Below are 115343 nucleotides of genomic sequence, written 5' to 3'. Positions count from 1 at the left end.
CCATCACCCTGCTGGCGGGCGCGGCGACGGCTGCCTGCGGCCCCATCGCCTTCCTCGGGCTCATGGTGGCCCATGTGGCCCGGTACCTCACCGGACCCGACTACCGGTGGCTCGTCCCGTACGCCGGACTGCTCGGCGCCGTCGTGCTGCTGGTCTGCGACATCGTCGGACGGCTGGTGGTGCGCCCCGGGGAACTGGACGCGGGCGTCCTCGTCGCCCTGCTCGGCGCGCCGTTCTTCGCGGGGCTCGTGTGGCTCGGAAAGTTCAAGAACGCATGAACGGGACGGACGTGAAACCTTCGGTGGCGCCGGGCCTCAGGCTCGGCGGGGTGTCGTTCGTCTGGCGGCCCTGGCTCGTCCTGGTCACGCTGCTGCTGGCGGCGGTCACCTTCCTGGTGTTCTGCCTGTCCATCGGCGTCGGGGACTTCCCCGTCAGCCTGCCCCGGGTCGTCGCCACGATCCTCGGCCGGGGCGACCAGGTCGACGAGTTCGTCATCATGGATCTGCGGATGCCGCGCGCCCTGGCCGGGGTGGTGGTGGGGATCGCGCTCGGGGTGTCCGGGGCGATCACGCAGTCGATCGCGCGCAATCCGCTGGCAAGCCCGGACATCCTCGGGATCACCGGCGGCGCCGGGGCGACCGCGGTGTTCCTGGTGACGGTGTCGGGCGGGACCGCCGCGGCGATCGTCGACTCCGTGGGTGTGTCCGCGGCCGCGCTCGTGGGCGGCCTCGGCACCGGGCTGCTGGTGTACTTCCTGGCCTGGCGGCGCGGGATCGACGGCTTCCGGCTGATCCTCATCGGCATCTCGGTGAGCGCGGTGACGGAGGCGATCACCACCTGGCTGCTGGCCACGGCCGACATCAGGGACGTGGCCCAGTCCCAGGCCTGGCTGGTCGGCTCGCTGGACAACCGGTCCTGGAGCGAGGTCCATGTGGCGCTCTGGGGCACGCTCGCGCTCCTGGCCGTGGTGGCGTGCCTGTCGTTCCAGTTCAAGCCCCTGCACCTCGGCGACGACGTCGCGGCGGGCCTGGGCGTGCGCCATGCGGCGGTCCGGGCGGCCCTCCTGCTGTGCGCGGTCCTGCTGGCCGGCGTGGCGGTGAGCGCGGCGGGCCCGGTCCCGTTCGTCGCCCTGGTGGCCCCGCAGGCGGCGATGCGGCTGACCCGGTCCCCCACACCGCCGATGCCGGCCTCCGGTGTGGTGGGCGCCCTGCTGCTCACCGGCTCGGACCTGCTCGCGCGTACGGCCCTCCCCGTCAGTCTTCCGGTCGGTGTGGTCACCGCCGCGATCGGCGGCCCCTTCCTCGTCCATCTGCTGGTGCGGGCGAACCGCAGATAGCTGACACTACGTTAGGTAAGCCTGAACAAGGGGGCCTTGTGGTCGCTCAGTCCATCACCGGCGTCGAGACCGGGACCGGTACAGCCGATACAGCCGATACGGCCGCGAGGCTGGCGGCGCGGGGTGTCACGGTCGGGTACGGCGCCCGGACCGTGATCGAGGATCTCGACGTGGCGGTACCGCCCGGCGTGATCACCACGATCATCGGCCCCAACGGCTGCGGGAAGTCCACCCTGTTGCGGACCCTGGCGCGGCTGCTCAAACCGTCCGGCGGGACGGTCGTGCTGGACGGCGAGGACATCGCCGGGCTCAGGACGAGGGACGTGGCGAAGAAGCTCGGTCTGCTGCCGCAGGCGCCGGTCGCGCCGGAGGGGCTGACGGTGTCCGACCTGGTCGCCCGGGGCCGCCATCCGCACCAGAGCTGGCTGCGGCAGTGGTCCTCGGACGACGCCGCGGTGGTGGAGCGGGCGCTCGCCATGACCGGGGTGTCCGATCTGGCCGGCCGGGCGGTCGACACCCTGTCCGGCGGGCAGCGGCAGCGGGTCTGGATCTCGATGACCCTGGCCCAGGGCACCGACCTGCTGCTGCTCGACGAGCCGACCACCTATCTGGACCTGGCGCACGCGATCGACGTGCTCGACCTGGTCAGCGACCTCCAGGGCTCGGGCTGCACCGTGGTCATGGTGCTGCACGACCTCAATCTGGCCGCCCGCTACAGCGACCACCTCGTCGTGATGCGGTCCGGGTCGATCCTGGCGCAGGGGCACCCGCGCGACGTCATCACGGCCGAACTGCTCCACGAGGCGTTCGGGCTGCGCGCCCAGGTGATCGAGGACCCGGTGGGGGACCGGCCGCTCATCGTGCCGATCGGGCGTACGCACGTCCAACTCGGCTAGATCACAATAAAGTTGAAGAAGTTAGGCTAGGCTAACCTAACTTTCATGCGGTACGGTTTGCCTGCCCTTACCCGGGGCGTACTGGACAGCGCGAACAGCAAGGGGAATGACGGATGCTCCTCCACAGAACGACGCGCAGGACGCCGTGGCGGCGGCTCGCGGCGACCCTGTCCGCCGCGGCGCTCGGCGTCGGCCTCCTCGCGGGGTGCGGATCGGACTCGGACACGGACACGGCCGACAAGGCGGGCGACGCCACCTCGACCACCGCGGCCGGAGCCTTCCCGGTCACCGTGGAGCACGCGTTCGGCAGCACGACGGTCAAGAAGGCCCCCGAACGGGTCGTCACCGTCGGCTACACCGACGACCAGACCGTCCTGGCCTTCGGCATCAAGCCCGTCGGCATGGTCGACCAGTACCCGAACCCCACCGGCCAGAGCCCCGACATCAACACCCAGTGGCCCTGGGTCAAGGACAAGTGGGGCGACACCAAGCCCGAGGTCATCATGAAGAACGGTGACTCCGGCCCCAACTACGAGAAGATCGCCGCGCTGCGCCCGGACCTGATCATCGCGGTCTACTCCGAGGTCGACCAGGCCGCCTACGACAAGCTCTCCAAGATCGCTCCCACGGTGGGCCGTACCAAGGCCGAGAAGGAGCCGTTCAGCGCGCCCTGGCAGGACAACGCCCTCCAGATCGCCAAGGCCCTCGGCAAGGCCGACGAGGGCCAGAAGATGGTCGACGACATCCAGGCCAAGCTCGACGCGGCGAAGACGGCCCACCCCGAGTTCGCCGGCCAGAAGGCCGTGGTGCTGTCCTGGTACGAGAACTCCGTGGCGCCGTTCACCTCCACCGACGTCCGCGGACGGCTCGTGACCGGCCTCGGCTTCACCTACCAGACCGAGATCGACAAGATCGCGGACGGCAGCTTCTACACCAAGCTCTCGCCCGAGCGCGTCGACCTCGTCGACGTCGACCACATCTTCGTCATCAACGACCAGGCCGACACGGACGCGCTGAAGAAGTTCAAGCTGTTCGCCAACCTCGACGCCGTGAAGAAGGGCAACGTGTCCTACCTGCTCGACAGCGAGGGCCCGGCGGTCGGCGCGGCCATCTCCCAGGGCACCCTGCTGTCGATGCCGTACGCGATCGACGAACTCGTCAAGTCGGCGGCCGGCCAGTAGATGTCGACCGACACGCGCGCGGCCCCCGTGACCCTGCGTACCGCGTCCGGACGCGAGGCCACCCGATGGGTCACGGCGCACTGCCGCGAGGTGCCCTGGCTGACCACGGCCACCGTGCTCACCACGGTGGCCGGGGCGGCGCTCCAGGTGCTCCCCGTGCTCCTGCTCGGCCGGGTGGTCGACGGGGTCGTCGAGGGCGAGTCCCGCTCGATCCTCGTCACCGTCGGCGTACTGATCGGGGCCGCCGCGCTGCTCGGCGCGGCGGCCACCGCGGTGTCCACCTATCTGATCGGACGGCTCGGCGCGGACCTGCTCGCCCGGCTGCGGGAGGGCGCCGTCCGCGCGGTGCTCGGCATGCCGAGCGCACGTATCGAGGAGGTCGGCCGGGGAGACGTCCTCTCCCGGGTCGGCGACGACGTGGCCGTCCTCTCCAAGGGCATCCGTACGGCCGTCCCCACGGTGTTCTCGGCCGGGGTGCTGGTCACCATCGCCACGGCCGGCATGTTCGGACTGGACTGGCGGCTGGGCCTGGCCGGCGCCGCGGCCCTCCCGGCGTACGCGCTGGCCCTGCGCTGGTACCTGCCCCGCTCCGCGCCCCTCTACCGGCAGCAGCGGATGGCCCAGGCCGACCGCGCCCAGGCCCTGATCAGCGGTCTGGACGGGATCGGCACGGTGCGGGCCTACCGCCTGGAGGACGCCTTCCGCGAGAAGGTCACCGCCGAGTCCTGGCGGGTGCGCAACCTCGGCATCGACGTGTTCCGGTTCTTCGGCCGGTTCGTCGGCCGGGAGAACCGCGCCGAGTTCATCGGGCTGGTCCTGATCCTCCTGGTCGGCTACGGCCTGCTGGAGGCGGACGCCGCCACCCTCGGCGAGGTGTCCGCGGCGCCGCTGCTGTTCCACCGGCTGTTCACCCCGCTGGGCCTCATCATGTTCACCTTCGACGAGGCGCAGAAGTCGGGCGCGAGTCTGACCCGGCTGGTCGGTGTGCTCGGGGAGGCCGCCGAAGGGCGGCTCGTGGGCGACCCGGCCGTCGCGCCGGCGGATCCCGCGCCCCTGCCGGTGCGGGTGAAGGGGCTGACGTTCCGCTACCCCGGCACCGACGAGCCGGTCCTCAGGGACGTCGACCTCACGATCCCGGCCGGCGGTTCGCTCGCCCTGGTGGGCGCGACGGGCGCCGGCAAGACGACCCTGGCCGCGCTGATCGCGGGCATCGGCACCCCGACGTCCGGGTCCGTGCGCGTCGGGTCGACCGACCTCGCCGGTCTGGACGAGGCCGGGGCGCGGGCCCTGGTGAGCATCCTGACCCAGGAGACCCATGTGTTCTCCGGTCCGCTCGCCGACGATCTGCGGCTGGCCGCCCCGCAGGCCACCGACGGTGAACTGATGGGCGCGCTGCGCCGGGTCGGCGCCGGCGCGTGGGCGGAGGCGCTGCCCGACGGCCTGAACACCGCGGTCGGCGAGGGCGGCGAGCGGCTGGACGTCACCAAGGTCGCCCAACTCGCCCTGGCGCGGCTGGTGCTGGCCCGCTCACCCGTCGTCGTGCTCGACGAGTCGACCGCGGAGGCGGGCAGCGAGGGCGCCGCCGAACTGGAGCGGGCCGTCCTGGCCGCGTGCTCCGGGCGGACCACCCTGTTCGTGGCGCACCGGCTCACCCAGGCCATGGCGGCCGACCGGATCGCCGTACTGGACGCGGGACGCGTGGTCGAACAGGGCACGCACGACGAACTGGTGGCGGTGGGCGGCCGCTACGCACGACTGTGGCGTGCCTGGCGAGAAGGCAGTTGACCGGCCCCACGCCAGGCAGCCCTCCGTTATGTGAGGCAACTTTCATGCTCAGAAGGGGCGTTGAGTCGTCGATGGAATCGAGCGCTCGTCTCGTACTGCTGTCCACCGATCGCCTTTCCGACGTACGCCGGCGCATCGGCGACCACTCCGACCGGACCGTCGCCGAAGCGTGCGCCATCGGGCTGGCGTACTGGGCGACGGGCCTGAGTCCCGACGGCATCGACCTCACCCCCGGAACGCTCTTCGCCGACGTCCTCGGCTGGGTCGACAACGGCGGTGCGGCGCCCGCCGGCTGGGAGGTGGGCGCGGACGGACGCGGCATCACCGTCCCCGAGGGCGTCCACCGGGCCGACGCCCAGCTCGCCCTGGACGACCTGGCCGACTTCCCCGACCGGACCCTCGGCACGATCGGCCCGTCCAGTGTGGCGGCGCGGCTCGCCACCCTGGCCGAATGGAACGACAACCGGGCCGACCGCCTCCGCCCCACCCTCGTGGAGATGTTCCGCGAACAGGCCCGCACCCGGCCCGACGCCGTCGCCGTCGTCGACGAGCACCGCACACTGACCTACCGTCAGGTCGCCGAGCTGTCGAGCCAGTTGGCCCACCATCTGCTCGAACGCGGCCTCACCGCCGAGCAGGTCGTCGGGATCTCCCTCGGGCGCTCCGCCGACATGGTCGTCGGGCTGCTCGCCGTGCTCCAGGCGGGCGGCGCCTTCGTCCCGCTGGACCCGCAGTGGCCCGCCGCGCGCCGGGCCGTCGTCATCGAGGACGCCCGGGTCGTCCTCCAGCTGGACGCCTCGGGCGAGGCCGCCCCGGGCGAACCGGACGCCGTGGCCGTCGACCTCGGCGACTGGCGGTTCGGCGCGTACCCCACCGGCGGGACCGGCGTCACGGTGCCCGGCGACGCCCTGGCCTACGTCATCTTCACGTCCGGCTCCACCGGGCGGCCCAAGGGCGCGATGATCCGGCACGAGGCGATCAGCGAGCGTCTGCTGTGGCAGGTGCACGAGATCCTGCGCTTCGGCCACGACGACGCCTCGCTGTTCAAGGCGCCGCTGTCCTTCGACATCTCCATCAACGAGATATTCCTGCCCCTGGTGTCCGGCGGCCGGCTGATCGTGCTGCGGCCCGGCGGCGAACGCGACCCGCACCATCTGCTGGGCGTGATCGCCGAGCAGCGCGTCACCTTCACCTACCTCGTCTCGTCCATGCTGGACGTCCTGCTGGAGATCGCGGGCGAGTCGGGGCGGCTGGACAGCCTGCGGCACGTGTGGTGCGGCGGCGAGGTCCTGACCCCGGAGCTGTACGAGCGCTTCCGCACCCGGCTCGACATCCCCATGTACCACGGCTACGGCCCCGCCGAGACCACCATCGGCGTCTCGCACGTCATCTACCGGGGCGCGGCCGAGCGCCTGTCGACGTCGATCGGCAGGGCCAACCCGAACACCCAGCTCTACGTCCTGGACGACGAACTGCGCCCGGTCCCGGTGGGCGCCGGCGGCGAACTGTACGTGGGCGGCTTCCTGCTGGGGCGCGGATACGTCAACGCACCCGGTCTGACCGCCTCCCGGTTCGTCGCGAACCCCTTCGCCGCCGACGGCTCCCGGCTCTACCGGACCGGCGACCTCGCGCGCTTCAACGCCGACGGGTCGCTGGACTTCCTCGGCCGGGCCGACAACCAGATCAAGATCCGCGGCATGCGGCTGGAGATCGAGGACGTCGAGGTCGCGCTCGCGGAGCACCCCGGCGTCCGGCACACCTGTGTCGTCGCGAAGAAGAACACGGCGGGCGGCACCTACCTCGTCGGATACGTCATCCCGGCCGCCGGGAGCGAGGACCTGCGGGCGGACGACGTCACGGCCTGGGCCGCCGCGCACATGGTGGAGTACATGGTGCCCGCCCATGTCGTCGTCCTGACGGAGTTCCCGCTCACCGCCAACGGCAAGCTCGACCGGGCCGCGCTCCCCGAGCCCGTGATCGGCACGGACGGGCTCGTGCGGCCCGTCACCGAGGAGGAGCGGGCGGTCTGCGCGGCCGTCGCGGCCGTGCTGCGGCTCGACGAGGTCGGCGTCGACCAGAACTTCTTCAAGCTCGGCGGGGACAGCATCCTCGCCATCTCCCTGCTCAGCGCGCTGCGCGAGGCCGGGCTGCATGTCACGGCACGGCAGATCTTCACCCACGGCACGGTGGGCGCGCTGGCCGCGGTGGCGAGCCGTGAGGACGTCTCCGCCGTCGACCACCGCGATGTCGCCACCGGATCCGTCGTGGGATCCCCCGTCGTGCAGTGGCTCGGCGAGACCACCGACGCCGTCGACGGCTTCGTCCAGTCGGTGGTGCTGACCACCCCCGCGGACCTGACCGCGGACGCCCTCGACGCGATCCTCACCGCCGTGGTCCGCCGGCACGACATGCTGCGCGCCAGGCTGGTGCGCGGCGAGCCCTGGAGCTTCGAGATCCCCGGGCCCGACCGGGCCGTGGCGGGCTGGGAGGAGAGCGACCGGCCGCTCGACGCGTGCGTAGCCCTCGCCACCGCCGGGCTCGACCCGGCGGACGGCGCGATGCTGCGGGCCGTCTGGCGCCGCGCGGCACGCCAACTGGTCCTCGTCGCCCACCACGTGGTGATCGACGGGGTCTCCTGGCGGATCCTGATGGACGACCTGGCCACCGCCTGGCGGCAGCACACCGCGGGCTCCCCGGTCGCACTGCCCCCGGCGGGCACGTCCTTCCGGCGCTGGACCCAACTCCTCGAGCGCGCCGCGTTCGACGCCGACAGCGCGTACTACCGCCAGCCCCTGCCGGGCGAGGACCGCCCGGTGGGCCGGCGTGCCCCGTCCGCGACCGACACCGTCGCGAAGGAGCGGCTGCGGACGGTCTCGGTCGGCCCGGAGATCACGGCCGCGCTGCTCGGCGAGATCCCCGCGAAGTTCCACGCCGGCGTCAACGACGTCCTGCTGACAGGGCTCGCCGTCGCCCTAGCCCGGTGGCGCCGCGACCTCGGCCAGCGGCAGACCTTCGCGCACATCGAACTGGAGGGCCACGGCCGCGAGGCCGCGTTCGTGGCGCCCTCCGCCGGCTTCGAGCCCGAACTGTCCCGGACCGTGGGCTGGTTCACCACCCTGTTCCCCGTGACCGTCGACCCCGGGGACACCGCCGACTTCACCGCGCCCTCCTATCTGGCCGCCGCGCTCAAGGCGGTCAAGGAGGACCTCGCCCGGGTGCCGGACAACGGCGTGTCGTACGGCGCCCTGCGGTACCTGGCCCAGGCCGAGTTCGAGGCACCCGCCCCCCAGGTGCTCTTCAACTACCTAGGCCGCTTCGACGCCGGCGCCCCCGGCGACTGGCAACTCGCCCACACGACAGGCCAGTTGGGGGAGAGGCGCGACCCGGACATGCGTCTGCCGCGCCCCCTGGAGTTCAACGCCATCGCGGAACCCGCCGCGAACGGCGCGTACGAGCTGGTCACCACCGTCTCCTGGCCCGAGGGGATGTTCACCGACGACGACATCACCGCCCTCGGCGGGTACTTCCGGACGGCCCTGGCCGGACTCGCCGCGCTGGACGAAGGCGGCCACTCGCCCAGCGACTTCGACCTGGTGCGGCTCACCCAGGCCGACGTCGACGCCCTCGACGGCCCCGACCTGCTGGACGTCCTGCCGCTGACCCCGCTCCAGGAAGGCCTCTACTTCCACTCCGTCTTCGACGACGACTCGGCGGGCTCCTACGTCGAGCAGCAACTGCTCACGCTCGACGGCGAGGTGGACGCGGACCGGCTGGAGGCGGCGGCCACCCGGCTGCTCACGCTCTACCCCAACCTCGCGGCCCGCTTCACGGCCCTCGCCGACGGCCGGGTGGTCTCCGTCCTGGAGAGCGGGGCACGGGCGCCCTTCCGCACCCTGGACCGCCCCGGCATCACCGACGCCGATCTGCGCGCGTTCGCCGAACGGGACCGCCGCGCCGGGTTCGACCTCGCGACCGGCCCGCTGATGCGGTACACCCTCGTCCGCGGGGGCCCCGGCCGTGACGTCCTGGTGCAGACCGTGCACCACATCATCGCCGACGGCTGGTCGGTACCGCCGATGCTCCGCGCGCTGCTGGCCGAGTACCACGCGCCCGGGACCGGGTACCCCCTCGGCGGCTTCCCCGACTACGTGCGCCGGCTCGCCGGACACGACGAGGACGAGAGCGACCGCGTCTGGCGCGAGCAGCTCACCGACCTGCCCGGCCCCTCCCTGGTCGCCGAGGGCCACACCCCCTCCGACCGTTTCGCGGACACCGTCCTGGAGCCGGAGGACGACATCGACGCGGCCGCCCGGTCGGCCGGGGTGCCGCTCAGCGTGGCCGTGCACAGTGCCTGGGCGGTGACACTGGGCTCCGTCCTGCACGGCGGCGACGTCGTGTTCGGCTCCACCGTGTCCGGCCGCGACCTCGACCTGCCCGGCATCGAGGACATGGTCGGCCTGTTCATCAACACGATCCCCGTGCGGGCCCGTTGGGCCGCGGGCACCACCGCGCACGAGCTGCTCGCCTCGGTGCGGGAACACCAGAGCGCGGTGCTGCCGCACCAGCACGTCTCGCTGGCGAGGATCGGCCGGCTCGCCGGTGCCGGCTCCCTGTTCGACACCCTGGTGGTGTTCGACGTCGCCACCGACGTGGCGGGTCTGCGGCGGCCCGGCGACACCCTGGCCGTCACCGGCATCGTCAACGAGGGCGCCCCGCACTACCCGTTGACGCTGGTCGTCGAGCGCACCCCCGACGGCCGGGTCCGCTTCAACCTGATCCACGACGGTGAGCTGATCCGCGAGACGAGCGCCCGCTCGCTCCTGCACGCCTTCGCCCGGACCCTCACCGGCCTGCTCACCCGGCCGGACGCCCCGGTCACCGACCTCGCGCGGGAGAACGACCGGCGTCCCGCGCCCCTCACGCCCACCACGCTCGGCGGACTCCTCGACGCCGCCGCGCGCCGCGACCCGGCCGCCACCGCCGTGACCCAGTGCGCCCTCGACGGCGCCACCCGCTCCCTGACCTACGGCGAACTCGTCGCCGCGAAGGACGAGTTGGCCGCGACACTGCGCGCGGCCGGGGTCGGACCGGGCAAGCGGGTCGCCGTCGCCGTCCCCCGCTCCGTCGAGCAGGTCGTCGCCCTGGTCGCGATCGTCGCCGCGGGCGGCGCGTATGTGCCGCTGGACCTCGCGTACCCCGACGAACGGCTGGAGTACATCCTCGCGGACGCCGCTCCCCAGGTGGTCCTCGTGGACCGCGACCAGCGCGACCGTTTCACGCGGCTGCTGGTCCGGGCGGACGTCCCGGCGCGGGTGCTGGTGCAGGGCGACACACCGGAACCGGGGCAGGTCACCGCCACGCTCCCCGCCGAGGCCGGCTGGCACGATCCCGCGTACGTGATCTACACCTCCGGCTCCACCGGCCGGCCCAAGGGCGTCGTCGTCCCGCACTCCAGCGTGGTGACCCTGCTCGGCAACACCCGGCCCGCCATGGACTTCGGCCCGCGGGACGTCTGGGTCCAGTTCCACTCCTTCTCCTTCGACTTCGCGGTCTGGGAGCTGTGGGGCGCGCTGGCGCACGGCGGTGAACTGCTGGTGCCCGAGTACGGGCTGACCCGCTCCCCGGTCGACTTCCACCGGCTGGTCCGCGAGCGCGCGGTGACCGTGCTCAACCAGACGCCGTCGGCGTTCTACCAGTTCATCGAGGCCGACCGGCACGCGGACGAGCCGCTGCCCGCACTGCGCCGGATCATCTTCGGCGGCGAGGCGCTGGACCTCGGACGGCTGCGCGGCTGGGTCGAACGGCACGGCACCGCCACGCCCGAGCTGGTCAACATGTACGGCATCACCGAGACCACCGTCCATGTCACCCACCGGGTGCTGACCGACGCGGACTTCGCCGGAGACGACGAGGTCAGCCCCATCGGCGGGCCGATCCCCGGCCTGGCCGTCCATCTCCTCGACGACCGGCTCCGGCCGGTCCCACCGGGGAAGGTGGGCGCCATCTACGTGGCCGGCGACCAGGTGTCGCTCGGTTATCTGGGCCGGCCCGGGCTCACGGCGGGCCGGTTCGTGGCGAACCCGTTCACGGGCGACGGCTCCCGCATGTACCACACGGGCGACCTCGCCCGCCGTACCCTCGACGGCGAGCTCGAATTCACCGGACGCGCCGACGACCAGGTCCAACTCAAGGGATTCCGCATCGAGTTGGGCGAGGTCGAGAACGCGGTCCGCGGGCTGGACGGGGTGGTCGACGCGGCCGTCACCGTCGCGGCCGACGGCGACCACCTGGTGGCGCACGTCGTGGGCCGGGTCCCCGACGACCTCACCGCCCAGCTGTCGGCGAAATTGCCCGTGCACATGGTGCCGAGCCGGGTACTGACGCTGGACGCCCTGCCTTTGACGGTAAACGGCAAACTGGACCGCAAGACCCTGGCGGCCGGCGCGGCAGCGCCGCCGCCCAGGGGCGCGGGGAACTGCGCGACCAGCCACGGAGCACCCGCAGACGAAACGACCGCACTCCCCGCACTCATCCGCATCTTCACCGAGGTACTGCAGGACACCGACACAACCCCCGACACCGACTTCTTCCGCGCCGGAGGCGACAGCATCGTCGCCATCACCCTGATCAACCGCGCCAGGGCGCTCGGCCTGTCGATCGCACCTCGCGACGTGTTCCTGCACCGGACCCCGCGCGCGCTCGCCGCACACCTCACGGCAACGGCACCGCAGGTCACGGCGGCCCCCACACCCGACCGGCGCGAGGACGGCCCGCTGACACCGACGCCGATCATCCTGCGCCGACGCGAACTGGGCGGCTCCCTCGCCCGGTTCGCCCAGGCCCGCACCCTGGTGGCCCCCGAGGGCACCGGGTTCGCCGACGTCGAGCGCGCCGCGCGCACCGTCGTGGCCGCGCACGCGGCGCTGCGGCTCCGGCTGCGGACCGAGCACGGCGTCTGGACCCTGCGGACCGAACCCTCCGGCGGGATCACCGTCGTACGGCCGGACACGACCGACGCCACGACGGCGGCGAACGAGGCCGCCGGACGGCTCGACCCCGAGGCGGGGGAGGTCGTCGCGTTCTCGTGGCTGGAGGGGAGCCGGACCCTGGTGGTCACCGTGCACCACCTCGCCGTCGACGCGGTGTCCTGGCTGGTCCTGCTGGACGACCTGGCGACCGCCCTGCGCGCGGAGCCCCTGGCACCGCCGACCACCTCGTACGCCGAGTACGCCGAGGCGCTCGCCCTCGACTCCGCCCGGACGACCGAGGACCTCGGGCACTGGATCACCACGCTCCAGGCGCCCCCGCTGCTCCCCGCCGTCGACGGGCTCCGCGCGAGGACGGTCGTCCTCGCGCCCGACCCGACCGACCGGCTGACCCGGATCGCGCCCACCGCGCTCGGCATCGGCCTCACCGAACTGCTGTGCGGCGCGCTGCGCACCGCCCTCACCCGCGTCCAGCCCGAGCCCACGGACCTGGCGATCGAGCTGGAGCGGCACGGCCGGGTCCCGGTCCGCGAACACCACGACTACACCCGTACGGTCGGCTGGTTCACCGCGATCGCGCCCGTGCGGCTCACCGCGCACACCGATCCGGTCGCCGCGGCGCGTGAACTCGTCGCACGCCAGCCGGACGAGCGGGTGCACGCCGGCTACGGCCGGCTCCGGTACCTCGACCCGCAGACGGCCCCGCTGCTGACCGCCCGCCCGCAGGTGCTGTTCAACTACCTCGGCCGGGGCAGCGAGTCGCAGGCGGTGCACATCACCGGCGGCGACGAGGGCAGCCGGTACGCCGTCGAGGTGAACGCCTGGCTCGACGCCACCACCGGAAGCCTGCACGCGGCCTTCACGCTCGCCGAGGGCGTCCCCGACGAGATCCTCGACCACTGGCGCGGCGCGCTGGAGCACCTCGCCGACGTCTCCGCGACGGCCGAGCGCACGGCACCGGTCACCCCCCTCCAGCGGGGCCTGTACTTCCAGGCGCAGCTCGCGGGCTCGGCCGGGCACTACGTCGCGCAGAGCTGGTTCACCTTCGACCGGCGCCTGGATCCGGACGCGCTCGCCGAGGCGATGGCGTACGTGATCGCACGGCACCCGGTCGTCGGCGCCGGCTTCACCACCGACGACGACGGCAACCCGGTGCAGGTCCTCGGGGCGGGCCGCCGGGTCGGGGTCCGCACCCTCGAACTCGCCACGGACGCCGAGGTCGAGGAGCTGCGCGCCCGCGACCGCGACACGGGCTTCGACCCGGCCGAGCCGCCGCTGATCCGGCTGACCCTGGTCCGGCTGCCCGACGGCCGCGACGGCCTGCTGCTCAGCTACCACCTGCTGCTGTGGGACGGCTGGTCCCGCGAGATCGTGCTGCGCGACCTGTTCGACGCCTACGAGGCGGTCGTCGCGGGCGAGCCGCCGGTACCGGTCCCGGCCGTGCCGAGCTTCGAGGACCACGCGCGGGCGCTCGCCGCCCGGGACGCCGTCGCGGCGGAACGCTTCTGGGCGGAGCACCTGGCAGCCCTGCCCGGCCCGACCCTGCTCGCCGGACCGGCGCCGGTGTTCTCGGACGACCTGCCGCGCGCGCTGGTGCACACCCTGAGCGCCGCCCGGTCGGAGCTGCTGGCACAGGCCGCCAGGACCCACGGCGTCACCCTGAACTCGGTGCTGACCGGCGCGTTCGGTCTGATGCTGGGTGCCCGCACGGGCCGCGGTGACGCGGTGTTCGGGGTGACCGTCTCGGGCCGCGAGGGCGAGGGGCTGGAGGACGTCGTCGGCGTGCTGCTCAACACCGTGCCGATGTGGACGCGGGCCCGGCCCCACGACAGGGTCCGCGCCTATCTGTCGGCCGTGCAGGCGGCCCGGGTCGAGGCGATGGAGCACGAGCACCTGGGGCTCGGCGAGATCCAGCGGGCCGGCGGGCACGACACCCTGTTCGACAACCTGTTCGTGCTGCAGAACTTCCTGGACCTGGACGCGTTCGCCGAGATGAACGCCCGGCACGGCATCGTCTCGGTCACGGCGGACGACTCCACCCACTACCCCTTCACCTGGGTCGTCACCCCCGGCGACCGGCTCACGGTCAAGCTGGAGTACCGCGACGGCGACGCCGAGGGCGCCCGCCGGCTCCTCGACGACTATCTGCGCGTGCTGGACGACCTGGCCCGGGCGACCGGTCCGGTCGGCGCGCTGCCCGGACCGGCGCCGAGGCCCGTAGGGGAGGAGCGCACGGACATCGGCACGGACACCGTCGTCGACCGGTTCGACCGGGCCGCCGACCGCGACCCCGGGCGGGTGGCGCTGGTCGCCGACGGCGCGACCCTGACCTTCGCCGGGCTGCGAGACCGCAGCCGCGCGGTGGCCGGGGTGCTCGCGGGGCGCGGCATCGGCCCCGAGGCGACCGTGGGGCTCGCGATCCCGCGCTCCCTGGACTCCATCGTGGCCCTGTTCGCCGTCCTGCGTACGGGTGCCGCGTATGTGCCGCTGGAGCTGGACCACCCGGACGAGCGGATCGCCGCGATCGTCGCGGACGCCCGCCCGGAGGTGATCCTCACCGTGAGCCCGGTGGCGCCGCGGCTGACGGGCCTGACCGGCGAGCTGATCGAGCTGGACCGTCCGCTGCCCGCGGCCGAGCCGTATCGGACGTTCGCGCCCGGCGACCCGGACCGGCTGCGGCACCCGGCGTACACGATCTACACCTCCGGCTCGACCGGGAAGCCCAAGGGCGTGGTGACGGAGTACGCAGGTCTCACCAACATGCTGATCAACCATCAGCGCCGGATCTTCGAACCGGTGCTGGCGGACCACGGCCACCGGGTCTTCCGGATCGCGCACACCGTGTCGTTCGCCTTCGACATGTCGTGGGAGGAGCTGCTGTGGCTCGCCGACGGCCACGAGGTGCACATCTGCGACGAGGAACTGCGCCGTGACGCGCCCCGGCTGGTCGCGTACTGCCTGGAGCACGGCATCGACGTCGTCAACGTGACGCCGACCTACGCCCAGCAGCTGGTCGCCGAAGGCCTGCTCGACCACCCCGAACGGCGTCCGGCGCTGGTGCTGCTGGGCGGCGAGGCCGTCACCCCGACGCTGTGGCAGCGGCTCGCGGAGACGCCGGGGACGGTCGGCTACAACCTGTACGGACCCACCGAGTACACCATCAACACCCTCGGCGTCGGCACCTTCGAGTGCGAGGACCCGGTGGTCGGCGTGGCGATCGACAACACCGACGTGTACGTCCTCGACCCCTGGCTGCGGCCGCTGCCGGACGGGGTCCCCGGCGAGCTGTACGTGGCGGGCATCGGCATCGCGCGCGGCTATCTCGGACAGCCCGCCCAGACCGCGCACCGGTTCGTCGCCTGCCCGTTCGGCGCGCCCGGCGAGCGCATGTACCGCACCGGCGACCTGGTGATCCGCCGGCCCGACGGCAACCTCCTGTACCTGGGCCGCACCGACCAGCAGGTCAAGATCCGGGGGCACCGGGTCGAACTCGGCGAGGTCGAGGCGGTGTTCGCCGCCCACCCGGCCGTACGGTTCGTCGCCGCGGTCGCCCAGCCGGACCCGCAGGTCGACGGCTCCCACCGGCTGGCCGCCTATCTCGTGCTGGACGGCGCGGACCTGGCGTCGGTCGCGGCCGAGGTCGGCGCCGGGCTGCCGGACTTCCTGCGCCCGACGCACTACGCCCAGGTCGACGGCATCCCGCTGACCGTGAACGGGAAGGCTGACACGAAGGCACTCCCGGAGGCCAAGCCGCTGGGCGCGCTGACCACGGCGGGGGAGCGGGGCCCCGAGACCGAAACCGAGACCGTGGTGTGCGAGTTCTTCGCCGAGGCACTGGACCTGGACGACGACGAGGTGAGCGCGGTGAGCGACTTCGTGTCCCTCGGGGGGCACTCCATGCTGGCGGTACGGCTGAACGGGCTGCTCCGCCGCGAGTACGGCCCCGTCATCACGATCCGAGACCTGTTCACCCTGCGTACCCCGGAAGCGATTGCGCGCCACATCGATGACCACTCCTGACACCCAGCGGCCCCGCACGGGGCCCGACATCCTGCGCACCGCTCTGCGCCGCAACATCGGCGCCATGGCCGGGGGCACCCTCCTCATGGGCCTGTACCAGGCCGGTGAGACGGCGTTCCCGATCGCGCTCGGCCTGATCGTCGAGCACACCATGCGCCACCGCAGCCTCGGCTCGCTCGGCCTGTCCATCGCCGCGCTGGCCGTGATCATCACGACGGTGTCGCTGTCCTGGCGGTTCGGCATGCGCGTCCTGCAGAAGGCCAACACCACGGAGGCGCACCGCTGGCGGGTGCAGGTCGCGGCCTGCGGACTCCAGCCGGTGGCCCGGGACGTCGACCTCAAGTCCGGCGAGGTGCTGACCATCGCCACCGAGGACGCCGACCAGACCGCCGACATCATCGAGGTGGTGCCGCTGCTGATCAGCTCACTGGTCGCGGTGGTGGTCGCGGCGGTCGCGCTGGGCCTCGCCGACCTCCGGCTCGGTCTGCTGGTGATCGTGGGCACCGTCGCGATCATGGCGATCCTGAGCGTGCTGTCCCGGCGGATCGGCTCCAGCACCCAGGAGCAGCAGGCCCGGGTGGCGCGGGCCGGTGCGAAGGTCGCCGACCTGATCACCGGACTGCGCCCGCTGCACGGCTTCGGCGGCAATCACGCGGCGTTCCGCTCCTACCGGACGGTCAGCACCGAGGCGAAGCACCAGGCGGTCACCGTCGCCAAGGTCAACGGCGCCTACGCGGGCACCGCGCTGGCCCTCAACGCGGTCCTCGCCGGGGCGGTGACGCTGACGGCGGGCTGGCTGGCCTTCGAGGGCCGGATCAACATCGGGGAACTCGTCATGGCCGTCGGGCTGGCGCAGTTCATCATGGACCCGCTGAAGCTGTTCTCGGAGATGCCCAAGTACGTCATGATCGCCCGCGCCTCTGCCGAGCGGATGGCGCTGGTGCTGGCCGCGCCGCCGGTGACGGTCCCGGGGCCGGAGAGCCCGGCCGAGGGCGAGGGACTGGAGATCGACTGCGTACGGTACGGGTCCCTGCGCCGGCTGAAACTCCAGGTGTCCGCCGGTGAGTTCGTCGCGATCGCCGCCTACCAGCCGCGGACGGCCGCCGACCTCGCGTCGGTCCTGGCCGCCGACGTCCCGCCGGACGCGTACGAGGGCGTGGTACGGGTCGGCGGGCGCGAGCTGGCGGACCTCTCCATCGAGGCGCTCCGCGCACACCTGCTGGTGAACCCCTACGACGGGGAGATCTTCGCGGGCACCCTCCGCACCAACATCGACCCGTCGGGCACCAGCCGGCTGGTTCCGGAGGCCGTCGAGGCGTCCATGCTCACCGATGTCGTCGCCCTGCACCGCGAGGGACTGGAGTACGGCGTCCGCGACCGCGGCGCCAACCTCTCCGGCGGGCAGCGCCAACGGCTGTCGCTGGCCCGCGCGTTGGCCGCAGACACCGAGGTCCTGGTGCTGCACGACCCGACGACGGCCGTGGACGCGGTGACCGAACAGCTCATCGCGCGGGGCGTCGCGCGGCTGCGCCGGGGCCGCACCACCCTCGTGATCACCAGCAGCCCGGCCCTGCTGGACGCCGCCGACCGCGTCCTCGTCCTGGACGACGGCGTCATCACGGCCGAGGACACCCACCGCAACCTGCTGGCGACGGACGAGGAGTACTGCGCGGCAGTGGCCAGGTGAGCCGGGTGGGTCAGCCCAGGGCCCAGGCGACATCCCGGAGCAGGGCGTGGCGCCACCCCGCGCGGTCGTGGTCCGACGGTGACCGGGAGACCCGTACGGTGGCGCCGGTCTGCCGGGTCAGGGTCTCGGTCAGCTCGCAGTGGGGCAGCATCCGCCGCTCGTGCTCGCCCACGTCGAACGCGACCCGCAGGCCGGAGAGATCGGGGCGCTCGCGCAGCCGCTCGGCCAGGGCACCGCCGACCGGGCCGCCCAGCGGATCGGCCCGGTCCAGGGCGTCGGGCGTCCACCAGAACGACCCCGACTGGCAGGCGACCCGGGACACCAGCTCCGGGAACTCCAGGGCCGCGTACAGCGCGCTGAGCCCGCCGAGGCTCTGCCCGGCGACCACCAGCCGCTCCGGGTCCGCGGGGGTCCCGGACTCCGCGACCAGGGGCAGCAGTTCGTCGCGGACGGCCTCCCACAGGTCGGGCCGGCACGCGAACTCGGTCACCCGGTCCCTGGCCGGGAGGAACACGAGGGTGACGGGGGGCAGTTCACCGGCGGCGACGGCCGAGTCGAACGCGGTCATGGCCGGGTGCAGATACAGCCAGTCGTCGCCGTCGAGCAGCAGGACGACCGGTCCGCCGCCCCCCGCCGGGTGGATCCGGACGGTCCGCCGTCCGCCGAGCCGGCCGCCGGCCCAGCGGATCCGGGCGAGCGGCACCGGCAGGACGCCGTCGGCGCCGATCTCGGGCCAGTGCGGCTGGGCCGGGGCGTCCGGCGTCGCGGCGATGGACCGGTCACCGCCCGCGCCGACCGGGTTGAGGGGGTCGGCGTACGTCTCGTCCCCCGCGAGGAACTGGTAGGTGACCCGCAGCCGGGCGGGCATGCGGACCTCGGCGTACCAGCAGTCCGAGGCGCCCCAGCGGCGCAGCGGCACCGGCTGCGACCAGCTCTCGAAGCCGACGCTCGCCTCCTGCCCGCGCCACAGGAACAGGGTGCGCCAGCCGCCGTCCTCGGCGGGGACCGACGCGGGCGCTCCCGCCGCCGCCCAGAACGCGTCGGTGCCGGGTGTGCCGGACAGCCCGAACTCGGCGAAGCCGTCTGTCATTTCGGCCGGGAGGCCCCGCATGAACGTCTCCTTGTGAGGGGGAAGGGGGAGAGGTTAGGCTCATTCCAATTAGGCGAGGCTAACCTAATCTTGACCTTTCCGGGAGGCACTCAGCATGAGCACCAACCCCTTCGACGACGCCGACGGCCGTTTTCTGGTCCTGGTCAACGACGAGGGCCAGCACTCGCTCTGGCCGTCCTTCGCCGAGGTGCCCGGAGGGTGGACGGCCGTCCTCGGCGAGACCGGCCGGGAGGCGTGCCTGGAGTACATCGAGGCCAACTGGACCGATCTGCGGCCCCGTTCGCTCGCCGCGTCCGGGGATGCCTGACCGTCACCGGAGTGGATCGGACGGTTAGGTAAGGCTACCCTTATCTTCCGTGACTCCGACCACGGCTACGCCGCACCCCGTCCCGCCGTACGCGCACCCCTTGGTGGCACCGCCGGTGCGTGCCGCGCGCCGCGAGGACGCCGCCGCCCTCGCCGCTCTCTCCCTTCCGTTCGTGGAGTCGGGAGCGCTGCGGGAGCGGCCCCTCGCGCTGTACGCGGCCCACGCGGCCGACTTCACCGTCGTGGAGGCCCTCGACGGCACCCTCGAAGGGTGTCTGGGGCTGCGGGTGCACCGGCACCGCGAGCACGGCCCGGCCGGCGTCCTCTACAACTTCTGCGTGGCCCGGCACCGGCAGGGCTGCGGCACCGGGGCGCACCTGCTGGAGGCGGCCCTGACCCGGGCCCGCACCCTGTCGCTGGGCGCCCTGTTCACGGCGACGACCGGCGGGGGACACCTCTTCCTGCGCCACGGCTTCACGCCGGAGGGCCCCCGTCCGGCACCGGCGGACTGGCTGCGCTCCCTGGACCCGCGGCGCGACGCGCGGGTCCTGGGGCGGGCGTTGTAGGGGCGCGCTACCGGGTGGGCTCCCGCCGTCCGTGCGGCCGCCCACCCGGAGCGGTGCCGGGAACCACGGTCGTCCCGGACCGCTCCTCGCCCACCAGGCTCCGCAGCAGCGCGTGCGGCACCCTCCCGTCGATCACCCGGGCCCGGCGCACACCGGCCCGGACGGCCCGCAGGCAGCCCTCCATCTTCGGCAGCATCCCGGTCGCCAACTCCGGTAGCAGCAGGTCGAGTTCATCGGCCGTCAGTTGCTCGATCACCTCGGTGCCGTGCGGCCAGTCGGCGTACAGGCCCGCCACGTCCGTGAGCACCACCAGCCGGGCGGCGCCGAGCGCCACGGCCAGCGCGGACGCCGCGAGGTCCGCGTTGATGTTGTAGACCTCTCCGTCCTCGCCGCGTGCCACGGGGGAGACCACGGGGATGTGCCCCTGCTCCAGGAGGGCGCGCACCGCGCCCGGGTTCACGTCGACGATGTCGCCGACCAGGCCGATGTCCACCGGACGGCCGTCCACCCGGGCCGGCCGGCGCACGGCGGTCATCGTGTGCGCGTCCTCGCCGGTGATCCCGACGGCGAAGGGACCGTGGGCGTTGATGTGCCCGACGAGGTCCCGCTGGACGCGGCCCGTCAGCACCATGCGCACCACGTCCATGGTCTCCGGGGTGGTGACCCTCAGGCCCGCCTCGAAGCGGCTCTCCAGCCCGAGACGGTCGAGCATCGCGCTGATCTGCGGGCCCCCGCCGTGCACGACGACCGGCCGCAGACCCGCGTGCCACAGCTCCACCACATCCTGGGCGAAGGCCTCCTGGAGACTCGCGTCCACCATGGCGTTGCCGCCGTACTTGACGACGACGGTGCTGCCCCGGAGCTCCTCGGGCGGCCGGAGTCCACCGGCCGGGAACTCCCTGTGCGTGTGCTCCGCGACGGCGGTCGTCGCGTCTGCGGCCCCTGCGGTCATGCTCGCTCCCCTGTGCGGTGTCCCGGTGTGGTCACGCCTCGCGCCGTTCCCTGTGCAGCAGCAGGTCGCGCAGCAGCACGGCGGTGGTGCACACGACGCCGCTGCGTCTGACCCAGCGAAGGGCCATCGAGTGGTCCTCCGCGGAGAAGTCGGCCACCGCGTCGGCGACGATGAACGGCTGGATGTCGTTCATGAAGGCGTCCGCGGCGGTCAGCAGGACGCCGAGGTGCGCGTGCACCCCGCAGATGATCAGCTGGTCCCGGTGCTTGGCCCGAAGCAGCCTGCCGAGATGGCTGCGCAGAAAGGCGTTGTGCCGCACGTTCGCCAGCAGGTGCTCGCCGGGGCGGGGCGTGAGGGGCGCGACGATCGCGGCGGCCTCCGGCTCGTCCCCGATGCCCGGCCCCCAGATGTCGGCGACGAGCCCGCGCTGCCCCGGTGCCTGGACGGCGGGTTCCGCGCTGAAGACGACCGGCATGCCGAGGGCGTCGGCGAGTTCCCGTAACGCCACGATGTTGTCGACGAGTTCCACGACGGGGGAGCGCCCCGCGGGGAAGGCCCCGACGAAGTGGTTCTGCATGTCCTGGACGAGCAGGGCGGCGCGCGCGGGGTCGATCCGCCACGGGACCTGCGGGCCGGGGAGGGAGGAGCGGTCGGGCATCGGGTAGGAGCCGATGGTCGGCGACCCCATGGGCGCATCCCTCCCCTGACGGCGTACCGCACGGAACTGACCCCAAGATTTTGTTAGCTTAGCCTAGCCTAATCTTGGGTGGGGAGGGATGCGCAACCGCCGGGGCGGATCAGCGCTGGGTGTAGATGAACCCGACCTTGTCGACCTCGTCGCCGGACCGCCCGTGGAAGCCGGCGATCTGCCAGCCGCTGGGCGCGGTGCGGGTCACGCAGTCCGAGGTGGTGGTGCCGCCGGCCAGGGTGCGGCCGAGGTTCGTCGTGAACTTGGCGTAGAAGATCCGCGTGTGGCCGTCCTTCTCGGCCTGGCACAGGTACGCCGTCGTCACGTACTCACCGCTGCCCAGCGTCAGCGAGGAGGCGGTGCCGCCGGTCCCGCCGTGGGCGAGGGTCGTGCCGTTGGACAGCGTGACGCTCAGCTGGTCGACCCGGGAGCCCGCCCGCAGCGCGAGGGTGGAGGCGCGGGCGCCGGACGGCACGCTGTTGATGTCGTTGTAGTAGTCGCCGTGCGGGCCGCCGAACTGGTCGCTCAGCTGGAAGGCGGAGTTGCGCGACCAGCTGAAGCCGACGGTGATCGGGTCGTGGTCGGAGAGCATCAGCCCGTCGGAGGTGAGGAACTTGGCGTGCTCGTTGTTGTACGCGGTGGCGTTCAGCGAGACGAGCTTGCTGCTGCGGTAGAGGACCTTGTCGACGACCTCGCAGGTGTTGGGGACGGTCGCCCCCGACTGGTCGCAGACCAGGGCGTCACTGCCCTTGGCGGGCGCCGAGCCGCCGCGGATCAGCTGGACCCAGGCGTCGGTCAGCCCGTTGGCGGCGGCGAACTCGGCGATGGTGTCGCCGGAGCGGGTGTAGCGCGTGTTGGTGTCGCCCATCACCACGACCGCGTTCCCGGCGGAGTGGGTCGAGATGAACGTGGTGAGCTGTGCCAGGTTGTCCGCGCGCGAGGCGAGGTCCCCGGCGTTGGTCCCGGCGTTGGTGTGCACGTTGTAGAAGTCGACGTACACCCCCTCGGCGAGCCGCTCGCGCATGAAGGTGAAGCCCTTCGGGGTGAGGCAGTCACCCGAGTCCAGCTGGCAGGAGTTCCAGCCCACCCGCTCGAAGTCGTCCGCGTCGTAGGAGATCTTCGACAGCGTGTTGAGCCCGCTGCCGATCCCGGCGCCGCCGCTGGTGGGGGTGCGGTAGGCGTGCGCGGTGTCGGCCGCGTACAGGTAGGCGTGGTAGTTGAAGTCCTCCTGCACGTGCACGATGTCGTACGGCGCGATCCGCTCGCCGATGGTGGTCGTGCTGGACTGACGGGGCGTCGGCGCGCTGGAGAGGGCCTCGGGGAGTCCGGCCACGTTGTAGCTGAGGACGCTGAAGGTGCCCGAGTCGGCGGCCGCGGCGGGCGGGGCGGCCACGGCGAGCCCGCCGAGAACGGCGGCCGTGGCCGCCAGGCTGGCGAGGAGTCTGCGCATGAGGTGTGTCTCCTGGGGGGAAAGCGGTTGCGGACTTGAATATGGCGGAAGTTACCGCTGGTTACCCCATGCGTGTCCAGAGTTTGCGCGCTCTTTCGGCACAGTCGCCGCCCGTACACGGACGATTTGAGTTCCCGTCATGAAGCCGACGGCACCGCCGTGTTGCCGAGACGCGGACCGCAAGCCCGCTGCAAGCCCCCTGCAAGGAAGCTGCCGTGCGCGCCGGGAAGCTCCTCACCGAGTGCTGTAGGAAGCGATGAGCGATGGGGGATCGCGTGTCTGTCAGAACCACGAAACCGGCACTGATCGAGCAGGGGCACTGGCTGACGGTGCGGGACTGCAAGCGCGTGCTGGTGGTCGTCCACACGGTGACGTTCGCACAGCGGCTGAGGGAGGTGTTCGGTCTGCTGGAGGCCGATCTGCGGGTCCAACTGGTCTTCACGGCCGCGCCGCACGCCTTCGGCAACGGGGTCACGCAGTACCTGCACGACATGGGCATCGCACCGGTGCCCTGGGAGGAGGCACTCGGGGCGGAGTTCGACCTGGCGCTCGCCGCCGGGTCCCGTGGTGTGCATGAACTGCGGTGCCCCGTGCTCCGCGTCTCGCACGGAGCCGGGCACATCAAACCGCTCACCGATTCCACCGGGCTCGCCCCGGGAGAGGCGCGACCGCCCGGAATGCTGAGCCGTCGTCATCTGCTGCACGAGGGCCGCGTGGTGCCCGCCGCGATCGGCTACGCCCACGACCGCGACCTTGAAGCCCTGGCCCTGTCGTGTCCGGAGGCGCTGTCGGTGGCGCACGTGGTGGGTGACCCCTGCGTCGACCGGATCGCGGCGGGCAGGCCACTGCGCGCGCGGTACCGGCGTGCGCTCGGCATCCGTGCCGGGGAGCGGCTCGTCGTGGTCAGCTCCACCTGGGGACCGGCGTCCACCTTCGGGCGGCTCGAGTCCCTGCTGCCGCACCTGCTCGGACCGGTGGGCGCCGCCCACCGGGTGGCCCTGCTCGTCCATCCGAACGTCTTCGCCGGCCACGGCGCCTGGCAGGTGCACAGCTGGCTCGCCGGCTGCCGGGGGCGCGGTATCGCGATCGTGCCCCCGGAAGCGGACTGGCAGGCCCTGTTGATCGCCGCCGACTGGATCATCGGCGACCACGGCTCGCTCACCGCGTACGGCACCCTCACGGACGCCACCATCCTCCTCACGGCGGGTCCGCGCCGGGAGGTGTCGCCCTGCTCCCCGGCGGCCCTGCTGTCCGCCGTGGCCCCGGTCGTCTCTCCCGTGCACCCGCTGGCCGAGCAACTGGAGTACGCGGCCCGCACACGTCGTCCGGGCCACTACGACCAGGTGGCCGCCTCGCTGTCGTCGGTACCGGGACAGTTCCACCGGCGGATGCGTACGGTCGTGTACCGGCTGCTGGGACTGGGGGAACCGGCCCGCCCGGCCGCCGTGGCCCCGCTGCCGGCGCCCCGGCCGCTGCGGCACTGGGAGGCCACGGCCGGCCTCGGAGCGGCACGGTGAGCGAGGACGAGCGGCCGGTCCCGCTCGACGCGGCCTGGACGACGGTGTGCTTCGACGGCACGGCCGCCGCCCCTTGGGCCGGACCGCCGACCGGGCCCGGCCGCGCCACCGACCGTGTGCGCTGGCGGGCGCACTCGGCACACGGCACGCTTCTGGTGTGCCGTGAACCGCTGTCCGGCACGGCGGGCGGCCTCACGCCCCCGGGTCCGCCGCCGAGCCCGCATCCGCCGGGCCCTCTCCGGTGCGACGTGCAGTTGTGCGCGGTGGCCGGTGATCCGCGCACGGCACGTCTGGCGGAGTACGCCGACGTACTGGTGAGCCGGGTGGAGTCGCCGCCCGGAGAGGCCCGACGGCGGGTGGACGAGCTGCTCCTGCGTCATCCGGGCTGTCTCGTCGCCGGGGTACCCGAGTCCGGGACGAGATGTCTGGCAGGGGTACGGGACCGCACCGGAGGCCTGCGGTATGCGCGCCCCGAGCTGCGCGGCATACGGGTCGGGTCCGCGGTGCACCTGGTCGCCTCGGTGCTGCACGCCTGGGTCGTGGCCGGGGGAGCCCCGGAATCGCTGGACTCCCTCACCGTCCGGGACCCGCAGCAGCGCGGGCACCGTACGACCCGCTGACCCCGCGTCGCGCGGGACGCGACCGGAGGGGGCCGGCTGCCGCACCGCTCACAGGGGCCGCAGCCGGTCGTCCAGCCGCTGTGCCCCGGCGGGGTCCAGCCGCCGGAGCATGGCCCGGGCGGCCTCGTAATGGCCGGCCGCCTGGGTCGTCTCCCCCCGGCTCTCGGCGTCCTGTCCCAGCCACTCCAGGGTCCGCGCCTCCCAGTGCTCGGAGCGGCCGGGCCCGGTGCGGAACCGCTCCAGGGCTTCCCGCAGATGCCGGGTGCCGTCTTCGTGCCGCCCCCGGCTCTCGGCCTGCCCGAGCAGGGCCAGCGCCCGGGCCGCCTCGTACGACTCCTGGAGCGACTCCAACTCCGCCAGGGCAAGGCTCAGTTGGGTTGCGGCCTCGGGCAGGTCGCCGGCGGCGAGGGCGGTCTCGCCGAGGCGTCTGCGGGAGAGCGCGGCCCCCCTGCGGTACCCGATCGACTCTCTCAGCCGCAGGGCATGCCCGAAGTGATCGCGGGCCTCGTCCAGACGCCCGGTGAGGAGGCACAGGTGTCCCAGGCCGTTGACCGCCTGCGCCTGCTGCCGTACGTCCCCGTCGGCCAGGGCGAGTTCGAGGGCCTGCCGGTACCAGTGGGCCGCCTCCTCGTACCGGCCCCCGTCCCGCAGTCCGATCGCGCCGGAGGTGAGCATCCGGCCCTCCCCCGGCTGTGAACCGCTGCGGCGGGCCGCCTCGAGACCGAGCCGGTGCGCCTCGATCCACAGGTCGGAGGGGCGCAAGCGGTGGAACAGGGGCCACAGGGCGTCGGTCAGCCGCCAGCAGCTGGTGTGCCAGCCGGCCTCGGCGCAGTGCCGTACGGCGTTCATCAACCCGTCGCGGTGGGTGTCGAGCCAGGCCAGCGCCTCCTCGGGACCGTCGAGCGGGGTGGGGGACGCATGAGGTGCGGGCGGGGCATGGCCCGGCAACGGGTGGGAGGGCGTGAGGAGGGACTCCGCCACGGCGGCCGTGGCCAGACACCAGTCGACGAAGCCGCGGAGGGTCTGCTCACGCTGCGCGGGACCCTCCTGTTCCGCGCCGAGCCGACGGGCGTGCCGGCGCACGAGGTCGTGGAAGCGGTAGACACCGGGGCCGGTCTCCTCCAGGAGGTTGGCCTCCACGAGGGCGTGCAGGGCGCTGTCGACGTCCGTGACGTCGGAGGCGTCGGCGAGGGCCGTCAGCAGGGCGAGATCGTGGCGGTCGACGGGCAGCAGGCCCATCCGGCGGTAGAGCGCGGCGCTCTCCCGGGGCAGCAGTCCGTACGACAGGTCCAGTGCCGTCCGCATCACGGCCTCTCCTTCGATCTTCAGGCCGTCGAGGGCACCGTGGGTCCGGGACAGCGTCTCGGCGAGCGCGGAGACGGAACGGTGCGGGCGTACGGCGAGTTGGGCGGATGCCAGGCACACCGTCAGAGGCAGTCGGCCGCACAGCTCGACGACCCGCTGGGCGGCGGCGGGTTCACGGGCGACACGGCTCCCGCCGCCGACGGCCAGGAGCGCGACGGCCGACTCCGTCGGCAGGGCCTCCAGCCGGTGCAGGGCGGCGCCGTCGACCTGCAGACCGGTGAGGATGGTGCGGCTGGTCACCACGGTGAGCCCGGTGGACGTCCCGGGCAGCAGCGGGCGCACCTGAGCCGCCGTGAACGCGTTGTCCAGGACGACGGCCAGCCGCAGTCCCGCGGTCAGGGAGCGCCAGAGCGCGCTGCGGCCCGCGGTGTCGGCCGGAAGCACGGGTGCCCCGAGAGCGAGCAGGAAGCGCTCCAGGACCGTGGCCGGCGGGACCGGTCCGCCGTCCCCGTCGGCGCGGTGGCCGCCGAGGTCGGAGTAGAGGATGCCGTCGGGAAAACCGGCGGCGTGCTCGTGGAGCCAGTGCGCGACGAGGGTGGTCTTGCCGACTCCGGCGAGACCGCTGACGACCAGTACCTGGGGGCGATGGGCCGGATGGCCGGCGCGCAGCGCGTCCAGGGCCGCCCGGTCGCTCTCCCGGTCCACGAACCGGGCCGTGATCGGGGGCAGTTGACGGGGCACCGGGAGGCGGGCGTCCGCCGCTTCGGGCGGTCCGTGGAAGTGGAGGTCGCCGTAGAAGTCCCGCCCCTGCACGCTCGGCCCGCGGATCACGGAGTTCCCGCCGACGGTGTTGGAGGTTCCCGCGGGCGTTCCGGGGCCGTGCCGCCGCAGCCACCACATGACGGCCTGCTCGGTGCCGGCGTCGCGCGCCGCCAGCTCGTCGAGCGCCCGGGCGAGGCGTTCCAGCTGCGGACGAGGCAGGGACGTGGGCGCGTTCTCCGGGGGCCAGAGGCGGGCCACCGCCCCGTCCGTCCGGGCGGCGGTCCTCACCACCGTCGCCAGGTCCCGCCAGGCGGAGGATTCGGGCTGCGCGTGACTCGCGAAGACGGCTGATCGCAGCGACTCCAGCCTCTCCGAGCGAGGAACTCGCACGCGGGGGACTCCTTTCGGGGGCGACTCCGTACAGGCCGTTACCGGAAGTCCCTCCCCTGTTTGCGGGATCCACGAACAGAATCGTTTTTTTATCGATCGGATTTGGACTGAACTGATAGTCGTCTGGTCAGATTTAACAGGTCCATGACATTCTCGAAGGCTCAGCCACATGAAGGTCCTACCGCCGGGAGGACGCTGGTGGAATGGGAGATTCGACTTTCCGGTTCGGTCGAAGTACCGGCCGCCGGGCACCTCAGAGATCTCGGTTCCACCAAGACGCGCCTCGCCCTGGCCGCTCTGGCCTGGGATGCGGGCCGCACGGTGGGCATGGAGACGTTGATCCACCGCATTTGGGACGAGCATCCACCGGCCAAGGCGAGGGAGGCGCTCCACACGCACGCCTCGAGGATCCGCACCGCACTGCGCGTCGCCGGTGCCGAGGAGCCCACGATCGTCAGCCGTTCCCACTCGTACGAGATGCGCGTCGACCCGGCCCGCGTGGATCTGCGCCGCTACACCGACCTCGTCCAGGAGGCCCGCGCCCGGCAGGGCGAGGACGAGACCTCGGCGCTGCTCCTGCTGGACCGGGCGGACCGGCTCTGGCGCGGTGAACCGCTCGCCGGGATCTCCGGCTCCTGGGCCGAGCATCTGCGGGTCACCGTGGGTGAGACGCGACTGGCCGCCGCGCTGACCCGCGCCGACCTCCTCATCGGCAGGGGCGCCTTCGCCGACGCCGTCCCGGTGCTGCTGGCCCTGGTGGACGCCCATCCCGTGGACGAGGCGCTGGTGGAACGGCTGGCCGTCGCGCTGCACGGAAGCAGCCGTACGGCCGAGGCGACCAGGCTGCTCCAGCGCACCCGGCAGCGCGTCATCCGTGACACCGGCCTCGATGCCGGGCGCCGGCTGCACCACGTCCAGCAGGGCATTCTGTCGGGTGCGGCCGCCGCGGAGCTGCTTCACCCCACCCGCCCGCCGGTGCCGTCCGCCCAGCCCGTCGGCAAGGTCCCGGACAATCTGCCGAGGGACGTCCCGTGGGTCGGGCGGCGAGAGGAACTGCGGCGGCTCACGGCGGCCGTCGCCGAGAGCGACGGTGCCGGCGCCACCGTGGTCACCGTCGAGGCCGTCGACGGCATGGGCGGCGTGGGGAAGACCTCGCTCGCCGTCCACCTCGCCCATCGATTACGGGACCGCTTCCCGGGCGGCCGCCTCTATCTGCACCTCGGCGGCCACGCCGCCGACCGGACGGCGCTGTCCCCGGCCCGCGCCCTCACCGAACTGCTGCGCCTGATCGGCACGGACACGAAGGACCTGCCCCACGACCTCGACGAGCTGGTCGCCGTGTGGCGGGCCGCGGCACACGAGCGCCGCATGCTGGTGATCCTGGACGACGCGGCCGGTCCGGACCAGGTCCGTCCGCTGCTTCCGGGGGCCTCCCCGACCGCTGTCGTCGTCACCAGCCGCAAACGGCTGCCCGGGCTGCCGGGAGTCCGCCCGGTCTCCCTCGACGTGCTGCCGGAGGACGACGCCGTCGCCCTCTTCGAGCAGCGCCTGGGCACCCGCCCCGACACCAGGCGCACGGATGTGGTCGAGATCGTCCGTATCTGTGGCTTTCTCCCCCTGGCCATAGAGATCGCCGCCAGCCGCCTTCTCGCCCGCCCGTCGTGGACCACGTCCGATCTGCTGGGGCAGCTGACCGGCGGCGAGGGGCACCTCGAGGAGCTGCACGACGGCGAGCGGAGCGTGGCGCGTGTCTTCGCGCTGTCCTACCGGGCGCTGAATCCGGTCCAGCGGCAGGTATTCCGACGCTGCGGCCTGCACTTCGGGACGGAATTCGGTCCCCACGCGGTGGCCGCTCTCACCGGTCTCTCCGTCGGTGCGGCCGAACGGGCCATGGAGGAACTCCTGGCCCGCCACCTCGTCTCCGAACCCGCGCCGCATCGATTCACGATGCATGATCTGCTGCGCGGATATGCAAGATCACTGCTTGACGGTCCCGAACTCGGTCCCGAACTCGGTCCCGAACTCGGTCCCGAACTCGGTCCCGAACTCGGTCCCGAACTCGGTCCCGATCATGAAGCCGCCGTCGAATCCATGAACGCCGACCGAAAAGCTGTGCGAAACCTGGTGTTCCACTATCTGTCCGTGGCGGACCGGGCCGACCGGCTGGCCTATCCTTTTCGGCCGCGCCGGGAAGCGGGAACGGAGTCCGGTCCCGATGTGTCGCCGCGCCAGGAAATCGCCGACGCCCACGCCGCCGAACGCTGGCTGATCACCGAAGGCGCCAATGTCCTGGGCGCGTTGCGCTGGATCGCGGATCATGGATCGGAACGTCAACTCGCCCTTTCCGTGCATGTCCTGGCGGGCTTTCTGGACAACGAAGGGCATGTCGTCACGGCCGAACCCCTGCTGCGCAGGGCGGTGGCCCACTGGGCCGCGACGGGCGACGAGGCGTCACGGGCCCGCGCCCTACTCGATCTGTGCATGATCCACACACATGCGTCGCGATACGAGGAGGCGATTTCGGCCGCACAGGAGGCGCTGGACGCGGCTCGTCTCCTCGTGGACCCGGCGCTGGAGAGCGAGTGCATCCATCAGCTGGCCATTCCGCTGTGGCAGACGGGGCAGTACAGAACGGCTCGGACGCTTCAGAAGCGAGCCCTTGCTTTCCTTTTGCAAACAGGTAGTGAGCTCCAGATCGCACGCAGCAGGAATCTCCTGGGGATCATCCATCTCCATCTTGCGGAGCATCGGGAGGCGCTCGAATCCTTTCTCTCGGCCCTGACCGGATTCCGGGCGGTGCGGAACGACCGCGGTAAATACAGCGTGCTGAACAACTTGGCCGAACTTTATAAAAGGATCGGTGATCCGGCCGCCGCCGAGAAGGTATACAGGGAAGCGATCGGCATCGAATCCAGGACGGGAAACAAGCGTGACCGCGCCACCCTCGAAATGAATCTGGCGAGTGTGCTGGACGTCCTCGGGAGAACCGGCGAGGCTCTCTCGCTCTATGAACGGGCCCTGCCCGTCCTGCGGGCCGTGGGGGACCGGCGCGGGGAGGCCATCGCCCTCAACCGCATCGGCAGGGCCTACCGGGCCGCCGGTCGCGGCGAGCGCGCCATCGAACGTCACCTGGCCGCTCTCGCGGTCGCCCGGCGCATCCATGCCGCAGGTGAGGAGGCCGAAGTCCTCTACGACCTGGCCCAGGCGGAGCGGGACGCGGGACAGACGGCCCGGGCCGTGGCCCACTTCGAGGAGAGCCTCTCCATCAGCGAGCGCCTCGGAGCCCTGTCCGAACAGGACCGCGCCTCACGCGCGCTGGCGCAGCTGCGCGGGGCGAAGTCGCCGGGAGAATAGCACGGCCGTCAGTTCTTGACACGGGTAAATCCCTCTCGGTTCCGCCGGGAAATTGCCGGTGCGTGAGGCGTCTTGATCGCCGCTAGGATGAATCCCGGTGGAGGACGCCGGTGTTGCCGCTCTCCGTCGGCATCCCGTCGTGCCATCTTTCCCACCCGACTATCGATTCGGTCAAGGTAAGGAGCAGAAGCACGTGCGCACATATCTCGCCGTCATCTTCACCTGCATCGCATTCTTTGTGATGGCGAACCCCCCGTCGACCCTCACCAGCGGCGGCTGACGGCCCCCTGCACAGCAGTGCGCCGACAACCTCCGGCCCCGGCGACGGCCGCGGGCCGGAGGCCGGTTGGCCTCTCTCCTCCGGCTGCGGCCGCCTGAGACCATGAGGTATCGAACCGGCTACAGGGGGCGCAGTCGTGGATCCGATCTCTGCAGGGCTTCTCGTTGCGGCGGCGACCGGAGCGGGCGGTGAGGCCGGCCGGCACCTGTGGGCGACACTCGTCCAGTTGGTGCGAGGCAGGCCCGACAGCGGGGAGGCCGAGCTGATCGCGCTGGGCGAAGCCCCTCAGGACGCCCGGCGGGCCCAGGCGCTGAGCGTGGCGCTCACCCGACGCGCGGAACAGGATCCGGTGTTCCGGGCGCAGTTGACGCAGTGGCAGCAGCAGGCCGGGGAGCTGCGCACCGGTGACGGGGAGACGAGCAACTCGGTGAGCGGGGGCACGCAGGAAGGACCGGTGCTCCAGGGGCGGGACTTCTCGGGCATCACCTTCCAGGGTCCCGGGCGGAGTTGACGCCGTTGCATCACCACAGCGATGCCCCCTGGCGGGTCAGGGTGGACGACGAACGCGGGGAGCCGCGGGGCGCCGGGGTGCTGCTCGACGATCTGCATGTGCTGACCTGCGCGCATGTCGTGCGGCTCGCCGGTGCGGAGCCGCGGGGGCCCGCGGACGGGGTGCGGATCCGGAGCATGGCGTGCGGTCCGGAGTGGACGCGGACCGCGCGGGTGGTGCCGGGGACGTGGGTGTACGAGCCCGGGACCCTGCGCGGTGACGTGGCCCTGCTCGCGCTCGACGCCCCCGTCGACTGCGGGACCAGGACCGCCCTGTGGAAGGCGCCCATCTCCGGCGGCAGGGTGCGGATGTACGGCTTCCCGGTGGCCGAGCCGTACGGCATCTGGACCGAGGCGGAACTGGCGGGATCCGGCGGACGCCGGGGCGAGTGGGGGCAGTTGCGGCGGATCCGCACCGGTGACCCATGGGTCGAGCCGGGGTATTCCGGCGCGGGCGCGGTGGCGATGGACGGCGAGCACCGGGGGAGGGTCATCGGCGTCGTGGTCGCCGACCACGTCAACGGCGACTCCAGGGCGGCCTGGATCCTGCCGACCGAGACCCTCCTGACGTACCTGCCGGGCATCGCCGGGTTCACCGAAGGCCACCGCGCCGACGAACTGGGGCCCTCCGGCGCCGCGTTGCCCACGGACGTGCTCGGTGACCCGCTGCGGCTGGCCCTCACCCAGGAACTCACCCGGCTGCTCGACGGCGACTGGTGCGGCACCGTCGTCGTCGGCACGGACGCCTCGGTCGGCGCGGGCTCCTCCTGGCTGGTGCGCCTCGTCCGCACCGCCGACCCCGCGGCCCGGGCGACCGTGTCCGACGTCGAGCTGACCGGCGCACCCCGCGACACCGTGCTCGGCCTCGGCTCCATCGACGCGGCCTACGACGCCTGCGGCCGGTCCGTCGCCGAGGTCCGCGACTATCTGCTGGGCCGGTTCGGGCTCCGCGCCGACAACGACCGGGACGCGGTGCGCCGGCTCGTGCGCCGCCGCCCGCCCGCCTGTCTGGTGGTCGGCCGCGTCGACCGGGCCGAGGACCCCGACGCGCTCCTGCGGGACCTGCTCGGGCCGCTCGCCCGCCGTGCCCGCGCGCGAGGCCTGCGCCTCGTCCTCGGCTTCGAGGACCGGCCCCCCGCCCATCTCGTCCACGACGTGTCCCTCGACCCGGCGCCGATCGGCGGATCCGCCGTCCGGCGCGTCACCTCGGCGGAGGTGCAGACAGCCGTCGGGCAGCTGGCCGCCGAGGAGGACGCGGCCGCATCGCTGCGCGCCCGGTGGGGCGAGAAGTTCTTCGCCGCGCCCCGTCTGCCGCACAGCGTCGCGCCCCGGCTGCGGGTCCGGCTGGCCGTGGCCCGGACCACCGAGCCCCACCCCGAACTCGCCGCGGTCCACGACCGCGCCCTGGAGGCCCGCGCCGAGGTCGCCCGGTTCGACCGGGCCCTGCGGCACCTCGTCGAGACCCACGCGGACCTCGGCGCGGCCCTCGAACTGCACCGCGTGCGCGCCGCCCGGTTCTTCGGTGACGAGGACCGCCGGCTCGCCGAGCTGCACGCCCCCGCCGCCCGCGCGCTCCAGACCGTGCCGATCGACCTCACCGCCGCCCGCGCGCTGGTAAGGCAGTACACCGACGAGGTCGACCGCAGGATCGAAGAAGGGTGACGCCGTGCCGCTGTGCAACCGCCCCGACTGCGGCCGGGGCGAGATCGACGAGGACGGATTCTGCCCGGACTGCGACCGCCGGCCCCTCCGGCGCAGACGCCCCGTCCCCCCGGCGCCCGCGGCCGGTCCCGCGCACGGCGTCAGCGTCGGCGTGGCGCAGGTCCGCCCCGACCCCTGGTACGGCCTCGGCCTCATCGACGACGACCACGCCCCCGACCCCCCGGACGAACGGCCCGCCCCGGCGGGCCCCGTCGCCGAGGAGCACCGCTTCTGCCTCAACCCCGTGTGCGCCCGCCCCGTCGGCCGCGGCCACGCCGGCGAGCCCGGCCGGACCAGCGGATTCTGCGCCCGCTGCGGCACCCGCTTCGACTTCGCCCAGCTCCAGGGCCTCACCATCGCCGGCCGCTACGACGTCGAGCGCCTCCTCGACTCCGGGGCGTACGGGACGGCGTACCTCGTCCACGACCGCAACCTCGAGACCCGGGTGGTCCTCAAGGCTCTGCACCGCTCGGTCGCGAGGACGGCCCGGCACGAGCGGGACGTCCTGGTGGGGCTCCGGCACGACAGCATCGTCCGCATCCTCGGCTACGAACCCGAAGGCCCCCACCTCGCCCTGGAATACGTCCCCGGCGTCCCCCTCTGCGCCCGGGAGGACGACCGGCTCGAGATCCTCCTCGGGCACGGTCTGCGCATCCTCCAGGCCCTCGACTACCTGCACGCCCGGGGCCTGCTGCACTGCGACGTCAAACCGCTGAACATCATCCGGTTCAGGGAGGAGGGGTCCGCGGGCTCCGCCCGGCCCCTCGACCGGGTCCGCCTCATCGACTTCGGCGCGGTCCGCTCCCAGGAGGAGGCCGGCCCGGTGGTCGCCTACACCAAGGCGTACGCGCCCCCGGAGGGCGATCCGGAACACCTGGGGCCGACCCCCGGCTTCGACCTGTACGGACTCGGCCGGACGCTGGAGGAGGTCTGCGGCCGCTACGGGACCGAACGGGCGGCCCCCGGCGTCGACTCGCTCCTGCTGCTGATCGAACGCGCCACGGACACCGCGGTGCCCCAGCGGCGGTTCGTCTCGGCACGGCAGTTCGGCGAACAGCTCAGCGGTGTGGTCCGGCAGATCGTGGCGGCCCCGCCCACCGCGCGCCAGGTGGCCCGCCCCTCCGCGCTGTTCGGCCCGATGACCGAGCCGCTGCACGGCGGCCTCGGGGCGGCCCGGCCGCTCGGCCACTGGGTCCGGGCCGCGGCCGGCGACACCTGGCCGACCCTGCCCGCACCCTTCTCCTGCCCCGGACCGCGCGCCGTCGCCGCCGCGCTCCCCACCCCGCTCTCCGACCCGGACGACCCACGCGTCGGCGACCCGGCCGGCACCGCGCTGGCCGAGAGCCGGCTCGCCCTGCGCCGCGGCGACGAGACCCTGGCCGCCCGGGCCCTCGCCCGCTCCGGGCTGCCCGACTGGCACTGGCTGCACGCCTGGTACTCCGGTCTGCTCGCCCTGGCCCGCGCGGACGTCCCCCGGGCCGTCCGCCACTTCACCGAGGTGCGCCGGAGCCTGCCCGGCGAACTGATCCCGCAGCTCGCGCTCGGACTGTGCGCCGAGATCCTCGACGACCCCGAGGTCGCCCGCTCCCACTACGGCACGGTCTTCGACACCACCCCCGCGCTCGGCGCTGCGGGCTTCGGACTGGCCCGGGTCCACCTGCTCGCCGGACGGCGCGCGAACGCGGTCGCCACCGCCGAGCGGCTGACCCAGGAGTTCCGCTACGAACGCGAGGCGCGCGTCGCCGCCGTACGTCTGCTCATCACCGTCCCCGGCGCGCCGCCCGCCGGCCGGGCGGCCGGGGACGACCTCGCCCGGGCCCGCACGGCCCTGGACGGCCTCCACGCCGACGACGCCGTGACCACCGCGCTGAGCGCCGAGATCCAGTACGCCGCGTACCTCGGCACCCCGGACGGCACCCACGGCGACCCCCGCGACGGGCTGCCGCTGTCCGAAGCGGTCCGTGAACTCGGCGCGCACGCCTCCACCGAGCAGGAGTACACCGCCCTGGTCGACCTGGCGAACCGGCTGCGCCCGGTGCTGGAGCGCAGATGGCCGCGGCGGCGTGGCCGAACCGGTCCTTCCCGTATCGGAGCGCAGCCCGGCACGCTACGCTCCTAGTCCGCTGCACGCAGGACACACAGCGACACACGGACACGGTCGGGTGGTGCCGGTGGGGGACAGACCGCACTTAACAGGGCTCAGCTTCGAGGTCGACGTGGACGCCCCGTCCGATCTGGCCCACGACGGGACCCGCGCGGACGCCCTCGTCACCGTCAGGGCGCACCCCGCCGCCCAGCCGCCGCCCCCGACACGCGCGGCCGAGATCCTCATCATGGACAAGTCGCTGTCCATGGCGGGCCGCGGCAAGCTGGACGAGGCGAAACGCGCCATGTGCGCCGCCGTCGACACCCTGCGCGACGGAACCCTCCTCGGGATCGTCGCGGGCAACCACCGGGCCGACGTGGTCTACCCGGCCACCGGCGGGCTCGCCACCGTCGACGCGGCGGTCCGGCAGGAGGCCAAGAGCCGGATCGCCGGCCAGCTCGCCGAGGGCGGAACGGCGATCGGACACTGGCTGACCTGCGCCGACCGGCTCTTCACCGCGGTGACCGCCCCCGGCGCCGTGCGCCACGCGGTGCTCTACACCGACGGCAAGGACGAGCACGAGACACCCGAGCAGCTCGACGGCGTGCTCCGGGCGTGCACCGACCGCTTCGTGTGCGACGCGCGCGGCCTCGGCGACGACTGGAACTACGCCGAACTGCTGCGGATCACCGAGGCCCTGCACGGCAGCGCCGAGGCGGTCGTCACCGTCTCCGACCTCACCGAGGACTTCACCCGCATCATGCGCCAGGCCCAGCGCATCGTCGTGGCCCGCGTCTACCTCGTCCTGCGCCTCAACCACCGCTTCCGGCTGGGCTTCGTACGCCAGACCCGTCCCGTGGAGGCGGAACTGACGGCCCGCCCCCACCAGGACGACGGCACCCTGCACGTGCCGCTCGGCGCCTGGCCGCCGGAGACCCGCCAGTACCAGGTGTCGCTGCGCTTCGACCCCGAGACGCTGACCGTCGACGAGGACCTGCGCGCCGTCCGCCTCACGCTGTACGCCGAACAGCCCGACGGGAGCCGCGCGCCCTGCTCGGAGTCCCGGGCCGTGGTCGTACGGCGGCGCTCGACCCCCGGGTTCGGGATCCCGCCGTCGGCCGACCTCACCCGGGTCGAGAACGAGCACGAGCTGGGCATGGCGATGCGGGCGTGCGCCGACGCCCAGCAACGGGGCGACTTCGCCCGCGCGGACCGCGAGCTGCACCTCGCCCTGGGACTCGCCGAGGACCTCCGGGACACCGTGCGCACGCGGCTGCTGCGCTCGGTGGCGGTCACCGGCCCGGACGGCCGCCCGCGGGTGCGCCGCGACGCCTCGCGCGGAGAGATGCAGCGCCTCGGACTGAGATCGACCAGGACCACGGTCCCGCCGCTCGACGCCGCCGACCTCCCGCCCGCCGACGGCACGGCCCCGCGCCGCTGCCCGCGGTGCGGGGCGACGACGGCGGCCCACGGCGCCCGGTTCTGCGAGGAGTGCGGCGGCCTCTTCGACGAAGCGGAGACGGGCGGTCCGTCCGTGGACGCCCCGTGAGCGCGTCGACGGCCGTCTCCCACAGACCGCTCCGGGGGACGGCCACCCGCTGGAGCACCCGCGTCCGTGCCGTCCACCCGGTGCGCCGGCTGCGCTGGTTCCGGGCCGGCGCGCTCGCCATGGTGGCGGCCACGGCACTGACGTTCCTGCTCGTCTCGACCCGGGCCGACGGCCAGCTGGCCGCCGCGCGGCGCACCGGCGACGCGATCGCGGACATCTCCCGGGCCCGCCGGACCGCCGTCGCCGCCGACCGGGCGCTCGCGAAGGCCGCAGACACCGGCCAGGTCACCCTGATCGGCACGGGCACGGAGTTCGCCAACGACACCGCGCGGGTCAACTCCCTCGTCACCTCGGCCGCCGAGGGCAACGCGGCCGGCGCCCGGGGCCGGGCCCAGTTCCAGTTCGTCCAGGGCCAGTTGACGACCTGTGTGCAGCTCGCCAACACCGCCGTGCGCGACTACGCCCGCAGCGGCCGGGCCGGTGTGAGATCCGCCCGCCTCGCGCTCACCGCCCCCCGCGCGAAGGAGCCGGGGACCGGCGCGCCCATCCCCGGCACGGGCGGCCTCACGGCCTCGCTCAGCGACCTGGAGGAGATGCAGCGGCAGGCCCTCGACGTCCAGCGCCGGTCGTACTGGCTCGACCCCGTGCACGTCTGGTCCCTGCTCGTCGGACCGGCGGCCGTCCTGCTGCTGTGCGTCCTCGCGACCGGCCGGCTGGTCACCCGTCACTTCCGCCGCCGCGTCGGCCCGTCGCTGCTGCTCGCGCTGCCGGTCACCGCCGGGGTCGGGATCACCACGAGCCTGCTGTGCCGGTACGACGCCCAGGCGCTCGGCCGGGACCCCCTGGTCGGACACGGGGCGACGACGGCCCTCGCCCTGGCCCTGCTCACGGCCGCCGGGGTGCTCACCCACCTGGGCTACCGGCCCCGCCTCGCCGAGTACCGGTTCCCGCGGTCATGACCGCGCTGACGGCGCGGATCACCCGCTGTGTCCTCGTGCTCGGCCTGCTGCTCGCCGCGGCCGGCTGCGGCGGCGGGCCGGGGCACGGCCGGGTGACGATCATGATCCCCTGGTCCGGAGCCGAGTTCACGGCGTTCTACTCGGTCGTCGAGTCCTTCGAGCACGACACCGGCATCCAGGTGGACGTCCAGGTCACCCGGGCCCTGACCCAGCAGCTGGACGCCGCGGTGGCGGCCGGGGCACCGCCCGACCTCGCGATGCTCCCGAGCCTCGGAGCCATCTACCGCTACGCCGACGAGGAACGGGAGGAGGACCGGGAGCTGCGACCGCTCCACGTCCCCACGGGCACCTCCCTGGAGCCGTTCCGCGGGCTGGCCGAGGTGCGGGGCGGGGTCTACGCGGTCCCGGTCAAGGTGGACGTCAAGAGCCTCGTCTGGTTCGACCCGACGGTCACCGGGCGGCCGTCGGCGGCGGCGCTGCGGACGTCGGGGGCATGGTGCCTCGGGCTGGAGTCCGGCCCCACCTCCGGCTGGCCGGGCGCCGACTGGATCGCCGACCTGCTGCTCGCCCAGGGGAACGGCGACGCCTACACCCGGTGGCTCACGGGCCGTCTGCCGTGGAACTCGGCCCCGCTCAAGGAGGCCTGGACCACCTGGCGGCACCTCGTCGGGACCGGTGCCGGGGACGCCGCCGTCCGCAACTTCGCCGACGCGGCCGCCGGGATGACCGCGGAGCCCCCCACCTGCTCCCTCACCCATGGCGCGCTGTCCGCCATGGGCTTCAAGAAGGGGCAGCGCCACGACTACACGACGTACTCCCCGACCCGTCGGCTGGAGGTGTCGGCGGACTTCGTCGGCATGTTCACCGACGACAACCCGGGCGCCGAGACGTTCATCGCCTACCTCGCGGGGACGAAGGCCCAGCAGGCGTGGGTGAACCAGGGGGAGGGGGCCGCGTTCTCCGCCGACAGCCGGGTCACCTACGACGACCCCGTGCAGCGGCGGATCGCCGGGCTGCTGCGGCCCGGCTCCGGCCACACGCTGTGCTTCGGCGCCGCCGACGCGATGACCCCGGACGTGTCGGCCGCCTTCTACCGGGCCGTCCTCGACTACGCGACCGACGCGACGACGACGGATCCCACCCCTCTCCTGGACGCCCTGGACGAGGTCCAGGAGAAGCTCGGCAGTTCACCCGTCCCGTCCGGCAAACTCTGTTCCGGCGGCCGCCCGGCCTGACGCCCGGTGAAGGTCCGCGGGCTCGCGGGCTCAGACCGTCTGCGGGTGCAGCAGCCGGGCCAGCAGGTCGTCGAGCGTGACCAGACCGGTGAGCAGGCCCGTCTCGTCCCGGACCACGGCCAGCGAGGCCCGGCGGCGCCGCAGTTCCTCGATGGCGTGGCCGACCGTGTCCCGTTCGGTGAGCTCCGGCACGGGGCAGGCCAGGTCACGAGCGGTGACGTTCCTCCCCCGGGCGCGGGCGACCAGCGCGTCGCGGGCGTGGACCGAGCCGACGACCCGCTCGCCGTCCCGCACGAGGAGCCGGTTGCGGGCGTGCGCGGCGGCGATCGCCAGGACGGTGTCCACATCGGCCCCGGCCGGGACGGAGATGATCCGCTCGGCCGGGACCCGCAGGTCGCCGACCGGCGTCCGCGGCTCGGTCAGCGAATTGGTGATCAGCTCGGAGTCGTCCTTGCTGATCAGGCCGAGCCGCTCCGACTCCGCCACGAGACGGGTGAGCTGCTCCCGGTCGTGGACGGAGGCCGGCTCGCCGCGCGGGGTGACCCGGCACAGCCGTACGAGCGCGTTGCTCAGCGCGTCGAGCGCGCGGATCAGCGGGCGCACGGCCCGTACCACCGCCCGGAAGGCCGGGGAGAGCAGCATCGCCGAGCGCTCCGGGTGGGCGATCGCCCAGGACTTGGGGGCCATCTCGCCGACCACCATGTGCAGGAACACGACCACGATCATCGCCACGGCGAAGGCCACGCCGTAGCTGAGCGCGGCGGGCAGGCCCAGCCGGTGCAGCAGCGGGTCCAGCTCGTGGGAGATCGCCGGCTTGGACACCGAGCCGAGACCCAGGGTGCACACGGTGATGCCGAGCTGGGCGCCCGCCAGCATCAGTGACAGCTCCCGTATCCCGGCGAGCGCCGCGCCCGCGCCCCGCCGCCCCTCGGCGGCCGCCTTCTCCAGCCGGTGCCGCTTGGCGGCGACCAGCGCGAACTCGGCCGCGACGAAGAACCCGCTGCCGATGAGCAGCAGCACGGTGACGAACAACGCCATGGGGAAACTCACGCCTGCTCCTCCGTCACCCTGTCCTCGACCTTCGGCGGCTCGTCCGCCTGTCGCTCGATCCGCACCCGGTCGGGCACATGCCGGTCGAGGGTGCGGACGTCGATCCGTACGCGCCCGCCGCCGGGCAGCCCGACCGTGAGCCGGTCCCCGACGGCCGGGAAGCGGCCCAGCCGGTCCACGACCAGGCCGGCCACGGTGTCGTAGTCCTCCTCCTCGGGCAGGCCGATGCCGGTCGCCTCGGCGATCTCGTCCAGCCGGCGGCCGGCGTCGACCAGCCAGCCGGAGCCGTCGGCGACGGCGGCCTCGACGACGGTGTCGCTCTCGTCGGCGATGTCGCCGACCAGTTCCTCGGCGATGTCCTCGTAGGTGACGATGCCCGCCACCCCGCCGTGCTCGTCCAGGACGACCGCGAACTCGTCGTCGCGGGACCGCATCTGCTCGACCGCGTCCGGCAGCGGCAGCGTGTCCGGCAGCAGCAGGGGCGGCCGGGCCACGGCCCCGGCGGTGGTGCCGGCCAGCCGGCCGGCGGGCACCCCCAGGAGGTCCCGTACGCCGAGCACGCCCGCGACGTCGTCGGGGTGGTCGCCGAGGACGGGGTAGTGGGAGTGGCCGTGCCGGGCGATGAGGTCGACCGCGTCCGCGGCGGAGGCGTCCCTGCGCACGAACACGGCGTCCGCGCGCGGCACCATCACCTCGTCCAGGGTGCGTTCGGAGAACTCCAGGGCGTGGTCCAGCAGCGCGGCGGTGTCCTTCGGCAGCTCACCCTGCTCCCGGGACTCGCCGATCAGATGGCCCAGCTCCTCGAGGGTGGCACCGTGGTGCAGCTCCTCGACCGGTTCGATGCCGGCCCTGCGCAGCAGCCTGTTCGCCGCTCCGTCGAAGACGTGCACCAGCGGGCCGACGACCTTCAGATACGCCAGCGTCGATCCGGCGAGCGACTTCGCCAGCCGCTCCGGCACGGCGATGGCCAGATTCTTCGGCGCCAGCTCGCCCAGCACCATCTGCACGACGGTGGCGCCCACGAAGGCGAGCACCACGGAGATGCCGCCCACGGCGGCGTCCGGGAGGCCGAGGCCGGACAGCGCCGGCTCCAGCAGCGCGGACACCGACGGCTCGGCGATGAACCCGACCACCAGGCCGGTGACGGTGATGCCGAGCTGGGCGCCCGACAGCATGAACGACAGGCGCTCCAGCACCCGCAGCGCACGGGCGGCCCTGCGGTCGCCCGCCTCGGCCTCCCGGGCGAGGGCGAGCCGGTCGGCGGAGACGTAGGCGAACTCCTGGGCGACGAAATAGCCGGTGCCGGCGGTCAGGACGAGCACGGCCAGCAGGCCGAGCACGGCGCTCGTGGCACTCACGCACCACCACCTCGCCGGGTGCCGTGGGTGCCGTGGGTGTCGTGGTCGGGAAGGCCCTGGCGGGATGGCCGGGGATCGTGCCCCGGGGGGTCCGTCGGACTGGCGGACAACTCTGGTGCTCCTCTGGTGGCTGTGTGACGGAGAAACGATTCCGGCCGGGAGTGGGTTCCCGGCCTCCGCGGAACGCGGTCAGCTCGCGCCCCTCCCGTACCGCGCGATGATCCGCTCGGCGCCCCGCTCGGCCAGGGCGCGTCGCCGGCCCCAGCGCGAGCGCCGTACGGCGGTCCGTGCCCGCGGGTCGGACGGCGGGGCCGCGAGGTCGGCGAGCCGGCCGGCGGCGCGGGACAGCTCCGCCTGGAGCCGCCGGCGCCGCCCCGGGGTACCGGCCCGCAGCACGGCGGCGTAGAGCCCCTCGACCTCGGCCATCGCGGCACCCAGCCGGAGGTCGGCCGCACGCACCCGCCGCCTGTCCCCGCGCCGCATGAACGCCCTTCCGGTCCTTGAGATGTGCGCAACACTGCAAGCTTTCTACCCATCCGGGGGCCGGGCGTCCCACCGCCGCCGTCGTCTTCTACATTACTGTAGATCTCAGGTCCGGCGAGGACCCGGCCCATCGAGGGCCCGATCCATCGAGAAGGAGTACGCAGTGGGAGTGACCCTGTCCAAGGGCGGCAACGTCTCGCTCAGCAAGGAGGCGCCCGGTCTGACCGCCGTGCTGGTCGGCCTCGGCTGGGACGTCCGCACGACCACCGGCACCGACTACGACCTCGACGCCTCGGCGCTGCTGCTGGACGCCACCGGCAAGGTGCCGTCCGACCAGCACTTCGTCTTCTACAACAACCTGCGCAGCCCGGACGGTTCGGTGGAGCACACCGGCGACAACCTCACCGGCGAGGGCGAGGGCGACGACGAGTCCGTCAAGGTGGACCTCGCGGCCGTGCCGGCGGACGTGGACAAGATCGTGTTCCCGGTCTCGATCCATGACGCGGAGAACCGGGGCCAGAGCTTCGGCCAGGTGCGCAACGCGTTCATCCGGGTCGTCAACCAGGCGGGCGGCGCCGAGATAGCCCGCTACGACCTCTCCGAGGACGCCTCCACCGAGACGGCGATGGTGTTCGGCGAGCTCTACCGGCACGGCGCGGAGTGGAAGTTCCGCGCCGTCGGCCAGGGCTACGCGTCCGGTCTGGCGGGGATCGCCGCCGACTTCGGCGTCAACGTCTGATCCGGGACCGGCGCCCGCTCACCGCTGACGCAGGGTGCCGACGGCTTTGAGGACGCGGACCGCCCCGTTCTTCAGGGCGGGGTGGCCGCGGACCAGGTGATGGGCGGCGCGCAGGGGCTCGTGGCGGAGCCAGTGGAGGGCCGCGGCGGGGCCCGCCGTCCGCAGGGCTCCCTCATGGACCAGGAGATCCCCGGTCTTGAAGGAGTTCTTGTACGGGGCCTCGCCCCGGCCGAAGTCCACCAGCCGGACACCGGACTCGGCGGCGGCCTCGATCATCCGCAGATACAGGACGCGGCCCGGCGAGTACGTGGCGAGGGCCCGGTCGTACGAGGGGAACCAGCAGGACAGGACCGTGCGCGAACGCAGGCCGAAGTGGGCGGCGACGGGCCGGCCGGCCGCGTAGAGCACCGACAGCGTGCCCGAGCAGTCCGCCGCCCGGGTCGCGGCGAGGCTGTCCACCAGCCGGGCGATCCACGGCTGGGCGAACGGATCGCGCCGGCCGGTGCGGCGGTAGTGGGCGGACTTCCAGGCGACCAGGGTGCGCAGGACCGCCGGGCTCCGGTCGTCGTGCACGAAGCGGACCGGCCCGAGGTTCCGGGTCATCCGGCGTTCCTGGGCCCGCGCCGACTTCAGGAAGCCACGGGCATGGGCGCGCAGATGCCGCTCGTAGTGCGCGAACCCCTGGGTGAGGTCGACCATCGGGGACGCGAACTGGCCCGTCGCGTACGGCAGGAAGAGGTCCTGCCCGCTCTCGAGGTGGTTGAACTCCCAGGTGTTCAGGGCGCAGGCCCGCATCAGCTGGTGCGGATCCAGGCGCAGGCCGGGGTCCAGGACGGCGCCCTGGCAGTCGGAGACGCCCAGGCCGACGGCCCGGCCGCAGCCCCAACGGCCCCTCTGGTACGGGAAGTAGCCGACCGTACGGCCGTTGCGGCGCAGGACCGCCACCCGGGTGTCGTGCCGCACCCGGCCGACGGCCTGGCTGAACTGGGCACTCATGAACGGGTTGGCGGCTGGCGTGGTCGCGGCCCGCAGCTCGTTCCAGTGGTCGAGGTCTGCGGCGGTCAGATCACGGGGGTGCACGATGGAGACGCGCGGAGCGGTGATGGTCATGGCGTCTCCATCGTCGACGAGACGCGCAGGTCAGGCGCCCGGAACCGGAAAACCGGCCCATGTGAACGTACAGCCGAGGACTCACGGGGACGGGTGAACCGCCCGTTCGCGCGCCCGCCGGGAAAACATGACGGAACGTGTCAGGTATGGCGGGAAACATGGGGTTCGTCAGGACGACATCCCACGACGTGAGGAGTTCCCGTGCACGGCCGGCAGACCGTCATCCCCCTGGAGTGTGAGCACACGGTGGCCCGCGAGGACAGCGAGGAAAACGAGGAAACCGTTCCGCCGGAGCGGGCCTGGCTCGGCGTGGTGTCGGCCGAGCACGCCCGCCTCGCGAGTCGGCACGGCTGGATCCAGCTCAACCACGGCGACCGCCGCAATCTCGTCCGGCTGCGCCGGGGGGACGGATTCGTCTTCTACTCGCCCACCGAGCGCATGGGCGACCGGGCGAAGCTGCGTGCCTTCACGGCGCTCGGGACGGTCGCCGACGACGAGCCCTACCTCGCGGCCGAGACCGTGGACATGGGGGCCAGGGGGACGCTGCGGCCCTGGCGGCGGACCGTCGACTTCGCACCGGTGCGCGCCGTCGGCCTGCACACCGTCACCCACGACCTGCTGCTGACCCGGGAGCGCAGCTGGGGCCACGGACTCCGCTTCGGTCTCCTGCCGCTGGCCGGGGCGGACTTCGCGGTACTGCGCGGCGCGATGGAGCGATGAGGGGGCGGCCACGGCGCTCGGCGCGGTCGCCTACGCGGCCGCGTGTGCCAGGAGCAGCGGTTGGAAGAAGCCCGACTCCTCCGGCGTCCGCCACACGGGATCCACGAAACCCGCGCCCTCCACGAGCGCGCTCAGCCGGTCCCGGCCGAGCGCCCAGTAGGTGGCCCGGACGACCCGGACGTCCCACCGCCCGTCCGCCGGCACGAGCCGGAAGTGCTCGAGGTCGTAGTGCTCGCCGTCCTCGTGCCAGTGCCAGAGCTGGAAGGACACGGTCCGCTCCGCCCCGTCCGGTGGCCGGTGGACCTGCACGGGCGTCGCCGCGGGCCGCTCGCGCAGCAGGTCGTCGTAGGGGCGGGTGCTGAGCAGCAGCCGGCCGCCGGGGCGCAGGACACGGCGCATCTCCGTCAGCGCGGTGTGCACGTCCCGGGCCGTCACCAGGTGCGGCAGGGAGTTGTCGGCGCAGACGACGGCGTCGAAGCGGGCGTCCGCGAAGGGCAGGCGGCGCATGTCGGCGGCGGCCGTGCGCAGTGGCACCTCCCTGAGGGCGGCCTCCCGGGCGGCCCGGGCCGCCGCACGGGGGCTGAGATCCGTCCCGGTGACCTCGTGCCCGTGCAGGGCGAGGCCGACGGCCTGGGTGCCGATGCCGCAGGAGCAGTCCAGGACCTTCGCCCCGGCCCGGCCCAGCAGCGCGTCGAGGGCGCGGCCCTGCCGGCGGACGCTCGCGTCCCAGTCGGCGTAGATGAGGTGGTAGTCGTCGGCGAGTCCGTCGTAGAAGCGGCGGGTCTCCTCGGTCCCGGACATGCCCCTGAGACTACTGCGCCCGCGCGGCGCGGCTCGGTGGGGGAGGCGTGGGTGGCGGCACCCGGGGTGCGGCCCCGTTCGGGTGAGCCGGGGGTGGCGGTGGTGGCGGTGGGCGGGTCGCCGTACGCGCCCGGCTGTGGCTGCCCGGGCTCACCGGGCGGTACACGGTCTCGCTCCGCCCGGGCCGCCGCGGGACGTCCGGCCGCACCCCTGGATGCTGCCCGGGCCCCGCACGACGACCCCCGCCTCACGGCGGCGGCCGACCTCGACGGCGGCCTCGCCCACGTCCAGGAGAACGCCACCCCCGGTCACCTCTCCACCGTCGCCGCCGACGGCCTCGACCGGCCCTTCCCCCTCGTCGGCAAGGACGGCAACGGCCTCGCCACGGTGCCGTCCTGGCGAGCCCGGTGGCGGCACAGCCGCGGACCGCGCCGGGGCCTCACCCTGCGGGGCGCCGCGCATGCGACGTACACCAAGGCGGAGCCGCTCGCCCACCGGCTCCGCCTGCCGCGCGAGACCGTCAAGGAGCACATCGGCACCCTCGCCCCGCACCGGGCGACGACGGCGCGTTCGACCGCCTCGCGGCGCGCCACCCGGAGCCGCGGTCCTTCTCCTGAGCCGGGCGGCCCCGGGCGTTGTCAGTGGTCCGGAGGAAGATGCCGATCATGACGTCGACCCTGACCTCGCCGCTGACCCTGCCCGCTTCCCTGACGGCCGCCCGTCGGGTCGATCCCACCGCCGAGGGATGGGGGTTCGACACCCATCACGCGGTGGCCACGCCCGCGGGCGACACCTACGTGGTGTCCGGGGCGGGGCGCTATCGCTGGGATGCCGCGGCGGCGACGGATCCCGCCGAACACAACTTCCGCTGTCAGCTCATCACCCGCCACGGCCCCGACGGACGGCCCGTCGCCGTCGCCCTGTACGGACAGCCGCGGCCGGACGGCACGCCCTCGGCGATCGAGGAGGGCACCGAGCCGACGCTGGCGGTCCTCCCGGACGGGACCGTGGCCCTCAGCTCGAAGCCGGGCACCACCCATCTGCTCTCCGCGGACCTGAGCCGGGTCCTGGCCTCCTGGCGGATGCCCTGGGGCTGGGAGGAGGAGAAGGATCGCAACGGCGACCCCTACGCCGCGTCGATCACCGTCACGCCCTCGGGACGGCTGCTGTGCGTGACGTCCGAGTACGGGCTGAGCAATGTCGCCGGCGCCCACCCCAACATCGTCGCCCTGTCCGAGCCCGGCGAGCCGCTCACCCCGGGCTCCAGGGCCACGCTCCGGGCCCTCGCCACGCACGACGCGCGCACCGACCGCCAGACCGACGCCGACCTGTACGCCCATGTCCGCTTCGGGGGCGCGCCGGTGGGCCGCGACCACCGCCCCTCGCCCTCCCTGACCGAGATCGTGTCCCGGGACTCCCGCCGCGCCTCCGAATACCACGACTGCACGCTGGGACGCCCGGCGGCGCTGGGCGACGACCTGTTCGTCGTCCCCGTCTTCGGACGCCTCCACCGCTCCGGCAACCGGGGCCAGGTCTTCACGTTCGCGCTCCTGGACGACCGGGGAGCGGTCCGGGGCCGGCTGGAGGGGCTCCACCGGTACGACGACAGCCCGTTCACCGGCTTCTGCTTCACCGTGGTCGGCGATCCGTACCGCGCCCGCGCCTTCCACCTCAACCGCTTCGGCCTGTACGCCTGGAGCGCCGACGGCCGGCTGCGCTCGCGCATGTCCACCGAGGACAAGCCGTACAAGGCGCTCACCCACTTCACCCTCCTGGAGGCCACGCCCGCCGGTGAACTCCTCCTCGCCCACCGCAAGCAGCACCTGCTGCTGCGCGTGCCGGTCCCGGAGGACCTCGACGGTCTCGCTGCCGCGGTGGAGGCGGCCCTGAAGAGCTACGCCCGGGGGCGGACGGCGTGGAAGAAGGAGTACGCCCCGGTGAACTGGCACTGGGTCGACGGCTCCGCCCGGGTGCACCACCTGTGAACCCGGCCGGAGCCGTCCGGAGGGACCGGCCTCAGGCCGTCGGGGCGGGCAGCCACAGGTCGGGGCCGAAGACCTCGTACCGGATCCGCCGGGCCGGGACGCCGGCGTGCAGCAGAGCGCCCCGTACCTCCCGCATGAAGGGCACCGGTCCGCACAGGAACACCGTGGCGTCCGCGGGCAGTTCGATCCCGTCGAGGTCCATGAGACCGGCCCGGGAGGTGGGCTCCTCCGCTCCGGGACGCTCGTACCAGAACGTGGCACGCGCGTGCGGCAGCCGCTCCACGAGGTCGCGGGTCTCCGCGCGCAGCGCGTGCTCGGCGGGGGAGCGGTCGGCGTGCAGGACCACCACCGGGCGGGTCGAGCCGAGGCCGGCGAGGTGGGCCAGGATGCCGGTCATGGGCGTGCAGCCGATGCCCGCCGAGACCAGGACCACCGGGGTGCCGGCGTCGGCCGGCTCGTCGAGGAAGACGTCGCCGAACGGCGCGGACAGCATCAGCTCCTCCCCCGCCCGGACCTGGTCGTGCAGCAGGGTGGAGACCTCCCCGTCCGGTCCGTCCGCCGTCCCCGCGACCCGTTTCACCGTGATCCGCCGCAGCTCGCCGTCCGGCGCGCAGGACAGGCTGTACTGCCGCAGCTGCCGCACCCCGTCGGGCATCCGGACCCGCACGCTCACGTACTGGCCCGCCCGGGCGTGCGGCGCGGGCGCGCCGTCGGCGGGACGCAGCAGGAACGACACCACGTCCGCGGTCTCCTCCCGGCGCTCGACGACCGTCCAGGGCCGCCACACCTCGCCGGGCACGACCCCCGCGTCCCGGTAGAGCCGGGCCTCCCGCCCGATCAGGGCGCCCGCCATCAGCCAGTACACCTCGTCCCAGGCGGCCGCCACCTCCGGGGTGACCGCGTCGCCGAGCACCTCGGCGATCGCGCCGAACAGGTACTTGTGGACGATCGTGTACTGGTCGTCGGTGACCCCGACGGCCGCGTGCTTGTGCGCGATCCGGTCCAGGAGCATGTCGGGACGGGTGTCCGGGGCGTCGAGCAGGGCGGTCGCGAACCCGGCGATCGAGGCGGCGAGGGCCTGCCGCTGGGCGCCGCTCGCCTGGTTGCCGCGGTTGAACATCCCGTCCAGCAGCTCGGGCCGGTCGCCGAACATCGTGGCGTAGAACCGCGTGGTGATCTCGTCGAGCGCTCCGGCGACCGCGGGCAGGGTGGCACGGACCACGGCGGCGGATTCTGCGGACAGCATGGAGCCTCCCGGGCAGGGCGTGAGCAGGGGGTGGGCGCCGCATCGGATCGGGCGGCGCACCTCTGTCTAGCAGGCGAAATCCCGTATCCGGGGCCCGATCGGCCGTCCGGGGCGGAAAGGGGACCAATGGCCCCACCGGTCCGGGAACATCGGCCCGGCGGGCGGCCCGCCCACCGGGACGTACGGCGCGGCACGACCGCCCTTCGGCCCGGGGACCGGGCGCAGTAGGGCCGACCGGCCCTGGCCCTCCGGTGCCGGATGGCGCAGGATCTCCGTAAGGCCAGGACCGGCCGTCCCCGCGTACGGGGCGGGGCCGGCCCAGGCGTCCCACGGTACGAACGAGGAGCGATCCGATGGCGGACGGCGAGCGTCCCGAACCCGAGAGCCCGATCCGGGTCTTCCTGCTGGACGACCACGAGGTGGTCCGGCGCGGGGTGCGCGACCTGCTGAACGACGAGCCGGACATCACCGTGGTCGGCGAGGCGGGCACCGTGGAGCAGGCCCTCGTCCGGGTGCCCGCGCTGCGCCCGCAGGTGGCCGTGCTCGACGTACGGCTGCCGGACGGCGACGGCGTGACCGTCTGCCGCGAACTGCGGTCGAGCATGCCGGAGCTGGTCTGTCTGATGCTGACCTCGTTCGACGACGAGGAGGCCCTGCTCGACTCGATCATGGCCGGCGCCTCCGGCTATGTGCTGAAGCAGATCCAGGGCACCGACCTGGTCTCCGCGGTCCGCACGGTCGCCGCCGGGCAGTCGCTGCTCGACCCCAGCGCCACCACCCGGCTGATGGCCCGGCTGCGCCAGGGCCAGGAGCCGGAGCCCGAGCCGGACGCCCTGCCCGGCCTGACGGAGCGGGAGCGCGAGATCCTGGCCCTGATCGGCGAGGGGCTGACCAACCGGCAGATCGGACAGCGGCTCTACCTGGCCGAGAAGACGGTCAAGAACCACATCTCCCGGCTGCTCGCCAAGCTCGGTGTGGAACGGCGCATCCAGGCCGCCGTCATCGCCACCCAGGCCCAGGACCGGCTCCGGCAGAAGGGGCACTGACCCCGGCGGCGCTCCCGCGCACCCCGCCCGCCCGGTACGGCAAGGGACCCACGTCCTTTGCCGTACCGCTGTGCTCAGGCGCTGTCCCGGGCCCCGATAACCTCGCGGCCGGTGACCATGCCGGGCTCGATCCGGACGAAGACGCCGTCCCTGATCGGCATCCACGAGGTGGGACCGCTCCCGGACAGCCGGTCGTGCTCGGCCGGGTCGGTCACCACGGCCGCCTGCCCCGTGACGACGACGCTCCAGCCCGACTGGGTCGCCGCGTGCCACTCGTCCGCCTCGAAGGCGACCACGACGCCGTCGATCGCACGGACCAGGTCGGAGGCGGCCGAGGTGCGCAGCACGACGGAGGCGTCCGGGTCGAGGGTGAAGTTCACGGGGAGGACCGCGGGCAGCGCGTGTCGGGTGTACACGACCCGGCCGACCGGCACCTTCGCCAGCAGGCGCAGGCACTCCTGCCGGTCGAGCGCGCGAAAGGCATCGTTCTGAACCATCCGTCCATCGTGGGACGTGCCCCCGGGTCCCGGTAGGGCCGGACGGCCTGTTCTGGGCGGGGAACACGGGCCGCCGAACGGAGCGGGTACGGAGAAGGGGCCCTGCGGCACTCGGGTCGCGGGGCCCCTCCGGACGAGGTGGGACGAGGTGGGGCGGGGCGCGGATCAGACGGTGCTGTCGGCGCCCCACGGGGCGTACAGGTCGAGCAGCCGGGTGCGGGTGGAGCGCAGCCGGTGGGCGAGGACGTCACCGACCCACTGGCCGACGGCCCGGCCCAGCTCCGGGTCCTCCTCGCACATCATGCGGACGGCGGTGGCGTCGAACTCGTACGCCCGTACCGGCGTCGCCGCCTCCGCGCCCAGATGCCAGACGTGGGGCGTGAACAGCCAGGACCAGCCGACGAGTTCGTTGTGCCGCAGGGACTCGATGACGGCCGCGCGGCGGCCGGGCACATGCATGTCGAGGTCGACGGTGCCCGTACGGACGATCCAGAACCGGTCGGCCCGGCCGCCCTCATCGAACAGTCGCGTCCCCTGCGGGAAGGACACCTCGCGGGCGACGCGCAGGAGCCGCTCGCGGTGCTCGGCCGGGAGGGCGCGCAGCATGCTGGGCGCAGGGATGTCGATCATGGCGTGCCTCCGGGCTGGTCGACGGGATCTGCCATGTCCAGCATGGTTCCGGCGCCCACCGCCGGACCATGGGCCGTCCGGCACCCGGCCCGGGCCGGTCGGCCCGGCCCCGGGCTTGGGCAGGCCCCCGGACGGGCCTGGCCCCGGGTTTGGGCAGGCTCCGGGCGGGCCCGGGCCCCGGTTTGGGCAGGCCCCCGGACGGGCCTGGCCCCGGGTTTGGGCAGGCCCCGGACGGGCCCGGGCCCCGGAGAGGCCCGGCCCCGGTCAGGCCCGGCCCCGGTCAGGCCCGGCCCCGGTCAGGCCCGGCCCCGGTCAGGCCCGGCCCCGGTCAGGGCAGGCCCCGGATAAGCCCGGCCACCGACAGGCCCGGCCCCCGACAGGGCATCCTGGCGGCATGCGTACCGTCGGCGTGGACCTCTCCGCGCGCCCCCGTCGTACCGCCGCGTCCGTGATCGACTGGTCCGGGGAGCGGGCCGTCGTGCACGCCCCGGTCCTGCGCTGCACCGACGAACGCCTGCTGGAGCTCCTCACCGCCCTGGGCGAGGAGGACCGGGCCGGGGTGGACTGTCCGTTCGGCTGGCCCGTCGCGTTCGTCGAGGCGATGGCCGCCCACGCCGCACCGCACCCCGGCTGGCCGGGCCGGGACACCGAGGGCGACGACGATCTCCGGGCCCTGCGCTACCGGCGCACCGATCTGCTCGTCGCGCCGCACGCCCCGCGCTTCCCGCTGTCGGTCTCCTTCGACAAGCTGGGCTCCGTCGCCGCCCGCTGGGCCCGCCTCCAGGCCCGCCTCGCTCGGCTCGGCCACCCGGTGGACCGCACGGGGGCCGGCCGGGTGGCCGAGGTGTACCCGGCCGCCGCCCGCCACCGCTGGGGCCTGTCCCTCGGCACCGTCGACGAACTGACCGCCGCCGCACCCTGGCTGCACCTCTCCGGCCCCGCACGGGAGACGTACGCCACCGACCGGGACGCCTACGACGCCCTCATCGCCTCGCTGACGGCCCGCGCGATCGGCCTGGGGCGCACCGCGTGGCCCGGCGCCGAGGACGCCGGACCCGCGCGCACCGAGGGCTGGATCCACCTCCCCGAGCCGGACTCCCTCACCGGCCTCCTGCACGACTGACGGATCGTCACAGCGGTGCCTCTGTAGGGCCGTTCGGCCCCCGGTGAGGACCTCAGGCCCCTGCCGTCCCGGGGACACCGGACCGGAGACTTGCGGTGCATCCCCCAAGGAGGTCCGCACATGTCCGTCATCACCGTCGGTCTCGACGGCTCGCCCGAGAGTCTCGCCGCCGCGGACTGGGCCGCCCGCGAGGCGGCCCACCAGGAGGCGCTCCTGCGGCTCGTCCACGCGGAGGAACCGGTGGTCCCGCTGTACGCGCCGCTCGGCGGCATCTCCGCGCCCGGAGTGCTCGCCGGGCAGCGCGACTGGGCCGCGCACCTGCTCCGGGAGACGGAGTCCCGGCTCGCGCTGCGCCGCCCCGATCTGCGGATCACCGCCGAGGAGACCCGGCAGGAGCCGGTGCCCGCCCTGCTGTCCGCCGCCGCGCACGCCGACCTGCTGGTCCTGGGGTCCCGCGGCCTCGGCACGGTCACCGGGTTCCTGGTCGGCTCCGTCGCCCAGGCCGTCGTGGCCCGCTCCGAACGGCCCGTCGTCCTCGTCCGGGCCGGCGAGCGCGCCGAGGACGAGCATCTGCCGGACGCCGCCGGAGCCCCTTCGCAGACCACGCCGTACCGCGACGTCGTGCTCGGCCTGGACGTCGCGGACCCGGCGGCCGCCGTCCTGGAGTTCGCCTTCGAGGCCGCCCGCCGCCGCGCCGGCGGGCTGCGGGTCGTGCACGGCTGGAACCCGGCGGCCGTCTACGGCTACGGCGCCGTCCTGGACGCCGGTCTCGACGCCGAACTGGCCGAGGAGGCGCAGCAGCAGCTGAGCGAGGCCCTGCGGCCCTGGCGGGACAAGTTCCCCGGCGTCGAGGTCCGCGAACAGGCCGTCGTGGGCGGCGCCGGCCGTCATCTCGTGCACGCGTCCCGGGACGCCGCCCTGGTCGTCGTGGGCCGCGCGCGGCGCCGCACCCCGGTCGGCGGCCGTATCGGCCCGGTGACGCACGCCGTCCTGCAGCACGCGTCGGCACCGGTCGCCGTCGTACCGCACGACTGAGCACGACTGAGTACGACTGAGCACGACTGAGCACGAGGGAGGGCGGGACACCGCCCCGGGTCCACCGGCCGGGCCGGTCGGACCCCACCCGGGACCACCGGCCCCTGCCGTCCGGGCCCCCGGGAACCCACGCTGGAATCCGATCCCTTGCCCCAGGAGGTGGAGATCATGCTCCGCACTGTCACCGCAGGCCTCGACGGCTCGCCCGAGAGCCGGGCCGCCGCGGAGTGGGCGGCCCGCGAGTCGACCCTGCGCAGCCTGCCGCTCAAGCTCGTCCACGTCTGGGAGCCCGTGCCGGAGCCGATGGCCCAGGCCCCGCTCCTCGGCGCGGAGACCCAGCAGCACTGGACCGAGAGGATTCCCCGCGAGGCCGCCGAGGGCATGGCGCTGCGCCACCCCGGCCTCGAGGTGATCACCGAGCAGCTCTACGGCCACCCCGGCGACGTGCTCGCCGAGGCGGCGAAGGACGCCGACCTGCTGGTCCTCGGCTCGCGCGGCCTCGGCGGCCCGGTCGGCTTCATGGTCGGCTCGGTCGGCCTGTCGGTCGTCGCCCACGCCGAGCGCCCCGTGGTGCTGGTCCGGGCGCTGGAACAGGCCGCCGACGAGCACGAGCCGGACCCGGTGGGCATCCCGTCCGCCGCGACCCCCTTCCGGCCGGTGGTCCTCGGGCTGGACACCGCGCACCCGGACGAGTCGCTCCTCGCGTTCGCCTTCGACGCCGCCCTGCGCCGCGAGACCCCGCTGCGGGTCGTCCACGCCTGGAACCCGCCGCCGTACTACGCCTACGGCACCCCCGCAAACCCCGCGCTGCACGAGGCACTGGCCCTCAACGCCGCCGAGGAACTCGCCAAGGTGCTCAGCCCCTGGCGGACCAGGTTCCCGGGGGTGGAGACCGTCGAGGTCACCCGCTACGGCAGCCCCGCGGTCCATCTCGTGGACGCCTCCCACGAGGCCTCCCTGGTCGTCGTCGGCCGGCGCGCCCGCCGCAACCCGGTGGGCAGCCACATCGGCCATGTCACCCACGCCGTCCTGCACCACGCCACCGTCCCCGTCGCCGTGGTCCCCCACGACTGACGCGCCCGCACCGAGGAGAAGAGAGCCATGAAGGCAGCGGTCGTCCGAGCGTTCGGCGAGCCCCTGGTCATCGAGGAGCGCCCCGACCCCGAGCCCGGCCCCGGTCAGGTCCGGGTCCGGGTGGAGGCCTCCGGGCTGTGCCACACCGACATCCACGCGGCGCACGGCGACTGGCCCGTGAAGCCGAGCCCGCCGTTCGTGCCGGGCCACGAGGGCGTCGGCCTGGTCGAGAAGCTGGGCGAGGGCGTCACCCACCTCGCCCTAGGACAGCGGGTCGCCGTGCCCTGGCTCGGCACGGCGTGCGGGCGCTGCGAGCACTGTCTGTCGGGCTGGGAGACCCTGTGCGAGCAGCAGGTCAACACCGGCTACGGCTGCGACGGCGGGTACGCGGAGAAGATGCTCGCCCGGGCCGACTTCGCCCAGCCCGTGCCCGACGGCGTCAGCCCCTTCGACGCCGCCCCGCTGACCTGCGCGGGCGTCACGACGTACAAGGCGCTGAAGGTCGCCGACGTGCGGCCGGCGCAGCTCGTCGCGATCTCCGGCGTCGGCGGGCTCGGCCATCTCGCCGTGCAGTACGCGAAGATCGCCGGCGCCACCGTCGCCGCGATCGACGTCACCGACGAGAAGCTCGACCTGGCGGCCGACCTCGGCGCCGACATCCTGATCGACGCCCGCAAGGAGGACGTCGGCGAGGTGCTCAAGCGGTACGGCGGCGCCCACGCGGCGATCGCGCTGGCCGTGAACGAGGCCGCCTTCTCCGCCGCCTACTCCGGGCTGCGGCGCGGCGGCAAACTGGTCATGGTCGCCCTGCCCGCGCACGGCACGGTCCGGCTGCCCATCTTCGACACGGTCCTCAACGGCACCTCCGTCATCGGCTCGATCGTCGGCACCCGCCAGGACCTCGCCGAGGTGTTCCGGCTGCACGCGGCCGGCCGCACCCGGGTCATCCACGAGACCCGCCCGCTGGAGAGCGTCAACGAGTCGATCGAGGCCGTGCTGCGCGGCCAGGTCAAGGCCCGGATCGTCTTCGACCTCGGAGCGGGCCGGTGAGGACCGACGAACGGCCCGTGGTCGTCGGCGTGGACGGCTCCGGGCCGAGCCTGCACGCCGTGGACCGGGCCGCCGACGAGGCCGCGCTGCGCCGGGTGCCGCTGCGGGTGGTGTACGCCTCCCTCTGGGAGCGCTACGAGGGCACGGCGCTCGCCGGCGACCACAAGCCCGACGAGGAGGTCCGCGCCGACGACATCGTCGCGGTGGCCGCCCGCCGGGCCCGCGAACGCCGGCCGGAGCTGACGGTCTCGGCCGAGGTGGTCGCCGAGGAACCCGAGTACGTGCTGGTCCGGGAGGGACGCGACGCCTCCGCGCTGGTGCTCGGCACCCGGGGCCGCGGCAGCGTCCGCGAGATGCTCCTCGGCTCCGTCAGCCTCACCGTGGCCGCGCACGCGCACTGCCCGGTGATCGTGGTCCGCGGCGAGGGCTCCGGCGCGGGGCCGCACGGCCCGGTCGTGGTGGGCGTCGGGGAGCACGGCAAGGACGCGGCGGCGGTGCGCTTCGCCGTTGCGGAGGCCCGGCTGCGCGGGGTGCCCCTGGAGGCCGTACGGGCCTGGCGCCGCCCGGCGCGGGAGAGCGTGGACCACCCCCTGCTGACCGGAGAGCCCGCGCGCCGGCACGAGGAGCGGGCCGCCGAGGCCCTTCAGGAGGCCCTGGCGGACGTCCCGGCCGACGTCGAGCTGCGCCGCCGCACCGTCGAGGGCCCGCCCCGTGACGTCCTGCTGGACGCCTCCCGGGACGCCGGCCTGCTGGTGGTCGGCGCCCGGCGCACCCACGGGCACCGCGGCCTCCAGCTCGGCCGGGTCGCCCACGGGGTCCTGCACCGGGCGGACTGCGCGGTCGCCGTGGTGCCCGAGCCGGAGTGAGGGGCCCTCAGAGCTCCGCCGCGTGATCGGGGACGTACGTCCGCAGATCGCGCGGCGAGCGCTGGTAGCCGGTCGACGGCGGCCGCTGCGGAAGCTCCAGCACCGGCGGCGGCACCTCGCGGTACGGCACCGTCGACAGCAGATGGGCGATCATGTTCAGCCGGGCCGTGCGCTTGTCGTCGCTCTCCACGACGTACCAGGGCGCCTCGGAGATGTCGGTGTGCACCATCATCTCGTCCTTCGCCCGCGAGTACGCCTCCCAGCGGGTGATCGACTCCAGGTCCATCGGCGACAGCTTCCAGCGCCGCAGCGGGTCCTCCAGCCGGCGCCGGAACCGCTCCTGCTGCTCGGTGTCGCTCACCGAGAACCAGTACTTGCGCAGCAGGATGCCGTCCTCGATCAGCATCCGCTCGAAGATCGGGCACTGGCGCAGGAACAGCTCGTGCTCCTCCTTCGAGCAGAAACCCATCACCTGCTCGACACCGGCCCGGTTGTACCAGGACCGGTCGAACAGCACGATCTCCCCGGCGGCCGGCAGATGCTCGACGTACCGCTGGAAGTACCACTGGGTGCGCTCGCGCTCGGTCGGCTTCGGCAGCGCGGCGATCCGGGCGACCCGCGGATTGAGGTGCTCCGCCACCCGTTTGATCGTGCCGCCCTTGCCGGCCGCGTCCCGCCCCTCGAAGACCACCACCAGCCGGACGCCGTTCGCCCGCACCCACTCCTGGAGTCTCACCAACTCCGTCTGGAGACGCAGCAGTTCCTTCTCGTACACCTTGCGCGGCAGCTCCGCCGCCTTCTTGCCGGCCATGGGACGTCACGCTACCCGTCCCCGGGCCGACCGGCGGGACCATCGGCGTCGGATGGGGCCGAGCGGCCCCTGCCGGTGGCCGCCGCGGCGCGCGACGATCGAAGGGTCCCGCGGAGGGTCGTCGGACGCGGGAGCCGATCTCGGAGGAGGCGAACCGTCATGACCGACACGGTGCTGGTCACGTACGGGACGACCAACGGTTCGACGGCGGAGATCGCCGAAGCGGTGGCCGACGTACTGCGCAAGGACGGGCTGTCCGTCGAGGCGCGCCCGGCGCGCGACGTGGTGAGCGTGGCCCCGTACGACGCCGTCGTGGTCGGCGGCGGGCTGTACGCCGGACGCTGGCACAAGGACGCCCGCCGGTTCGTGCGGCGCCACCGCCGGACGCTGGCCGGACGCCCCGTCTGGCTCTTCAGCAGCGGCCCGCTGGACCCCTCGGCGTCCGAGCGGGACATCCCGCCCGTACGGGGTGTGCGGCGGGCGATGACGGCGCTGGACGCCCGGCAGCACATCACCTTCGGCGGTTGCCTCGAAGAGGGCGCCAAGGGCCGGGTGGCCGGGATGATCCTGCGCTCGGGCAAGGGCGGCGACTTCCGGGACTTCGCCGCGATCGAGACCTGGGCGGACGGGATCGCCCAGGAACTGAACCGCTCGTAGGACGTCTCCGCTTGTCCGGCAGGTGCGAAAGGACGTGACGGCCATGGCCGAACAGACACCGACACAGGAGGTCACGGAGGGGCCGCCCGCCGGCGATCTGGGCCGCCGGCTCGCCGCGCGGCGAGCCGCGCTCGGACTGTCGCTGCGGGAGACGGCCGACCGGGCCGGCATGGCCCCCAGCTATCTGGCCCATCTGGAGCGCCACCCCGGAGCCGCCCCGAACCGGGGCGCCCTGCTCAGCCTGGCGGGCGTGCTGGGGACCACGGTGTCGGCCCTCACCGGCGGCGACGCCGACCTCCCGCCCGGTGCCGGACGGGCCGGGCACACGCCCGCGTTCACCGAGCTGACCCGCACCGAGTGCGGCGATCTGCTCGCCACGCACGGCGTCGGCAGGCTGGCGGTGCCCACCGCCCAGGCGCCGGTGATCGTGCCCGTCAACTACAGCGTCGTCGACGGCATGATCGTCTTCAGGACCGCGCGGGGCGCGACCCCGTCCCTGGCGGTCGGCTGCCCCGTCGCCTTCGAGGTCGACCGCATCGACGACGTGTTCAGCGAGGGCTGGAGCGTGCTGGTGCGCGGCCACGCCCGGATGGTGACCGACCTCGGCGAGGCGCAGCGCCTCGCACGGCAGGTCCACAGCACCCCGTGGGCCGGCGGCCGGCGTGACGTCTGGGTGCGGATCCAGCCGTACGCCGTCACCGGACGCCGGATCGGCCGGCGCGCGGAGACGGAGGGGCCCGCCGGGTGAGCGGAGGCTCCCGCCGGGTGACACGGCGACGGAGCGACACCGCGGGGGATCGGTGCCGCTCCTGTTTCCCAGGGTCGTACAGAAAACTCCCGTTGCCCAGGTGCCGAACGTCCCGCTCCGGACGCCGTACGGCCCTGGAGGCCGGCCCGGGCGGACGACCGGGACCCCACCGGTTCCGCCCCGGTTCGCCGGGCACTACCGTGGCACATGATCGGACCGGTGGGTGTCCGGCATGGTCAGGGGACCTGGAGGAACGCAGGTGGGAAGCCCCGAGGAGGCCCGGATCCGGCTGCCTCAACTGAGGCTCGACGAGCTGCTGGAGGAGCTGCAGGCACGGCTGGATGCCGCCCGGGGCACCCGGGACCGGGTGCACAGCCTGCTGGAGGCGGTGCTCTCGGTCGGCCGGGAACTGGACCTGGAACAGGCGCTGCGCAGCATCGTGGAGGCGGCGGCGGTGCTGGTGGACGCCGAGTACGCGGCGCTCGGGGTGATCGGCCCGGACGGCAGGCGGCTGTCGGCGTTCCACACCGTCGGGGTCAGCGAGGAGGAGATCGCCCGCATCGGCCCGTACCCGGAGGGCCACGGCATCCTGGGGGAGCTGATCCGCAACCCCGAGCCGCTGCGGCTGGCGAAGCTCTCCGAGCACCCCTCGTCGTACGGCTTCCCGCCCCACCACCCGCCGATGAACACCTTCCTCGGCGTCCCGATCCGGGTCCGCGACCAGGTGTTCGGCAACCTCTACCTGACCGAGAAGCGGGGCGGCGGTCAGTTCGACGAGGAGGACGTCTCCGTCACCCTCACCCTGGCCGTGGCGGCCGGTGTGGCCATCGACAACGCGCGGCTGTACGCGGAGTCCCGGCTGCGGGAGCGCTGGCTGGGGGCGAACGCGGAGATCACCCACAGTCTGATGTCGGGGGCCGAGCGGGCCGAGGTGCTCGGTCTGATCGCCGGGCGGGCCCGGGAGATCACGGGGGCGGCGCTGGCGGTGGTCGCCATGCCCATGGAGGAGACGGGCTCCCTCACCGTGGAACTCGCCCTCGGCGCGGAGGCGGAGGCGCTGCGGGGCCTGGTCCTGCCGGCCGGGGGCAACCTCATCGGCGAGGCGTTCTCCACGGTGGCCGCCGTGACCAGCGCGGACGTCACCGAGGACGAGCGGATGCCGGCGGGGCCCCTGCGCCTCACCGGGCTCGGCCCGGCGGTGGCCGTGCCGGTGGGCACCGGGGACAGCGGGGCGCGCGGTGTCGTGCTGCTGGTCAGGGCGTCCGGGGACACCCCGTTCACCGAGAAGGAGACCGAGCCGCTCCAGGTGTTCGCGGGGCAGGCGGCGATCGCGATGGAGCTGGCGGAGCGCCGGCAGGACGCCGAGCGGATCGCCGTCCTCACCGACCGCGACCGCATCGCCCGCGATCTGCACGACCTGGCGATCCAGCGGCTGTTCGCCACCGGGATGACCCTCCAGAGCGCGGGCCGTTTCATCGAGCACCCCGAGGCCTCCGAGCGCGTCGCGCGGGCGGTCGACGACCTCGACGAGACCATCAAGATCATCCGGTCGACGATCTTCGGACTGCGCACCCGCGACGGGGCCGGCGGCACCGGACTGCGGGCCCGCGCGGTCCGGGTGGTCGGCGAGGCGGCCCCCGTCCTGGGCTTCGCCCCCAGCGTGCGGATGGAGGGACTCCTCGACACCGACGTCCCGAAGGAGGTCGCCGACCATGTCGTGGCCGTCCTCTCGGAGTCCCTCACCAACATCGCCCGCCACGCCCGCGCCGACCGCGCCGAGGTCGTCCTGACCACCGACGGCCGTGAGGTGCGCCTGTCGGTCACGGACAACGGAGTGGGCCTCCCGGACGGCGGCCGCCGCAGCGGGCTGCGCAACCTGGCCGAACGCGCCGAACAACTCGGCGGCACCTTCGCCCCGACCCGCCCCGCCGGCGGCGGCACGTCCCTGGTGTGGCGGGCACCGCTGAAGTCCTAGGCGGACACCTGTGGGAACGTGATGCCGCGCGGTCGCGGAGGGCGTCCATCGTCCGGAGGGCGACGACGGAGTCCGCCAGGGGCCGCAGCGGTGTCTCCCGCAGGCCGGCCTCGACGCAGCGGGCCGTCTCGGCCGCGAACTCGTGGATCGCCGCGCACGGCGCACCGGCAGCGGGGTGCCGTGACTCCCGCTGCCGATCGCCGACTTGAGGTCGGCGTAGTCGGGGTCGAAGCGGCGCATGAAGCCCGGCGAGATCAGCCCGCCGCCGGCCCGCCGCTCCTCCCGGACGACCCGGACGCACGTGACGACATGAGCGGCGCCCATGACGCGCGCGCCGGTCACCCCGATGCGCAGGTCCTCATGCCAGGTCCACCCACGTGCCCGTCGCGGCGGACCGGGTCATCGCCTCCAGCGCGGCGGCGCTGCGCACCGCGTCCGTGAGCGTCGTGCCGTACGGAGTGCCCTCGGCGATCGAGCGCAGGAAGCGGTACGCCTCCACGACCTTCAGATCGTCGTAGCCCATGCCGTTGGCGGCGCCTGGCTGGAACGCGCCGAACTCGCCCGCGCCGGGGCCCACGTACACCGTGCTCACCGGCTGGTCCTGGTACGTCGTACCGCGGCTGACGCCCAGCTCGTTCATCCGCCGGAAGTCCCAGAACACCGCGCCCTTGGTGCCGTGCACCTCGAAGCCGTAGTTGTTCTGCTCGCCGACCGAGACCCGGCAGGCCTCCAGGACGCCCCGGGCGCCGGAGGCGAAGCGCAGCAGACAGTTGACGTAGTCCTCGTTCTCCACCGGTCCCAGCTCACCGCCGGTGGCGCGGCTGTGTCCGGCCGTAGCGCCGGTCGGACGGGCCCGCTCGGGGACGAAGACCGCGGTGTCGGCGGTGAGGGAGGCGATCTCGCCGAGGAGGAAGCGGGCCAGGTCGACCCCGTGCGAGGCGAGGTCGCCCAGGACCCCGCTGCCGCCGCGCGCCCGCTCGTAGCGCCAGGTCAGGGCGCCCTCGGGATGGGCGGCGTAGTCGCTGAAGAGCCGGACGCGGACATGGGTGACCGTGCCGATCTCCCCGGAGGCGATCAGCTCGCGGGCGGCCTCCACGGCGGGCGCGTTGCGGTAGTTGAAGCCGACGGCGCCCTGCACCCCCGCCTCCGCGACCGCGTCGGCGACCGCCCCGGCGTCCTCGGCGGTCAGGCCCACCGGCTTCTCGATCCAGATGTGCTTGCCGGCCCGGGCCATCGCGACGCCGATCTCCCGGTGCAGGAAGTTCGGCGCGGTGATGCTGACGGCCTGCACGCGCGGGTCCGCGGCCACCTCGCGCCAGTCCCGGGACGTCGCGGCGAAGCCGAACTGCGCCGCGGCCTCCTCGGCCCGGCCCGGCACGTCCTCCGCGACCCGGATCAGCTCCGGGCGCAGGCCCAGCCGCGGATAGTGGTGCGCGATCCGGGTGTACGCCTGGGTGTGCACCCGTCCCATCCAGCCGAACCCCACGACGGCGACACCGAGCGTGCTTGCCATGACACCCCTTCGTTTTGGACCGTTCCACAACGCGACGTGCCTCACCCTGAGTCCCGAACCCACAGGTGTCAACCCTGCGGCCACCCTTTGACAAGCCGGTCACCCTGTGGAACGGTCCAGGCCATGAGACCTCCGACGATCCGTGACGTGGCCGAACGCGCCGGTGTGTCGAAGTCCCTGGTCTCCCTCGTTCTGCGCGGCTCCGAACAGGTCCGCCCCGAGAAGCGGCAGGCCGTGCTGACCGCCGTCGAGGAACTCGGCTACCGGCCCAACGCCGCCGCGCGCAGTCTGAGCGAGCGCCGCACCCGCTCGGTCGGCGTCCTGCTGAACGACATGCGCAACCCCTGGTTCGTGGAACTGCTGGACGGTCTGAACTCCCGCCTCCACGACAACGGGCTGCGCATGCTGCTCGCCGACGGCCACCTCAGCCGCCGCCTCGGCGAGGACCTCACCCGCACCTTCACCGAACTGCGGGTCGACGGACTCATCGCCGTCGGTACCCTGCCCCCCTCCGAGGCGCTGCGCTCCGCCGCCACCCACATCCCCACCGTGGTGGCGGGCGCCCGCGAGCCGGATCTGCCCCGCGTCGACGTCGTCGCCAACGACGACGAGCACGGCGCGCGGCTGGCCACCGAGCACCTCATCGCCCTCGGCCACCGCCGTATCGCCCACATCGCGGGACAGGGCGTCGTCGGCACCCTGCGCCGGCGCAGCTTCGAGACGGTCATGGACGAGCACGGGCTCGCCGCCGACGCGACGGTCGAGCAGGGCGACCTGACCGAGGAGGGCGGCTACCGGGCCATGGTCCGGCTGCTCAGCGCCCCCGAGCGGCCGACCGCCGTCTTCGCCTTCAACGACATCGCCTGCGTGGGCGCCCTGTCGGCGGCCGAGGAGTCGGGCCTCCAGGTTCCCCGGGACCTCTCCCTCGTCGGCTACGACAACACCTCCCTCGCCCGGCTGCGCCACCTCTGGCTCACCACGGTGGACAACGCGAGCCACGACGTCGGCCGGGTCGCCGCCCAGCACCTCCTCGACCGCATCGAGAACCCGGCCCGCCCGAAGCGGACCGTCCTGTCGCCGCCGGCCCTGGAGGTACGGGGGACGACCGCGCCCCCCGCGCAGAGCGGACAGTGACGCGCACCACACGGCCGCTCCGGGAACCCGGCCCCCGGCCGCTCCGACTACTGCATCGGTGCGGCGCGACCCGGTGACGCCGTGCGAGCCGACCTGGAGCGACGGTTGATGGACCAGTCCTGGAAGTCCCCCCTGCCCGTTGTCTGCGGCTTCGCGCTGCTGCTCGCGCTGGTGTTCACGGTGTCGTACGCCACCGGTTCCGCACTGAGGCCCGACGCGCCCGCGACGCCCGTGCCGACCGCGTCCTCGGAGACGGGAGACATGGGCAGCACGGACGGGATGGACGGCATGGAAGGGATGGAAGGGACGGACGGCATGGGCCACTGATGGTCCACAGTTCCAACTCCCCTTCCCTGCAAGGAAATTGACGCGAAGAAGTCGGGAACTCGACGGTGTCCGCGACCGACTACTGGTTCGTGACACCAGAGACAGAGACCGTCTTCGAGGCGATCCGCGCCGAGTTCGGCGCCGCATCGCTCGCGCGGGTCGAACGCATGCTGGAGCCGGGCGGCGGGAAGGACCGGCACCCGGCGCAGAAGGCGGCCAAGTGGATCCTGCCGGGACTCTCGCCCACGCCCTGGCACGACCCGTACGCCCACGCCGAACTCGCGCCGGTCGTCCACGCGTTGGAGGCGGGCCATCAGGCGATCAAGCGGGAGCTGGACGCCGCCTGGGCGGGGCACCGTGCGGCGTTCTCGGACTACGCGCACTATCTGACCCGGCAGGAGGACTGGCAGGCCCTCCACCTCTTCCGCGACGGCGCGCTCGTCGAGGAGTCCGCGGCGCTCGCCCCCACCGCCCACCGGGTGGTCAGGGAGACCGCCGTGGAGACGGAGAAGATCTGCCCGCTCCTCGAATGCCACTTCTCCACCCTGCTGCCGGGCGCGGTCATCGCCCCGCACTGCGACCTGTGGAACTTCAGCATCAACCTGCATCTCGCCGTGGACATCCCGGACGGCTGCCGCCTCACGGTGGCGGGGGAGACCCGATCCTGGGAGGAGGGGAGGTGCCTGCTCTTCGACTACTCCTTCGAGCACGAGGCACGCAACGAGGGCACCCGCCCGAGGACCTGTCTGCTCCTCGACCTCTGGCACCCCGAGACGACGGTCCCGGAGCGGCGCGCGCTGACCGCGCTGTTCACGGAGATCCGCCGTCTGCTGGGGGAGAGCTGACGGCGGGGGCGACGGACCATGGCTCTGCTCGTGCTGGCGCTGGCCCAGCTCGTCATCTCGCTCGACTACAACATCGTCTACGTGGCCCTGCCCGACATCGGCGCCGGGCTGGGGTTCGACGACCACGACCTCCAGTGGGTGGTCAGCGCCTACGTCGTGGCCGGCGGCGGCTTCCTGCTGCTGGGCGGACGGGCCGCGGACCTGCTGGGCCGCCGCCGGATGTTCGTCCTCGCGACCCTGCTCTACGCGGGCTCGTCCCTGGTCGGCGGCCTGGCCGGGACCCCCGGTGTGCTGGTCGCGGTGCGGGCGGTCCAGGGCGTCGGCGGAGCCCTGCTGTTCCCGGCGACGCTGTCCCTGATCAACACCCTGTACGAGGAGGGACCGGCCCGGAACCGGGCCCTCGCGGTGTGGGGCGCGGCCGGGGCCGGCGGGCTCTGCCTGGGGTCCCTGCTGGGCGGGGTCCTGCTGGAGGTGTCCGGCTGGCCGTCCGTGTTCTTCGTCAACGTGCCCGTGGCGGGCGCCCTCGCCGTGGCCGGCCGGTGCCTCTTCCCCGCCGACGGGCCGCGCGACCGCGCACGCCGCTTCGACCTGGCGGGCGCCCCGACCGCGACGGGCGGGGTCACCCTGCTGGTGTTCCTGCTGGTGCGGGCCCCGGCCCAGGGCTGGGGCACCCCGGCCGTCCTGACGAGCGCCGCGCTGTCCGCCGGACTGCTGGCCCTCTTCGTCGTCGTGGAGCGGCGCTCCCGCGACCCGCTCGTACCGGTGCGGCTGTTCGCCCGGCGCGGTCTGGTCGTGGCGATGGGGGTGACGGCCCTGTTCAACGCGACGTTCAGTTCGGTGCCGTACTTCCTCACGCTGTACTTCCGGACCGTCCACGGCTACAGCGCGGTCGCCACCGGCCTGGCGTTCCTCGTGCCGGCCGTGCTGGTCGCCGCCGGCACGCGGGCCGGTGAACGCGCCGTCGCCGTCGTGGGCGTGCACCGGATGCTGGTGGGCGGCCTGCTGCTGGGCGCCGCCGGAGCGGCAGCCCTGGCTCTGGCGCTCACCCCCGACGGCTCGTACGCCGGACTCCTGCCGGGGATCGTGCTGCTGAGCCTCGGGCAGGGCGCTGCCTGGACGGGGATGTGGATCACCGCGTCCGCCGGGGTGGCCCCGGGGGACCAGGGCATCGCCTCCGGCCTGGCCTCGACCACCCTTCAGGTGGGCGGCGCGGTCGGCCTCGCCGTCCTGGTCGCCCTCGCCGGGGGCGTCGGGCAGAACGCCTCCGGTCCCGCACTGCTCGACGGCATCCGTACGGCCGTCCTCGCCACGGCGGCCGGTATCGGCTGCGGCGCACTGGCGCTGCTCGCCCGCCGCGGCACCACGCGTCCGTAACCCCATCCCTCCTCACCACCTCTCACCTCCACCTGCCCTCATGTCCGGCCCGCCCGGCCGTCCTCCGTCATGCCCTGGAGCCCTCATGTTCCCCACCTCCGCCGGCCCTTCCGCGCCCGTGGCCGCCGTGCTGTGCGGGCTCGGCGGGCGGCTGCCCGCCCGTGCGGTGACCAACGCGCACCTCGCCCGGCGGCTCGACACCGACGACACCTGGATCCGCACCCGGACCGGGATCCGCCGGCGGTACGTCGTCGAGCCCGGGCAGGCGACCTCCGACCTGGCCGTCGAGGCCGGCCGCCGGGCGCTGGCCTCGGCCGGCGCGGACCGGGTCGACGCCGTGCTGGTGGCCACGACGACCCCGGACCGCCCATGCCCCGCCACCGCGCCCGCGGTCGCCGCCCGGCTCGGCCAGTCCGGAGCGGCCGCGTTCGACGTGGGCGCGGTGTGCACCGGCTTCGTCTACGGGCTCGCCTCCGCCGCCGGACTGATCGCGGCCGGGGTCGCCGAACGGGTGCTGCTCATCGGCGCGGACACCTACTCCACGATCGTGGACCCGCTGGACCGGGCCAACGCGATCATCTTCGGCGACGGCGCCGGAGCCGTCGTCCTGCGCGCGGGACGGCCCGACGAGCCCGGCGCGGTCGGCCACTTCGACCTCGGCAGCGACGGCACCCACGAGGACCTGATCACGGTCGCCGCCGGCGGCTCACGGCAGCGCTCCCGGCCCGGTGAACCCGGCCGCGAGGAGCGGCACTTCGCCATGCGGGGCCGGGAGGTCTACCGGCACGCGGTGACCCGTATGGCCGCGTCGGCGCGGGCCACGCTGTCCGGGGCCGGCTGGACGGCCGACGACGTGGACCACTTCGTACCGCACCAGGCCAATCTGCGGATCCTGCACTCGGTGGCGGACGCGCTCGCCCTGCCCCGCGAGCGGTGCGTCACGCACGTCGAGTCCGTCGGCAACACGGGCGCCGCGTCCATCCCGCTGGCCCTCGCCGACGCGGCCCGCGCCGGGACGCTCCGGCCCGGCCACCGCCTGCTGCTCACCGCCTTCGGAGGCGGCCTCACCTGGGGCTCCTGCCTCCTGACCTGGCCCGAACTCCCCCGACCGGAACGGATCACACCATGACCGACACCTATGCGCGACTCGTCGCCCTCCTCACCGCGCTGCACGACGTCGCGCCCGCCCTCGTCCGGCCCGAGGCGACGCTCGGCGAGCTGGACGTCGACTCGCTGACCACGGTCGAGATCGGCATCCGCGTCGAACGCGACCTCGGGGTGGACGTCGGCGACGACGAACTCCGGCCCGACCTCACCCTCGGCGGGCTCGCCGCCCTCGTCGACTCCCGCCGAGCCACCACCGTCTGACCCCACGGAAGGAAACCCACAGATGCAGATCAAGGACCGGCCCGGCGGCGTGATCGGCGCGACCGTCGAGGACTTCGACCACCGCACGGCCTCGGACGCCGACCTCGCCGCCCTGAAGCACACCGTCTACACGAAGAAGATCGCCGTCCTGAGGAACCAGGACCTCACCCCCCGGGATTTCCTCGCGCTCGGCCGGCGGCTGGGCCGTCCGGAGACGTACTACGAGCCGATGTACCGGCACCCGGAGGTCCCGGAGATATTCGTCTCCTCCAACGTCCCCGAGAACGGACGGCAGATCGGCGTTCCGAAGACCGGGAAATTCTGGCACGCCGACTACCAGTTCATGCCGGACCCCTTCGGTATCACCCTCATCCACCCCCAGGTCGTTCCGACGAGGAACCGCGGTACCTATTTCATCGACATGGGAAAGGCCTACCGGGAACTGCCCGACGACCTGAAGAAGGAGATCTCCGGAACGCGGTGCCGGCATTCCGTGCGCAAGTACTTCAAGATCCGGCCGCACGACGTCTACCGGCCCCTGTCCGAGATCCTCGACGAGGTCGAGCGCAAGACGCCGGCCGTCGTCCAGCCGACCGTCTTCACCCACCCCATGACCGGGGAGCCGGTCCTCTACGTCAGTGAGGGCTTCACCGTCGGCATCGAGGACGAGGACGGCGCACCGCTCGACGAGGAGCTGCTCAAGCGGCTGTTCGAGGCCACCGGCCAGCTGGACGAGACCTTCGCGCACCCCGGCATCCACCTCCAGAGCTTCGAGCAGGGTGATCTGCTGGTCTGGGACAACCGCAGTCTCGTCCACCGCGCCCGGCACACCACCACCCCCGAGCCGACCGTCTCCCACCGCGTCACCGTGCACGACGAGCGCAGGCTGCACGACGGGATGGGGGCGGCATGACCGACGAGGCCCTGCTCGCCCGGGTGCTGGCGCCCTACAAGGCCCACTGCCGCTATCTGCGGTCCGCGGACGTGACCGTGCGGGACGACGGACCGAGCGCCGTCCACGGCGATTTCGCGATATCCGAGTCCTGCTACATCGACGACACCGGCCATCTGAATTCCGTCGAGGTGAACATCTGCTACAACCAGATGATGTATTACCTCGTCGCCAGGTCCGTGCGGGACGGGCTGGTTCCGGGTTTCGCCGGCTGGACACTGGACGACTTCTTCAAGCACCAGCTGCCGGACATTCTCATCGCGCGTTTCTCGTCCGCCTTCCGGCGGCCCGTCGATCCGCGGTCCTTCTCGGGCGAGATGGAACTGCTTTCCGTCACCCGGCGCAGCCCCGGCGGCGGCCCGCCCTTCCTGCACGCCGAGACCGCCTTCCGCTACCGGGACGCCGGTGACGGCCGCTGCGACGGCGAGGCGACCCTCGCCTTCGTCAACCTCCTCTGACCGGCGAAGGGACCCTCATGCGGACACTCTCCCGGACCACCGGACGGCACGCCCGGCTCCGGCCCGCCACCCCCGCGATCCACTGCGAGGACCGCACCCTGACCTACGGACAACTGCACGAGGGGAGCAACCGCGTCGCCCAGGCGATCCGCGCCGCCGGACTCGTCCCCGGCGACCGGGTGGCCTACCTCGGCAAGGAGTCCGAGCACTACTACGAGATCCTCTTCGGCTGCGCCAAGAGCGGCACGGTCCTAGTCCCCGTCAACTGGCGGCTCACCGCACCCGAGGTGAGCCACATCCTCCAGGACTCCGGCACCCGGCTGCTGTTCCTGGAGGAGGAGTTCTCAGCCGCCGTGGAGACGGCACCCGAAACGGTCGTACTCCTGGGTGAGTTCGAGCGGTGGCGCGGGCGGCATCCCGCCGAGGAACCGGAGGACGAGGCCACCCCGGACACCCCCGTCGCCCAGCTCTACACCAGCGGCACCACCGGGCTGCCCAAGGGCGTGGTCCTCGCCCACCGCAGCTTCTTCGCGATCCGTGACGCCCTGGCGGACGCGGGCCTGGACTGGATCGACTGGCGGGACGGCGACATCGCGCTGATCGGCATCCCCGGCTTCCACATCGGCGGGCTGTGGTGGGCCACGCAGAACCTCGACGCCGGGACGACGGTCGTCGCGATGCGCGCCTTCGACGCCCGCCGGGCCGTGGACCTCATCCGCGACCTCGGCGTCACCACCGCCTGTGTGGTGCCCGCCATGCTCCGCATGATGCTCACCGAACCCGGTGTGCGCACCGCGGACTTCACCACCCTGCGCAAGACCGTCTACGGCGGCTCCCCGATCTCCGAGGCCCTGCTGGAGGAGAGCCTCGCCGTCCTGGACTGCGAGTTCGCCCAGATCTACGGCCTCACCGAGACCGGCAACACCGCCGTCTGCCTGCCCCCGGCCGCGCATGTCCCGGGCGGGCCGCTGATGCAGGCGGCGGGACGGCCGTACCCGGGCGTGCGCGTCAAGGTGATCGACGGCGAGGGACGCGAGCTCCCGCCGGGCGCGGTGGGGGAGGTCTGTCTGCACACCCCGGCCAGGATGCTCGGGTACTGGGGACTGCCGGACCGCACCGCCGAGACCCTCGTCGACGGCTGGATCCACACCGGGGACGCCGGCCACCTCGACGAGGACGGTCATGTCGTCATCCGCGACCGCATCAAGGACGCCGTCCTCGTCGCCGGGGAGAACGTCTACCCGGCCGAGATCGAGAACGCCCTGGAGGGCCATCCCGGGGTCGTCGAGGCCGTCGTCGTCGGCGCACCCGACGAGCGCTGGGGCGAGTACGTGCACGCCTTCGTCGTACCCGACCCCGAACATCCGCCCACACCAAGGGAGTTGCACACCTACCTGGTCCCGAGGCTGGCGGGCTTCAAGCTGCCCGCGCGCTACGAGTTCATCGACCGCGTACCCCGCAACCCCAGCGGGAAGATCCTGCGCCGCGCCCTGCGCGACCGCTTCTGGGACGACTCCGCCCGCAAGGTCAACTGACCGGCCCACCCGGAGAGAGAACACGGAGAGAGAACGACATGCCTGCTCCCCTCACCCTGGACGGCTTCCGCGCCGATCTCGCGGAGTACCTGTACCAGAGCCCCGACGACGTCGACCTCGACCAGAACCCCCTCGACGCCGGGCTGGACTCCCTGCGCATCACCACCCTCATGGAGCGCTGGCGCGCGACCGGCGTGGAGATCACCTTCGTCGAACTCGCCGAGCGCACCTCCTTCGCCCAGTGGTGGCAGCTGCTCACGGCACGGCGAGGGGACACCCCATGACCGTGCGCCGCCCGCTGCCGGCCGCCCAGGAGGCCGTCTGGACCGGCCAGCGGCTCGACCCCGACAGCCCCGCCTACAACACCGCCGAGTACCTCCACCTGTACGGCCCGGTGGACACCGCCGCCTTCGACGCGGCCCTGCACCACGTCGTCGCCGAGACCGAGGCCCTGAACGTCGTCTACGGCACGGACGCCCGGGGCCGCCCCTGGGAGAGCCCCGCCCCGGCCGACGGCTGGCGGCTCCACGCGGCCGACCTCACCACCGCACCCCACCCCCACGCGGCGGCCCTGGCCCGGATGCGGCAGGACCTCGCCCGCCCCGTCGACCTCGCCCGCGGCCCGCTCTTCGGCCACGCCCTGCTGCGGATCGCGCGCGAGGAGTACCTCTGGTACCACCGCGTCCACCACATCGCCCTCGACGGCTACGGCCTGTCCCTGGTCGCCCGCCGCGTCGCCGAGGTCTACACGGCCCTGGCGACGGGCGCGCCGGTGGGGGACAGCGGCTTCGGCACCCTGGCCTCGGTCCGCGAGGAGGAACGCGCCTACCGGGAGTCGGCGGCCTTCGCCCGCGACCGCGCCTACTGGACCGGCCGGTTCGCCGACCGGCCCCCCGTCGCGACCCCCGCCGGCCGTACGGCCCTGCCCGCACCCACCTTCCACCGGCGCACCGCCGACCTCGGCGCGGAGCGGACGGAGGCCCTGCGCGCGGCAGCCCGGGAACTGGAGGTCACCTGGTCCGAGATCCTGCTCGCGGTGACCGCCGCCCGGCTGCACCGCGCCACCGGCGCACCGGAGATCGTCCTCAGCCTCCCGGCGATGGGCCGCCTCGGCTCGGTCTCCCTGCGCGTCCCCTGCATGGTCCGCAACATCCTGCCCCTGCGCGTCCCCGTCATGGACCGGGACAGCCCGCGCGACCTCGCCGGCCGGATCTCCCGCGAACTCCGCGCCGCCCTGCCGCACCAGCGCTACCGCTACGAACGGCTGCGGCGCGACCTCCGGCTCGTCGGCGGACAGCGCCGGCTGTCCGGCCCCGGCGTCAACATCATGCCCTTCGCCTACGACCTGCGGTTCGCCGGGCACCGCAGCACCGTGCACAACGTGTCCGCCGGGCCCGTCGACGACCTCTCCGTCAACGTCTACGACCGGTCCGAGGGCGCGGGCCTGCGCCTCGCCGTGGACGCCCATCCCGGCCTCTACACCGAGGCCGACGTCACCGCGTTCCGCGACGGGCTGCTCGACCTGCTGGACCGGGCCGTCGCCGACCCCGACGGGGCACTCACCGACCGACCGCCCACCCCTCGTGCCGTCGCCGCGCCGGTGCCCGTCCTGGACGGCGGTCCGCTGCCCGGCCCGGCGCGCCCGGTCCTCGACCTGATCGCCGAGCGGGCCCGGCGCGAGGGCGGAGCGGTCGCCGTCGAGCACGGGGGCCGCGAGGTGACGTACGCGGAACTCCTGCGCGAGGCGGCGGACGTGGCGCGCCGGCTGGCCGATCGGGGCGTGGGCGCCGGGGACCTGGTGGCCGTCGTCCTGCCGCGTGGCATCGACGCGATCACCGCGCTCCTCGGCGTCCTGCTCTCCGGGGCCGCGTACTGCCCCCTCGACCCGACGGCACCCCCGGCCCGCCTGGCGGACCTCCTGGCGCGGGCCCGGCCCCGGCTCGTCCTGACCGACACGGGTCTCTCCCCGTCGGAGCCCGGCACCGCCGGACCCGCCGCGGACGGCCTCGCCTACGTCCTGCACACCTCGGGCTCCACCGGCCGCCCCAAGGGCGTGGAGATCGGCCACCGCGCGCTCGCCCGGTTCGTCGCCGGGGCGACACCCCGCTACGGCCTCCGGTCCGCCGACCGCGTCCTGCAGTTCGCCCCGCTGCACTTCGACACCAGCGTCGAGGAAATCTTCCTCACGCTGTGCGCGGGCGCCACCCTGGTCGTCCGCACCGACGACATGACCGACTCGGTCCCCGGCTTCCTGGCGGCCTGCGCCCGGCTGCGGATCAGCTTCCTCGACCTGCCCACGGCCTACTGGCACGAACTCGCCTACGCCGTCTCGGCCGGCGCGGCCGCGTTCCCCGCCGGGGTGCACACCGTCGTCATCGGCGGCGAGCCCGCCCTGCCCGAGCGGGTCGACCGCTGGCGCGGGACGGTCGGCACGGCGGTCCGGCTGCTCAACACCTACGGCCCGACGGAGGCCACCGTGGTCGCCACGGTCGCCGACCTCCACGACCCCGCCCTCGCCCCCGGGGACGTCCCCATCGGACGGCCGCTGCCCGGTACCCGCGCGGCGGTGGTGGACGGCGAACTCCACCTCCTCGGCGACAATTTGGCCCGCGGCTACCGCGGCGACCACCCCGACGCCTCCCGCTTCGCACCGCTCACCGCGCTCCCGGGAGCGCCGCGCGCCTACCGCACCGGCGATCTGGCCCGCGTCGGCGACGACGGGCAACTGCGTCATCTGGGCCGCACGGACACCGAGTTCAAGATCAGCGGACATCGGGTGCACCCGGCCGAGGTCGAGTCCGCCCTCCTCGCCCTCCCGGGCATCCGGGACGCGGCCGTCGTGGGACAGGTGCTCCCGGACGGCACGCGGCGACTGGCCGCCCATGTGGTCCCGGACGGACCCGCCCCGGCCCCCGCCCTGCTCAGGGAGCGCCTGCGTGCGGCGCTGCCCGCGGCGACGGTCCCCTCGGCGATCACGTTCCTGGACGCCCTGCCCAGGACGGGCACGGGGAAGACCGACCGCAGGGCACTCACCGAAACGCGCACGGAGCCCACCGAGGCGTCCGGCGCGCTTGCCGACGCGTCAGGCGCGCCCGCCCGCACGTCCGGTCGACCCGCCGATCCGTCCGCCACGCCGGCCGACCGGTCCGGCATGCTCGCCGACCCGTCCGGGACGCCGGCCGACCGGTCCGGCATGCTCGCCGACCCGTCCGGGACGCCGGCTGACCGGTCCGGCATGCTCGCCGACCCGTCCGGGACGCCGGCCGACCGGTCCGGCATGCTCGCCGACCCGTCCGGTCCGCCCGCCGACCCGTCCGGTCCGCCCGCCGACCCGTCCGGCACGCTGGCCGATCCGTCCGGTCGGCCCGCCGATTCGTCCGGGGCGTCGGCCGACTTGTTCGGCGCGCCTGCCGATCCGTCCGGCGTGCTTGCCGAGGCGTCCGGTCCGCCGGCCGATTCGTCCGGGGCGTCGGCCGACTTGTTCGGCGCGCCTGCCGATCCGTCCGGCGTGCTTGCCGAGGCGTCCGGTCTGCCCGCACGCGCGTCCGGTCCGCCCGCCGACCCGTCCGGCACGCTGGCCGATCCGTCCGGTCGGCCCGCCGATCCGTCCGGGGCGCCGGCCGACTTGTTCGGCGCGCCCGCTGCCCCCGCCCGAACGCCCGCCGAGCCCGCCCGAACGCCCGCCGAGCCCTCCCGAACGCCCGCCGACCCCTCCCGAACGCCCGCCGACCCCTCCCGCACCCCGGCCGAGGTCCTCGCCGAGGTCGTCGCAGGTGTCTGGCGTGAGGTGCTCGGCGCAGCCGCCGTCTCCCCGGCGGACGACGTGTTCGACCTGGGTGCCCAGTCGCTCCAGGCCATCCAGGCCGCCAACCGGCTCGGCGCCGCCCTGGGCCGGGAGGTCAAGGTCGGCTGGCTGTTCCAGCACCCCACCCCGGCCGCACTCGCGGACCGCCTGGAACGCCGGCCACCGCCGTCCGCGGCCGGCGCCCTCCCGGCGGCCCTGCTCGCCGACACCGTCCTCGACCCGGACATCCGCCCCGGCCTCGGCCCCCGGGCGGCCGGCGCCCCCGACCGGATCCTGCTCACCGGCGCGACCGGTTTCGTCGGCGTCCACCTGCTGGCCGAACTCGTCGCGCGCACCGACGCGGAGATCGTCTGCACCGTGCGCGCGCCGGGCCCCGCCGAAGCCGGCGCCCGTCTCGACGAGGCCCTGCGCACCCACCGCATCCGCCTCCCCGAGCGGGCCCGGGTCACCGCCCTCCCGGCCGACCTGAGCCGCCCCCGACTCGGCCTGGACGACGAGCAGTTCGCCGGACTGGCCGAGACCTGCGGCGCGGTCCTCCACTGCGCGGCGGCGGTCAGTGTCCTGCGCGAGTACACCACCCTGCGCGCCGCCAACACCGGCTCGACCAGGGAACTGCTGCGGCTGACGGCCCCCCGCTCGGTCCCCCTGCACTTCGTGTCGACCCTCTCCGTCGCACCCCCGCTCGGCCTCGCGCCCGAAGTGCCGGAGGCGTTCCTCGCGCCCCACGCGGGACTGCGCCACGGCTACCAGCAGTCCAAGTGGGCGGCGGAGCGGCTGTTGGAACAGGCGGCCGAGCGCGGGCTGCCGGTCACCGTGCACCGGCTCGGCCGGGTCGTCGGACCGCGCACCACCGGATACGTCGACGAGCGCGACTTCCTGTGGAGCGTGCTGCGCGCCGGGATCCCCGCCGGGGTCGTCCCCGACCTCTTCGAGGAGGAGACCTGGACCCCGGTCGACCAGGTCGCCAGGGCCCTCGTCCACCTCGCCCTGCGGCACCGGGGAGCGCCGGCCGTCTACCACCACACCGCGGGCGCCCCGGTACGGCTGCGCGACCTCCACGACTGGCTGGGGGAGTACGGCTACGCCCTGCGGCGGGTGTCCCTCGCCGAGTGGCGCTCCCTGCTCCCGCCCGCGTCCGGCGTCGCGGCGACCACCCTCGCCTTCTTCGACTCGCTCGACGCCTCGGGCGGCGGCACCGACCTACGGCTGGGACGGATCCGCTGCGACCACGTCGTGGCCGGGCTGCGCGACAGCGGTATCGCGTTCCCGCCCGTAGACCGCGCGCTCGTCTTCCGCTACCTGGACCGTCTCGTGACGGCCGGACTGCTCCCCGAGCCGACCGGCCGCAATCCACAACTCTCGACATTCACAAGGTAGTTGGGAACCCCCGGGAACTCATCGGCCCCGGCTTCCGACTACTGGGACAGCACCCCGGCATCCCCCCCGGAACCTCCAGCACCCCGAACCAAGGAGCATCCGCATGTCCAAGAAACGGCCGGCCGCCGTCGCCCTGGCCGCCGCCCTCTGTCTGGTCACCACGGCCTGCGCCGGCTCCTCGACCGGCCCCGGCGGCGCCTCCGGCGACGAGGCGTCCGCCGTCGCCGCCAAGTCGGGCTACCCGGTGACCCTGAAGAACTGCGGGGTGTCGGAGAAGTTCACCGAGGCCCCCGACCGGGTCGTCGTCATGAACGGCGCCTCGGTCGCCGAGGTCTCCACCCTGCTCGCCCTCGGCCTCGGGGACCGGATCGTCGCCAACCAGCAGACCTACGGCATGTCCGAGGTGGCCGGCCGCGCCGCCGCGATCAAGGCCCTGCCCACCGGTGACGTGACACTCAACGACGCCTACGACATCCCGCGCGAGGCGATGATCGGGCTGCGCCCGGACCTGGTGCTGTCCACCACGTCGTACGGCTTCGACGAGAAGAACGGGTTCGCGACCCGGGAGCAGCTCGAGCAGGTCGGCGCCCACTCCTACGTCTCCCCGCAGGGCTGCGACCAGGACACCTCGAAGATGACCATCGCCGACAGCTATCAACTGCTGCGCGACATGGGCAGGATCTTCGGCGTCGGTGAGAAGGCGGAGAAACTGATCGCCGCCTCCGAGAAGAGCATCGCGGCCGTCTCGGCCAAGATGAAGGGCGAGAAGCGGCCCGAGGTCATGGTGCTGTTCTCCAACATGGCCATGGGCGGCAACGACTTCAGCTCGGTCGTCGCCAAGGGCATCTACAACGACATCCTCGCCGAGGCCGGCGGCAGCAACGTCTTCGCCTCCGCTTCCGAGACCTCCTTCGCCGACCTGAGCAAGGAGAAGGTGGCCGCCACGGACGTCGACGCGCTCGTCGTCATCGGCTACAACGACCCCGACCCGGCGGCGTACGCCGAGAAACTGCTGAAGGAGTTCCCCCAGTGGCCGGCCGCGAAGAACAAGACGTACGTGGCGCTGTCGGACTCGATGTACCTCGGCCCGAGCAACGACCTCGCCGTGACGAAGATCGCCGAGATGCTGCACCCGGACCGGTTCTGAGCCGGCTGCGGCTGCCCGTCGCGGTGGCCGGGCTGCTGGTGGTGCTGGCCGCCGTCATGGTGGTGGCGGTGAGCATCGGCGCGGTGACCGTCCCGGTGGCCGACGTCTGGCGGATCCTGCTGCACCACGTCACCGGCCGGGGCGCCACCGGGGACCCGGCCCTGGACCAGATCGTCTGGGCCTTCCGCGCCCCCCGGGTCGCCCTCGCGGCGCTCGTCGGCGCGGGCCTCGCGGTCACCGGGGCCGTCCTGCAGACCCTTGTCTCCAACCCGCTCGCCGACCCGGTCGTGCTCGGCTTCTCCTACGGCGCCTCGCTGGGCGCCGTGCTGGTCATCACCCTCGGCGGGGCCGCCCTCGGCGGACTCGGCGTCTCGGGCGCGGCGTTCGTCGGCGCCCTCGCGGCCGGGGCGCTGGTCTTCACCCTGGGACAGCGGGCCGGGCGCCTGGCCCCGACCCGGCTGGTGCTCGCCGGGGTCGCCGTCGGATACGTCCTGCTGTCCGTGACCAGCTTCGTCCAACTCCTCGCGACCCCCACCGAGTTGCGGACGGTGATGTTCTGGATGCTGGGCAGTGTCGCGGGCGCGCAGTGGAGCCGGCTGCCCACCGTCACGGTGGTCGTCCTCACCAGCACCGTGCTGCTGACCCTGTTCGGGCGACGGCTCAACGCCCTGCTCGCCGGCGACGAGTCCGCCACCGCGCTCGGCGTGGACGTCGACCGGCTGCGCACCGCCCTGCTGGTGATCAGCGCGCTGCTCACCGGCACCGTCATCGCCGTCGCGGGCGGCATCGGGTTCGTCGGCCTGATGATCCCCCACCTGGTCCGCCTCACGACCGGCGCCGACCACCGCAGACTCCTGCCGCTCACCGCCCTCCTCGGCGCGGTCTACCTGGTGGTCGTGGACCTGCTCTCCCGCACGGTCAACCGCCCCAACGAACTGCCGCTGGGCATCCTCACCGCGCTGCTCGGCGCCCCCTTCTTCCTGTGGCTGCTGCGCCGCGACAAAGGCATGGACTCCGCATGAGACTGACGGTCGATCACCTCCGCGTCACCCTGGACGGCAAGCCGATCCTGCGCGAGGTCACCCTGGAGGCGGAGAAGGGCGACGTCGTCGGACTCGTCGGCCCCAACGGCAGCGGCAAGTCCACCCTGCTGCGCACGGTCTACCGCTCGCTGCGCCCCGGGGGCGGGGTGGTCCGGGTGGGCGGCGACGACGTGTGGGAGCTGTCCGCGCGGACCGCCGCCCGCCGTACCGCGGCCGTCCTCCAGGACGCGGGGGCCACCACGGGGCTCAGCGTCACCGAGATCGTCGCCCTCGGCCGCACCCCCCACCACGGGCTGCTGGGCCGCGACGGGGCGGAGGACCGCGAGGCGGTGGCCGACGCGGTCGCCCGCTGCGGGGTCACCCCCTTCGCCCACCGCGCCCACGCCACCCTGTCCGGGGGCGAGCGCCAGCGCGTCCTGCTGGCCCGCGCCCTCGCCCAGCGCCCCCGCCTCCTCGTCCTGGACGAACTCACCAACCACCTCGACATCCGGGCCCGCTTCGAACTGCTGGACCTCATCCGCGGCACCGGCATCACCACCCTCGCCGTCCTGCACGACCTCGACCTGGCCGCCCGCCTCTGCGACCGGCTCGTCGTGCTGCACCGGGGCGAGGTGGTGGCCGCGGGCCCCGTCCTGGAGGTCCTGACCCCGGACGTCCTCCAGGACGTCTTCGGCGTCCGCGGCACCACGGAACGGCATCCCGACGGCGTCATCCGCATCACCTACGCGGCCCAGCCGCTCGCCGGGGACGGGAGGGAGGGGCAAACGGCGACTCGCCCCGGGTTGAACAATTCAAGTAGATGTTGACTTTCGGCTCGTTCAGCCAGAGGATTCCGAGGGTGAAGCCCTCCGCCTCCCGGGCCCCCGGCCCGGCACTCCCCGCCGCCCTCGACGAGGCGGCGCACCGCTGTCTGGTCGCGGGGTTCGACGGGACGACCGGTGTTCCCGACCCGCTGAAGCGGCTGATCGACCGCGGGCTGGGGGGAGTCATCCTCTTCACGCGCAACGTCCGCGACGCCGAGCAGGTGCGCCACCTCACCGACACCCTGCGGGCGTTGCGGCCCGATCTGGTCGTCGGCATCGACAACGAGGGCGGGGGGATCGGGCACCTGATGGCGGCGGGGGCGCCCGAGGTGCCGGGATCCTGGGCGCTGGGGGTCGTCGACGACCCCGCCCTGACGGCCGCGTGCGCCGACGCGCTCGCCGGACATCTGCTCACGCTCGGCATCACCGCCTCCTACGCCCCCGTCGCCGACGTCCAGAGCCGCTCCGCGAACCCGATCGTGCGCACCCGCGCCTTCGGCGGTGACCCGGAGCTGGTCTCCCGGCAGCTGCGGGCCTGGATCGCGGCCACCGAGGCCCGTGGCGTGGCGAGCTGCGCCAAGCACTTCCCCGGGCACGGCGGCACCGTCACCGACAGCCACCACGAACTCGCCGTCGACCCGCGGCCGTACGACCGGCTCGACCTCGCCCCCTTCCGGGCCGCCGTCGACGCGGGCGTGCCCCTGCTGATGAGCGCCCACGTGGTCTTCCCCGCCCTCGACCCCGAGCGCCCCGCCACCCTCAGCCCGCGCATTCTCCGCGACCTGCTGCGCGGCGAACTCGGCTTCGAGGGCGTCCTGGTGAGCGACGCGCTGGAGATGAAGGCCATCGCCGACCGCTACGGCGAGGCGGCCGGCGCGCGTCTCGCGCTCGCCGCCGGAGCGGACCAGGTCATCGTCGCCGTACCCGACCTGGAGGTCACCCTCGCCTGCCGGGACGCCGTGCTCGACGCCCTGCGGACGGGCGAGCTGGCCGAGGGGCGGGTCACCGAGGCCGCGGAGCGGGTACGACGGCTGGCGCGGCGGTACGCAGTGCCGCCGCGGCCGGAGGCGGTGGCCGCGTGGGACGGCGGTGCAGGGCTCACCGCGGCGCGGCGGGCCGTGCGCGGGGGCGGGCCGCTGCCGGCGGCGGTGCCGGGTGCCCATGTCGTCGACCTCTTCCCGGCCCCGCACCCCGCCCTCAACTGGGGCGGCGAGGATCTGCTGACCGAGGTGCGAGCCGTCGACCCCGAGGCCACCGGGACGGTCGTCGCCGGGGAGCCGGAGGGCGCCCGGACCGTCGCGTCGGTCGTGGCGGAGGCGCTGCGCGGGGCGGACGGCCGGCCCCTGGCCGTCGCCACCTGCGACGCCGGGCTGTATCCCTGGCAGGCGCGGGTGAGGGACGCGCTGACGGCCGTACGGCCCGACGCGCTGCTCGTCTCCACCGGGTTGCCGGAGCCGGGCGGTGCGGTGTGCGCGTACGGCCGGGGGCGGGTCAATCTGCGCGCGGTCGCGGAGGTGCTGACGGGGCGGTCGGACTGACCCGCGGACGTGGTCCGGGGCCGGAGTCCCGGCCGGCCCCGGAGCGCCCGTCCCCGCTCACGTCGCGGCGATCGTCTCCGTGATCCCCCGCGCCGCCAGGTACGCCTCGTCCTCGGCCCGTTCCGCCAGGACCACCGCCGGACGCCCGCCCTCCTCGCGCCGCCGCATCCACGTCTCGAAGAAGGCCCCGCCCGGACCGGAGACCGAACGGGTGGACGCGGTGCAGTCCAGGACCAGGGCCCGGGTGCGCGGCGGGGCCGGTGCCCGGGCGGTCCGCAGCTCGGCCACCGTCGCGGCCAGCGCCTCCGCGATCGGCTTCGGGCGGCCCATCGAGTCGAACAGGCCGAGGGTGTACTCCAGTTCGGGGAAGTCGGCCAAGGCGCGGTCGACATCGTGCGAGCACCACCAGGTGACCCCCCACAGCCGCGCGCAGCCGGCCGCGTTGCGCAGGGTCGCGCGGGCGAACTCCGGGGCGTCCGCCGCCGGGACGTGGGGCTCGGGGGCGCCCGTCTCCTGGACCCAGACCGGCCGGAGCGGGTCGGTGGCGTAGGCCGCCGCGAGTTCCGTGCCGTACTCGGCGAGGTGGTGCACCTGCGGCGAGCGCGGGCCGTAGCGGCGCGCACAGTCGGCGGAGAACACCCAGGGGTGGACGGTCGTCAGATCGCCCTTGCGGGCCGAGGCCTGCGGGGTGAAGGGGTGGTCGTCGCCGTACCAGGCGGCGTCGTACGCCGAGTGCGTGACCAGCCCCCCGCCCGCGCCCAGCCCGTCCCGCGCGGCGGCCAGCAGGGTGTCCAGGTAGCGGTCCACCTCGGCCGGGGTCACCGGGTTGTGCTCGACGAGGTTGTTCAGCTCGTTGCCGAGCTGGAGCCCGATCAGCCGCGGATGGCCGGACAGGGCACGGCCCAGGGTGCGCAGCACCAGGGCCTGGGCCTCGACGGCCCCGGGGTCGGTGAACACATTGCGGTGGTGCCAGCTGCGCGTCCACTCCGGATAGAAGTCGAAGCTCGACAGATGGCCCTGGACGCCGTCCACGAGGACGTCCAGCCCGCACTCGGCCGCCAGGTCCACCAGCCGCACGAGCTGGTCCACGGCCGACGGGCGGACCAGGGTGCGGTTGGGCTGGAGGAGGGGCCACAGGTGGAACACGCGGACGTGGTCCAGGCCCAGCCCGGCGATCTGCGCCAGGTCCTCACGGGCGAGCCCGGGGTCGAAGTCGTGCCAGGCGTGGAACCAGCCCCGGCGTGGGGTGTAGTTGACCCCGAAGCGAAGCGTGGGCGTGTCGATGACGTCCTCCTCGAGAGCCGGACCAGCCGGACCAGCCGGACCTTGTCGGTGGCGAACCTTGTCAGTGGCGAATGTATCAACCACCATGGGGAGCAATGAATAGTGATTTGAACCAGGCCAAGGGTGGGCAGGCCTTCGTGGTCGGCCTCGACGCCGGCGGCACCCGGACCCGCGCCGTCCTCGCGGAGCTGGGCGACGGCCGCACCCGGGGCGAGGGCGCGTCCGGGCCCGGCAACGCGCTGACCGTGCCCGGCCCGGACCTCGCCGACCATCTCACCGAGGCCCTCGCCGGCGCGGTCCCCGAGCCCCTGCGCGGCCGGGTCGCGGCGGTCGCGGGCGGCTTCGCCGGGGCCGGCCACCAGGGCCAGGGCTCCGACGAACCCGGCCGGGTGCGGGCCCGCACGGCCCTGTCCACCGCGCTGGCCCGACTGGGCGTCACCGCCGCCACCGTCGACGTCCACAGCGACATCGAGACCACGTTCGCCGCCGCCCCCGGCCACCCCGCCGACGGTCTCGTCCTCGTCGCCGGCACCGGCGCGGTGGCAGCCCGGATCACCGCACGGGTACCGGCCGCGACCTCCGGCGGCGACGGCTGGCTCCTCGGCGACGACGGCAGCGGCTTCTGGATCGGCCGCGCCGCCGTCCGGGCCGCCCTGCGCGCGGCCGACGGCCGGGGCGCCCCCACGGCCCTGGTGCGCGCGGTCGGCCGGGAACTCGGACTGCCCCCCGGCGTCCTGCCTCCCCAGGGGTACGGCGTCACGGACACCGCCCGCTGGAGCGCCACCCTGCGCACCGCCTACCGCGCCCATCTCCTGCCCGCCCTCACGGACCGGTCGCCGGTCCGGCTGGCCGACCACGCGCCCCTCGTCGTGGCGGCGGCGGAGGAGAAGGACACCGTCGCCGCGGAGATCCTCCGGGAGGCCGCCCGACGCCTGGCGGAGACCGTGTCGGCGCTGGCGCCGCGCCCGGGCGAACCCCTGGTGGTCACCGGCGGTCTGCTCGCCCCCGACGGCCCCCTGCTCCTCCCCCTGACCGAGGGCCTGGCCCCCCTCGGCCTCACGCCCACCCCCGTGACGGACGGCTCCCCGGGCGCCGTGGCCCTCGCCCGGCTCGCGGCCCCCGCCCCCGGCCCCAGACCCTGACGCACGCCGACAAGGACGCCCCATGCCGCTCCCGCAGCCCCCGGCCACCCGGCACCGCCACCCCTACCTCGACCCGGCCGCCCCCCTGGACACCCGTGTCGCCGACCTCCTCTCCCGGATGACCCTCCGGGAGAAGACGGGCCAGCTCAACCAGCGCATGTACGGCTGGCACGCCTACCGGCGCACCCCGGGCGGGGACTTCCGGATCACCGAGGCGCTGCGGGCCGAGACCGAGCGCTTCGCGGGGCTCGGCGCCCTGTACGGGCTGATGCGCGCCGACGCCTGGTCCGGCGTCGGCCACGGGGACGGGCCCGGCGCGCAGGACAGCGCCGACCTCGCCGACCTGGTCCAGCGCCAGGTCCTGGAGTCGAGCCGGCTGGGCATCCCCGCCCTGTTCGTCGAGGAGGTGCCGCACGGTCACATGGCTCTCGACGGAACGGTCCTGCCGGTGAACCTGGCCGTCGGCGCCACCTGGGACCCCGCCCTGTACGAGCGGGCCGCCGCCCACGCCGCCGCCGAACTGCGCGCCCGGGGCGGCCATGTCGCCCTCGTCTCCGCCCTGGACATCGCCCGGGACCCCCGCTGGGGCCGCACCGAGGAGTGCTTCGGCGAGGACCCCCACCTCGCGGCCCGCCTGACGGAGGCCCTCGTGCGCGGCATGCAGGGCACGGGCATGCAGGGCACCGGCGGGCACGGCACCGGCCAGCACGGCACCGACTTCGCCGACGACAGGGCACCCGTCGTCCTCAAGCACTTCGCCGGACAGGGCGCCACGGTCGGCGGCCGCAACTCCGCCGAGTCCGAACTCGGTCCGCGCGAACTCCACGAGATCCACCTCCCGGCCGCCCGGGCCGGCGTCCGCGCCGGGGCCGCCGCCGTGATGGCCGCCTACAACGAGGTCGACGGACTGCCCTGCTCCGGCAACCGCGCCCTGCTCACCGGACTCCTGAGGGAACGCTGGGGCTTCCAGGGGCTCGTCATGGCGGACGGCCTGGCCGTGGACCGGCTCGCCCGCATCACCGGCGACAAGGTCTCCGCCGGCGCGCTCGCCCTGGACGCCGGGGTCGACCTCAGCCTCTGGGACGAGGGCTTCACCCGTCTGGAGGAGGCCGTCGAGCGGGGGCTGGTGAGCGAGGCCGCCGTGGACACCGCCGTCGCCCGCGTCCTGCGCCTGAAGTTCCGCCTCGGCCTGTTCGAGCGGCCGTACACCCGGCGCGCCCCGCTGCCCGACGGCGGACGCGCGCTGAGCACCGCGCTCGCCCGCGCCTGCGTCACCCTCCTGCACAACACCGGCGCGGTACTGCCGGTGCGCCCCGCCGTCCGCCGGATCGCGGTCCTCGGCCCGCACGCCGCCACCACCGCCCACCAGCTCGGCGACTACACCGCACCGCAGCGCCCCGGCACCGGCGTGAGCGTCCTCGACGCGCTGCGCCGCCTCGCCCCGCCCGGCACCGAGATCCGGCACGCCCGCGGCGCCGCCCTCACCGGCGACGACCGCACCGGCGTCCCCGCGGCCGTCGCCACGGCCGCCGCCTGCGACCTGGCCGTCCTGGTGCTCGGCGGGAGCAGCGCCCGTACGCCCGACACCGCGTTCGACGCCAACGGGGCCGCCCGGACCGCCGTGTCCGAGATGACCTGCGGCGAGGGCGTCGATCTCGCCGGACTGCGGCTCGGCGCGGCCCAGCACGCGCTCCTGGACGCCGTCACCGCCACCGGCACCCCCACGGCCGTCGTCCTCGTCCAGGGCCGCCCGCACGCCGTCCCGGAGGCGGCGGACCGGGCCGGCGCCCTGCTCACCGCCTGGTACCCCGGCCCCTGGGGAGGGGAGGCGATCGCCGAGGTCCTCCTCGGGCTCACCGAACCCGCCGGCCGCCTCCCCGTCTCCGTGCCCCGCTCGGCCGACCGGCTCCCCGTCCACTACAACCACAAGGACACCGAGTACGGCACCTACGCCGACGGCGACGCCGGGCCGCTCTACCCCTTCGGGCACGGGCTGTCGTACACGACCTTCCACCACGGCCCGCCCCGGCTCGCCGGGCGCACCGTCGAGGTCGACGTCACCAACACCGGCACCCGGCCCGGCCGCGCCGTGGTCCAGCTCTACGTCCGCCGGCTGCGCACCCCGGTCTGGCCGCGCTCCCTCGAACTGCGGGCCTTCGAGGCCGTCGAGCTGGCACCGGGGGAGCGCCGCACGGTCGCCCTGCGCCTCGGCGCCGACCAACTGGAGCTGGTCGGCGCCGACCTGGAGACGGTCGTACCGGAACAGGCCGTGGAGCTCCGGGTCGCCGCCTCGGCGCGCGAGGCGCTCACCGCGGTACCCCTCGTGTTCGACCCGGGCGGTCAGAGCTTGACGGCTCCGGAGGAGACACCCTTGTAGAACCACCGCTGGGTGATCACGAACAGCACCAGCACCGGGATCACGGAGATCACCGAACCGGCCATCACCACCCGCTGGTCGTAGCCGAACGAGGAGCTGGTCAGCCGGGACAGACCCAGCGTCAGCGTCATGTGGTCCTCGGAGCGCAGCACGATCAGCGGCCAGAGGAAGTCGTCCCAGGCGCTGATGAAGGTGTTCACGGTGACCACCAGGATCGCGCCCCACGCGGACGGCAGGTACAGATGACGGAAGCGCTGCCACTCGTTCGCGCCGTCGAGCATGCCCGAGTCCTCGATCTCGCGCGGCACGGCGAGGAACGCGCCGCGCATCAGCAGCACGTTGATGGCGCCGACGAACCCGGGCAGCCACACGCCCACCACGTTGTCGACCAGACCCAGGTCACGGATGCTCAGGAACAGCGACACCATGATCGACTCGAAGGGGAACATCATGGACGCCACCAGCACCACCCACACCGCCCGGCGGCCCTTCCAGCCGGGCTTGGAGAGCATGTAGCCGGCGGTCGTGGAGAACAGCAGCTGGCTGGAGATCGACAGCACGACCACGATCAGGCTGTTGCGGATGTACGTCGCGACCGGCACCTGGCCGAACACCTCGCGGTAGGCCCGCAGCGTCGGGTGGTGCGGCAGCAGTGTGGCGTCCGAGCCGAAGACGTCCTCGCCCGTGCCCTTCAGCGAGGCCAGGAACTGCCAGAGCAGCGGTCCGACGGTGAGCCCCAGCACCAGCAGGAACAGCAGATAGCGGACGACCAGCTCGCGCGGGCGGCCGTACTCCCGCCACCGCGGGAGCGCGCGGCGGGGCCTGTCGACGGCGGTCGTCATGACTCGTCCTCCTTGGTCAGCCGCTGCGCCAGCAGGGTCAGCCCCAGCGTCAGCGCGAACAGGGCGACACTGACCGCCGAGCCGTACCCGGCGTTGCCGGTGAGCGGGTCGAGGCCGACGTCCTTGATGTAGAACGGCAGGGTGCGGTCCGCGCCGCCGGGGCCGCCGGTGGAGCCGCCCAGCATGTAGATCTCCGTGAACACCCGCAGCGAGCCGATGCCGGTGAGCGTGCCGACCAGCATCATGGCCTGCCGCACGCCCGGCACGGTGATGTGCCAGAAGCGGCGGGCGGCACCGGCGCCGTCCATCGCGGCGGCCTCGTGCAGCTCCTTGGGCACGTTCCCGAGCGCGGCCAGATAGAACACCATGTACCAGCCGAGTCCCTTCCACAGCGTCAGGCCCATCGCGGACAGCAGGATCAGCCAGGAGTCCGACAGGAACGGGATGGCGCTCCGGATCAGATGCGCCTTCTCCAGCCAGGTGTTGACCAGGCCGTCGTCGGCCAGCAGCCACTGCCAGCTCAGCCCCACCACCACGCTGGAGGCCAGCACCGGTGTGTAGAACGCCGAGCGGAAGAAGCCGATGCCGGGCAGGTTCTTCTCCACCAGCACGGCCAGCAGCAGCGGCAGCAGCACCATCAGCGGGACCACGATCAGCGCGTACAGGACGCTGTTGCGGGTCGCCAGCCAGAAGTCCGGATCGTCCAGCATCCGGGTGTAGTTGGACAGCCCCACGAAGCCCGCGGCGCCGCCGAGCGGCTTGGCGTCGGTGAACGACAGCAGGACGGTGTTGAGGAACGGGAACACCCCGAACACCGCCGCGCAGCCGATCGCGGGGGCGGTCCACAGCCAGGGCAGCCACCAACGGCGGTACAGCGCGGCCCCGTTGGCGCCCGGGGCCGGGCCGGGCAGCAGGGCCCGGCCGAGGCGGCGCAGACGGGACGGGGCCGGGCCCGGCACGGAGGCCGTGCGCTCCGTGCCGCGCCGCCCGGACGCCGGGGGCACCGGCTTCACGGTCTGGGTCGCCACGCTCAACCCGCCTGCTTCAGCAGCTCGTTCGCCTTCGCCTGGGCGTCCTTCACGGCCTGCGCCGGGCTCTTCTTGCCCTGCATGGCCAGCTGCACCTGGGCCACGATCGCGTTCTGCACGGCCGGCGAGAGGTTCGTCTGGTCGGCGGTGGCGGTCTTCAGCTGCTCGGCGACCAGCTTGCGGGCCTCGGAGAACGGGTCGTCACCGGACACCTTCTGGAAGAACGGGTCGTCCAGCGAGGCCGTGGTCGTCGGGAAGATCACCACGTCCGGGTCCTTGCACCAGGCCGTCTGGTTCTCGGCGTTCGTGAGGAACTCGGCGAAGGCGAGCGCCGCGGGCGCGTGCTTGCTGGTCGCCGCGACCCCGATGTACTGCGGGGCGCCGGTGGTGTGGCCGAGCGCGTCGAACGGCTGCTGCCCGACACCGGTCTTCGCGTACACCGACGGGCTGTTCTGCTTCACGAAGCGGACGAAACTCGGGTTCGTCGAGCCGTAGGCCACCTTGCCCTGGCTGTACAGCGTGGAGGGGTCGTTGCTGGAGGACAGCGAGTCCTTCGGCATCGCGCCCTCCTGGTACAGCTTCGCCATCCAGGCGACCCACTGCGTGGTCCGCGGATCGTCGCCGAACACGGCGGTCCTGCCGTCGTCGGACAGCACCTTGATGTTCATCTGGTCGAAGTCGGCCGGGATCCGCCAGACCGGGTTGGCCATCGTCGCGTAGAACTTCCCGTCCGACGCCTTGGCGACCTTCTCGTAGTCGGCGAACAGCCCGAAGAGGGTCGTCGGCGGCTTGGCCGGGTCGATGCCCGCCTTCTCCAGCAGATCCGTGTTGTACGTCAGCACGATGCCGCCCGTGTACCAGGGCAGCACGGTGTGGGCCGGCATGCCCGAGCCGTCCTTCATGGTGCTGGAGTTCCAGAACGCCGGGACGAACGGCTTCTCCGCGTCCGGGTCCTTGACGCCGATGTTCAGCAGGTAGCCCGCCTTCGTGAGCGCGGTCGCCGTCTCCGAGTTGAGGTTGATGACGTCGGGCAACGTACAGGCCTGGGCGTCGGCGACATTGCGCTGGGTGAAGGTGTTGTCGCCCGGGTCGTCGATCCACTTCACCGAGGTGCCGGGGTGGACCTTCTCGAAGGCCTTGATCACTCCGTTGAAGAAGTCACCGAAGTCCTTCTTCAGATTCGTCGTCTGGAAGGTGATCTTTCCCTCGGCCTTGCCGGTGAGCTTCCCGGAGCCGACGTTGCCCTGGTCGACCTTGCAGCCGCCGGCCGTCGCGTCCCCGCCGCCGGAGCCGCCCGACAGCCCGCAGCCGGCGGCGGTCAGGGCCAGGGCGATGACGCCCGCCACGCTTCCGGTCAGTCTTCCCGCACGCATGTCGCCTCCTGCTCGTTGGTTCAAATCACCAACTTCGACTCCGATTGATGAAAAGGTGGACCAGAATTCATCGGAGGTCAATGGCTTGCCGTGTTGCTTTTCGGTTCCGTGTGGTGACCGGGACGGTTCAGTGCCGGTGCTCATGGTCCGGGTGGCCCGGATCGCCCGGGTGTTCATGGCCGGGCGCGTACTCCACACCCGCCCGGGCACGGTCCAGCCAGTCGAAGAAGGCCTGCCGGCCGAGCGCCCGGCGCAGCTCCCGCACCACTCCGTCGCGGACCTCGCCGTACGGCAGGACATCGGAGGGCTGGAGGACGTAGTACGGGTCGACCCCGCGCCGTAACGCGTCCGGGGTGAGGAACCGGTCCTGGTTGCGGTCGTAGTAGTCCCGGACCGCCCGCTCCGGGACGGTCCGCTCGGCCTCCAGCGCGGACAGCAGCGCACGTGCCGCGGGGGAGTGGGCGAGCGCCACGGCGACGATGCTGCCGAGGTCGGCCACCTCGGTCCCGGACACCGCGCGCACCGGCGCCGGGGACACCCGGGGCGGCGGCGCGAGACCGCGCTCGGCACAGGCCCGGCGGGCGAGTTCGTCGACGACCACGACCTGCGTGGCCCACCGTCTGCGCTGCCGCTCCGCCCGCGCCAGGGCCTCCGGCCGGGTCTCGCGGTCCCGGGCCGGCACGGCCGCCAGCAGCGCGTCCACCCGGCCCGCCGAAACCTCGTCCCCGCCCACGACCGCGGCGCGCCCGCCGTCCCCGCTCACTCCGACACCTCCAGCACGACCGCCTCCGTGTAGGCCACACAGCCGTGCCAGCCGGCCTTCGCCATCAGCCAGTACGACCCCGGCGGCACCGCCGAACCGTCCACCTCCACCTCGCACACCGCGCCCTCCCCGCCCGGCAGGGCGAACCCCTGGCAGCCCGGCGCGACCCCGCCCCAGGTGCCCCAGGACGACACCGCCCACAGCGTCCCGTGCACCGGCCCCCGGGTCGTGTTGCGCACCCGCACCGGCACCCGCGTCCGCTCCCCCCGGCGCACCTCGACCCGGTCGACCCCCAGGTCCAGCAGCAGACCCGGCCCGGTCCGCCCGTCGGTCCCGTCCCGCGCCGGCTCACCCGGCACGTCCAGGGCGACCACGTCCTCGTACACCTGTCCGCCGTACGCCAGCCGGGCGGCGAGCCGGTGGCGGCCGGGCACCGGGTCCGGCGGCGGGATGACGGTGATCTCGGTGAGCGTGAAGCCGCCCGGGCCCAGCGCGTACGGCAGTGCGGCGGGCTCGGCGGTCCAGCCGCGCGGCACGTCCAGGGCCACCGTGCCCGAGACGGGCGAGTCGGTCAGCTCGGAGGAGACCCGCACGGTGACCGTGACCGGGCCGTCGGCCGTCAGGACCGTCGGGGAGAGGTAGACGGCCACGGGGAGGTTTCCGCGCGGCGCGGGACCGGAGTTGTGCAGCCAGTAGCGGGTGTGCACCGGCTGCGCCGGCTCGTGCGCGGCGACACCGGGTCCCGCGGCCCCCTGCGCGGCCGACGGCGAGGCCAGCACGGTGGCCACCTCGAAGCCGGTCAGCTCCAGCTCCAGCGCGCCGTCCGGGCCCGGGGGCACCGGTTCGCCGGGCCGCTCCAGGACATCGGCCCGCGCGCCCGCCGCCCACGGCGCCGGGCCCGCCAGCCGCGCCCGTACCGGCCGTCCGTCCACCTCGTGCGCCCGGACGACCACGCCGCGCGCGGGGTCCACCGGCTCGCCACCGCCCCGGGCCAGCGGGGAACCGGTCGGCTTCAGCGCGTCCAGCAGCACCCGGCCCTCGGGCTGGAGCGTGAGCAGCGCCGCCGTCCTCGGCAGCTCGCCCGGAGTGTCGCAGGACCGGCGCAGCCGTGCGGTGAGCGGATGGTTGAAGGCGTGCCCGGCGGCCGGCCAGCCCAGCTCGCGCCAGTCGCCCTCGCCCGCGACGACCGCGTACTCGAAGGTGTGCGACCAGCGCTGCAACTGGAACGCGGAGCCGTCCGGGGCGGTGCGCCGGGGCGGGTCGACCCAGATGCCGGAGGGCCAGCCGGTGCAGGAGCGCATCAGGGACAGGTAGAGGTCACCGGAGGAGGTGACCACACAGCCCGGGGTGCCCCGGTTGAGGATCGCCAGGCCCCGGCCGTCCCAGGCGTCGCCCGGCGGCAACGCCTCGCAGCCGCCCGCGGCCGTGGCGCGCACGGTCGCGTCGTCCAGATCGGCGACCAGCGCGTCCACGGCCTTCGCGTCGTCCTCGGCGCCCGCCACCACGAGCAGCGGCAGCCGCTCCAGGTCGCGCAGATCGGCACCCGGCACCCACTCCTCGCGCAGCGACGCCCGGGGCGCCACCCAGACGGCGGCCAGGCCGTCCGCGTCCAGCAGGCGGCGCAGCTCCCGGGCCGCCGCCGGATCCCAGCCGAGCGCCTCCGCGACCACCGGATTGCGCTCGGGCCCGCCGACCGCGATCCGCACGTCCGGCAGATTGGAGTCGACCTCCAGGTCGCCGTAGCGCGGGCCGCCCGCGATCGTCGAGGTGGCCGTGACGCCCGCCCGCACCAGGGCGGCGGCCAGCGGGGTGCCCAGCTCACCGGCTGCGGACCAGTCGGCGAACACCAGCTCGGCCACCCCGATCGAGCGGTGCCCGAGCAGCGCCCCGGAGCCGTCGTGCACGGCGATCCGGGCCGTGGAGCCGAGGCCGAACCAGGTGTTCGCGGGGTTGTCCAGCGTCCACGGGAACCGCTCGCTGTCCACCTCCACGAACCCGAAGCCCCGTCCGATCACCGCGTCCGCCACCTCGTGCACCGGCAGCCCGCCGCGCACGTCCGAGGGCCAGCGCACCCGGATCAGCCGGTCGGAGCCGTCGTAGCCGTCCACGGTCGTCGTCACGTCCAGCCGGTCGACGCCCGCCCAGAGCGTGAGCCGCTGGGTGTACCGGAACAGGCCGAGGTCGGCGCGGACCGTGATGCGGGAGCCCGCCGGGGAGTGGGCGACATCGATGTCAGCCGTGACGTCGCGGCTCCTCGCGGCCGTCGTCCCGGTCGGCGTGAGATGCCAGGGGCCCTCGCCGAAGCGCGGATGCCTCGGGTACTCCTCCTGCACGACCAGCTCGTTGCCGATCTCCCCGGGGCGCAGCAGCTCCCGGCCGCCCTCGGCGAGCGCGCGCAGGCTGCTGACGCCGCCGCCGCGCGCGGGGTCGACCGTGACCTCGTAGAACGCGTTGCGGATGGTCGTCCCCTCGCCGGCCGTCCAGCCGGGCACCCGCCCGTCCGCGAGGGAGAGCGCCTTGAGGCCCATGCCGGGCACCTCCGGTACGACGACCCGCAGTTCGCCGTCCTCGCGGACCGCGGGCAGCGGCAGCCCGGTGACGTCCAGCGGGACCAGACCCGGGTCCGGCACGGTCAGCACGTCCCGCCGCTGCCAGGTCGCGGCGTTGAAGACGACCAGGTCGGGGGCGCCGCCCGGCAGCGGGACCACCCGGCGGGCCAGCGCCTCCGTGGCGTCGGCGTGCACGGTCCGCGCCAGGTCGTGCAGTTCGCGCCAGCCGGTCAGCAGGTCGATGTACACCTGGTCCGACTCCGAGCCGGTGATCGCGTCGTGGTGGGCGCCGTAGACCAGCTGCCGCCAGGCCTTGTCGAGCGCGGCGTCCGGGTAGGGGTGCCCGGTGACGAGGGAGGCGAGGGTCGCCCAGGCCTCGGCGTCGGCGAGCAGGGTCTCGCCGTACCGCTGGGCCTGCTTGGTGTCGATGTAGGAGACGTCCTTGCCGGTGTAGACCGGGTTCATGTCCCGGGTCTGCGGCGACGCCGTGCGGCCCTCGCGCTCCAGCTCGGCGCGGACGGCGGCGAAGAAGTCGCGCGGGATCCCGCTGAGGAACCGGGGCCAGACGTACCGGGCGTTCCAGTCGCGGTGGATGCCCATCACCCAGCGGCACGGCGGGGCGTAGTCGCCGCCGACCGGCAGCAGGACGTTGCGGGTGAGGGCGACCCTCTTCAGCCCCTGGAAGAGCTTCAGCGCGGCGGCCTCCGCCTCGGGGAGGGTGGGCGCGTTGTCGATGGCCCAGCCTGCGCCGTAGTGGTTGACCATGTAGGCGGTCAGCAGCCCGCGCCCGGAGGGGGCGATCCAGCTGAACTCGGCCGGGAACTGCATCCGTTGAGGGTCGCGCGGTTCCTCCCCGAACACGGACAGGGTCGGCCCCCACTGGTGGAAGGGCCCGCGCGCCCAGGAACTGGAGGTGACCCCGGCGTCCGCCATCAGCCCGGGGAACTGCGGATCGTGCCCGAACGCGTCCAGCTGCCAGGCCGTCTCGGGCGCGGCCCCGATGATCCCGCGCTGGAAGCCGTCGCCGTACAGCGCGTTGCGCACGGTCGCCTCGGCGCCGGTGAGGTTGGTGTTGGGCTCGTTGTAGGTGCCGCCCATGATCTCGACCCGGCCGGTGCGGATCAGCTGGCGCAGGAAGGCCCGTTCCTCGGGGAAGGCGTCCCAGTAGGGCTTGAGGTAGTCGACCTCGGCGAGCACGAAGGTGTACGCCGGGTCGCGCCGCGCCAGGTCGCAGTGGGCCCGCACCAGGCTCATCCCGGACTGGCCGCGTGAGTCGAAGGTGCGGGCGGGCAGCCCGGTGACGGCCGGGTCGTCGGCGACGTCCCAGGTCTCGGTGTAGGCGGCCTGGGTGTTCCACCAGACGGGGTCGTAGTGGAAGTGGCTGACCATGAACATGGTCCAGCCGGGCTCGGCGGCCGTGAACTCGGCGGTGTGCCGGGCGTGTTCGTCCCCGTCCTCGGCGGTGACGGTGATCTCGCGGCGGTCGCCGGGGGCGAGGCCCCCGACGGCCACGGGTATCTCCGCGCGCACGGTGCCGTCCTCGCCGGCGGTCACGACGGTCTCGCCGACGGCGTGCACGTCCGGGCCGGTCACGCCCAGCCGGACCGGCCGCCCCGGTGCGTGCTCCACCTCCGCGGCGACCACCTGGTGCGGCTGGTCCTCGGTGCCGGTGAAGAGCTCGGTCGACGCGACGGAGATGACACGCATGGGGCTCCTAGGAGTGCGCGGGGGAGCCCCATCCTGGCATCGAGGGGTGGTTCAATCAACCATCTGTTGTTGCCTTGGTTGGTTCATCCATGCATTCCCGGACCGCTCAGCGGGCCCGCCGGGACTTCACCGCGTGTGCCCCGGCGATGTGGTCGGTCAGCGCCAGGGAGGCGCTCGCCCGCTGGTAGGAGAGCTGGCCGACCCGGACGTAGAGGCAGTCGATGAGCATCAGCACCGAGTGGCGGGCGCCGATGCTGCCGGTGCGGAAACTGGTCTCCGAGGACGACGAGATCAGCCGGACGTCGGCCGCGCGGGCCAGCGGCGACCGCGGGTCGGCGGTGAGCGCGACGGTGGTGGCGCCGCGCTCCTTGGCCAGCTCGAACGGCTCGATCGTCTCCCGGGTGGCGCCGGAGTGGGAGATGCCGATCGCCACGTCCGCCGGGGTGAGCAGGGCGGCCGAGGTGGTGGCCGCGTGCACCTCGGTCCAGCCGCGCACCGCGCAGCCGATGCGGAACAGCCGGGTCTCGGTCTCCTGGGCGACCGCGCCGCTGCCGCCGACGCCGTACACGTCGATCCGCCGGGCGCGCGCCACGGCCTGGGCCGCCCGCTCGATCGCGTCCAGGTCGATCCGGTCGATGGTCTGCTGGACGGCCCGCAGATCCGCGGTCCCGACGACCTGGACGACCCGCTCCAGACTGTCGTCGGGGGAGATGTCCGGGCCGATCTCGGCGCTGCCCCAGTCCGAGGACTCGCCCCGGCCGCGCTCCTGGGCGAGTTCGATCAGCAGATGCTGGTAGGAGTCCAGGCCGATGGCACGGCAGAACCGGGTGACGGTGGCCTGCGAGGTCCCGGTGCGGCGGCCCAGTTCCGCGGCCGAGCAGTGGGTGACGGCGGCCGGATCCTCCAGGATCAGCTCGCCGACCTTCCGCAGGGAGCCGGCCAGCCGCGGCAGTTCGGTGCGGATCAGGGTGGTGACATCGGTCGAGGGCATGGTCAGAAGGTATCAGCCACCCGATCCGGTGTTCCTTGGTTACCAGGACCGGGACGCCCCGGCCGGCGAGCGGTGCCGTTGCCCGCGACCTCCCCGCCGTGATTTATTGATTCACCGATAGTCAAGTGTGAGGTGGTTCAATCCACCAGTGGGGAGTGTGACTGACGTGTCCGTCGAGTCCGTGAGCGCCGAGACCTTCGCGCACAAGAGCCTCGCCGTCCTGCACCACCTCTCCGCGTCCTCGCGCGCCGAGGTGACCGCCGCCGCCGCGCTGATCGCCGACTGTGTCCGCGAGGACGGGGTCGTGCACGCCTTCGGCACCGGCCACTCCCAGGCCCTCGTCCTCGAACTCGCCGGCCGCGCGGGCGGCCTCGTGCCCACCAACCGGCTCAGCATGGCCGACCTCGTCCTCTACGGCGGCGAGGACCCCGCGGTCCTGGACGACCCGCTGCTGGAACGCGCGCCCGGGATCGCCGCCCGCCTCTACGCGCTCGCCGCACCCCGCCCCCAGGACCTCTTCGTCGTCATCTCCAACTCCGGCGTCAACAACGTCGTCGTCGAGATGGCCCTGCACGCCAAGGAGCGGGGCCACCGGCTGCTGGCCGTCACCTCCCTCACCCACACCCGGTCCGTACCGGCCGCCCACCCCAGCGGCCGCAAGCTCGCCGACCTCGCCGACGTCGTCCTCGACAACGCGGCCCCGCGCGGCGACGCCCTCCTCGAACTCCCCGGCGGCGGCGCGGTCTGTGCGCTGTCCACCCTGACCGGCGTCCTCCTCGTCCAGCAGACGGTCGCCGAGACGGCGGCCCGCCTCCTCGCCTCAGGGGACCGCCCCCCGGTCTACGTCTCCGCCAATGTGCCCGGCGGCTTCGAGGGCAACCTGGAGCTGGAGAAGCGGTACGCCGGAAGGATCCGGCGCACCGCCAGTTAGCGCGGGTGGTCCGGGCGCGGCTCAGGGGGTCAGGGCCACCGCCAGGGGGTAGGCGCCGGTGGTGAGGGGGGTTCCGGTGTGCCCCGACGCCACGTCGACGGGGACGAGGGCGTTGCCGTCGGCCGTGGTGACGTAGGCGGTGGTGCCGCTCCAGTCGAGGCCGATGTCGAAGGCCGACCTGCCCACCGTCACCCGCTGTCCCGGAGTGCCGGTCACCGTGTCGACGGGCGTGACCGTGTCGCCGTTGCTCGGGCCGACCCACAGGGTGCGGCCGTCGGGCGAGAGCGCGAGGCCGTACGCCTGGCCGTCGACCAGGAGGGTGGGCCCGGTGTCGTGCGTCGCGGTGTCGATCGGAGTCACCGTCGAGCCACCGGAGTTCGACACGTACACCGTCCGTCCGTCGGGCGCCGCGACCACGTTGAACGGGGACGGGCCGACCGGGATCGCGGGCCCCGCCGTACGGGTCGTCAGGTCGACCGGGGTGACCGTGGCGTCGTGGATGTCCGCCACGTACAGGGTGCGGCCGTCGGGGGTGACGGCCATGTTCTCCGGTCCGTCGCCCACCGCGATCGCCGGGCCCGCGTCGAGGCGCGCGGTGTCGATCGGCTGCACGGTGCCGTCCGTGTAGTTCGCGACCCAGAGCGTGGTGCCGTCGGGCGTGAGGGCGAGCCCGGACGGGACGCGGCCCACCGCGACCGTGCCGGTGACCGTCGCGCTCGGTACGTCGATCACACTTACCGTGTCGGATCCCTGGTTCGCCGCGTACGCGGTCCGGCCGTCCGCGCTCACCACCACCTCACCGGGGTTGGCGCCGACCTTGATCGGGGTGCTCGCGCCGGTCGCCGTGTCCACCGAACTGACCGACGCCCCGCTGAAGTTCGCCGTCAGCGCCCGTGCGCTCCCCGCGCCGTCGCCCACCCGGACGGGGAGCGCCCGGGTGAGCACCCCCGAGCCGCCCGACACCACGACCGAGCGGACGCCCGCCGAGGCGCCCGGGGCGGCCGTGAGGGTGACGGTGGCCGCGGCGCCGCCGCCCGCCGGGACGGCGACCGTGCCGTCCTCGGGCGAGGCGGTCACCCCGGCGGGCAGGGCGAGCCGCCAGTCGACGGACCGCGCGGCGGTGGAGCGGCCGTCGGTGAAGGTGAGGGTGACCGTGGCGCTCGCTCCGGGCTTCAGGGAGACGGAGGCGGGCGAGAAGGACGGGTCCACACCGGGGTCGGGGGCGTTCTCGATGGCCGCCGTGTAGAGGAATCGGTCCATCACACCGGGCGCCACCTGCTGCGGGATCGCGTCCAGCGCCTTGCGCTCGGCGCGCAGGCGGTTCCAGGACGCAGAGACGGCCCCGGTGTCGCCGCGCCGGCCGGCCAGCAGCAGATCCACGGCGGTCAGACCGGCGGTGCCGTAGCCGCCCAGCTTGTCCAGCCAGGCCGACGTCTCGCCCAGGAAGCCCGGGTTGGGGAGAAGGGCCCGCAACCGGGCGGGTGTGGCGGCCATGGCGGTGAAGTACGCGCGCAGCGCGGCCGTCGCGCGGCCGAGGCCGCTGCCGGTCCCGTACGCCGTGCGGAACGCGGCGACGAGCCGGGTGAGGGCCGGGGACTCGGTGGAGTCCAGCGCGGAGGAGTAGTTGTTCTCGGCGAGGATCCGCAGCCAGGGCGCGGCCCCGGTCGCCGGGCCCGCGAGATCGCGGACCGAGGCGAGGAAGGCGGCGCGGGGATCGTAGGCGTCCGGGTTCCACAGATAGGCCGCCGAGGTGAACAGCGCGAGCCGGCTCGCCTCACCCTGGACCATCGGGTTGGCCGTGACCCCGAGGGCCTCGCGCGCCACGTCCGGCTCCCGGCCCGTGTAGGGCCCGAGCAGCAGCCGGCTGGTGACGTAGTCGTTGACCGGGTAGTTGTCCCACACCAGGACGGGATGGCCGTACACCTCCCGGGCCTGCCGCACCTGTGCCGCGGTGACCGTCGGCGCGATCACGCCGACCCCCGTCCACTCCACGACCACGTCCGGGTCCAGCCGCTCGCGCAGGGCCTTCTTGTACGGGGAGTCGGCGAGGTCGGAGTACTCGGTGGGGACCGTCTCCAGCGGCCGGAGTCCGGTGCGGCCGGCGGAGAAGTCCTGCCACACCCGGTTGAGCAGCCGGGCCTGGGCGGCACCGGCCGCGCCGCCCCCGCTGCCGAACTCCGCCTCGTCCTCGGGGCAGTTCCACCTCGTGTAGCTGATGTCGTCGAGCGGGACCGCGAAGGAGCGCACCCCGATGTCGTACAGCGAGGCGAACTTGCGGACCAGCGCGGCGGTGTCGGACGCCGAGGAGTAGCAGACCGACAGCCCGGGGGAGAGGGCGTAGGTGAAGCGGACGTGGTTCGCGCCGGCCCGGTCGACGAGGGCGCGCAGCCGGTCGAGGTCGGCGGCCGGGTACTCGTCGCGCCAGCGCTCCCGCAGATACGCGTCGTCCTTGGGGGAGTAGACGTACACGTTCTGCTTGGTGCGACCGTAGAAGTCGAGCTGGCTCAGCCGCTCCTCGTGCGACCAGGGGGTGCCGTAGAAGCCCTCGACGACGCCGCGCAGCCGGGCCGTCGGCCAGTCCCGGACCGTCACCTCGGGCAGGTGCGGCCCGGTCAGGAGCTGACGGAGGGTCTGGGCCGCGTAGAAGGTGCCGGTGGCGTCTGCGCCGGAGAGGGCGAGGAGGGCGCGCCCGGCGTGGCGGCCGGAGGCCAGGACGTATCCCTCGGCGGGCAGCCCGGCCGGGGACGCGACGCCCAGTTTCTTCAACACCCCCGCGGTGGCGGGGTTCTCGCCCGGCCCGCCGAGGGTGACCGTCAGACCGGCGGCGGGCGGCGGGCGGTCCCCGGCGCTGACGGTGACGATCCGGTCGGCCCCGGCGGCGCGCAGGGCGGCCTCGACCACCTTGCGCGCGGCGGGGTCGGTGCGCGGGCCGACGACCTCGACCACCCGGTCGGGGACGGTCACCCGGCCGCCCGTCGCCTCGAGATGACGGGGCGTCGGCCAGACCTGGGGCGTCGGCGTGGCGGCGGCCGACGGGGACACGGGGAGCAGGGCGGCCAGGGGCAGCGCCAGAGCGAGGAGAAGGGCGCGGCCCCGGTGCCGGGGTCCGCGGGGGCGTGGGGGGACTAGGGTGATTGAAGTCACCGAACAAGGCTAGAGTCGTTGAATCAAACATTCAATGGCGCGGAGGGTGGGGCCCTGCCGCCCCGGCACGTCGGCCCGGGCCGGGGCGGTTCCCCGGGTTACCGTCGGCGGGTGGACGGTAATCGCCGAGGGTGGGGTCCGTGTCTGCTCAGCGGGGCGGTGTTCGCCGTCTGCATGGCCGGCACCACGCTGCCGACCCCCCTCTACCCGCTCTACCAGGAGAAGTTCGGGTTCTCCGAGCTGACCGTCACCGTCGTCTACGCCGTGTACGCCTTCGGGGTCATCGGCGTGCTGCTGCTGACGGGCAACGCCTCCGACACCGTCGGCCGACGCCCCGTCCTGCTGGCGGGGCTGGGGTGCGCGGCGGCGAGCGCGGTGTGCTTCCTGCTCGCCGGCGGGCTGGGCGCCCTGTACGCGGGGCGGCTGCTGTCGGGCCTCTCCGCCGGACTGTTCACCGGGGCGGCCACGGCGTACGTGATGGACCTGGCGCCGCGCGGCGGCTCCTCGCGGGCCACCTTCGTGGCGACGGCCGCCAACATGGGCGGGCTGGGCTGCGGACCCCTGCTCGCCGGACTGCTCGCCGCGTACGCGCCCCGGCCCCTCTACCTGCCGTTCGCCGTGCACCTCGTCCTGGTCGCCGCCTCGGCCGTCGTGCTGACACGGCTGCCGGAGACCGTGCGCGAGCCACGGCCGCTGAGCACCGTACGACCGCAGCGGCCCGGACTGCCCCGGCGGGTGCGGCCGGTGTTCGTGCCCGCGGCGATCGCCTCCTTCGCCGGGTTCGCCCTGTTCGGGGTGTTCACCTCGGTCAGCCCGGCGTTCCTCGCCGAGTCCCTGGACGTGCACGACCACGCCGTGAGCGGGGCGGTCGTCGCCCTGGCCTTCTTCGCCTCGACCGCCGGACAGCTGGCCGTCGGCCGGGTCGGGGTCGGACGGTCGCTGCCGCTCGGCTGCGCCGTGCTGTTCGCCGGGCTGGCCCTGCTCGCGGGCGCCCTGCGCTGGGACCTGCTGGCGCTGATCGTGCTGAGCGCGGTCGTCGGCGGGTTCGGACAGGGAATGGCGTTCCGCGGGGCGCTGTCCGCGGTGGCCGCGGCATCGCCCGCGGACCAGCGCGCGGCCGTCATCTCCACCCTGTTCGTGGTGGCCTACGCCGGCATCTCGGTCCCGGTGATCGGCGTGGGCGTGCTGACGGTCCCCCTCGGCCTGGAGGGCGCGGGGCTGGTGTTCATCGCGTGCATGGCGGTCCTCGTCACGGTCGCGGCCGCCTATCTGCTGAGGCGACCGGTGCCGGCGAAGGCGTGAGCGGGGCGGAGCGTACGACTCGCACCGGCCCGCCCGCGTCCCGCGTCCCGCGGGAGCGACGTGCGAGGCGGCGCCGGCCTCGGTGACACCGGGGCGGGCGACGACCGGTCCCCATGACACGGTCCGCGGGCCGACGGATCCGCCCTGCCGCCGGGTCCCGCCGGAGCCCCGCCGACTCCGTCCCGGGGCCGTCCGAGTCTCGGTCGACGTGATGGCGCGCGCGACGCCGAGCCGTTGTCGCTCCCGCCCCGCCCGAGCCCTGTCCGAAGCGACGGCGCGCTCGGCGTCGAGCGGCTGGTCGTCCCTGTCCCGCCCGAGCCCCGCCTGAGCCCCGGCCGATTCCGCCCCTGCCCCGCCCCAGCCTTGGCCGATTCCGCGCCGGGGCCGCCCGAGCCTCGGTCGATGCGAGCCCGCGCTCGGCGCCGAGCGGCTGCTCGCCCCTGTCCCGCCCGCCGAGATCGTCGGGCTGCCGGTCGCCGGGCGCGCGGGCGCGGCGTTCATCGGAGGGGATGTGGCGGGTGGTCGCCGGGGGACGGAGGGTCGGCCGCGCGCTCACGGGGCGGCCCCCCGGTGTGCGGGACCGCTTCCGCCGGGTCCGGGCGGAGGGCGAGCACGGCGCGGTCGTCGTTGTCGGTGCTCGCCGACCAGCGTTCCGAGTCGGACCGTACGAACGCCACCACCGCCTCCGGGTCCGGGGCGCACTCCCCGCGGAAGTGCTCGCCCAGCCGGCGCAGGACCGGGTAGAAGACGCCGTCCGCGTCGCGCGCCTCGCTCACCCCGTCCGTGTGCACGAGCAGCACCTCGCCCGGCGCGAGCGGATGCACGGTCGTCGCGGCCCCGCCCGCCGCCAGGGTCCCCAGGCCCAGCGGCAGCCCGGGCTCCGTCACCAGCCGCCGGGCCTCCCGCGCGCCGACGACCAACGGCGGCGGATGCCCGCGGTCGACGATCCGCACCTCGCCGCCGCCCGGCGGGAACTCCAGCACCAGCGCGGTCACGAACAACTCGGGGTCGCCGTCCTCACCGGCCGGGCTGTTGCGGGCGATGCTCAGCTCCAGCCGCTCGGCCAGTCCGCTCAGGCTCCGCCACTCGTGGGCCGACACCCGGAAGCTGCCCAGCACCGCCGCGACCGTCTGCACCGCGCCCAGCCCCTTGCCGCGGACGTCCCCGATGATCGCCCGCACCCCGAACGGCGTCTCGCACAGGTCGTACAGATCCCCGCCCACCAGCGTGCCGCCCTCCCCGGCCTCGTAGAACCCGGCCGCGTCCACGGGACCGAGCCGGCGCGGCACCGGCCGCAGCAGGGTCCGCTGCATGGCCTCCGCGACCGAGTGGGCCCGGATCAGATGCCGCCGGGTCCGCTCCCGCTGCCGGGCCAGTGCGACACTGGCGATGCCGATGAGGAACGTCCCGACGTACACGGCGACATGGTGCTGCTCGGCGAAGTGGCCGGGACGGCTGGCCGCCATCCACATCTGCAGCCCCAGACAGACCACCGTCGACAGGGCGGTGCCGCGCGGGCCGCGCGTCGCGGCGGCGAGCGGCGGTACGGCGATCAGGACGAAACTCACCGGTTCCTGGCCCCGGACGATCACCTCCACCAGGATGTCGACGGCCACCGCGATCAGCGGCAGCCACCACACCCAGCCCCGGCGCGGGGACGGGGGCCGCAGCGCGGCGTCGAGGCTCTCGCGGGACACGGCGCCCCTACCGTCCGCGCCCGTGCGGGCCGGTGGTGCCCGGCAGGCCCGCCTCGACACGGGAGAGCTGGGCGGTCAGGCTCAGCAGCCAGACCTCCAGGTCGACGAGGGTCACCAGGGGCGGCGTCGGCGCGGGCGGGGCCTCGGGCCGCGTCTCCCGCGGCGGCGGCCGCTCCCCGTCGCACCGGGCCGCGAGCCGGTCGACCGTGCCGGCCGCCGCCCGGGCGTCGGCCCACGCCCGCCGCACGGCGTCGGGGGGCAGCCCGGTCGCGGGCAGGTCGAAGCGGGGCAGCCAGTGGGCGCCGAGCAGGATCTGGTGGGCCGCGATGAGGACACCGTGCCAGTCGGCGCCGGGGTCGGCCCGGGCGGCCGGTTCACTGCGGAACTGCGCGTACGCGGACTCGGCCAGCCGCATCCGGTGCAGGGCGTGGAACGTCGACGGGGGCGGCGCGGAGCCCGGCGGCACCGCCGCCAGCGCCGCGGCGGTGGCCCGGATCAGCGACGCGCACTCGCGCAGCAGCCCCGCCATGGTCCGCCGCACCTCACGCCGGGCCCCCGCCGGCCAGGCCAGCAGCGCGCACAGCAGACCGATGAGACTGCCCGTCACCACGTCCACGATCCGGGCCTCCGCGAGCCGCCAGGTGGCGGGGGTGATCTGCGCGAACGCGCTCGCCACGACCAGGGTGAACAGCGCCTGCGCCCAGGCGATGCCGAGCAGCGGCCCGACCGAGAACGCGATCAGCATGCCCGGCGCCAGGATCGCCGCGTAGGCGTCGGTGTGCTCGCCGAGGCCGATCAGCAGGGCGCCCGCCGCGACGGCGCCCACCAGGTTCCCGGCCACCGCCTGCCGCATGGCCGCCCAGGTCTCCCCGGCGGTGGTCCGGCTCAGCGTCAGCACCGCCAGCAGCACCCAGAACCCGTGCGTCAGATCGAGCGACCCGGCCACCAGGCGGGCCGCGCCCAGGGCCAGGGCGACCCGCAGCGCGTTGTGGAACTGCACCGAGCCGACCGTCAGGTTGCCGGCGAACCGGCGCACCCACAGCCGGGCCGTCGGCGCGTTGGTGTACCAGAAGAGCTCCCGTGGCTCGATCGGCGCGGTACGCCGCCCGTCGAGGCCGACCCGTACGGAGATCTCCAGCGCCCGCACCGACTCGGCCACACCCAGCAGCGCGGCCTGCCGCCGCAGCACCGCCACCGCCTCCGGCCCCCCGGCGCCGGCCCGTGCCCCCTGCCGCATCCGCATCCGCTGGAAGGCGCCGATCGCCTCGTCCAGCCGTCGCGGCACCGGGGCGAGGCGTCCCGTGCGCAGCGCCTCGGCGCTCTCGGCGCACCGCGCCGCCACCTGCGGCAGCAGCCACCGCGACGCCCGGTCCCCGGGCCGGCCCCCGCCGCCGAGCAGGAGGTGCAGTTGCCCCGTCTCCGTGAGCCGGGCCAGCTGCTCCAGCAGCCGCCGGGCCGCCGAACCGGCCTGGGCGAGACCCCGCACCGCACGGCCCGGGCCCGCGGGACGCTCGGCGGGCGGGAACACCGACAGCCGCAGCCGCTCGCCCTCGGCCCGCAGCGCCCCGGGCGGCAGCCGGATCCGGCCGGCTAGGGTGTCGCCCGCGAGCGCCGCGGCCTGCGCGACGCCCGAGCGGTACGTCGCGCCCCCGGGCTGCGGCAGCAGGACCACCTCGCACAGCGCCAGCAGTGCCACCCCCGTGCCGAGCCCCGCCAGCCGCAGCCCCAGGGTCTGCGGTGCGTACGGCGGGAAGCAGGCCAGGATGTAGAAGAGCTGGAGCCCCGGCGCCGCCCCGGCCGGACGCGGCCCCGCGACGGCCGCGAACGCCAGCAGGAAGCCGACGACGAGCATCCCGAGCACCGCCGCCCAGGTCCGCACCGCCAGCACCGTCCCCAGCGCCACCAGCGCCAGGCCCACCGGCAGCGCCTTCAGCATCACCTCGGCGCGCTGCCGCCCGGAGCCCGGGACGGCGGACAGCAGCCCGAGGGCGATGGGCGCGAACAGCGCGTACAGGGCGAGGACCGGCTCGTCGAGGCCGTACAGGAAGACGTAGAAGCCCGTGGCCGACGCCACCGTCACCCGCACCGACCGGTGCAGGATCCCCGTCCACCCCGCGTCGGCCAGGCGGGCGCCGATCCGGGCGGTCGGCGAAGCCTCAGCGCGCATGAGCACGTTCCTCTCGGGCCGACGCCCCCGAGGCATCGCGGGCGGGCCGGACACGCGCCCCGCACCCCCATTGTCGGCCGCCCCGGTGCGGGCCGCAGCCCAGCCGCACCGACCGTGGGCCCGCGAGCGGCCACCCGTTGACGGGACGCCCCGGCGGCCTACGCTCACTACGACCTGTGGTGGGAAGACGAGCGAGGGGGACCCATGATCTGGTCACGGCTGCGGCGCGGGCGGGCGGCGCCCAGACTTCCCCTGCCCGGTGGCTGCGGACAGCGCCGGCACACCCTGCGCACCGAGCGCCTCCTGCTCTACACCCCGGAGACCCAGCTGGACCTCGTGGTCTGCCGGGCCGCCGGCGCCGACCCGGAGGCCCAGCGCTGGCTCGGCTGGGACGACCTGGGCGTGATGGCCGACGCGGGCGTCCGTGAGCCCCTGGTCCTGCTGCTCCCTGCCGACGCCGGTGTGCGGCCCCCGGTCCCGGCGGTCTCGCGGCTGCTTGCCCGGCCCTTCGAACCCGGCCCGGGGCAGGCCCACATCCTGGTCGCCGTCCGCCTCGACGACGGCCGCTACGCGGGGTGCATCGAACTGGCCCCGGGCACCGGCGAGACCGGCGGCTGGCTGGCCCCGCACGCCCGCGGTCTCGGACTCGGCACCGAACTGTTCCGGGCCGCCGCCCTGCTCGGCCACGACCACCTCGGACTCGACTCGGTGCGGGCCGGGTACGAGCCCGCGAACACCGCGAGCGAGCAGGCCCTGAGCAGGGCCGGGTTCGTCCCGGCCGACGGGCCGCCCCGCCACCGGCTCGACAACGGCCGGGTGATCGACGCCCGCTGGCTGCGGCACACCTCGCCGACCCCGCCCCGCCACTGCTTCGGCTCCCCGCCCGCGGCTACAGCGCCCTAGCCACGAGCAGCGCCACGTCGTCGTGGTCGTCGGGGTGGCGCAGGCCGTACAGCAGGAGGTCGCAGATCTCCTCCAGCGGCCGCTCGGGTTCGTCCAGGAAGGTCAGCAGCACGTCCAGCCGGTCGTCGATGGAGTGGTGCCGGGTCTCGACCAGACCGTCCGTGTAGAGGACGAGCGCATCGCCGGGCGCCAGCTCGGTCGTGGTCGTCTCGAAGGCGATCCCGCCCACCCCGAGCGGGGCACCGGGCGGCAGGTCGAGCAGCAGCGGGGCGTGCCCGGGACCGGCCAGCGCGGGCGGCATATGGCCCGCGTTGGCGATCCGGCACCGCCGGGTACGGGGGTCGTACACCGCGTACAGGCAGGTCACGATGTAGTGCTCCAGATCGCAGGTGATCTTGTCCAGGTGCTGGAGCACTTCCCCGGGTTCGAGATCGAGGTCCGCGTAGGCGCAGGTCGCGGTGCGCAGCCGGCCCATCGTGGCGGCCGCGTCGATGCCGTTGCCCATGACGTCCCCGACGACCAGCGCCGTCTTGTCGTCGGTCAGCGGGATGACGTCGTACCAGTCGCCGCCGACCTCGCTGGTGGCCTGGGCGGGCTGGTAGCGGGAGGCCAGGTCGAGACCCGCGTGGTGCGGCGGATGGTCGGGGAGCAGGCTGCGCTGGAGGGTGAGCGCGGTGTTGCGCACGCTCTCGAACCAGCGGGCGTTGTCGATGGCCACGGCGGCCCGCCCGGCCAGCTCACCGGCCAGGACCACGTCGTCCTCGTCGAAGGGGAGCGGATTGCGGGTGCGCTTGAGGTCGAGCGCGCCGAGCACCTCGCCGTGGGCGATCAGCGGCACCGCGAGATACGAGTGGACACCGGCCCGCGCCAGCAGGGCGCCCGCCTCCGCGTCCCGGGCGATCCGGGGGATGTCGTCGGCGCCGACATGGCGGACCAGGACCGGCCGCCCGGTGTGGACGCACAGGGTGACCAGCCGGTCCCCGTCGTACGCCGCCACGTTCCCGGGCGCGTCGGCGGCCCGCAGCGCCACCGTCGGATGGGCCGCCTTGAGGGCGAGGGCGCGGAAGAGCTCCGGGCCGTCGTCCGGTCTGCGGGAGCGGCGGCAGGCCAGGGCGGAGTCCAGGACGTCCACGGCGACCACGTCGGCGAGCTGCGGGACGGCGACCTCGGCCAGCTCACGGGCGGTCTGTTCCACCTCCAGCGTGGTGCCGACCCGGGTGGAGGCCTCGGCGATCAGGGCGAGCCGCCGCCGGGCCCGGTCGGCCTCGGCCGCCGCTCGGTGCCGCTCGGTGACGTCGACGACCGAGGCCGCCGCGCCCAGCACCCGCCCGGCGGGGTCCTCCAGCCGGTAGAAGGAGAGCGACCAGGCGTGCTCGCGGTCCGGGTCGGCGGGCGGCCGGCCCACGTGGTACTGGTCGAGCAGCGGCGTCCCGGTCGTGAGCACCTGCCGCAGCGCGGACTCGATCGTCCCGACGTCGGGCAGCGGCAGTGTCTCCCGCAGCCGCCGGCCGATGTGCTCCTCGGCGGGGATGCCGTCGATGCGCTCCAGCGCCGGATTGACCAGCAGGTACCGCAGATCGGGGTCGAGCAGCGCCAGCCCGATCGGGGACTGGTTGATCAGCCGCTCGCACAGCGCGAGGTCGGTCTCCACCCGCTGGAGCAGGGTGTGGTCGGCGGCGATGCCGAGGGCGTACACGCCCCCGAGGTCGTCCTGGAGCCGCATGTTGCGGAACTCCATGAGCCGGCTGCTGCCGTCCTTGTGCCGGATGGGAAAGGTGCCGGCCCAGCTCCGGCCGGTCTCCAGCACCTCCGAGAACAGCCGGACCACGGCCTTCAGGTGCTGCGAGTGGATGAACAGGCGCGCCGCGTACCTGCCGAGGGCCTCCTCCGCGGTGTATCCGAACAACTCCTCCGCCTGCGGGGTCCAGAACACGATCCGCCCGTCGGCGTCCAGCACCATCGCGGACACGCTCAGCATGTCCAGCAGACCGGTGGGCGGGGGTGCCTTCGCCGCCTCGGTGCCGTACACGTCCTCCTCGGAGGGGAAGGATTCGGCCGTCATCGCCCACCTCCTCCCCTCCATGCTGCCCCCGTCGGCGGCGTCCGGAAAGCGCCGGGACCCGCGCGGAACGCGACCGTGCGCATCCGCCGGACAGGCAGCACCATGGGTCGTGTAAAGGATGGCTCGATGGACTCTGCGCGAGATGCCATGGACGCTGCGCGAGAAGCGCCCGGCACCGCTGCGGCACCGCCGGGTGATCTCCTCGACGCGTCGAGCGACGCGGCGGCGGTCGTGCGGGCGGACGGTGTCGTGGTCGGCTGGACGCGGGGTGCCGCGGCCCTGCTCGGCCGCCCGGCGGCGGACGTGGTGGGCCGCTCCGCCGCGCGGCTCGTGGCGACCCCGGGGGACCCGGCCCGGGTGGCCGGCGTCGCCGCGCACTGCCGCGCGGGCATGGGCTGGAGCGGCCAACTGTCCGTACGGCACCACGACGGCCGCGCCCTCGACGTGGACCTGCGGGTCTCCGCGTCCTTCCGGATCGGCGAGGACGAGTGCTTCCTGCTCTCCGCCCGCCTGCGCAGCCCGTACTGGACGGTCGGCCAGTCCGTCCTCGACGGATTCCTCACCCGCTCCCCGGTCGGGATGGCGGTGATGGACCTCCAGCTGCGCTACGTGTGGCTCAACGACACCCTGGAACGCCTCGGCGGGGTGCCCCGGGAACAGCGGCTCGGACACCGGCTCAGCGAGCTGCTGCCCGGCCTCCAGGCCACCACCCTCGAAGGCCTGATGCGCCAGGTCCTGGAGTCCGGGACCCCGGTCACCGACCACGAGTACCTGGGGTGGAGCTGGGCCGACCCGCACCGCCGGCGCGCCTACTCCACGTCCTTCTTCCCCCTGGTCGACTCCGAGGGCTCCGTCACCGGCGTCTGCTACATGGTCCAGGACGTCACCGACCGGTGGACGGCCCGCCGGCTGCTGTCGCTGGTCAACGAGGCCGGCACCCGGGTGGGCACCACCCTCGACGTGCTGCGCACGGCCCAGGAACTCGCCGACTTCGCCGTCCCGCGCTTCGCGGACTTCGTCGTCGTCGACCTCCTGGAGCCGGTGCTCAGCACCGAGGGCCACGGCGCGTGGCTGACGGACGCGGGCCCGGCGCCCGCGCGGCCCGCGATGCGCCGCGCCGGGATGCGTTCGGTCCGCGAAGGCTGCCCGGAGGCCGTGGCCCAGGTCGGCGACCGGGTGGACTTCCTGCCCCCGCCGCACGACGCGCACCTCCTCATCGACGGCGAGCCGATCCTCATCCCCGTCCTCGACCCCGCCGACGAGCTGTGGACCAGCCGGCAGCCCGCGAGGGCGGCGACCATCCGCGCGTTCGGACTGCACTCGCTGATCTCCGTGCCGATGCGGGCCCGGCACACCGCGCTCGGCCTCACCACGTTCATCCGCTCGGTCAACCCCGTGTCCTTCGGACCCGACGACGTCCTGCTTGCCCGGGAACTGGTCGCGCGGGCGGCGCTGTGCGTCGACAACGCCCGCCGCTACACCCGGGAGCACACCGCCGCCGTCACCCTCCAGCGCAGCCTGCTGCCCGACGCCCTCTCGGGCGGCACCGCGCTGGAGGTGGCCTCCGGCTATCTGCCGGCCGACCCCAGCGACGGGGTGGGCGGCGACTGGTTCGACGTGATCCCGCTGTCCGGGGCCCGGGTGGGCCTCGTCGTCGGCGACGTGGTGGGGCACGGCATCACCGCCGCCGCGACCATGGGCCGGCTGCGCACGGCGGTCCAGACCCTCGCCGACATGGACATGCCTCCCGAGGAGCTGCTGGCCCACCTGGACGACCTGGTGCTCCGGCTGAGCGCGGACCGCACCGACGACGCGTCGCCCGCGCAGGGCACGACCGCGTTCCTCGGCGCCACCTGCCTCTACGCCGTCTACGACCCGGTCACCCGGCGCTGCCGGATGGCCCGCGCCGGGCATCCGCCCCCCGTCGTCGTCACCCCCGACGGGCAGGTGTCCTTCCCGGAACCGCCCGCCGGACCTCCGCTCGGCCTCGGCGGCATGGCGTTCGAGGCGACCGAGATCGAACTCGCCGAGAACAGCCTGATCGGCCTCTTCACCGACGGTCTGGTGGAAGGCTCCGACCAGGACATGGAGCGGGGCATGGAACGGCTCGGCGCCCTGCTCGCCGGGTCCGACGCCGACCTCGCCACCCTGTGCACCTCGGCGGTACGGCGGCTGGTGCCCGTGCCGCAGCCCGACGACATCGCCCTGCTGCTGGCCCGCACCCACGGCCTGGGCCCCGACCAGGTCGTCTCCTTCGACGTGCCCGCCGACCCGGCCGCCGTCGCCGACGTACGGGCCCGGGCGACCCGCCAGGTCGAGGCCTGGGGACTGGCGGACCTGGCGACGACCTCGGAACTCATCGTCAGCGAGCTGGTCACCAACGCCGTGCGCTACGCGACCCCGCCCATCCGGCTGCGGCTGCTCCGCGACACCCGGCTGACCTGCGAGGTCTCCGACGCCAGCAGCACCGCTCCACGGCTCCGGCACGCCCGCAGCCTGGACGAGGGGGGCCGCGGACTGTTCCTGGTGGCCCAGCTCGCCCACCGGTGGGGATCCCGCTACACGGGCGAAGGAAAGATCATCTGGGCCGAGCAGGAGATCGGCCGCTGACCTGCTGTGACATCCCCCACCTGCTCTTGCCCGAGCGAGGAACGCTTCCCTACGTTCGAAGACATGTCCCACCACGGCCCCACCCCATCCGGCGCACCGTTCGACTGGTCCGTCGACCTGAGCGCGCACGAAATGCTCCGGCGGGCCCACGTCATGGACGCCCTCGGCGCCGACTGGGACCCGGTGGAGGCGCTGCGCGGCGAGGAGGCGGCGTACGCACTGCTCTACTCCGGCCTCAGCCCCGAGCAGCAGCGCATCCACGACGAACTCGTCGCGGCGGGGGTGCTCCCTCCCAGGGGAGACGGGCATGCTGCCGCTTGACCCGCAGGCCGACCCCGGCCGCCGCGCCTGGGTGGCCTGCCCCCGCTGCAACGACCACCAGGGCTGCGCCACCTGCGCGGAGCGCCGCACCTGTGCCACGCACTGGCGCTATCTGCTCTCCAACGTCGGCAGCCTGCTCCACCTCCAGTGCCCGTCGTGCACCCACGTCTGGGACCACGAGACCCACTTCGGCGCCACCCGCACCCCCTGGGAGCGCATCACCAGCGGCCTGCGCCGCGACTGAATCCGGGCCCCCGGCGCGGCGCAAACAGCACCGGCTCCGTCCGCCGCGCTAGGGGGACGCGGGTCCCGTCGGACGGCGCGCCCGTGACGCGCTGCGACCCACACACAGGGATGACACCTCGCGCGGGAGCACGCCGAGTACGTCGCACGGCCGCACCTCGCGCCGCGCGGAAGCACGCCGAGTACGTCGCACCCCCTGCACGGCCGCGCCCCGCGACGCGCGCAGGGGCACGCCAGGTGCGTCGCCCCCCGCCGCACGGCCGCACCCCCCACGGCCGCCAACGCCGCCACGCCCGACGCCCCCCCACGGCCGCCAACGCCACCACGCCCGACGCCCCCGCGTCCGGTCCCGGCTGTGACATCCGTGAGCCCGGACGGCCGAGCCGCGTCCGCTTTCGGATGACCCGGCCGTCTGTCGCCGGGGGCGGCGGACGGACCTGACGGAGGATCGCCCCGGCGGTCATCCCCGCCTGCCGCCCGTCCGCCCGGAGGCAGTCGTGCACATCCTGCTCGTAGCCAGCGCGTTCAACAGCCTCACCCAGCGCGTCCACGCCGAGCTGCGCGACCGCGGCCACATGGTGGCGGTCGAACTCGCCCTGCCCGACGCCTCGTTGGCGGACGCCGTACGGCGCCACGCACCGCACCTCGTCCTCGCGCCGATGCTGCGCACGGCGATCCCCGAGGAGGTGTGGAGGGCGTACCCCTGTCTCGTCGTCCACCCCGGCCCCGTCGGCGACCGCGGACCGTCCTCCCTGGACTGGGCGATCCACGAGGGCTTCGACACCTGGGGCGTCACCGTCCTGCGGGCCGACGCGGAGATGGACGCCGGGGACGTCTGGGCCTGCGTGCCCTGCCCCGTCCCCGAGGTGGCCAAGAGCGACCTGTACCGGGGTGAGATCGCCGACGCCGCGCTCGGGGCCGTCCTGCTCGCCGTGGACCGCTTCGCCGGCGGGACGTACGTACCGCTGCGGCAGGACCGGGCGGGCACGGCCGACCCCCGGCTGCGGACGCGCCCCTATCTCGACCAGGGCGTCCGGCGGATCGACTGGGCCGAGGACGCCACCCGGACCGTGCTGCGCAAGCTGCGGGCCGCGGACTCCCAGCCCGGTGTGCTCGACGTGCTGTTCGGCGAGGAGTGGTACCTGCACGGCGGCCACCCCGAGGACCGGCTGCGCGGCCGCCCCGGCGAGCTGCTGGCCACCCGCGCCGGGGCGATCTGCCGGGCCACCGCCGACGGCGCCGTGTGGATCCCCGAGCTGAGGCTGCGGCGGCTGCGCGGGGCGCCGCCCACCTTCAAGCTGCCCGCCGTGCTCGCCCTCGGCGACCGGCTGCCGCCGCTGCCCGACCGCACCCCGCCCCGGCTGCCCGACGCCCGGGAGCGCGGCTGGACGGACATCCGCTACCGGGAGGAGGGGACCGTGGGCTTCCTGTCCTTCGCCTTCCCCGGCGGCGCCATGAGCACCGGGCAGTGCCGGCGCCTGCTCGACGCCTACCGGGAGGCCTGCGACCGGCCCACCACGGTGCTGGTGCTGGGCGGCGCCCGCGACTTCTTCTCCAACGGCATCCACCTCAACGTCATCGAGGCCGCCGCCGACCCGGCCGCCGAGTCCTGGGCCAACATCAACGCCATCGACGACCTGGTCGAAGCGGTCCTGACGACCACGGACCGCCTGACCGTCGCGGCCGTCGCGGGCAACGCGGCCGCGGGCGGCGTGATGCTCGCCCTCGCCGCCGACGAGGTCTGGTGCCGCTCCGGCGCCGTGCTGAACCCCCACTACCGCCTGATGGGCCTGTACGGCTCGGAGTACTGGACCCACACCCTCCCGCGCCGGGCCGGCCGCGCCGCAGCCGCCCGGCTCATGAGCGAGGCCCTCCCGGTGAGCGCGGCCGGCGCCCGCCGCCTCGGGCTCGTCGACCGGGTCGTCGACCGCGCCCCGGAGGCGTTCGCCCCCGAGGTCGGTGCCCTCGCCGCCCGGCTGGCCGCGCTGCCCGCGACGGCGGCCCGGATCACCGGGAAGAAGGCGGAACTGGACCGGCTCCAGAGCCTGACCCCGCTCTCCGGCTTCCGGGACCGGGAGCTCGCCCGCATGCGGGAGACCTTCGACGACCCGGACGCCCCCTACCACGCCCTGCGCCGGGCGTTCGTGCACAAGAAGCGCCCCGCCCGTACCCCGCCGCATCTCGCCCCGGTTGCGCACACCGGACCGAACCCCTCTGCCGCGGACGTCACCGGAATGGCCCCCGATGGTGTCTCACCCGGGCCGAACCGCTGGTACGAAGGATCCTGATGGTCGAAATGTCGGCCTTTGTCCCTCACCTCCCCAGGAGGCGGTCCCCATGAGCCAGGCGACGCCGAACACGGTCGGCGCTGCGGACGCCACAGGCGCGCCCGCCGAAGAGACGCCCACGATCCACGTCCTGTGGATCAACGCCGGGCTGAGCTGCGACGGCGACTCGGTCGCCCTGACCGCGGCCATGCAGCCCAGCATCGAGGAGATCGTCCTCGGAGTGCTGCCCGGCCTGCCGAAGATCCAGGTGCACTGGCCGCTCATCGACTTCGAGTGCGGCCCGGTCGGCGGCGCCGACACGTTCATCGAGTGGTTCTTCAAGGGGGAGCGGGGCGAACTCGACCCGTTCGTGCTGGTCGTCGAGGGCTCCATCCCCAACGAGGCGATCAAGCCCGAGGGCTACTGGTGCGGCTTCGGCGACAACCCCGAGACCGGCCAGCCCATCACCACCAGCGAGTGGATCGACCGCCTCGCGCCCAAGGCCCTCGCCGTCGTCGCCATCGGCACCTGCGCCACGTACGGCGGCATCCACGCGATGGCCGGCAACCCGACCGGCGCCATGGGCGTCCCGGACTACCTGGGCTGGGACTGGAAGTCCCACGCCGGCATCCCGATCGTGTGCGTCCCGGGCTGCCCCATCCAGCCCGACAACTTCGCCGAGACCCTCACCTACCTGCTCTACCAGGCCGCCGGGTCCGCGCCGATGATCCCGCTGGACGACAAGCTGCGTCCGACCTGGCTGTTCGGGGCGACCGTGCACGAGGGCTGCGACCGGGCCGGCTACTACGAGCAGGGCGAGTTCGCGACGACGTACGACTCGCCGAAGTGCCTGGTCAAGATCGGCTGCTGGGGCCCGGTCGTCAAGTGCAACGTGCCCAAGCGCGGCTGGATGAACGGCGTCGGCGGCTGCCCGAACGTCGGCGGCATCTGCATCGCCTGCACGATGCCCGGCTTCCCCGACAAGTTCATGCCGTTCATGGACGAACCCCCCGGGGCCAAGGTCTCCAGCACGGCCAGCGGCGCGTACGGCGCCGTGATCCGCAGGCTGCGGGACATCACCGCGAAGACGGTGGACAAGGAGCCCAAGTGGCGCCGGAGCGGCGAGAAGATCACCACCGGCTACCGGCCGCCCTGGTGACGCCCTCCCGCAGCTGACCCCGCGTGACCCGCTTCTGCTTCGTGCACCCCACACCCGAACCTCCCGCGCAACGAAGGGCACGGCAACGACCATGGCAAGGACGAAGGCGGCCGGAGACGGCACCGGTCTGGTGGAGATGTCCTGGGACCCGATCACCCGGATCGTGGGCAGCCTGGGCATCCACACGAAGATCGACTTCAAGCAGAAGCGGGTCGCGGAGTGTTACAGCACCTCGTCGGTGTTCCGCGGCTACAGCGTCTTCATGCGCGGCAAGGACCCCCGCGACGCCCACTTCATCACCAGCCGCATCTGCGGCATCTGCGGCGACAACCACGCCACCTGCTCGGTGTACGCGCAGAACATGGCGTACGGCGTGAAGCCGCCGCACCTCGGTGAGTGGATCATCAACCTCGGCGAGTCCGCGGAGTACATGTTCGACCACAACATCTTCCAGGAGAACCTGGTCGGGGTCGACTACTGCGAGAAGATGGTCAAGGAGACCAACCCCGGCGTCCTCGAACTCGCCGAGCGCACCGAGGCCCCGCACGCCGCCGAGCACGGCTACCGCACCATCGCCGACATCATGCGCTCGCTCAACCCGCTGGAGGGCGAGTTCTACCGCGAGGCCCTCCAGGTCAGCCGGTACACGCGTGAGATGTTCTGTCTGATGGAGGGCCGCCATGTGCACCCCTCCACGCTCTACCCGGGCGGTGTCGGCACGGTCGCCTCCGTGCAGCTGTTCACCGACTACCTGAGCCGCCTCATGCGGTACGTCGAGTTCATGAAGCGGGTCGTCCCGCTCCACGACGACCTCTTCGACTTCTTCTACGAGGCCCTGCCCGGCTACGAGGAGGTCGGCCGCCGGCGCGTCCTGCTCGGCTGCTGGGGCGCCCTCAACGACCCCGAGCACTGCGACTTCACCTACGCCAACATGACCGACTGGGGCCGGCGGATGTTCGTCACCCCCGGCATCGTCGTCGACGGCAAGCTCGTCACCAACGACCTCACCGCGATCAACCTCGGCATCCGCATCCTGCTGGGCAGCTCCTACTACGAGGACTGGCAGGGCCAGGAGCAGTTCGTCACCCACGACCCGCTCGGCAATCCGGTCGACCCGCGCCACCCCTGGAACCAGCACACCATCCCCGCCCCGCAGAAGCGGAACTTCGACGACAAGTACAGCTGGGTGATGTCCCCGCGCTGGTACGACGGCAAGGACCACCTCGCCCTGGACACCGGCGGCGGCCCCATCGCCCGCCTGTGGTCCACCGCGCTGTCCGGGCTCGTCGACATCGGGTACGTCAAGGCCACCGGGCAGAGCGTCGTCATCAACCTGCCCCGCACCCTGACCAAGCCGGAGACCACCTTCGAGTGGAAGATCCCGAAGTGGTCCAACGCCCTGGAACGCAACCGCGCCCGCACCTACTTCCAGGCCTACGCCGCCGCCGTCGCCCTGCACTGCGCGGAGAAGGGCCTCGAGGAGGTCCGCGCCGGACGCACCCAGACCTGGGAGAAGTTCGAGGTCCCGGACGAGAGCATCGGCTGCGGCTTCACCGAGGCCGTCCGCGGGGTCCTCTCCCACCACATGGTGATCCGCGACGGCAAGATCGCCAACTACCACCCGTACCCGCCCACCCCGTGGAACGCCAGCGTCCGCGACTCCTACGGCACCCCCGGCCCGTACGAGGACGCCGTGCAGAACACCCCGATCTTCGAGGAGAACTCCCCGGAGAACTTCAAGGGCATCGACATCATGCGCGCCGTCCGCAGCTTCGACCCCTGTCTGCCCTGCGGCGTCCACATGTACGTCGGCGGCGGGAAGACCGTGAAGTCGATGCACGTGCCCACCGGGCTGAGCGGACTGGGCGGATGAGCGCGCCGACCACCGCACCCCCCGTCACGGCGGAGCGGACCGGGCGCCGGATCGAGGAGGTCCTGGACCGGCTGGCCGCGACCGGCGAGGGCGCCGCCGCGGCCGAGGAACTCGTCCGCTCCCTCATGGACCTCTACGGCACCGGCCTCGCCCGCGTCGTCGAACTGCTCGACTCCGCACCCGGCGAGCCCCTCGCCGAACTGCTCGACGACGACCTCGTGGCGAGCCTGCTCGTCCTGCACGACCTGCACCCCGAGGACCGTGACACCCGGATCGCGCGCGCCCTCGACGGGGTCCGCGACCACCGCCTGGAGGTGGTGGGCTTCGAGGAGCACAGCGGCACCCTGCGGCTGCGCGCCCGGGCGGGCGGCGGCTGCGGCTGCGGCTCCGCCCAGGACGCCGCGCGGGCCGCCGAGGCGGCGCTCGCCGGCCTCGCCCCCGAGGTCAGGGCCGTGGACGTGGAGACCGCGCCCCCCGGACCCACCCTCCTGCAGATCGGCGCGGCACCGACGGGGGCGCGATGAGCACGACCACCCCCGGGCTGCGGCGGTTCCTCACCGAACGTCCGCCGCAGCCGGAGCGGTGCGAACTGTGCGCGGCCGAGGTGCCCGAGGACCACCGCCATCTCGTCGACACCGAACGGCGGTCCCTCGCCTGCGCCTGCACGGCCTGCGCGGTGCTGATGGAACAGCCCGGCGCCACCGCGGGCCGCTTCCGCGCGGTCCCGGCCCGCTGCCTCGCCGACCCCGGCCACCGCCTCGACGAGCGGGCCTGGGAGGCGCTCGGCATCCCGGTCGGCGTCGCCTTCTTCTTCCGCAACGCCGCCCTCGACCGGCTGGTCGCCCTCTACCCGAGCCCCGCCGGGGCCACCGAGAGCGAACTCGACCCGGACACCTGGACCGCGGTCCTCGGCGGCAGCCGGCTCGCCGACCTCCTCGAACCCGACGTCGAGGCACTGCTGCTGCGCCGCACCGACGACCGCGTCGACTGCCACCTCGTCCCGATCGACATCTGCTACGAACTGGTCGGCCGGATGCGCCTGTTGTGGCAGGGCTTCGACGGCGGCCGGGAGGCGCGCGCCGCGCTGGACGCGTTCTTCGCGGACGTGGCCCGC

Annotated in this window: 85 protein-coding genes (2 of these 85 cut by a window edge); 59 read left to right on the top strand and 26 right to left on the bottom strand. The window is 73.9% G+C overall.

The genetic code is table 11. The features are described 5' to 3' along the window. The 7 genes from ABZ490_RS03030 to ABZ490_RS03000 form a co-directional block, all read left to right on the top strand. Positions 1–278, top strand: partial view of an iron ABC transporter permease gene (locus ABZ490_RS03030; protein WP_358983356.1) — the 3' portion only. It extends 781 nt beyond the left edge of the window; only the last 278 of its 1059 coding nucleotides appear in the window; the start codon falls outside the window, past its left edge; the stop codon is at positions 276–278. Next, on the top strand, positions 275–1336 hold the full coding sequence (locus tag ABZ490_RS03025) for an iron ABC transporter permease (protein WP_358983354.1): 1062 nt from the start codon (positions 275–277) through the stop codon (positions 1334–1336). The genes ABZ490_RS03030 and ABZ490_RS03025 overlap by 4 nt, the downstream gene beginning before the upstream one ends. A 38-nt stretch (positions 1337–1374) precedes the next feature. Next, on the top strand, positions 1375–2232 hold the full coding sequence (locus ABZ490_RS03020) for an ABC transporter ATP-binding protein (protein WP_358983352.1): 858 nt from the start codon (positions 1375–1377) through the stop codon (positions 2230–2232). Positions 2233–2345: 113 nt separating this feature from the next. Further along, entirely contained in the window at positions 2346–3413 is a 1068-nt protein-coding gene (locus ABZ490_RS03015) for an iron-siderophore ABC transporter substrate-binding protein (RefSeq protein ID WP_358983350.1), read from the top strand. Next, a complete protein-coding gene (locus ABZ490_RS03010) occupies positions 3414–5198 on the top strand; it encodes an ABC transporter ATP-binding protein (RefSeq protein ID WP_358983348.1) in 1785 nt (594 codons plus the stop codon). 71 nt (positions 5199–5269) lie between these two features. Further along, positions 5270–16204: an amino acid adenylation domain-containing protein gene (locus tag ABZ490_RS03005; protein ID WP_358983346.1), complete on the top strand. Its 10935-nt coding sequence runs from the start codon at positions 5270–5272 to the stop codon at positions 16202–16204. Next, positions 16191–17891, top strand: a complete 1701-nt coding sequence (locus tag ABZ490_RS03000) for an ABC transporter ATP-binding protein (protein ID WP_358983344.1) — start codon at positions 16191–16193, stop codon at positions 17889–17891. The genes ABZ490_RS03005 and ABZ490_RS03000 overlap by 14 nt, the downstream gene beginning before the upstream one ends. A 10-nt stretch (positions 17892–17901) precedes the next feature. Here the strand turns inward: ABZ490_RS03000 and ABZ490_RS02995 are convergent, their stop codons facing one another. After that, on the bottom strand, positions 17902–19002 hold the full coding sequence (locus ABZ490_RS02995) for an alpha/beta hydrolase-fold protein (RefSeq protein WP_358983342.1): 1101 nt from the start codon (positions 19000–19002) through the stop codon (positions 17902–17904). Positions 19003–19096: 94 nt separating this feature from the next. Here ABZ490_RS02995 and ABZ490_RS02990 point away from each other — a divergent pair, with 94 nt between their 5' ends. Together ABZ490_RS02990 and ABZ490_RS02985 are read left to right on the top strand one after the other, a co-directional pair. Beyond that, positions 19097–19309 (top strand): MbtH family protein, encoded by a 213-nt coding sequence (locus ABZ490_RS02990; RefSeq protein WP_358983340.1) that lies wholly within the window; start codon positions 19097–19099, stop codon positions 19307–19309. A 115-nt stretch (positions 19310–19424) separates the two neighbouring features. Then, entirely contained in the window at positions 19425–19874 is a 450-nt protein-coding gene (locus ABZ490_RS02985; protein WP_358983604.1) for a GNAT family N-acetyltransferase, read from the top strand. A 7-nt stretch (positions 19875–19881) separates the two neighbouring features. Here ABZ490_RS02985 and argB read toward each other — a convergent pair whose 3' ends face one another. The 3 genes from argB to ABZ490_RS02970 form a co-directional block, all read right to left on the bottom strand. After that, complete coding sequence (gene argB, locus ABZ490_RS02980; protein WP_358983338.1) at positions 19882–20826, bottom strand: acetylglutamate kinase; 945 nt, start codon at positions 20824–20826, stop codon at positions 19882–19884. A gap of 31 nt (positions 20827–20857) precedes the next feature. Continuing rightward, the gene (locus ABZ490_RS02975) at positions 20858–21514 is read right to left on the bottom strand and encodes an isochorismatase family protein (protein WP_358983336.1); all 657 of its coding nucleotides are present in this window, start codon (positions 21512–21514) and stop codon (positions 20858–20860) included. 109 nt (positions 21515–21623) lie between these two features. Continuing rightward, complete coding sequence (locus tag ABZ490_RS02970; RefSeq protein WP_358983334.1) at positions 21624–22964, bottom strand: jacalin-like lectin; 1341 nt, start codon at positions 22962–22964, stop codon at positions 21624–21626. Between the two features lie 275 nt (positions 22965–23239). On the opposite strand from ABZ490_RS02970, the gene ABZ490_RS02965 reads away from it, so the two are divergent. Then, positions 23240–24481 (top strand): hypothetical protein, encoded by a 1242-nt coding sequence (locus ABZ490_RS02965; protein WP_358983332.1) that lies wholly within the window; start codon positions 23240–23242, stop codon positions 24479–24481. Next, positions 24478–25101 carry a hypothetical protein gene (locus ABZ490_RS02960; protein WP_358983330.1) on the top strand — a complete coding sequence of 208 codons (624 nt, stop codon included), beginning with the start codon at positions 24478–24480 and terminating at the stop codon, positions 25099–25101. The genes ABZ490_RS02965 and ABZ490_RS02960 overlap by 4 nt, the downstream gene beginning before the upstream one ends. Positions 25102–25149: 48 nt before the next feature. Here the strand turns inward: ABZ490_RS02960 and ABZ490_RS02955 are convergent, their stop codons facing one another. Next, positions 25150–27558 (bottom strand): tetratricopeptide repeat protein, encoded by a 2409-nt coding sequence (locus ABZ490_RS02955; RefSeq protein ID WP_358983328.1) that lies wholly within the window; start codon positions 27556–27558, stop codon positions 25150–25152. A gap of 198 nt (positions 27559–27756) precedes the next feature. Between ABZ490_RS02955 and ABZ490_RS02950 the strand changes: the two genes are divergently transcribed. The 7 genes from ABZ490_RS02950 (at position 27757) to ABZ490_RS02920 (ending at position 39271) form a co-directional block, all read left to right on the top strand. Then, positions 27757–30912, top strand: a complete 3156-nt coding sequence (locus ABZ490_RS02950) for a tetratricopeptide repeat protein (protein ID WP_358983326.1) — start codon at positions 27757–27759, stop codon at positions 30910–30912. A gap of 416 nt (positions 30913–31328) precedes the next feature. Further along, complete coding sequence (locus tag ABZ490_RS02945; RefSeq protein WP_358983324.1) at positions 31329–31703, top strand: hypothetical protein; 375 nt, start codon at positions 31329–31331, stop codon at positions 31701–31703. Positions 31704–31708: 5 nt separating this feature from the next. Further along, positions 31709–33403, top strand: a complete 1695-nt coding sequence (locus ABZ490_RS02940; RefSeq protein WP_358983321.1) for a serine protease — start codon at positions 31709–31711, stop codon at positions 33401–33403. 4 nt (positions 33404–33407) lie between these two features. Then, complete coding sequence (locus ABZ490_RS02935) at positions 33408–35561, top strand: tetratricopeptide repeat protein (RefSeq protein ID WP_358983319.1); 2154 nt, start codon at positions 33408–33410, stop codon at positions 35559–35561. 97 nt (positions 35562–35658) lie between these two features. Then, positions 35659–37077, top strand: a complete 1419-nt coding sequence (locus ABZ490_RS02930; RefSeq protein WP_358983317.1) for a vWA domain-containing protein — start codon at positions 35659–35661, stop codon at positions 37075–37077. Further along, on the top strand, positions 37074–38036 hold the full coding sequence (locus ABZ490_RS02925) for a hypothetical protein (protein ID WP_358983315.1): 963 nt from the start codon (positions 37074–37076) through the stop codon (positions 38034–38036). The genes ABZ490_RS02930 and ABZ490_RS02925 overlap by 4 nt, the downstream gene beginning before the upstream one ends. Further along, complete coding sequence (locus ABZ490_RS02920; RefSeq protein ID WP_358983312.1) at positions 38033–39271, top strand: extracellular solute-binding protein; 1239 nt, start codon at positions 38033–38035, stop codon at positions 39269–39271. Before ABZ490_RS02925 ends, ABZ490_RS02920 begins: the two co-directional genes overlap by 4 nt. Before the next feature lie 30 nt (positions 39272–39301). Here ABZ490_RS02920 and ABZ490_RS02915 read toward each other — a convergent pair whose 3' ends face one another. From ABZ490_RS02915 to ABZ490_RS02905, 3 genes are all read right to left on the bottom strand, one after another. Continuing rightward, positions 39302–40321: a hemolysin family protein gene (locus ABZ490_RS02915; protein WP_358983310.1), complete on the bottom strand. Its 1020-nt coding sequence runs from the start codon at positions 40319–40321 to the stop codon at positions 39302–39304. Further along, a complete protein-coding gene (locus ABZ490_RS02910; protein ID WP_358983308.1) occupies positions 40318–41679 on the bottom strand; it encodes a hemolysin family protein in 1362 nt (453 codons plus the stop codon). Before ABZ490_RS02910 ends, ABZ490_RS02915 begins: the two co-directional genes overlap by 4 nt. A 189-nt stretch (positions 41680–41868) precedes the next feature. Further along, on the bottom strand, positions 41869–42162 hold the full coding sequence (locus ABZ490_RS02905) for a hypothetical protein (protein WP_358983306.1): 294 nt from the start codon (positions 42160–42162) through the stop codon (positions 41869–41871). A 163-nt stretch (positions 42163–42325) separates the two neighbouring features. On the opposite strand from ABZ490_RS02905, the gene ABZ490_RS02900 reads away from it, so the two are divergent. Beyond that, the gene (locus ABZ490_RS02900) at positions 42326–42901 is read left to right on the top strand and encodes a TerD family protein (protein WP_358983304.1); all 576 of its coding nucleotides are present in this window, start codon (positions 42326–42328) and stop codon (positions 42899–42901) included. Between the two features lie 18 nt (positions 42902–42919). Here the strand turns inward: ABZ490_RS02900 and ABZ490_RS02895 are convergent, their stop codons facing one another. Further along, the gene (locus ABZ490_RS02895; protein WP_358983302.1) at positions 42920–44011 is read right to left on the bottom strand and encodes a GNAT family N-acetyltransferase; all 1092 of its coding nucleotides are present in this window, start codon (positions 44009–44011) and stop codon (positions 42920–42922) included. Positions 44012–44212: 201 nt separating this feature from the next. On the opposite strand from ABZ490_RS02895, the gene ABZ490_RS02890 reads away from it, so the two are divergent. Continuing rightward, the gene (locus ABZ490_RS02890) at positions 44213–44731 is read left to right on the top strand and encodes an EVE domain-containing protein (RefSeq protein WP_358983300.1); all 519 of its coding nucleotides are present in this window, start codon (positions 44213–44215) and stop codon (positions 44729–44731) included. Between the two features lie 30 nt (positions 44732–44761). On the opposite strand, the gene ABZ490_RS02885 is transcribed toward ABZ490_RS02890, so the two are convergent. Then, on the bottom strand, positions 44762–45532 hold the full coding sequence (locus ABZ490_RS02885) for a class I SAM-dependent methyltransferase (RefSeq protein ID WP_358983298.1): 771 nt from the start codon (positions 45530–45532) through the stop codon (positions 44762–44764). A 51-nt stretch (positions 45533–45583) separates the two neighbouring features. Here ABZ490_RS02885 and ABZ490_RS02880 point away from each other — a divergent pair, with 51 nt between their 5' ends. Beyond that, positions 45584–46201: a hypothetical protein gene (locus ABZ490_RS02880; RefSeq protein ID WP_358983296.1), complete on the top strand. Its 618-nt coding sequence runs from the start codon at positions 45584–45586 to the stop codon at positions 46199–46201. Further along, positions 46198–47517, top strand: coding sequence for a hypothetical protein (locus ABZ490_RS02875; protein ID WP_358983294.1), 1320 nt, complete (start codon positions 46198–46200; stop codon positions 47515–47517). Before ABZ490_RS02880 ends, ABZ490_RS02875 begins: the two co-directional genes overlap by 4 nt. A 31-nt stretch (positions 47518–47548) precedes the next feature. Here the strand turns inward: ABZ490_RS02875 and ABZ490_RS02870 are convergent, their stop codons facing one another. Further along, on the bottom strand, positions 47549–48763 hold the full coding sequence (locus ABZ490_RS02870) for a globin domain-containing protein (RefSeq protein ID WP_358983292.1): 1215 nt from the start codon (positions 48761–48763) through the stop codon (positions 47549–47551). A 353-nt stretch (positions 48764–49116) separates the two neighbouring features. On the opposite strand from ABZ490_RS02870, the gene ABZ490_RS02865 reads away from it, so the two are divergent. Further along, complete coding sequence (locus ABZ490_RS02865; RefSeq protein ID WP_358983290.1) at positions 49117–49809, top strand: response regulator transcription factor; 693 nt, start codon at positions 49117–49119, stop codon at positions 49807–49809. Positions 49810–49883: 74 nt separating this feature from the next. Here ABZ490_RS02865 and ABZ490_RS02860 read toward each other — a convergent pair whose 3' ends face one another. Continuing rightward, on the bottom strand, positions 49884–50306 hold the full coding sequence (locus ABZ490_RS02860; protein ID WP_358983287.1) for a pyridoxamine 5'-phosphate oxidase family protein: 423 nt from the start codon (positions 50304–50306) through the stop codon (positions 49884–49886). Between the two features lie 165 nt (positions 50307–50471). Next, positions 50472–50936 (bottom strand): cyclic nucleotide-binding domain-containing protein, encoded by a 465-nt coding sequence (locus ABZ490_RS02855; protein ID WP_358983285.1) that lies wholly within the window; start codon positions 50934–50936, stop codon positions 50472–50474. A 394-nt stretch (positions 50937–51330) separates the two neighbouring features. Here ABZ490_RS02855 and ABZ490_RS02850 point away from each other — a divergent pair, with 394 nt between their 5' ends. The 5 genes from ABZ490_RS02850 (at position 51331) to ABZ490_RS02830 (ending at position 56084) form a co-directional block, all read left to right on the top strand. Then, on the top strand, positions 51331–52059 hold the full coding sequence (locus tag ABZ490_RS02850; protein WP_358983283.1) for a DUF429 domain-containing protein: 729 nt from the start codon (positions 51331–51333) through the stop codon (positions 52057–52059). A 120-nt stretch (positions 52060–52179) separates the two neighbouring features. After that, positions 52180–53094, top strand: a complete 915-nt coding sequence (locus ABZ490_RS02845) for a universal stress protein (RefSeq protein WP_358983281.1) — start codon at positions 52180–52182, stop codon at positions 53092–53094. Positions 53095–53262: 168 nt separating this feature from the next. Then, positions 53263–54168, top strand: a complete 906-nt coding sequence (locus ABZ490_RS02840; RefSeq protein WP_358983279.1) for a universal stress protein — start codon at positions 53263–53265, stop codon at positions 54166–54168. Positions 54169–54195: 27 nt separating this feature from the next. Beyond that, positions 54196–55218 (top strand): zinc-dependent alcohol dehydrogenase, encoded by a 1023-nt coding sequence (locus ABZ490_RS02835; RefSeq protein ID WP_358983277.1) that lies wholly within the window; start codon positions 54196–54198, stop codon positions 55216–55218. Continuing rightward, the gene (locus ABZ490_RS02830; protein ID WP_358983275.1) at positions 55215–56084 is read left to right on the top strand and encodes a universal stress protein; all 870 of its coding nucleotides are present in this window, start codon (positions 55215–55217) and stop codon (positions 56082–56084) included. Before ABZ490_RS02835 ends, ABZ490_RS02830 begins: the two co-directional genes overlap by 4 nt. Before the next feature lie 7 nt (positions 56085–56091). On the opposite strand, the gene ppk2 is transcribed toward ABZ490_RS02830, so the two are convergent. Further along, positions 56092–56895 (bottom strand): polyphosphate kinase 2, encoded by an 804-nt coding sequence (ppk2, locus tag ABZ490_RS02825; protein ID WP_358983273.1) that lies wholly within the window; start codon positions 56893–56895, stop codon positions 56092–56094. A 159-nt stretch (positions 56896–57054) separates the two neighbouring features. Between ppk2 and ABZ490_RS02820 the strand changes: the two genes are divergently transcribed. The 3 genes from ABZ490_RS02820 to ABZ490_RS02810 all read left to right on the top strand — a co-directional run bounded on the left by ABZ490_RS02820 (position 57055) and on the right by ABZ490_RS02810 (position 60275). Then, positions 57055–57552 (top strand): flavodoxin domain-containing protein, encoded by a 498-nt coding sequence (locus tag ABZ490_RS02820; protein WP_358983271.1) that lies wholly within the window; start codon positions 57055–57057, stop codon positions 57550–57552. A gap of 43 nt (positions 57553–57595) precedes the next feature. Next, positions 57596–58300, top strand: a complete 705-nt coding sequence (locus ABZ490_RS02815; RefSeq protein WP_358983269.1) for a pyridoxamine 5'-phosphate oxidase family protein — start codon at positions 57596–57598, stop codon at positions 58298–58300. Positions 58301–58532: 232 nt separating this feature from the next. Then, positions 58533–60275, top strand: a complete 1743-nt coding sequence (locus tag ABZ490_RS02810; protein WP_358983267.1) for a GAF domain-containing sensor histidine kinase — start codon at positions 58533–58535, stop codon at positions 60273–60275. 358 nt (positions 60276–60633) lie between these two features. On the opposite strand, the gene ABZ490_RS02805 is transcribed toward ABZ490_RS02810, so the two are convergent. Further along, positions 60634–61788 (bottom strand): Gfo/Idh/MocA family oxidoreductase, encoded by a 1155-nt coding sequence (locus ABZ490_RS02805; RefSeq protein WP_358983265.1) that lies wholly within the window; start codon positions 61786–61788, stop codon positions 60634–60636. Between the two features lie 123 nt (positions 61789–61911). Here ABZ490_RS02805 and ABZ490_RS02800 point away from each other — a divergent pair, with 123 nt between their 5' ends. From ABZ490_RS02800 to ABZ490_RS02730, 15 genes are all read left to right on the top strand, one after another. Continuing rightward, a complete protein-coding gene (locus ABZ490_RS02800; protein ID WP_358983263.1) occupies positions 61912–62922 on the top strand; it encodes a LacI family DNA-binding transcriptional regulator in 1011 nt (336 codons plus the stop codon). A 108-nt stretch (positions 62923–63030) separates the two neighbouring features. Further along, on the top strand, positions 63031–63249 hold the full coding sequence (locus ABZ490_RS02795) for a hypothetical protein (RefSeq protein ID WP_358983261.1): 219 nt from the start codon (positions 63031–63033) through the stop codon (positions 63247–63249). Positions 63250–63338: 89 nt separating this feature from the next. Then, the gene (locus ABZ490_RS02790) at positions 63339–64094 is read left to right on the top strand and encodes an aspartyl/asparaginyl beta-hydroxylase domain-containing protein (protein ID WP_358983602.1); all 756 of its coding nucleotides are present in this window, start codon (positions 63339–63341) and stop codon (positions 64092–64094) included. 18 nt (positions 64095–64112) lie between these two features. Next, the gene (locus tag ABZ490_RS02785) at positions 64113–65468 is read left to right on the top strand and encodes an MFS transporter (protein ID WP_358983259.1); all 1356 of its coding nucleotides are present in this window, start codon (positions 64113–64115) and stop codon (positions 65466–65468) included. Positions 65469–65553: 85 nt separating this feature from the next. Next, positions 65554–66597, top strand: coding sequence for a beta-ketoacyl-ACP synthase III (locus ABZ490_RS02780; protein ID WP_358983256.1), 1044 nt, complete (start codon positions 65554–65556; stop codon positions 66595–66597). Continuing rightward, entirely contained in the window at positions 66594–66836 is a 243-nt protein-coding gene (locus ABZ490_RS02775; RefSeq protein ID WP_358983254.1) for an acyl carrier protein, read from the top strand. The genes ABZ490_RS02780 and ABZ490_RS02775 overlap by 4 nt, the downstream gene beginning before the upstream one ends. A gap of 22 nt (positions 66837–66858) precedes the next feature. Then, entirely contained in the window at positions 66859–67749 is an 891-nt protein-coding gene (locus tag ABZ490_RS02770) for a TauD/TfdA family dioxygenase (RefSeq protein WP_358983252.1), read from the top strand. Beyond that, complete coding sequence (locus ABZ490_RS02765; RefSeq protein ID WP_358983250.1) at positions 67746–68246, top strand: FcoT family thioesterase; 501 nt, start codon at positions 67746–67748, stop codon at positions 68244–68246. Before ABZ490_RS02770 ends, ABZ490_RS02765 begins: the two co-directional genes overlap by 4 nt. Positions 68247–68263: 17 nt before the next feature. Then, positions 68264–69781: a long-chain-fatty-acid--CoA ligase gene (locus ABZ490_RS02760; RefSeq protein WP_358983248.1), complete on the top strand. Its 1518-nt coding sequence runs from the start codon at positions 68264–68266 to the stop codon at positions 69779–69781. Positions 69782–69819: 38 nt separating this feature from the next. After that, positions 69820–70065, top strand: coding sequence for a phosphopantetheine-binding protein (locus ABZ490_RS02755; RefSeq protein WP_358983246.1), 246 nt, complete (start codon positions 69820–69822; stop codon positions 70063–70065). Further along, a complete protein-coding gene (locus ABZ490_RS02750) occupies positions 70062–74963 on the top strand; it encodes an amino acid adenylation domain-containing protein (RefSeq protein WP_358983244.1) in 4902 nt (1633 codons plus the stop codon). The genes ABZ490_RS02755 and ABZ490_RS02750 overlap by 4 nt, the downstream gene beginning before the upstream one ends. Before the next feature lie 103 nt (positions 74964–75066). Then, complete coding sequence (locus ABZ490_RS02745; RefSeq protein ID WP_358983242.1) at positions 75067–76110, top strand: ABC transporter substrate-binding protein; 1044 nt, start codon at positions 75067–75069, stop codon at positions 76108–76110. Positions 76111–76166: 56 nt separating this feature from the next. Continuing rightward, complete coding sequence (locus tag ABZ490_RS02740; protein WP_358983600.1) at positions 76167–77132, top strand: iron ABC transporter permease; 966 nt, start codon at positions 76167–76169, stop codon at positions 77130–77132. Continuing rightward, positions 77129–77959: an ABC transporter ATP-binding protein gene (locus tag ABZ490_RS02735; protein WP_358983240.1), complete on the top strand. Its 831-nt coding sequence runs from the start codon at positions 77129–77131 to the stop codon at positions 77957–77959. The genes ABZ490_RS02740 and ABZ490_RS02735 overlap by 4 nt, the downstream gene beginning before the upstream one ends. Positions 77960–77991: 32 nt before the next feature. After that, the gene (locus tag ABZ490_RS02730) at positions 77992–79494 is read left to right on the top strand and encodes a glycoside hydrolase family 3 N-terminal domain-containing protein (protein WP_358983238.1); all 1503 of its coding nucleotides are present in this window, start codon (positions 77992–77994) and stop codon (positions 79492–79494) included. A 57-nt stretch (positions 79495–79551) separates the two neighbouring features. Here ABZ490_RS02730 and ABZ490_RS02725 read toward each other — a convergent pair whose 3' ends face one another. Next, positions 79552–80865, bottom strand: coding sequence for a glycosyl hydrolase (locus tag ABZ490_RS02725; protein WP_358983236.1), 1314 nt, complete (start codon positions 80863–80865; stop codon positions 79552–79554). 8 nt (positions 80866–80873) lie between these two features. Between ABZ490_RS02725 and ABZ490_RS02720 the strand changes: the two genes are divergently transcribed. Then, complete coding sequence (locus ABZ490_RS02720) at positions 80874–81920, top strand: BadF/BadG/BcrA/BcrD ATPase family protein (RefSeq protein ID WP_358983234.1); 1047 nt, start codon at positions 80874–80876, stop codon at positions 81918–81920. A gap of 22 nt (positions 81921–81942) precedes the next feature. Further along, positions 81943–84297: a glycoside hydrolase family 3 N-terminal domain-containing protein gene (locus tag ABZ490_RS02715; RefSeq protein WP_358983232.1), complete on the top strand. Its 2355-nt coding sequence runs from the start codon at positions 81943–81945 to the stop codon at positions 84295–84297. On the opposite strand, the gene ABZ490_RS02710 is transcribed toward ABZ490_RS02715, so the two are convergent. From ABZ490_RS02710 to ABZ490_RS02685, 6 genes are all read right to left on the bottom strand, one after another. Next, complete coding sequence (locus tag ABZ490_RS02710) at positions 84261–85139, bottom strand: carbohydrate ABC transporter permease (protein WP_358983230.1); 879 nt, start codon at positions 85137–85139, stop codon at positions 84261–84263. The two genes, ABZ490_RS02715 and ABZ490_RS02710, sit on opposite strands and share 37 nt — an antisense overlap. Then, positions 85136–86098, bottom strand: a complete 963-nt coding sequence (locus ABZ490_RS02705; RefSeq protein WP_358983598.1) for a sugar ABC transporter permease — start codon at positions 86096–86098, stop codon at positions 85136–85138. Before ABZ490_RS02705 ends, ABZ490_RS02710 begins: the two co-directional genes overlap by 4 nt. Positions 86099–86169: 71 nt before the next feature. Further along, the gene (locus ABZ490_RS02700) at positions 86170–87540 is read right to left on the bottom strand and encodes an extracellular solute-binding protein (RefSeq protein ID WP_358983228.1); all 1371 of its coding nucleotides are present in this window, start codon (positions 87538–87540) and stop codon (positions 86170–86172) included. A 127-nt stretch (positions 87541–87667) separates the two neighbouring features. Continuing rightward, positions 87668–88303 (bottom strand): peptidyl-prolyl cis-trans isomerase, encoded by a 636-nt coding sequence (locus tag ABZ490_RS02695; RefSeq protein WP_358983225.1) that lies wholly within the window; start codon positions 88301–88303, stop codon positions 87668–87670. Further along, positions 88300–92559, bottom strand: coding sequence for an NEW3 domain-containing protein (locus ABZ490_RS02690; protein ID WP_358983223.1), 4260 nt, complete (start codon positions 92557–92559; stop codon positions 88300–88302). The genes ABZ490_RS02695 and ABZ490_RS02690 overlap by 4 nt, the downstream gene beginning before the upstream one ends. A gap of 106 nt (positions 92560–92665) precedes the next feature. After that, a complete protein-coding gene (locus tag ABZ490_RS02685) occupies positions 92666–93550 on the bottom strand; it encodes a MurR/RpiR family transcriptional regulator (RefSeq protein WP_358983221.1) in 885 nt (294 codons plus the stop codon). Positions 93551–93716: 166 nt separating this feature from the next. On the opposite strand from ABZ490_RS02685, the gene ABZ490_RS02680 reads away from it, so the two are divergent. Next, positions 93717–94481 carry an SIS domain-containing protein gene (locus ABZ490_RS02680; RefSeq protein ID WP_358983219.1) on the top strand — a complete coding sequence of 255 codons (765 nt, stop codon included), beginning with the start codon at positions 93717–93719 and terminating at the stop codon, positions 94479–94481. Between the two features lie 21 nt (positions 94482–94502). Here the strand turns inward: ABZ490_RS02680 and ABZ490_RS02675 are convergent, their stop codons facing one another. Then, a complete protein-coding gene (locus tag ABZ490_RS02675; protein ID WP_358983596.1) occupies positions 94503–97616 on the bottom strand; it encodes a beta-N-acetylglucosaminidase domain-containing protein in 3114 nt (1037 codons plus the stop codon). A 120-nt stretch (positions 97617–97736) separates the two neighbouring features. Here ABZ490_RS02675 and ABZ490_RS02670 point away from each other — a divergent pair, with 120 nt between their 5' ends. Next, on the top strand, positions 97737–98927 hold the full coding sequence (locus ABZ490_RS02670) for an MFS transporter (protein WP_358983217.1): 1191 nt from the start codon (positions 97737–97739) through the stop codon (positions 98925–98927). 497 nt (positions 98928–99424) lie between these two features. Here the strand turns inward: ABZ490_RS02670 and ABZ490_RS02665 are convergent, their stop codons facing one another. Together ABZ490_RS02665 and ABZ490_RS02660 are read right to left on the bottom strand one after the other, a co-directional pair. Next, the gene (locus tag ABZ490_RS02665) at positions 99425–100624 is read right to left on the bottom strand and encodes a PP2C family protein-serine/threonine phosphatase (RefSeq protein WP_358983215.1); all 1200 of its coding nucleotides are present in this window, start codon (positions 100622–100624) and stop codon (positions 99425–99427) included. 7 nt (positions 100625–100631) lie between these two features. Next, positions 100632–102791: an FUSC family protein gene (locus ABZ490_RS02660; protein WP_358983213.1), complete on the bottom strand. Its 2160-nt coding sequence runs from the start codon at positions 102789–102791 to the stop codon at positions 100632–100634. 204 nt (positions 102792–102995) lie between these two features. Between ABZ490_RS02660 and ABZ490_RS02655 the strand changes: the two genes are divergently transcribed. Further along, positions 102996–103694: a GNAT family protein gene (locus ABZ490_RS02655; protein ID WP_358983210.1), complete on the top strand. Its 699-nt coding sequence runs from the start codon at positions 102996–102998 to the stop codon at positions 103692–103694. Here the strand turns inward: ABZ490_RS02655 and ABZ490_RS02650 are convergent. Continuing rightward, positions 103681–105756 carry a SpoIIE family protein phosphatase gene (locus ABZ490_RS02650; RefSeq protein ID WP_358983208.1) on the bottom strand — a complete coding sequence of 692 codons (2076 nt, stop codon included), beginning with the start codon at positions 105754–105756 and terminating at the stop codon, positions 103681–103683. The two genes, ABZ490_RS02655 and ABZ490_RS02650, sit on opposite strands and share 14 nt — an antisense overlap. Positions 105757–105903: 147 nt before the next feature. Between ABZ490_RS02650 and ABZ490_RS02645 the strand changes: the two genes are divergently transcribed. The 8 genes from ABZ490_RS02645 to ABZ490_RS02610 all read left to right on the top strand — a co-directional run. Next, entirely contained in the window at positions 105904–108366 is a 2463-nt protein-coding gene (locus ABZ490_RS02645; RefSeq protein ID WP_358983594.1) for a SpoIIE family protein phosphatase, read from the top strand. A gap of 63 nt (positions 108367–108429) precedes the next feature. After that, positions 108430–108687 carry a DUF6400 family protein gene (locus tag ABZ490_RS02640; protein WP_358983206.1) on the top strand — a complete coding sequence of 86 codons (258 nt, stop codon included), beginning with the start codon at positions 108430–108432 and terminating at the stop codon, positions 108685–108687. After that, on the top strand, positions 108674–108931 hold the full coding sequence (locus ABZ490_RS02635) for a hypothetical protein (protein WP_358983204.1): 258 nt from the start codon (positions 108674–108676) through the stop codon (positions 108929–108931). Before ABZ490_RS02640 ends, ABZ490_RS02635 begins: the two co-directional genes overlap by 14 nt. 496 nt (positions 108932–109427) lie before the next feature. Continuing rightward, positions 109428–111218, top strand: a complete 1791-nt coding sequence (locus ABZ490_RS02630) for a hydrogenase maturation protein (protein WP_358983202.1) — start codon at positions 109428–109430, stop codon at positions 111216–111218. Positions 111219–111267: 49 nt separating this feature from the next. Then, positions 111268–112356, top strand: a complete 1089-nt coding sequence (locus tag ABZ490_RS02625; RefSeq protein WP_358983200.1) for a hydrogenase expression protein HypE — start codon at positions 111268–111270, stop codon at positions 112354–112356. Positions 112357–112447: 91 nt separating this feature from the next. Beyond that, complete coding sequence (locus tag ABZ490_RS02620; protein ID WP_358983197.1) at positions 112448–114229, top strand: nickel-dependent hydrogenase large subunit; 1782 nt, start codon at positions 112448–112450, stop codon at positions 114227–114229. Then, positions 114226–114753, top strand: a complete 528-nt coding sequence (locus tag ABZ490_RS02615) for a hypothetical protein (RefSeq protein WP_358983195.1) — start codon at positions 114226–114228, stop codon at positions 114751–114753. The genes ABZ490_RS02620 and ABZ490_RS02615 overlap by 4 nt, the downstream gene beginning before the upstream one ends. Next, on the top strand, positions 114750–115343 hold the 5' portion of the coding sequence (locus ABZ490_RS02610; protein ID WP_358983193.1) for a DUF5947 family protein. The gene runs 36 nt beyond the window's last position; the window shows 594 of its 630 coding nt (coding positions 1–594); it begins with the start codon at positions 114750–114752; its stop codon lies off the right edge, out of view. Before ABZ490_RS02615 ends, ABZ490_RS02610 begins: the two co-directional genes overlap by 4 nt.

It is taken from the genome of Streptomyces sp. NPDC005811 (genome assembly GCF_040630405.1).
Taxonomy (GTDB): domain Bacteria; phylum Actinomycetota; class Actinomycetes; order Streptomycetales; family Streptomycetaceae; genus Streptomyces.
This window is presented reverse-complemented; position numbering and strand designations above follow the sequence as displayed.

Bases quoted from the DNA above. Each gene is read 5' to 3' on its own strand.
- ABZ490_RS03015 (WP_358983350.1), top strand. From the start codon at position 2,346: ATGCTCCTCCACAGAACGACGCGCAGGACGCCGTGGCGGCGGCTCGCG.
- ppk2 (WP_358983273.1), bottom strand. From the start codon at position 56,895: ATGGCCGGCAAGAAGGCGGCGGAGCTGCCGCGCAAGGTGTACGAGAAG.
- ABZ490_RS02800 (WP_358983263.1), top strand. From the start codon at position 61,912: ATGAGACCTCCGACGATCCGTGACGTGGCCGAACGCGCCGGTGTGTCG.
- ABZ490_RS02860 (WP_358983287.1), bottom strand. From the start codon at position 50,306: ATGGTTCAGAACGATGCCTTTCGCGCGCTCGACCGGCAGGAGTGCCTG.
- ABZ490_RS02765 (WP_358983250.1), top strand. From the start codon at position 67,746: ATGACCGACGAGGCCCTGCTCGCCCGGGTGCTGGCGCCCTACAAGGCC.
- ABZ490_RS02770 (WP_358983252.1), top strand. From the start codon at position 66,859: ATGCAGATCAAGGACCGGCCCGGCGGCGTGATCGGCGCGACCGTCGAG.
- ABZ490_RS02810 (WP_358983267.1), top strand. From the start codon at position 58,533: ATGGTCAGGGGACCTGGAGGAACGCAGGTGGGAAGCCCCGAGGAGGCC.
- ABZ490_RS02715 (WP_358983232.1), top strand. From the start codon at position 81,943: ATGCCGCTCCCGCAGCCCCCGGCCACCCGGCACCGCCACCCCTACCTC.
- ABZ490_RS02700 (WP_358983228.1), bottom strand. From the start codon at position 87,540: ATGCGTGCGGGAAGACTGACCGGAAGCGTGGCGGGCGTCATCGCCCTG.
- ABZ490_RS02895 (WP_358983302.1), bottom strand. From the start codon at position 44,011: ATGACCATCACCGCTCCGCGCGTCTCCATCGTGCACCCCCGTGATCTG.
- ABZ490_RS02660 (WP_358983213.1), bottom strand. From the start codon at position 102,791: ATGCGCGCTGAGGCTTCGCCGACCGCCCGGATCGGCGCCCGCCTGGCC.
- ABZ490_RS02755 (WP_358983246.1), top strand. From the start codon at position 69,820: ATGCCTGCTCCCCTCACCCTGGACGGCTTCCGCGCCGATCTCGCGGAG.
- ABZ490_RS02840 (WP_358983279.1), top strand. From the start codon at position 53,263: ATGCTCCGCACTGTCACCGCAGGCCTCGACGGCTCGCCCGAGAGCCGG.
- ABZ490_RS02885 (WP_358983298.1), bottom strand. From the start codon at position 45,532: ATGTCCGGGACCGAGGAGACCCGCCGCTTCTACGACGGACTCGCCGAC.
- ABZ490_RS02970 (WP_358983334.1), bottom strand. From the start codon at position 22,964: ATGCGCAGACTCCTCGCCAGCCTGGCGGCCACGGCCGCCGTTCTCGGC.
- ABZ490_RS02820 (WP_358983271.1), top strand. From the start codon at position 57,055: ATGACCGACACGGTGCTGGTCACGTACGGGACGACCAACGGTTCGACG.
- argB (WP_358983338.1), bottom strand. From the start codon at position 20,826: ATGACCGCAGGGGCCGCAGACGCGACGACCGCCGTCGCGGAGCACACG.
- ABZ490_RS02975 (WP_358983336.1), bottom strand. From the start codon at position 21,514: ATGGGGTCGCCGACCATCGGCTCCTACCCGATGCCCGACCGCTCCTCC.
- ABZ490_RS02620 (WP_358983197.1), top strand. From the start codon at position 112,448: ATGGCAAGGACGAAGGCGGCCGGAGACGGCACCGGTCTGGTGGAGATG.
- ABZ490_RS02855 (WP_358983285.1), bottom strand. From the start codon at position 50,936: ATGATCGACATCCCTGCGCCCAGCATGCTGCGCGCCCTCCCGGCCGAG.
- ABZ490_RS02990 (WP_358983340.1), top strand. From the start codon at position 19,097: ATGAGCACCAACCCCTTCGACGACGCCGACGGCCGTTTTCTGGTCCTG.
- ABZ490_RS02640 (WP_358983206.1), top strand. From the start codon at position 108,430: ATGTCCCACCACGGCCCCACCCCATCCGGCGCACCGTTCGACTGGTCC.
- ABZ490_RS02845 (WP_358983281.1), top strand. From the start codon at position 52,180: ATGTCCGTCATCACCGTCGGTCTCGACGGCTCGCCCGAGAGTCTCGCC.
- ABZ490_RS02850 (WP_358983283.1), top strand. From the start codon at position 51,331: ATGCGTACCGTCGGCGTGGACCTCTCCGCGCGCCCCCGTCGTACCGCC.
- ABZ490_RS02795 (WP_358983261.1), top strand. From the start codon at position 63,031: ATGGACCAGTCCTGGAAGTCCCCCCTGCCCGTTGTCTGCGGCTTCGCG.
- ABZ490_RS02750 (WP_358983244.1), top strand. From the start codon at position 70,062: ATGACCGTGCGCCGCCCGCTGCCGGCCGCCCAGGAGGCCGTCTGGACC.
- ABZ490_RS02785 (WP_358983259.1), top strand. From the start codon at position 64,113: ATGGCTCTGCTCGTGCTGGCGCTGGCCCAGCTCGTCATCTCGCTCGAC.
- ABZ490_RS02995 (WP_358983342.1), bottom strand. From the start codon at position 19,002: ATGCGGGGCCTCCCGGCCGAAATGACAGACGGCTTCGCCGAGTTCGGG.
- ABZ490_RS02710 (WP_358983230.1), bottom strand. From the start codon at position 85,139: ATGACGACCGCCGTCGACAGGCCCCGCCGCGCGCTCCCGCGGTGGCGG.
- ABZ490_RS02725 (WP_358983236.1), bottom strand. From the start codon at position 80,865: ATGGTGGTTGATACATTCGCCACTGACAAGGTTCGCCACCGACAAGGT.
- ABZ490_RS02720 (WP_358983234.1), top strand. From the start codon at position 80,874: ATGAATAGTGATTTGAACCAGGCCAAGGGTGGGCAGGCCTTCGTGGTC.
- ABZ490_RS02835 (WP_358983277.1), top strand. From the start codon at position 54,196: ATGAAGGCAGCGGTCGTCCGAGCGTTCGGCGAGCCCCTGGTCATCGAG.
- ABZ490_RS02745 (WP_358983242.1), top strand. From the start codon at position 75,067: ATGTCCAAGAAACGGCCGGCCGCCGTCGCCCTGGCCGCCGCCCTCTGT.
- ABZ490_RS02760 (WP_358983248.1), top strand. From the start codon at position 68,264: ATGCGGACACTCTCCCGGACCACCGGACGGCACGCCCGGCTCCGGCCC.
- ABZ490_RS02875 (WP_358983294.1), top strand. From the start codon at position 46,198: ATGACGTCGACCCTGACCTCGCCGCTGACCCTGCCCGCTTCCCTGACG.
- ABZ490_RS02870 (WP_358983292.1), bottom strand. From the start codon at position 48,763: ATGCTGTCCGCAGAATCCGCCGCCGTGGTCCGTGCCACCCTGCCCGCG.
- ABZ490_RS02635 (WP_358983204.1), top strand. From the start codon at position 108,674: ATGCTGCCGCTTGACCCGCAGGCCGACCCCGGCCGCCGCGCCTGGGTG.
- ABZ490_RS03010 (WP_358983348.1), top strand. From the start codon at position 3,414: ATGTCGACCGACACGCGCGCGGCCCCCGTGACCCTGCGTACCGCGTCC.
- ABZ490_RS02615 (WP_358983195.1), top strand. From the start codon at position 114,226: ATGAGCGCGCCGACCACCGCACCCCCCGTCACGGCGGAGCGGACCGGG.
- ABZ490_RS02645 (WP_358983594.1), top strand. From the start codon at position 105,904: ATGGACGCTGCGCGAGAAGCGCCCGGCACCGCTGCGGCACCGCCGGGT.
- ABZ490_RS02690 (WP_358983223.1), bottom strand. From the start codon at position 92,559: ATGCGTGTCATCTCCGTCGCGTCGACCGAGCTCTTCACCGGCACCGAG.
- ABZ490_RS03000 (WP_358983344.1), top strand. From the start codon at position 16,191: ATGACCACTCCTGACACCCAGCGGCCCCGCACGGGGCCCGACATCCTG.
- ABZ490_RS02815 (WP_358983269.1), top strand. From the start codon at position 57,596: ATGGCCGAACAGACACCGACACAGGAGGTCACGGAGGGGCCGCCCGCC.
- ABZ490_RS02740 (WP_358983600.1), top strand. From the start codon at position 76,167: ATGGTGGTGGCGGTGAGCATCGGCGCGGTGACCGTCCCGGTGGCCGAC.
- ABZ490_RS03025 (WP_358983354.1), top strand. From the start codon at position 275: ATGAACGGGACGGACGTGAAACCTTCGGTGGCGCCGGGCCTCAGGCTC.
- ABZ490_RS02650 (WP_358983208.1), bottom strand. From the start codon at position 105,756: ATGACGGCCGAATCCTTCCCCTCCGAGGAGGACGTGTACGGCACCGAG.
- ABZ490_RS02735 (WP_358983240.1), top strand. From the start codon at position 77,129: ATGAGACTGACGGTCGATCACCTCCGCGTCACCCTGGACGGCAAGCCG.
- ABZ490_RS02865 (WP_358983290.1), top strand. From the start codon at position 49,117: ATGGCGGACGGCGAGCGTCCCGAACCCGAGAGCCCGATCCGGGTCTTC.
- ABZ490_RS02625 (WP_358983200.1), top strand. From the start codon at position 111,268: ATGAGCCAGGCGACGCCGAACACGGTCGGCGCTGCGGACGCCACAGGC.
- ABZ490_RS02775 (WP_358983254.1), top strand. From the start codon at position 66,594: ATGACCGACACCTATGCGCGACTCGTCGCCCTCCTCACCGCGCTGCAC.
- ABZ490_RS02920 (WP_358983312.1), top strand. From the start codon at position 38,033: ATGACCGCGCTGACGGCGCGGATCACCCGCTGTGTCCTCGTGCTCGGC.
- ABZ490_RS02685 (WP_358983221.1), bottom strand. From the start codon at position 93,550: ATGCCCTCGACCGATGTCACCACCCTGATCCGCACCGAACTGCCGCGG.
- ABZ490_RS02905 (WP_358983306.1), bottom strand. From the start codon at position 42,162: ATGCGGCGCGGGGACAGGCGGCGGGTGCGTGCGGCCGACCTCCGGCTG.
- ABZ490_RS02805 (WP_358983265.1), bottom strand. From the start codon at position 61,788: ATGGCAAGCACGCTCGGTGTCGCCGTCGTGGGGTTCGGCTGGATGGGA.
- ABZ490_RS02655 (WP_358983210.1), top strand. From the start codon at position 102,996: ATGATCTGGTCACGGCTGCGGCGCGGGCGGGCGGCGCCCAGACTTCCC.
- ABZ490_RS02780 (WP_358983256.1), top strand. From the start codon at position 65,554: ATGTTCCCCACCTCCGCCGGCCCTTCCGCGCCCGTGGCCGCCGTGCTG.
- ABZ490_RS03005 (WP_358983346.1), top strand. From the start codon at position 5,270: ATGGAATCGAGCGCTCGTCTCGTACTGCTGTCCACCGATCGCCTTTCC.